Origin of the sequence: Gemmatimonas sp., assembly GCF_021298855.1 — a bacterium.
In the GTDB taxonomy this organism is placed as follows: Bacteria; Gemmatimonadota; Gemmatimonadetes; order Gemmatimonadales; family Gemmatimonadaceae; genus Gemmatimonas.
In genome coordinates, this window is record NZ_JAJTHI010000002.1 from 1 (window position 1) to 85768 (window position 85768).

Genomic DNA, 85768 nt, shown 5'->3' on the forward strand with positions numbered 1-85768 from the left:
CCGGCAAGGTGTGCGGGCTCAGTGCGAGAAGTTCAGAATAGGGGCGACAGCGGTCTCGAACGTCTGAACGGGTCAAGTCGGCACCCTCCGTGAGACTGAGGGACTGTGGTCGCTCCACTGAGGGACCCCGCGGTCCCAAGCACGGTCTTCTCCTCTGGAGAACGCCCCAGTACGCCCAAGTGGCACCGGACCTGAAAATCCGCGTGTCGGCGGTTCGATTCCGTCCCAAGCCACTGCACCGGAACCAAAGCGGCGCCCTGACTCGGTCGGGGCGCCGCTTCGCTCAGGTACCCCTTCGGGTCGCACGTCCGGCAATCGGCGGCCGACGAGCCGATGGACGTCGCCACTGCGGCGATCACCGATGGCGCTCCGCCGAGCGCGTGCTCACGCCCCCCGGCGGCCCACCGTCACCAGCCGGAGCAGCGCCAGTGGCCACGCCAGCGTGCAGGCTGCCAGCGCGGTGGTTGGTCCGACCGTCAGGACGATCACCCCCATGACGATCGCCGGTGGCGTCCACTGGGTCTCAGGGAGGAGACGGCTGGTGACCCCACCGTGCCACCGATCGGTGCCCAAACCCCGTCGCCGGCGCTCTCCCGCGCCGGGCGTCCGCCGCCCGACGAAAGACCTCGGCCGGCGCGCACATCCCGGCGGCTCCCGGCGTAAAATGCAGGTATGCCCACTTCCCTCGTGGTCGTACTGGCGCTCGCGGTGGCTCTGGTCGCTCTGCCGCCGGCGCCGACCCGTGCCCAAGGCACACCGCCTGCGGCCGCCACCGTCCCGCGCGATTCGCTGGTGGCGCGCCTTGCCGACCTGCGGCGCATACATACCCCCACCGGCATCGAGCTGCTGGAGCCGGTGCGCATCGATGGCACCACGCAGTGGGTGAATGTGCGCGGCAAGCACCGCGACAACCCCGTGATCGTGATGATCCACGGCGGCCCCGGTACGCCCACGCTCTCCTCCGCGTGGGCCTACCAGGCGCCGTGGGAAGACTTCTTCACGGTGGTGCACTACGACCAGCGCGGCGTGGGCAAGAATGCCGTGGGCGCCGATCGGGACGCTCTTGCCCCGACCCTGACCTTCGACCGGCTCGTGCTCGATGCCGAGGCCATGGTGGCCTGGGTGCGCCAGCGGCTGGGGGTGGAGAAGGTGATCGTGATGGGGTACTCCTACGGCACCATGCTGGGCATGGCGCTCGTGCAGCGCCGGCCCGAGTGGGTGCATGCGTACGTGGGCGTGGGGCAGGTGAGCGGCAGCGGCGATGACTACCTGTATCGGAAGCTGCGCGCGCTGGCCACGGAAACCGGCAACCGCGAGGCGCTGCGCGAGCTCGACGCGATTGCACCGTATCCGCGACCGGGCGCCCCGGTGAGCACGGTGCTGCTCACGCGCAAATGGGCGCGCCTGTTCAACGGGGGATGGTACGGCAAGCCCACCTTCGACCTGCTCTTCAGCCTGCCGGAGTGGGCACCCGAATACACGGCCGCCGATGTGGCGGAGCAGCGCGCCGCCACGCAGTGGACCACGCGCACCCTCGTGGGGCGCGGGGGCACTCCGTTGCCGACCACGTTTGCCGTGCCGGTGGTGATCGTGCAGGGGAAACATGATCTGCACACGCCGTACGAACCGGCGCGCGATTACGTCGACCGCATTACGGCACCGCGCAAGCGGTTCGTGACGCTCGACTGGTCGGCGCACGTGCCGTTTCTCGAAGAGCCGGGACGTTTCCTGCAGGTGCTGCTGGACGAGGTCCGGCCGCTGGCGTTCGCGCCGAGGTGAGTGACAGCCACCCGCACGCCGGCGATACCAGCCGGCACGCCGCGTGGGCCGCGGCCGTGGCGAGCGTGCTCTTCGGGGCGTCGGTGGTGGTCACGCGCTATGTCGTGCCGCAAACGACCCCGGTGGTGCTGGCGTTTCTCCGCTACGTGCTGGCCACGATCTGTCTGTTGGCGGTGCTGCAGCGCGCCGCCTTTCCCGTCATGCCCTGGCGCGACCGGGTGCAGGTGACCCTGCTCGGGGTGCTCTTCTTCGGCGTGTTCCCCTGGAGCTTCAGCGCGGCGCTCACGCACCTGCCGTCGGCGCCGGTGGCGCTGGTGGTGGCCACCATGCCGCTGGTGACGTTGGGCCTCTCGGTGTGGCGCGGGGTGGAACCGTGGCGCGCCCGCGCCGCGCTGGGGCAGGGGCTGGCCTTCGTGGGCCTGCTGATGGCGCTCTGGCCGAGCCCGGGGGCCGACGCCGTGCGGCCCGCCGCCGATGCGTGGCTGGGCTACGTGGAGATCAGCATCACGGTGTTGTGCGGGGCCACGTACAACGTGTGGTCACGCCCACTGCTCAGGCAATACGACGCCATGGCCGTGTCGGCGCAATCCATGCTGGCGGGCGCCGTGGCGCTGGCTCCGCTGGCCGTGGCTGAGGGCCTGTTCGCGCGCGTTTGGCAGGTGACGCCCCTGGGCTGGGCGGCCGTGCTCTTCCTTGGCGTGTGCGGCGGGGCGCTGGCATTCGGCCTGTGGATCTGGGCGTTGCGGCACTCGACACCGTCGCGCGTGGCGGTGTTTCTGGCGCTCAACCCCATCACGGCGATCGTACTGGGGGTGGCGCTGCTCGGTGAGCCGGTCACGCTGCGCCTTGCGCTGGCGCTGGTCACGGTACTGGCGGGCATTCAGCTGGCCTCACGCCGCTAGATTGCGTCGCACTGTGCTCATGCCTCCCCTGCCCCGCGCCATTTTCGGCCCCACGCGCGCCATCGTTCCCCTCACGCTGACGGCCGCTCGCCGCACCACGGAGTGCCGCTGAGTGCGCGTCGCCATCGTGGGGGGACCGGGGATCGGCAAGAGCACGCTCGTGCGTCAGCTGGGCGATCTCTATCGCAACGGCTCGTACGGCGAGGGAGAGCAGGGGGTATGGGACCCGCGCGTGCTGGCCGACATCGAGGCCGGGCGCAATCCGGTGGGCGTGACCGCATACTTTGCGCGGCTGTACGACGCGAATTACCGCCATGCGGCCACCCACGACGAGCCCGGGGCGGTGGTGCTGGTGGAAGGGGCGCAGATCACCCTCGAAGCCCACATCGCCGAGTATCCGGTGGAGACGCACCCGGCGCTGCACGAGGTGGTGGGCATGGGCGCCCATTGGTGCCCGGATCGCACCATCGTGCTGACGTCGGGGACCGACACGATCGAGAAGCACATCCGGCTGCGCCGCCGTCCGCATGAGGAAGTGCAGCGCATGATTGAGCGGTTCCGGCTCATCGACGCGGAATTCCGGCGACTGGCGCCGCAGCACGCGGGGGCGGTGCTGGTGGACCGCGACGGCATGGAATTTCATACCCGCGAAGGGCTGCAGGCGGTCGCGGCGGCGGCGGGGCTGCCGCCGTTTCCCGAGATTCCGTACGAGCAGCTCGACTGACGACCGCCGGCGCGCTCCCGGTCGGGAGCGCGCGTGATCCGGTCACGTCAACGCACGGGGACGCGGCTGTGCTGCCACACGAAGCGCGATCCGGTGGCTGGATCGAGCCCCGGTACCAGCGTGCTCACGACCAGCGGCGTGCTCACGGTGACGGCGCGGCCCAGTTCCGCGTGGAACCGCGCGGAGACCAGATCACTCACGGCCGCCACGTCCCGTACGCTGCTGTAGAGGCGCAGCGGCCCGGTGGGGGAGAGATTGAGCTGGGTCCAGGTGGCGGTGCGGTCGGCCAGCAGCTGGAGCGCGCCAGCGGCGTCGCGCGTGTACCCCGCGTCGCCGCCGGTCACGATACTGCGGGCCTTGGTTGCCCGCGGGATTACCCAGGCCTCGAGGGCGCCGTCGGCGACGGTGACCGGCACCACCGAGAAGGGGCGCCCACGCTTGTTCCAGGTGGGGCGCACGAGGACCGCCACGTCGCGGGCGAGCTTGGCGGCGCGCGCCAGGCGGGCGGTGTCGAGCGGTTCGGTGAAGCGCGGCCGGGCGCCATCGAGACGCACGAGCTGCAGGCGGCGTACGGTGGTGTACGCGCTGTCGATGTCGTACACGCCGCCCACCGGTACGCCATCGGCCGTCCGCTCGCACACGATGGCCCGCGGAGCCCGGGCCGCCGGCCCATAGGTGCCTTCGGCGCGCAGCCGGGCCACGGTGGCGGTGCACTGCAGCCAGAAGCTGACTGCCCGGGCGCGCAGGTCGGCCGCCGCGAACTGCTCGGCAAAGCCCGACGGCAGCCCCGAGGCGTCGGGGGCCGGGGCGGGCTCGGCGGGTGCGGCGCGCACTGGCACGGCCTCGGGCGAGGCCGCCGGTGTTCCGCCGGCGCAGGCGCCCACCACGAGCAGGGAGAGCACCGGCGAGATCAGACGACAGGCGCGACGCAGCGGCATGACAGGCGGGTAAGGGGGAGGCGCGTGCGAGCGCGATGGACGGACGGCCCAAACAAGGTAGCCGCAGGGGTCGAGAGACGCGTGCTACATTGACGCATGTCTGCGTCCCGCCCCACCTCCGTCGAGTTGTACAAGCAGTTCACGGTGGAAGCCGCTCACCGCCTGCCCAACGTCCCGCCCGGTCACAAGTGCGCGCGACTGCACGGACACTCGTTCGGGATCGAACTGCGTGTGCGCGGTCCGCTGGATCCCGCGCTGGGGTGGGTCATGGACTTCGCGGAGATCAAGACGGCCTTTCAGCCGCTCTACGACCAGCTCGACCATCATTACCTGAACGACATCCCCGGCCTGGAGAACCCCACGAGCGAGGTGCTGGCCGTGTGGATCTGGGATCGTCTCAAGCCGGTCCTGCCGCTGCTGAGCGCGGTGGTGGTGCGCGAGACGTGTACGTCGGGGTGCGAGTACCGGGGTTCGGCCTAGACCGATCGGCGCGTCGTGCGACGCGCCGCACTTTCATGATTAACCGTTCTCATTATGCTTCAACGTGTAATGAGCGCCCCCTTCCGCTTTCTCGTTCGCGCCAGTGTCCGGCCGCTCGCACGTCGGTGCGCGGCGTTGACCGGAGCGGCGGCGGCCACCGTGATGACCATGACGGTGCCGCTCCAGGCGCAGGATACGCACGGCGCGCTGCGGCACCTGCACGGGGTGGTGGAAGCGGGAGAGAGTGGCCGCCCCATTCGCGACGCGGACGTGGTGGTGAGCTGGCGCCTGCGCACCGGCGACCGTGTGGCCGAGAAGGCGGCGCGCCAGCGCACCGACGGCAACGGGCGCTTCGACCTGCGTGATCTGCCACCGCAGGTGGTGAGTCTGCGCGTGCGGGCGCTGGGCTACGCACCGTTCGTCCGTGACGTGGACCTGCGTGACGCCGACCGCCTGCTCACCGTGCATCTCGACGTGGCCACGACGGTCCTGCAGGAGGTGGCCGTACGGGCGGACACGGCGCCGGAGCGGTTGTCGCGAGTGGCGGCAACCAGCACGCTCGATGCGCAAGCGCTGGCCGCCACGCGGGGCCAGACGCTGGGCGAGACCATCAAGAACCTGCCCGGTGTCACGGTCATCCAGTTCGGCCCCAGCATTGCCAAACCGGTGATTCGCGGCCTCAACTCGCAGCGGGTGCTGGTCATGAACGGCGGCCTGCGCCAGGAAGATCAGCAGTGGGGCACCGAGCATGCTCCCAACATCGACAGCTTCGAAGCCGACGCGGTCACGGTGGTGCGCGGCGCGGCCACGGTGCTGTACGGTCCCGATGCCCTGGGGGGCGTGGTGCGTGTGGATCACGCGGCGCTCCCCGACACGGGGGGGCTGCGTGGCACCGTGGCGCTCAATGCCTTCTCCAACAGCCGGCAGGGCGCCGTGTCGGTGGGCGTGCAGGGGGCGGATCTTTCGCTTCCGCGCATCGGCACCACGGGGTACCGGGTGCGCCTCACCTCGCGCCTGGCCGGCAACGGCGGGGCGCCCGACTACTATCTCACCAACACCGGGTTCCGGGAGCTCAACGGGAGCGTGGCGCTGGGGGTCGCGCGCGACTGGGGACGCGCCGAGGTGTCGCTGACGCGGTTCAGCACCGAGCTGGGGGTGTTGCGGCAGGCGCATGTGGGCAACGCCAGCGACCTGGCGCGGGCCATGAGCGGGGCCCCCCCCGACTCGGCGTTCAGCTACACCATCGGGCGCCCCAACCAGCGTGTGGCGCACACCACGTTTCGCGTGCGCACCGTACGCACGTTCGCACAGGCCGGCGATCTCGAGGTGGTGTACGGGCTGCAGTACAACCACCGCCGCGAGTACGACAACCACGGTCCCCTGCGCTTCCGCAACGAACCGGCGTTCAACCTCAAGCTGTTCAGCAACGCGCTCGATGTGCGGTGGACACACCCGCGCTGGAAGGGATGGCGCGGCACGGTGGGCACGAGTGCCATTGCGCAGGGCAACCAGACGCTCGGCAAGGCGTTCCTGATTCCCGGCTACGACCTGTGGCAGGGGGCGGTGTACGCGCAGGAAGAGCTGGCGATCGGGCGTCTGTCGATCAACACCGGGCTGCGCGGCGATGCCATTGCGCAGACCACGATTGCCTTTGCCGACGCGGGCATTCGCAGTCCGGCCGGCACGAAGTCGTGGCGCAACCTGGCGGGCTCGCTGGGCGCGGCGTACCTGGTGCGCGACGGGCTCGACGTGGGCGTGCGCCTGGCGCGGGCGTGGCGGCCACCCACCGTCAATGAGCGGTACGCGCAGGGGGTGCACCATGGCACAGCGCAGTACGAGCTGGGCGATGCGGAGCTCTCGAGCGAACAGTCGGTGGGCGTGGAGGGTACGCTGCGCTTCCGCCGTCGCACGGTGCAGGTGGATGCGGCGGCGTACTCCAACCGCGTGAACGGCTTCATCTACCTGCAGCCCACGCAGCCAATACAGACCATTCGTGGTGCCTTCCCGGGCTTCCGGTATGCCCAGGCCGATGCCCGCCTGCGTGGTGTGGAGCTGGCCACCTCGTACACCCCGCACACGCGCGTGCAGATCACCGCGAACGGCACCGTGGTGCGCGGCACGAACCGGCGCACCGACGAACCGCTGTTCGACATGCCGGCCGATCGGCTCTCGCTCAACACGCGCCTGCTGGGCGCGCGTGGTGGCGGTCAGGACCCGTCATCGTGGCACCTGGGGATGGGCACGCTGCTGGTGCGCCAGCAGGATGGCGTGCCCAACGGCACCGTGTACACGCTGCCCACGGCCGGCTATGCGCTGCTGCAGCTCGAGGCGGGGATCCAGCGTTGGACCCTCCTGGGGCGACGCGCCGATATGTCACTGTCGGTGAACAACGCCCTCGATACACGCTATCGCGACTACTTGAGTCGCTACCGGCTCTTCGTGAACGACGCCGGGCGGGATGTGGTACTGCGGCTGACGATGCCGTTCTGACCGGCGCGCAGGGGCGCGCCACCTGCAGGACTCTTCACCCTTCACACACATGGAGCACACGATGGAGCAGTTCTCGTCGCGCCGCTGGATGGCGCTTGGTTCCGGTCTGCTGGTTTCGCTCGCGGCCTGCGGCGACTCGTCCACGGCCCCCGGCGGTGAGTCGGAAGTGATCTCGCGCGTCACGCTCACGCTCACGCCGGCCAGCGGCCCGGCGCTGACCACCTACATCGACGACGCCGACGGCAATGGCCCCACGGCGCCGTCGGCGCAGGTGGCCATTCCGGCGCTGGTGCGCGGCGTGACCTACACCGGGACCGTGCGTTTCGAGAACCGCCTGGTGAACCCGGTCGAGGACATCACGGCCGAAGTGCAGACCGAGTCCAACGAGCATCGGGTCTTCTTCACCGTCACGGGCTCCGGCGTGACCGTCACGACGACCGACAACGACGGTCAGGGTCGCCCGCTCGGCCTGCGCTTCACCAAGGCCGTGGCCGGCACGGCCACGGCAGGTACCACGCGTGTCGTGCTGTGCCACTACGACGATTCGCCGAAGGTGGCGTCGGCCACGTCGTGCACCGGTGACACCGACATCGACGTGACGTTCGCGCACACCATCGCGCCGTAACGATTGCGGCGGCCAGGACACGCCTCCGGTGCGAAACGGCACCGGAGGCGTGCTGTCGTTCGGGACGGTGCGCTTTGCAGGCCCGCGCTGCTCTCACACCCTGCTGTGTGGTGCCGTTCATGAGATGTCCGGCCCGGAGCGGATCCACGCCGTGCCCCCGGGGACGTACCGCCTGAGTGCGGAATTTCCGTCACGCCGCCACACGGCCAATCTCCGGATCGGGCCGCGGGCCACGATGACGAGTGATGTTATCATCGTCAGGGTACGCCAGCGGCCCGATGTGCACCCCGAGGCACGATCGTTGCCTCGGGTCGTTGGCGGGATGCACCCATCAACCGGAGCCTGCCATGCGACCGACCTTACGCCTGCCCTTTCGCTCGCTGGTCGTCGGCCTGTCGCTGACGACCAGTGCCTGCGCCACCAATCCGGTGACGGGACGGCGCGAGCTGTCGCTGGTGTCGGAGGCGCAGGAGGTGCAGATGGGGCGTGACGCCTCCCGTGGCGATCTGCAGCGGGTTGGCACGGTGGCCAACCCGGCGGTGCAGGCGCTCGTGCGGCGCATCGGGACCCAGATGGCGACCACCTCGGAACGGCCGGGGCTGCCGTGGGAATTTCACGTGCTCGACGATGCGGCGGTGAATGCCTTTGCGTATCCGGGGGGATTCATCTTCGTGACCCGAGGGCTCCTGACCCATCTCAACAGTGAAGCCGAGCTGGCGGAGGTGATCGGTCACGAGATCGGGCACGTGACGGCGCGACACAGCGCCGCGCAGATGAGCCAGGCCACGCTGGCGCAACTGGGGCTGGCGGGGGCGAGCATCTTCTCGCCCCAGATTGCCCGCTACGGCGATCTGCTGGGTACCGGGGCCTCGCTGCTCTTCCTCAAGTTCGGCCGTGACGACGAGCTGCAGGCCGATGCGCTCGGCTTCCGGTACTCGCTGGCGCAGGGATATGACGTGCGCGAGTCGCCGAAGGTGTTCACCACGCTGGGCCGCCTGGGCGGCGGGGCCGGCCGCGTTCCCGAGTGGCAGAGCACCCACCCCGATCCGGGGAATCGCGTGCAGCGGGCGCAGCAGCGCATTGCCGAAACGCCGCCCACCGCCTTCGCCAACGCGCGGGTGAATCGCGCGGAGTACCTGCGGCTGCTCGACAACATGGTCTTCGGAGAGAACCCGCGAAACGGGTTCTTCGACCGCTCGCGCTTTGTTCACCCCGACCTGCGCTTCCAGCTCGATTTCCCCGGCGGCTGGAAGACTTCGAATCAGCCCGACGCGGTGATTGCCGTGAGCGCCGACAACGGCGCGCAGATTCAGCTGGTGCCGGGACAGGGGACGCCGACGCAGGCGTTGCAGGGGCTGCTGCAGCGTCAGGGCGTCACGGTGAAGCAGTCGGCGCAAACGACGGTGAACGGCATCCCCGCCGTGCTGGTGGCGTTCGATGCGCAACTCGAGCAGGGGGCGCTGAACGGCCTGGCCATGGCGGTGCGCTACGGCGACGTGACCTACGTCCTGCTGGGGCTCACCGTGCCGCAGGTGGCGGCCCAGCACGGTCCCGCCATTGACGCCACGTTGCGTTCGTTCCGCCCCCTCACCGACCCGGCCGCCCTCAATGTGCAGCCCGCGCGCGTGCAGCTGGTGACGCTGGACCAGGCGATGACCGGACAGCAGTTCGTGCAGCGGTTTCCCAGCACCGTTCCCGCCGAGCAGGTGTACGTGATCAACGGCATCGAGGCCGGGACGGCGCTGCCACGCGGGACGCTGCTGAAGCGGGTGGTGGGGGGCGCAGGGCGGTAGCCGGGTTTTGGGCGTTCGGGGTTGATGACCCGCGCGCCGACCTGCACACTGATGGGCGAGCGCGTGGCGAGCCGAGCCGCGCCGGTGGTCCCTCTCCTCCCCGCCCATGTCCGTACTCTTCCGTTCTGCTCTGGCCAGCGCCCTGCTGCTGGCTCCCACGCTCGTCGGGGCGCAGCACGCCCGCGTGACGGCCGACGATTATGCGCGCGCCGAACAGCTGCTTCCATGGAACGCCGGCCGTCTGGTAACGGGAGACGAGGTCGCCCCGACCTTTCTCAAGGACGGCAACCGGTTCTGGTACCGCAACAAGACGCGCAGCGGCGCCGAATACGTCCTCGTGGATCCCGTGAGCAACACGCGCAGCCTGCTCTTCGACCACGCGCGTCTCGCGGCCACGATGAGTCTGGCTGCCGACACCACGTACGACCCCGACCGGTTGCCCTTCCGCGCCTTCCGGTTCGGCGCCGATGGCGACGACGAACGCACCATCGAGTTCCGCACGGGGAAGCGGCAGTTCGCCTGCGACATCGTGACGTACAACTGCGTGGCGAAGGACACGACGTACAACGAAGCCCCGTTCGTGCTCTCCCCCGACAAGAAGCTCGAAGTCTTCGTGCAGGGGCACGATCTGTACGTGCGTCCGCGCGGCGGCAAGGGCGACACGGTGCGCCTCACCACCGATGGCGCGGAGTACTTTGCGTACGGGGTCACGGCCATTTCTCCGCAGCAGCAGCTGCGCGGCAACCGCACGCGGCGCCCCAACGTGCGCTGGAGCCCGGACTCGAAGAAGCTGCTGGTGGTGCGTACGGACCAGCGCAACGTGGGCCTCATGCCCTACGTGAGCTACACGTCGCAGCGGCCGCGGCTGTTCACGCAGCCCTACGCCCTGCCGGGTGACAGCATCGTGCCCACGCCGCACTACTACGTGATCGATGTGCCCACGAAGCGCAGCACCAAGGTGGAGCTGCCGGTGCGCTTCAATATCGCCAGCATCGGTGGCTCGTTGCGCGACTCCACGTGGACGCCCACGTCGGACAAGGCGTACATCAGCGGGTTGGCGCGCGCCTCCAAGGCGGCCTACCTGGTGGAAGTGGATGCGACCACCGGCAAGGGCACGCTCATTGCGAAGGACACCGGCAAGACGTACGTGGAGCTGGCGAGCCCGCGTGATCCGGAAAGCTGGTACGTGCTCAAGTCGGGCGAGGTGATCTGGTGGTCGGAGCGTGATGGCTACGGCCATCTGTGGCTGCTGGGCAAGGACGGCAGCGTGAAGCGCCAGATCACGAGCGGCACGTGGCAGGTCGGGGCAGTGCAGCACGTGGACGAAGGCACGCGCACCGTGTGGTTCACGGCGCGCGGCCGCGAGACCGACCAGCTGGTGTACAACACGCACCTCTATCGGACGGGGCTCGATGGTGGCGTGATCCAGCGGCTCACCCCCGACACGCTCAACCACGACATCACCGTGAGCCCGAGCGGGCGCTTCGTGGTGGATCGGGCGAGCGCCATTCACGTGGCGCCGGTCACGGTGCTGCGCGACGCGGCCACCGGGCGCGTGCTGCGCACGCTGGAGAAGGCCGATGTGTCACAGCTCGTAGCGCAGGGGTGGAAGCGGGCGGTGCCGTTCACCGTGAAGGCGCGCGACGGCCTGACGGACATTCACGGCGTGATGTACCTGCCGGCCAAGCTCGACAGCACGCGGCGGTACCCCATCATCTCGCACATCTACCCGGGGCCGCAGGTGGGGTCGGTGGGTGCGTGGAGCTTCAAGAGCAGCGGGGAACCGTTCGCGCTCGCGGAGCTGGGCTTCGTGGTGGTGCAGATCGACCACCTCGGTACGCCGGGGCGCTCGAAGGCCTTCCATGACAACTACTACGGCAACTTCACCGACAACGGCCTTCCCGATCACATCGCGGCCATCAAGCAGCTGGGCGCGCGTCATGCGTTCATCGATGTGTCGCGCGTGGGCATCTTCGGCCACTCCGGCGGCGGCTTCGCCAGCACCGACGCGCTGCTGCGCTTTCCCGAGTTCTTCTCGGTGGCGGTGTCGGGGGCGGGCAACCACGACAATCGCTCCTACAACATCTACTGGGCCGAGAAGTACCAGGGGCTCCTGCGCCGCGACAGCACCCGGCGGGGCGAGGACAACTTCACGGCGTCGGCCAACAAGACGTACGCGGCCAACCTCCGCGGCAAGCTGCTGCTCATGCACGGGGACATGGACGACAACGTGCACCCGGCGATGACCATCCAGGTGGTGGACGAGCTGATCAAGGCGAACCGTGACTTCGACCTGATCATGGCGCCCAACCGGGCGCACGGCCTCAACGAGGCCTACTTCATTCGTCGTCGCTGGGATTACTTCGTGCAGCACCTGGCCAAGGCCATTCCGCCGGAGAGCTACAAGATGACACCGGCGGCCGGGCAGGGGGGCTTCAGCACCGACGATGGTCCCGATGCGAACGATCTGTGGAATCGCGGGGCCTTCGACGAACTGCTGGTGCCGGTGATCACGCCGTACTGATGCCCGAAGTCCGACGTCGGATTCGTCGGACGTCGGACCACCGATTCGTCGGATGTCCGAGGTCGGATGAATGTCCGAGATCGGAACCGGGAAACGGCTTTCGGAGGTCGGAAGTCGGAGTGGGGCGGCACCAGCCACCGAGCAATCCGGCCTCCGATTTCCGAACGCCGTTTCCGGCCTCGGACATCCGGCATGCATCCGATGTCCGACTTCCGACGATCGGACCATCCGACCTCCGCCCCCGCCCCGATCAGGATCCCGCTGCGGTTTCGGATTTCGCCTGTCGCGTGTCTCGGGCCACAAAGATCAAGCCACCCAGACAGATGGCGGCGCCAAGCACGAAGGGCGCCCCCAGTCCGGCCAGGCTGGCCACCCCGCTGCCCAGCACCGGCCCCACCACGCGGCCGAGCGATGAGGCGGCCTGATAGGCGCCCAGCACCCCGCCCCGCTCGTGCGGTTGGGCGGCGGCGGCCACCAGGCCACTGATGCTGGGGTTGAAGAGCGCCGACCCGATACTGAATACCGCCAGCGAGATCAGCAGGAAGGGAATGGTGGAGGCCGGCGGGATGCCGGCCATGCCGATGGCTACCAGCACCACACCGGTCACGGCCAGGCGGCGCGCCCCGAAGCGGGCGGTGAGCCGGCCAATGACGCCGGCCTGCACGGCGACGGAAACGGCCCCACTGAAGGCGTAGATCCACCCCAGCATGCGCGGACCCACGCCCAGCCGCTCGGCGGAAAAGAGTGCCAACGCACTCTGCATGAGGGCCACGGCCGAGATGACGACGAAGGTGGCGGTCAGCAGTCCGCGCAGTGCCGGTCGCGACAGGAACACGGCCGGGCTCAGCCGGGGCGCATGCGGCTGGCGGCGTTTCTCCGGCGGCAGCGACTCAGGCAGGCGCAGCGCCGTCAGCACCAGCGCCGCGAGCGAAAGGATGGCGGCGGTGTGCGCCACCCGCGTGAGCGAGGCGGTGTTCTCGTCGGTGCCGCCGGCGAGCAGCCCTCCCAGCGCCGGTCCCAGAATGAACCCCATGCCGAACGCGGCGCCGAGCAATCCCAGCGCCTTGGGCCGCGTGGCGTCAGTGGTGATGTCGGTGGTGTAGGCGTACGCGGTGGAGATGTTGCCGGCGGCCAGGCCGGCCACCACGCGCGACAGGGCCAGGGTGAGTCCGGTGTCGGCATAGGCGAGGAGCCAGGTGGACACCGTATTGGCCACCAGCGTGAACAGCAGCACCGGACGGCGGCCGATGCGGTCGGAGAGGCTGCCCCACAGGGGCGCCCCCAGCAGCTGCCCCGCCGAATAGAGGCCGATGAAGAAGATGACCGCCGAGGGCGACACCCCGATCCGTTCGGCATAGAACGGAAAGACGGGAATGATCATCCCGAAGCCGACCAGATCGAGAAAGACGACGAGAAAGAGCGTGAACACGATCGTGGGGTGGCTGCGGGGCAAACGGTGACGAAGATTGCAGCATGAACGAACCCACCGGCACCCCCGATACCGGCGACCGTCAGGCGCGCATCCTCGACGACCTGCAGGATGCGGTACAACGCATGCACGTGCTCGCCCGTTCGCCGCGTATCGTCGTGGCGTCCGGAACGCGGCACGCAGGGGCCCGTCCCATGGCGTGGCAGGTCCTGTTCGAGCGCAGCCTGGGAGCGCACCCGGTGCTGCACTACCGCGGCACCACGGCCATGCGGCTGCAGGCGGTCCTGGTCAACGGGTACGACAGCGAGCCCACGCTCACGCCGGGGTGGGCATGCGGCCGGTTGGGCGACGCCATGAGTGCGGGACCGGTCGTGCAGGTGTTTCGTGCCGACCGTCTCCCGGACGATGTGAGCCGTGCGCTCGTTGGCGTGATCGTGTTCGAAGAGGACGGCCTGTCGCTCGCGGGGGTGCGCGCGGTCGTGCAGGAGCTGGGGCTGCGCTGACCGGGGTGGGTGCGGTCGGCACTGAAGATGCACAGGGAGCGGGACATGGGCGCGGTACACGCTGCGCTCGACACTCCCTTGGCCGAATCCGACGCCGGATTCACAGGACGGACTCATGCCCCTCGCCCTTCGCCCGCATTTTGGCGCGCACGCCGGCGGACTCGAGCACGCGCTGGCCCTGGCCACCCTCGCGCACGCGGTGCATCCCGTCGGCGGCCGCCTCGCGGCCGCTGCCGAGCCCGAGTCCTGGGGGCGCCCGAGCAGCGACTTCGAGCAGTTCTCCCGTCTGGTGACCCTGCTGCAGGATGTGGTGCGGCACCCTGGCTACACCATCGAGGACTTGCGCCGGGAAGGATTCGCCGAGCCGGTGCTGGCGACGCTGGCGGCGCTGGCAGTCGGCCCGTCGATGTGAGGCGCGACCGCCGGTGGCGGCGCGACATGGCGCGGGTGGTACCCTACCGGTACCTTCCGCGCCATGTCATTGCTGGGACTCCTTGACCGTGCGCTGATCGGGCGCGCCGAGTCGTCGGCGCTCGAATTCGAAGACGCCGCGGGGCGCCTCACGACGTTCACGTTCGGCGATCTCGAGCGTCGCAGCAATGCGCTGGCGCAGCAGCTCATCGCTCGCGGCGTGGGGCGCGGGGATCGGCTGGCGTTCTATCTCGCCAACCAGCCGTTCATCATCGAGCTGTGGCTGGCGTGCATCAAGCTGGGCGTCATCGTGGTGCCGATCAACGTGCTGTACCGCGAGCGCGAGATCGCCCACATCGTGCACGACGCGGCGCCATGCGCCGTGATCAGCGAGGCCGCGCAGGCTTCGCTGCTGCCGACCGATGTGGCATGGTGGGACGTGGCCGAGCTCATGCGGGAGGCGGCAGGCGCCGCGACCGGGCGTACGCCGGCGCTGAGTGCGATGGGTCTCGATGCCGAGACCCCCATGGCGCTGGTGTACACCTCGGGGACCACCGGTGCCTCGAAAGGTGCGGTGCTCACGCACGGCAACTTCGCGGCGAATGGTCTGGCGCTGGTGCACGCCTGGGAAATCACGCCCGCCGATCGCTATCTGGCGGTGCTGCCGCTGTTTCATGTGCACGGCCTTGGCAACGGGGTGCACGCCTGGCTGCTGAGCGGCTGTCACATGAAGCTCGTGGAGCGGTTCGAGCACGACAAGGCGGCCACCTGGTTTGCGTCGTACCGCCCCACGCTCTTCTTCGGCGTGCCGACCATGTACGTGCGCCTGCTCGAGCAGCCTGCCGCGGTGGCGCGCGCCATTGGTGAGTCCATGCGCCTGTTCGTGTCGGGGTCGGCGCCGCTGCCGGCGCCGGTGCTGAGCGCGTTTGCGGAACGCTTCGGGCATGTGATTCTCGAACGGTACGGCATGACCGAAACGCTCATGAACGTGAGCAACCCGTATCGGGGAGAGCGCCGCCCCGGCACGGTGGGGCTGCCGCTGGGGCTCACGGCGGTGCGCATCGTGGATGACGCGCTGCAGGATGTGCCCGACGGCACGAGCGGCGAGCTGCTGGTGCGCGGCCCGAACGTGTGCCGCGGCTACTGGAACCGCCCCGATGCCGACGCGGCCGCCTACGTGCACGGCTGGTTCCGCACGGGCGATGTGGGGGTGCGCAGCGCCGACGGGTACATCACCCTGGAAGGCCGTCGCAGTGATCTCATCATCTCCGGCGGCTTCAACATCTATCCGCGGGAAATCGAGGAGCTGCTGGCGGAGTTGCCGGGCATTGCCGAAGCCGCGGTGGTGGGCGTGCCGGATGCCGTACGCGGCGAAGTGCCGGTGGCGTATGTGGTGTGTGGTGACGACGTGAATCTCGATACTCTTGCCGGCGACGTGCGCCGCCAGCTGGCGTCGTTCAAGGTGCCGCGCGGTTTCGTGCGCGTGGACGCGCTGCCACGCACGGCGCTGGGCAAGGTGCAGCGGCATCTGCTGCCACCGTGGCGCGCCGACTGATGGTTCGCCGCGCAGGCGCCCGGTGAGCGCGGCCGCGCTCTCGTTGTTCGCGCTGCTGCTGGTGGTGGCCGTGAGCCTCACCTCGCGGCTGAACGTGGGCGTGCTGGCCGTGGCGCTGGCCTGGGGCGTGGGTGTGTTCGCGGCCGGGTTGAAGGTGGAGCAGGTCATGACCCTGTTCCCCTCGTCGCTTTTCCTCACGCTGCTCGGGGTTACGCTGCTCTTCGGCGTGGCGCAGGCCAACGGCAGCATGGCGGCCATCACGCACGCCGGATTGCGGCTGCTGCACGGCCATGCGGCGTGGCTGCCGCTGCTGCTGTTCGTCCTGGCCGGGGTGATCAGCACGTCGGGGCCCGGCGCCATTGCCACGGTGGCGTTGCTGGCGCCGCTGGGCATGGGCATGGCGCACCGCGCGCGCGTGCCGATGCTGCTGGCCGTGCTCATGATCGGCAACGGCGCCAACGCCGGCAATCTGTCGCCCATCAGCGCCATTGGCGTGCTTGTGCTGTCGCTCATGGAGCAGACCGGGCTCGGTGGCCACGCCGGCGCGGTCTTTCTGGCCAACTTCACGGCGCACGCCATGGTCGCGCTGGTCGCGTGGGCGCTCTTTGGTGGGCCGGCACTGCGTCATGCGCCGGTGATGACGGATGCGCTGGCCACGCCGATGCCCTTTGCGCGGCAGCATGTGATCACGCTGGCGGTTGGTGCGACGTGGGTGGCTGCCGTGCTGCTGCTCAAGTTGCCGCCCGGGCTCACCGCCTTTGCCGCCGCGGCGCTGCTCGTGCTGCTGGGGGTCGGCGACGACAGCGCCATGCTCAAGCAGGTCCCGTGGGCGGTGATCACCATGGTGTGCGGGGTGAGCGTGCTCATTGGCGTGCTGGAGAAGACGGGCGGCATGGATCTCTTCACGACCCTGCTGTCGCAGCTGGCCACCCCGGCGACGGTGAACGGGGTCATGGGCGGCGTCACGGGACTCATTTCCACGTACAGCTCCACCTCGGGGGTGGTGTACCCCGCCTTCATCCCCGCCATTCCCGGGCTCGTGGCCAAACTTGGCGGTGGCAACCCCGTGGAGATCGCCCTCAGTGTGAACGTGGGCGCCGCGCTGGTGGATGTCTCCCCGCTCTCCACGCTTGGCGGGTTGTGCATTGCCGCCGCGCCCGAGGGGTGCGATGTCCGGCGTCTGTTCCGGCAACTCCTGCTCTGGGGCTTCGCCATGAGCGTGGTGGGCGCGCTCTTCTGTCAGACCGTGGTTCCACTGTTCGTGCGGTAACGCGGCTCCACCGCCGCCCTCGTTCCCCCGCTTCACCGGTCACGCGACATGTCCGCCTCCGACAAAGTGCACCGCTGGCTCGACCTGCTGGCGTCGCTGCTTTCGCGCCACTACCCCGTGTCCCTTGCCGACTTGCGCCGGGATGTGCCGGGGTACGCCGACGACTCCGTGCAGGAGGAGAGCCTGCTGCGCACCTTCGAGCGCGACAAGGGAGAGCTGCGCGAGCTCGGCGTGGTGATCGACACCGTTCCCGACGAGAACGGCGTGGGGCGCTACCAGCTGCGCAAGCAGGACTTCTACCTGCCGTTGCTGCTGGTGTGCGAAGCGCTGCTCCCCAACGAAACCGAGGTGCGGGAGCAGCCGCGACGGGGACGTCCGGCCGGTCTGTCGGCCGTGCCGTCGCTCGTGCTCACGCCCGACGAGTGTCATGCGCTGCGGCGGGCCGCGGCGCGTATCGTGGCGCTGGGTCACCCCGAGCTGGCCACCGACGCCACGCGCGCCATGCGCAAGTTGCAGTTCGACCTCGAGGACTTCGTGGCCGAGCTGCCGGCGGCCACGGTGTTGCGTGTGGATGGCGACGTCTTCGACGTGCTCACGGAGTCGGTGGCGCTGCGCAAGCGGCTCACGTTCCAGTACCACAGCATGGAGCGCAACGACACGTCCACGCGCACGGTGGAACCGTACGGGCTCGTCTTTCTCACCGGTCACTGGTACCTCGTGGCGTTCGATCCGACGGCCAACGGCATGCGGCAATTTCGCGTGAGCCGCATACGCGAGGCGGTCATGGCGTCGCGACCGCAGCACCCCGACTTCGAGGTGCCCGCCACCTTCGACCTGTCGGCGTACGCCGCCTCGCGGCGTGCCTGGGAGCTGGGCAGTGGCGAGCAGGAACGCATCATCGTGGCGTTCCGGGGCGACTCGGGGCTGGTGGCGCAGGGGAGCCAGCTGGGTGACGATGCCCCCGAGTGGCCGGGCGAGTGGTCCGGTGCACTGCCCCCGGCCGACACGCTGTGGCGTGCCTTCAGCGTGCGGCGCCGCGATCCGTTCCTGCGGTGGCTGCTGTCGTTTGCCGGCGAGGCGCGGCCCGTGGCACCGCCCACCGTGGTGGCGGCGTGGCGCGACCTCCTGGCCGCGACGCGCGCGGCCCAGCTGGACGCTGCGCGCATCACGCCGCTGCCGACAGCCACGGAGGTGGCATGATTCGCGCCGACGAACGGTTGCAGCGGTTGCTCATGGCCTTTCCGCTCATGGCCGACGAACCCCGGCTCACGCTGGAGGAGCTGGCGCAGCGGGTGGGTACCGAGGCCAAGGTGCTCACCAGGGATTTCGCGTCGCTCGAACGGTGGGATACGCCCGCCGGCTGGGTAGACACCGTGCAAGTGTTCATTCAGGGCAGTCAGGCGTCCATGCACTCGTCGCACTTTCGCCGTCCGCAGAAGCTCAACCGCCCCGAGATGCTTGCCCTCGACCTCGGGCTGGGCATGCTGCAGCGGGAGCTGCCGGTGGACGAGCAGGCGGTCATCACGCAGGCGCGTGCGCATCTGCAGGCCGTGACGGTGCGCCGCGCCGCCAGCGGCGCCGAGGGACAGCGGCGCGAGGGGACCGTGCAGGCGGAGGGGGCGCCGGAGCCGCAGCTCGCCATGCTGGCCATCCTGCAGACGGCGTTCGAAGCACGTCTTGTGGTGCAGCTGGAGTACCAGCGCCCCACCGATGCCCAGCCGGGCACGCGGCGCGTGCGCCCGTATGCGCTCGTGCGCGCCGACGCCACGGTGTACATGGTGGCGTGGTGCGAGCGCGCCGAGGGGTTGCGCGTGTTTCGCCTCGATCGCGTCACCGGCGCCGTGGCGACGCCCGACGTGTTTCAGGTGCCCGGCGACTTCTCACTCGCGCAGGTGCTGCAGCAGGGGCACGTTTTCGCGCGCGATGAGCGGCCGGAGGAAACGCTCGTGGTACGCTACTCACCGCAGGTTGCGCGGTGGGTGGCCGAGCGCACCGGACGTGCTGTGGCTGCCGACGGGACGCTCGACGTGCCGTATCCGCTGGCCGACGAAGCCTGGGCGGTGCGGCACGTGCTGCAGTACGGGCCCGACGCCATCGTCCTGTCGCCGGCGAGTCTTCGCGATCGGGTGGTGGCGGTCCTCGACGAACTGCTCGGCGCGTAAACGCCCGGCGGCGGGTCAATCGTCGTCGCGTTCGCGCGGAATGAGCATCCACCCCAGCACGGTGGCCACGATGCTCACCAGCAACGCGCCCACGAGTGCGGGGCCGAACCCGTCCACATGGAAGGGAATGTCGAGGCGCGTGGCCACGGCGCTGGTGATGAGCAGCATGGCGGCATTGAGCACCAGCGCGAACAGCCCCAGCGTGAGGATGAGCACCGGGAGCGAGAAGAACTGGAGCACCGGCCGGATGAACGCGTTCATGACACCGAACACGAGCGACAGCCCCAGCAGTCCGGTCGTGCTGCCGGTGTAGCGAATCCCGTCCACGAACTGCGCCGCGCACCAGAGCGCGAAGGCGTTGATGAGGAGGCGCAGCAGCACATGCATGGCATCACGATGCACGCGCGGCGGCGCTGGCGGAAGTGTGGGGTAACGCACATCGTGCGGCGTGACCACCAGTACCGACCTTCACGTGTCGTCGCGGCCGAGTGACGCGCCATCGCGGGCCGTACGCGCCTGGCGCGCCTATGGCGTGGCGCGCGGGCTCCCCGACGGGGTGCGCGACCCCGGTTTCCGTGCGCTCGTGCAGCAGATCGATGGCAGCCCCGTGCATGTGTCCCCGCCGGTGCGCCTCCTGGCCGACGGCGAAGCGGCCTTCGCCCGCATGCGGCAGGCCATTGCCACCGCCCGCGAGGAAGTGCTGGTGGAGACGTACATCCTGCGCGATGATCGCCTGGGGGTGAGCGTGCAGCAGGCGCTCATCGACGCGGTCGGCCGTGGCGTGCGCGTGTGCGTGCTGGCCGACGCCGTGGGGTCCCTGGCCACGCGAGACGACTTCTGGTCGACGCTCGAGAGTGGCGGGGTCGTGGTGCGCCAGTTCCATCGCTTCTGGCATCATCCATTCGACGCATTGCGCCGTGATCATCGCAAGCTGCTGGTGATCGACCGTACGGTGGGCTTCACCGGGGGCATGAACATCGGCGAGGAATACGGCTCGAGCATCACGCGGCGGCACGACGCGTGGCGCGACACCTTCGTGGAGCTGCGCGGGTCGGTGGTGGGGGAGCTGGCGGCGGTGTTTGCCGAGGGGTGGGATCGCGCGCGCGGGCCGGTGCTGCCCGGACTCGAGTACGTGAGCTGGAGCGAGGGGGCGGCGCACACGCCGGCGAACGCGCAGCGAGTGCGGCATTCGTCACCATCGGCGGTGCGGGCGCTGCAGGCGCGGTTGCAGTCGGAGTGGCAGCAACGGCTGGGCAAGCAACGGGACCGGCGGCGCGGCCGTCGTGTGCGCCGCAATGCCGAGGCGGCAGCCAGCGATATGCCCGGGGTGGTGGTGCTCGACCCGCGGCCGGGACGCGGCCAACGGGAAATGCTGACGGTCCTCGTGGCGCTGGCAGGGGCGGCGCGCGAGCGCCTGTGGATTACCACGCCATACTTCGCCCCCCCCGCCCGCGCCCTCAAGCTGCTCGCCTCGGCGGCGCAGCGCGGCGTGGATGTGCGCCTGCTGCTGCCAGGCGAGCGCACCGACGTGCCGCTCGTGCGGCACGCCGCGCACGGCGCGTATCAGATGCTGCTGGACCGCGGCGTGCGGGTGTTCGAGTACCAGCGGGCCACGCTGCATGCCAAGACGCTGGTGGTCGATGGCTATGCGAGTCTGGTCGGCTCGTCGAACCTCGACTTCCGGTCCTTCTGGCTGAATGCCGAATGCAACGTTCTGCTCTTCGATGACGTCTGCGGCGCCGCCATGGAACGCATCTTCGCCACGGACCTCGAGGGGAGCGTGGAGATCACCTCGGCGGCCTGGCGTGCGCGGAGCTGGCCGCATCGGATGCTTGACCGTGTGGCGCGGGCGCTACGCTGGGCGCTGTAGCGGTCGGCGTTCCAGCTTCCGTACCGTGTCATGACGATGGCGACGGGGAAACGGTTCCTCATGTCCGTGTGCGGGATTCCCTGACTCCGTGCGGCGTCAACCCCGATAGAGTACGCGGCTACTCTATGCGACCCTCTGTCCTGTGTCGCGTGTGGTGCCGCATCGGAGCCATTGGTGGCGTCCGGTGGCGTCGGCACCTGCCAACGGCGCGGTCTCGCCGGAGGGTTTCCATGTCCGCCATCGCTCACATCCCCTTGAGTTCCCCAAGCCGAGTCCCGTCGGTGCTGGGCGGCCCGGTGCTGGTCGCCACCGACGGCAACCCGGTCTCACACGAAGCCGTGTTCAACGCCGCGCGTCTGGCGGCGTCCGCATTCGGCGGCTCGATCGAGGTGATTGGCGTCTGTGAGCCGATGCCGGGGGTGGCGGCGGGCATGGACGTGCTGCCGGTGCCGGCGGAGCTCGACGAAGCGCGGCGGGGGGCGATGCGCGATGATCTGCGTCGGTCCGTGAACATCGCCGCGGCCGGCGACCCGTCGTGGCCCATTCATGTGCTGGTCGGTTCGCCGGCCCGCACGCTGGCGTCGGAGGCCGAGCGGCGGGATGCGGCCCTCATCGTGATGGGCATTGGGCGACACAATCCACTCGATCGCCTGTTCGGCACCGAAACCACGCTGGCCACGTTGCGGGAATCGCGGGTGCCCATCCTGGCGGTCGGTCCCAACTTCCCGGCGGTGCCTGCGCGCGCGGTGGTGGGGCTCGACTTCAGCACGTCCAGCATCCAGGCGGCGCATCTGGCGCTGCGCCTGCTGGCGCCGGGCGGACGACTCACGCTGGTGCATGTGCGCCCCCGCTTCGAACACCCGAGCGCGGATTGGCAGGCGTGGGACGCGGAGTACGGCCGCACGCTGCCCCCGCTCTTCGCGCAGGTCAGTGGGCAGCTCGAGGTGCCGGCGGGGATCACGGTGGACACGGTGGCGGTGCGCGGCGATCCGGCGCCGGCGCTGCTGGCCTTCGCCCAGCAGGTGAACGCCGATCTCGTGGCGGTGGGCACCCAGCGCCACGCGTTCTTCGAACGCCTCGTGGTGGGGTCGGTGGCGACCCGCGTGTTGCGCACCTCGCGCGTGGGCGTGCTGGCGGTGCCGGCGAAAGAGCGGGAACGCTAGAAGACCCGCACGTTCACATACCGCCGCGGGTTCTTCTTCACGTCGGCCACCAGGGCGCGCAGCTCGCGCACCAGCGAATCGCTCTGCTGATACAGCGACGGATCGTTGATGATGAGCCCCATCGTGCCGGTGCGGCTGTTCGCCTTGGCGAAGACCGAATCGGCGCGGGCGACGGCGCGAGAGAGGTTCGTCTCGGTGCGATCGAGCCGGTCGGTGATGCCCTTGAGATTCTGCGCGGCCTGCACGAGTTCGCGCGCGGCGTTCTGTGAGTTGGCGACGATGGTTTGCAGTTCCCCGCGACTGGTCGCCGAGTCCACGCGTCCGGCGAAGGCGTCGAGGCGGGCTGCGGCTTCGTTGATGGTGCCGAGTCCGGTCTGCACGTTCGTGCTGATGCGGTCGAGATTCCTGGATTGCGCGTTCACCGTGCGCGCGAGTTCGGCCGACAGCACCGCGAAGTTGCGAATGCTTTCGCGCAGCTCGCGCGCGGCGGCGTCGTCGAACGCCACCTGCACCCGTTCGGCCACCTTGGCCACATCGCCGCTGATGCGGCCGGCGACGGCCGTGAGCTGCGCGATATCGGGGAGCACGGCGCCGGCGATCGTGTCGCTCCCCGCCCGCGCCTCGTCGATGGCGGCGCGCAGGTTGCGGTCGGGGGGCACGCCGTCGCGACTGGTCACGGTGGCTTGCCATTCGCCGAACAGGCTCGAGGCGGTGAGTAGCACCACGGGGTCCTTGGGCAGCACCACCTCGCGGTCGAGCCCCAGTTGCAGCACGACCCAGTCGTTGTCGCCGAGGGCGATCTGCTCCACCCGCCCCGCCCGCACCCCGCGAATGACCACGGGATTGCCCAGCGCCACGCCCCCCACATCGCGGGAACGCACGATGAGGTGTTTGGTGCGCCCGCCAAGGTCGGCTTGCCTGAGCCACAACGTACCGCCGATGAGCACCACCACCGTGACGAGCACGGTGAGCCCGACGACGAAATCGCTGGTGCGTTTGCTGGTCGTCATTTGAGTGTACGGTTGGTGAGCCAGACGAGGGCCCAGAAGGCATCGAGCACGAGGATCATCACGGCGGAAATCACCACGGCGCGCGTGGCGCCGCGGCCGACGCCCTGTGCGCCACCCTGCGTGGTGAGCCCGGCCCGGCAGCCGATGAGCGCCACGGCGGCGCCGAAGCTGGCGGACTTCACCAGGCCGTAGCGCACGTCGAAGCTGGTGAAGAAGATGCGCACGCCCTTGAGGAATTGCGGGGTGGTGATGTCGAGCAGCAGCAGCGAGGCGGCCCATCCCGATACCAGGCCCACCAGCATGGCCACGCCCACCACGATGGGAAACATGGCCGCTGACGCCAGGACGCGCGGCACCACGAGATGGCTCATGGGGTCGAAGGTGAGCGTCTCGAGCGCATCGATCTGCTCGGTGACGCGCATGGTGCCCAGTTCGGCCGCGATGTTGGCGCCCACGCGACCGGCGAGCGCGAGACCGGTGAGCACCGGCGCCAGTTCGAGCGTGACGGTCTTCTGCACCAGCGTGCCCACGAAGTACGGCGGGACGATGTTGCCCACGCTGTAGCTGGCGAGCAGCGCGAGCACGATCCCGGTGAAAAGCGCGATGAAGATGCCGATGGGGAGCGATTCCACCCCCAGCACGCGCGCGTGCGTGGAGAATTCGGGGCCCCAGCTGCGGACGTCGCGGCTGGCGCGGGCCACTTCGAGGACGAAGTGCGTGCCCGTGCCGATCGGCTCGACGAGTGCGCGCGCGGTGCGCCCGACAGCGCTCACCTGCCTCCTCATCGCGGCCACCCCAGTGCGAGGCCGGCGGCGCTCCCTACCGCGAGCATTGCCAGTCCGCCGGCGGCGTGCCGCCGATACCGCGGCTCACCAATGGCGAGCACGAGCCCGCACTTGAGCGCCGTGTTGGAGAGCACCCCCACCCCCACGGCGACCGCGGCCATGGGCACCGCGTCGGGGGACGCGGCGTAGCGGGTCATGGAGAGCGTGAGGGCATCCATGTCGGTGAGGCCGAGCACGGTGGCCGACGCGAGCAGGCCGGTGTCGCCGGCGTGCTGCTGGATCCAGGCCAGCGCGAACAGCACCAGCTGAAACGCCACGGCCATTTGCAGCGACGAGGTGAGCCCCAGGGGATTCTGACCGAGCCCGTTGGCGGAGCGCGGTCCGGCAGCGGGCCGTTCGGCGGACGGGGTTCCCGCAGGGCGCGTATCGCGCTCGCGCCAGAGCACGAAGCCGATGAGGAGAAGCCCGGCGAGGAGGACCGGGCCCAGCACGGGCAGGAGCGCGAGCGCCAGCGGGGGGCGGAGCATGGTGGTCACCACGAGCAACCGCGGAATGAGCACCGTGCAGGCGGCGACCACGCCCAGGGCGAGTGGCAGGGCGAGCGCCGGCTCCTCCCGACTGCGCCGGCTGAAGTTGAGGGCGACGGCGGTGCTGGACACAAAGCCGCCGACGAGTCCGGTGACGGCGAGGCCGCGGGTTTCGCCGATCAGCCGGCGCGTGATGTAGCCGGCAAAGTTGAGGGCAGAGAAGATGAGGACGACCGTCCACAGCTGTCGCGGCCGAAAGGCCTGATAGGGGCCGTAGCCCCCGTCGGGGAGGACCGGCAGCACGACGAGCGCCAGCACGGCGAAGAGCAGGGCGGCGCGCATCTCCGTGGCATCCACCCGTTGGAGTGTCTGCTGGAGACGGGTCTTTTCGGCGAGCAGGACTACGGTGATCACCCCGACGGCAGCGGCGGGGGTGCGCATGCCGAGTCCGGCCGTGAGTCCGAGGGCGACGACCAGAACGGCGGCCACCTCGGTGGTGCCATCGGTGGTGGTGCCGGGCCGGCGCATGGTGGCCCAGTACGCCACGATGGGCAGGAGCACCCCGCCGGCGGCAATGACGGTGGCGAGGGCCGGATACCCGAGTCGCACCAGCCACCCGGCGAACCCGCCGATGGTGCCGAGCAGGGCGAACGTGCGCGCCCCGGCGAACCGGCCGTCGGGCCCGTCGGTGTGCCCCGTCCACTCGCGCTGCACCCCCACGGCGAGGCCCACGAGTGCGGCCACCAGGAGGTCGAACGCCACGGAGAGATCAAGCATCGAGAACAATGGTACAGCGCGGGGGGCGGAGTGCGGAGAGGGAAAACCGCACAAGGGCAGGGGATACGGTGCGGGAAACGGGGTGGGTGCAGGGTTTTCGGGGGCTGGACTATCCAATCATCCGGATATCCGGATATGTTTCTCGGATGACCGCCCCGCGCCTGGCCATTCACGACCGTATGGTCGAGCTCGCCGACATCACCCGGTGTCGGCTGCTCGTGGCGCTCGAGCGGCAGGAGCTCACCGTCGGGGAGCTGGCGCTGGCGCTGCAGCTGCCGCAGAGCACGGTGAGCCGCCACCTGCGCATTCTGGCCGACCAATCGTGGGTGTCGTCGCGGGCGGAGGGCGCGAGTCGGTGGTACCGCCGCAACCCGACGCTCGACCCCGCGATGCTGACGCTGTGGGAGTTGGTGCGCGGGGCCATGACCGACACCCCCGCCGCGGTGCAGGATGCGGCCCGTATCGACGCGGTGCTGGCGTCGCGCCGCGCCGTGACGCAGGCGTTCTTCGCGACGGCCAGCGCCGACTGGGACGCGCTGCGCACCGAGATGTTCGGCGCGCGCGCCGACCTCACGGCGGCCTTCGCACTGCTGTCACCCGACCTGGTGGTGGGCGACCTGGGGTGTGGCACGGGCGCGCTCAGCGCCGCCCTCGCGCCTCACGTGCACCACGTGCACGCGGTGGACGCGTCGCCGGCGATGCTCGCGAGCGCGCGCACGCGACTGGCGGCGTTTCCCAACGTGCAGGTGGACGAGGGCGCGCTCGAGGCGTTGCCGCTGGACGACGGCGTGCTCGACGTGGCCGTGCTCATGCTCGTGCTGCACCACGTGAGCGATCCGGTGCGCGCCCTGCGCGAGGTGCACCGGGTGCTGCGTCCGGGCGGGCGGGTGCTCATTGGTGACATGCGCCCACACACGCACGAGCGCTATCGCGAACAGATGGGACACGTGTGGCTGGGCTTCGATGACCACACGCTGCACGACTGGTTGCACGCGGCGGGCTTCGTGCACCCGCGATACGTGCCGTTGCCCGTGGATCCGGACGCCAGCGGGCCGGCGTTGTTCAGTTGTACGGCGGTGGCGATGCCGCGGCCGATCATGGTGTTGTCGTAACGCCACAGAAACCTTTCCCAATCGAACCATCTCATGGCCACCTCCATCATGACCGAACACGGCGTTGCGTTGCTGACGTCGCTCGACCGTCCCGCCTTTGCCGTGCGCGATCTCGCGCTGGCCGAGTGGGGCCGCAAGGAAATCCGCCTCGCCGAGCAGGAGATGCCGGGGCTCATGGCACTGCGCGCGGAGTTCGCCGGCAAGGCGCCGCTCACGGGCGCGAAGATCATGGGCTCGCTGCACATGACGGTGCAGACGGCCGTCCTCATCGAGACGCTCGTGGCGCTCGGCGCCGATGTGCGCTGGGTGTCGTGCAACATCTTCTCCACGCAGGATCACGCGGCAGCCGCCGTGGCGGTGGGGCCGCACGGGACCGTGGACAACCCCAAGGGCACGCCCGTGTTCGCGTGGAAGGGCGAGACGCTCGAGGAGTACTGGTGGTGCACCGAGCAGGCGCTCATGTGGCCTGACGGCACGGGCCCGAACCTGCTGCTCGACGACGGTGGCGATGCCACGCTGCTCGTGCACAAGGGCACCGAGTACGAAGCGGCCGGCGCGGTGCCGGGCTTCGACCGCGACAATGAGCCGGAAGAGTGGGGCGTGATTCTCGACCTGCTGCGCGCGGAACAGCAGAAGAATCCCGGCCGCTGGACCAAGGTGCTCGCCGGCATTCGCGGCGTGTCGGAAGAGACCACCACGGGCGTGCACCGCCTGTACGAGATGGAGCGTGCCGGCACGCTGGCCTTCCCGGCCATCAACGTGAACGATGCCGTGACCAAGTCGAAGTTCGACAACCTGTACGGCTGCCGTCACTCCGTGGTGGACGGGCTCAACCGCGCCACCGACGTGATGCTCGCCGGCAAGATCGTGGTGGTGCTGGGCTACGGCGATGTGGGCAAGGGGTGCGCGCAGGCGCTCAAGGGGCAGGGCGCGCGCGTCATCGTCACCGAGATCGATCCCATCTGCGCGCTGCAGGCGGCGCTCGAGGGCTATCAGGTCACCACGCTCGAAGACATCGTGGAGCAGGCGGACATCTTCGTGTCGGCGACGGGCAACAAGAACGTCATTACCGTCGAGCACATGAGCCGCATGAAGGACAAGGCCATCGTGAGCAACATCGGCCACTTTGACAATGAGATCGACATGGCCGGTCTCAAGAAGGTCGAAGGGATGAAGCGCATCAACATCAAGCCGCAGTACGACGAGTTCGTGCTGCCGAACGGCCGCTCCATCCTCATCCTGGCCGAAGGCCGCCTCATGAACCTCGGCTGCGCCACGGGCCACCCGAGCTTCGTGATGAGTGCCAGCTTCAGCAATCAGGTGCTGGCGCAGCTCGAGCTGCACGCCAATGCCGACAAGTACGAAAAGAAGGTGTACACGCTGCCCAAGCATCTCGACGAGAAGGTGGCGCGGCTGCACCTGGACAAGCTCGGCGTGAAGCTCACCACCCTCACGCCGGACCAGGCCGCCTACATCGGCGTGGACCTGCAGGGGCCGTACAAGGCGGCGCACTACAAGTACTGAGGGACGAGAGGCAACCGACAGGGAGCAGGACGCAGGGAGCAGGAGGAAGTATCGAGGCGCCGTCACGATGCTCGTGGCGGCGCCTCGGCACTTTCGGTGTTATGCTCAAGTCATGATGAAATCACTGACATTGGGCGCGAGTGTGCTGTCATTGATTCCGCTGCTGCTGGGGGCGCAGTCCACCCGCCCGGCGCGCATCAGCGGCACGGTGTTCGACAGCACAATGAGTGCGCCACTCGGGCAGGCCACGGTGGACGCCGTGGATGCGAATGATCCGCTTCGGCTGTGGACCACCACCACCGATGCCAAGGGCGAGTTCACCTTCGACGCGTTGCCGCCGGGCCGCTACGCCGTGGCGGTGTCGCATCCGCGGCTCGACTCCCTCGGCATTCGGCAACTGTCGCGCGGCGTTGCGCTGCGGGCCGGCGACCGCGAACGGGTGCGCCTGGGTGTGCCGTCGGCGCCCACACTCATTGGCCAGGTGTGCGGTGACAGCATCGTGGGGCAGCGCCTCGGGTATGTGCGCGGCGTGCTGCGTGACGCCGACCGCGCCCCGCTGGCGGTGTCCGGCACCGTGCGGCTGCACTGGCTCGAGCTGTCCATTACCGAGGGGGGCATCGGGCGGCAGATCGCCTCGGTCGAGGCGCGCGCCGACGACAGCGGCCGTTTCACGGCCTGCGGCGTGCCCGCCGAAGGGGTGCTGCAACTGCGTGCCTGGAGCGGCGGCGATTCCACCGGGGTGCTGGAGCTGAGTGTGCCGTACAACGGCATCCTGCTCCGCGACCTGTACGTGGGGCGTGGTCGTACGGCCACCGTGGCGTGGCGTGACTCCGTCCCGCTCACGACCCCGGAGTCCGCCGCCGACACCGCGGCCGTGGAAGTGCGCGTGCGCCGCGGCGATGGCACCCTGCGGGGCACGACACGGACCGGCGAAGGTACGGCGGTTTCCGACGTGCGCGTGTCGGTGTGGGGCACGGGCCTCGGCGTACGCACCACGGCCGAGGGGCAGTTCTTTCTGAACGACTTGCCGCTGGGCTCACACACGGTAGACGTGCGCGCGATCGGGTATCTGCCCACGCGCCAGATCGTGGATGTGCTGCCTGGCGACAGCGGACGGATCGAGTTCAACCTCGATCGCATGGCGCGGCTTGATACCATCCGCATCATGGCCACGCGCGAGCAGATCCTCGAGCGGCGCCTCGCCGAGTTCGAGCTCAATCGCAAGACGCGCGGGTTGGGGCGCTTCATTCCTCCCGAGGCGCTCGAGCGGCACCCGCCGCTGCGCGTGGCCGACATGTTCCGCACCATCCCGGGGCTGCGTGTGGTGCCGGCGGCTGGGGGCGACGCGGTGGTCATGCGCGGGCAGTCGTTCGGCCAGTGGTGTGCGCCCGAATTGTGGATCGATGGCGTTCGCACGGTGACCAACATGGGGCTCGACGTGCTGGTGAATGCGCAGGACGTGCTGGCCGCAGAGGTGTACAACAGCGGCGCCGCCGTACCGGCGCAGCTGGCAGGGTTTACCGGCTGCGGGGCCATCGTGCTGCATACCGGCATGCGGGAACGTGCCAGACGCTGAGACCCGGCTCACCCGCTGATGTTGATGGAGCGGTTGCCGGGGCCGCCGGGATCGCCCCCGACGCGCGGACGGTTGTGCGTGAGAGGTACCGGGAAGCCGAAGTTCCACCGGCTGTTCTTTCGTTGCTCGGTGGTGACGGCGCTGATGTTCAGGAGGAACGGCAGCAGCTCGCGCTGTTGCGGCTGCACGATGGGCTGCACGATGTCCACCTGCTCCCAGAAGATCGGCCAGTAGAGCTTCGTGGTGGCCTGCACGCTGTCGAGGGCCGCCTTGCCTGCCACGCCGTCTTTCTGTTCGGCGAGGAAACGGGCGAGCGGTACGTACAATGCGCGGACCTTGGCCGAGTACACACTGTCGGCGGTGAGGAGTTGCCCGATCTGCTCCTTGGTGAGGAACAGCGAGTCGCTCTCGGCCAGTAGCATGCGGTGCAAGTTCGAGGTGCGGCTCAGATACAGATCCGCAATCGAGTCTGCGCCGCGGCGTGTCCAGGTAACCTGCTTCGTCTGGGCATCACGCTGCTTCACCGGCTCGAGTGCGCGTCGCAGCGTCTGCAGGTCGTAGGGCACCGACAGGTCCATCTGCACGTCCACCACCACGCGGAAGGGGACACGCGAAAGGGTACGGAAGGCCCGCGTATCGCCGAAGCGCGGGTTCACATCGTAGCGGAAACGTGCGCTCTCGTTATCGAAGCCACGCGGCAGCAGCAGCACGGGGTCGGGCTGCGCCTGCGAGCCCCAGCCACGCAGCCCACTCGCGCCATGCAGCAGCTGGTCGAGCCCGGCCAGCGGGTTCTCGAACACCACGTTCATCTGCGCGCGGCGACCACGAATGCGCCCAAGATTGGGCTGCAGCATGAGATTCATCTGCTGGGTCCATGGTCCGCGGCAGCTCATGCGCCCGGCGACACGCCCGGCCTGTGAGGTAAGGCACTCGCGCACGTTGGCGGGCGCCGAGGCCAGCAGCGCCTGCATCTGTGTCTGCGTGGCCGCATCGGCACCACCGCTCATCGTCGGAATGAACGCCCGGTCGTTGGCGCGACCGTCACCGTTGATGTCGCCGCTGACCACGGGGGTGAACGGTGTCCCCGATTGCAGCCGCGTGAAGAGGGTAAGGGCACCAACCTTGGGAATGTCCACCCCGGTCTGAAAGAGGAAGGCGTGCCGCGCATCGTTGACGCCGGCGCCCCACTCTTTCTCTCGCGGGTCGCCGAAGGTGCCACCGTCGAACCCCCGGAACTGCTGACGCACCTGCTGCACGGTGTACGAGGCCGAGAACATGACCGGCGGTGGCCCGCGATGGCCACGGAAGATCTCCGGCTGCAGCGTGGTGGTGAGTTGCGTGCCGTAGCCACGCAGGTCACTCGTGCGCAATGCCACACGGCCGTAGCTGCTCGAGCGTCGTGAGTCGCGTGGGGACACCGCCCCCGATCCCGGGTCGATGGACGCGCCCTGCACGAACATGGGACGATCGTTCTCGCTGGCCAACCGGAACACCGTGGCGCCGCGGAAGTTGGCGTCGAGGGTGCTGGGCTGCGACAGGTCGTACGAGGCGAGACCATCCAGCTTGAGCATCCACCCCTTCATGCTCGAGGCCCATCCCAGCGCCGCACGCCAGCTGCGCGGGACATCGAACGACGGGTCCACCAGGGTCACGCTCGGCGCACGCTCCACGAGACTGCCAGTGCCATCGAGACAGGCGCTGGGCAACGCGGTGCTCCCGCTCGCAAAGCCACGCCAGTCCGGCGCAGGAACCGTGGTGCCCACGCACGACAGCGAGAGCGTGCTGCCGGCAATACCGGCACCCACCATGGCGTCGGCCAGAGTGCCGGGGCGATAGAGGTCGCGGAACTCGCCAATGCCGCCGCGTACGATGCCCATGGTGTTGCGGTACCACGACCCCGTGTTGGTACCCATCTGGCCATTGCCGTTCTCGCGTGAACGCGAGTAGGTGTACGAGAAGCCCACCCGCGGCGACACGCGCACCCGCGTGGGAGCCACCCCCGTGCGTACACCCAGCGCCTGTTCCAGTGCAGCGTTCTCGGGGGGCGTGTCGCCGAACCTGCTGCCTTCCAATCGCGCGCCCGAGAGCAGGCTGAACCAGCGATTGGGGTTCCACTGATGCGAGAAGGCCAGAGCGCCGTTGTACGCCAAGGCATGGCGTGACGGCTGCGTGAGCGTACGCTGATACGACGCGGGGCGGTTGGCGGCAAAGTCGGCCAACGACATGAAGGTGTACGCGCCGAGGGTATTCGGGCGTCCGTCCTGTGTGAGACCGTCCGCGCGCGCCCACGCCGATGTCTTGAAGCGATGCTTGCGCCCCTGGGCGTTCCACACCATCTCGTTCGCCGCTTCCACCGTCCAGCGCGTGTCGTCGGTGTCCAGGAACGGATTGCCCCCAAGCTGCAATGCCACCACGTCACTGGTTGCGGCGTCGCTGGCGGAGCGGGCCAGCACCGTGGCGCCGGGAAGCGACAGATAGGGTGTGCTGCGCTCGCGTACGCGGCTGGCCGCCACCCGGTTCTGCATGAGCGTGTAGTAGCCGCTGCCCACATAGCGACTTTGCAGCAACTGTCCGCCCACGGTCTGCTGCGACTGCTTGCCGCCGGCGCCGGGGCTGGTGAGGGGGCCGAAGCCCACGGCCCCTTCGGTGGTGGCCGATGCGAACGACGTGAGGGTAAGGGTGCGCAGCGTGTCGCGCACATCGTCGAGGCGCCCGAGCCAGGTGACGCTGTTCTGCACGCGTGACCCGGGAATGCCAGTGCCCGCCAGCGGCAAGCCCACCGTGCCGGCGATCTGCTGCGCGCGACGCGCCGAGTCGGGCGCCAGTCCGGCGCGAAGGAGCGCGTCATCGTTCGTACCGACCAGCGACGCCGGATCGCTTACCGTGCGCCCCACATCGAGCGCCACATTGTAGGTGAGGGCCCGCCGCACGAGTTCACCGTCGGCGCCGGCGCTGGAACGGAACCCGCCGCTGGTGATGCCGAGTGAGCGCCCCACGGCATCGGTGGCCTGCAACTGCGGCGCGTTGAGGGTGAGGAACGCCGTGCGGTTCTGCGCATGGCGGTTGCCTGGCCCGAGGCGCACATCGATGTTGGCGCCGGCAAACCCCCCGCGTGTCGCATCGAAGGTGGCCCCGCTCACGCGCACTTCGGCGCGCGCTGCACGCGGCAACCCGCCGGCGGGGAGCGCCATTCCATTGAGCGTGGTCAGGTTGGATGCCGCGCTGGCGCCCAGCATGCTGGGGCCATTCGGGGTCACGGTGACGCCGGGCATGGTGGCGGCAATCATGCCAAGATTGCCCGCCACATTGGGGCTCACGCGTCCCTCGACGCCCTGGTCGTACTGTTCGGCGGCGCCGACCTCACGCTCGTACGGACTGGCCACGCTCGCCACGGCGCGCTCCGGTCGGTTGGCGTTCACCTTGACCGCGACCAGCAGGGCGAGATCGCGGCCAAGCGTGAAATCGGCGACGAGTTCACGTTCGCTGCCCACCCGCTCGACCCGGCGTCGTGCCGGCCGGAAACCGGCGAAGGAGACGTGCACGAGATAATCACCGGTCCCGGGATCGAAGCGCAGACTGTAGCGCCCGGCCGAGTCGGTCATGGTGGAGAGCACGAGGCGGTCGGGGCCGCGGGTGATGCTGACCGCTGCCCCACGGACTACGCGCGCCGAGTCATCCACCACGCGGCCGCGCACGATGTCGGCACCTTGCGCTTGGAGCGTTCCGGGGAGCAGCACGAGGAGTGCGAGCAGCGCGACGAGGTGCACGCGACGCGACGGGCGACGGCCGTCCGGTGAGCAATGTGCGAAGGGGACGGTCATGACCATGGTAGAAGGCGCAATGCAGGACGATGGAGCACAGCCCATACGACGTCACGTCGTCGCAATTGGTTGCAGCACCTGCGATGAGAGGCCTGCATTGACCGGGGCGTCGCCGCCGACGAGCATTGGAGATGGGCGTTTCCCGGGCACTCCACCGTCGGGCTCGGCCGTGGCGCGTGCCGAGGCCATGGGCCGCAGGGCTGCTGGTCTGTGTGCTGATGCCGTGCGCCCTGAGCGCGCAGGTCGTGCCACGCCCGCCGGCGGCGCCCGCCGCGCCGGTGCTGCCGCCGCGGGTGCTGCCTGGGGATGCGTCGCTGCGCCCGCTGCCGTCGCTGCACGATTCGGTGCGCTACACGCTCACCATGTACCGGGATGCCGACGAGATTCCGGTGGGGCGTCTCACGGAACTGTGGCGCACCGACAGTGCGAGCGGCACGCCGTTGGTGCTGCGCGTGCAGCGACTGCAGCGCAACACGATGCAGCTCATCGACTCCACGTGGACCGATGCGCGCACGCTGGCGCCGCGCGCCCGTCGCTCGCTGCAGCAGAACCGTCGCGTGCTGCTCGAGTTCAACGGGGCGCGGGTGAAGGGATCACTTGCGCCGCTCGACGCACCGCCGGTGCCGGTGGATACGACCCTGCGCCTCGCCCCCTTCGACGCCGGCAACTGGGAGCTCGTGCTGCGCGCGCTGCCGCTGGCCACCGGGTATGCCGCGCGTTTGCCGGTGTACGACCTCGACGGCGGACTGCGCGAGTATCTGGTGCAGGTGACCGGCCAGACCACCATGCAGGAGGAAGCCGCGCACGTGGTGGTGCTCACCCTCGCCCGCAATCGCGAGTCGGTGGTCTGGGTGAGCGTGCACTCCGGTCAGGTGCTGCAGATCGAAACGATGCTGGGCGAGACGACCATGCTGCGGCAGGTGCGCGTGCGCCCCTGACGTGGTCCGGCCTCAGAATGTGCGGCCAATCTCGAACACGATCCCGTCGCCGCGGGTCCCCGGCGCGTTGGCCAGCTTGTAGCCGAGGATGACGACGGTCTTGCCGCGGTGGTAGTTGAAGCCCGGCACGAAGTCGGCAAACTCATGCTGCCCGGCCCACCACTCCCCCAGCAGCGTGACGTCGTGCAGCGCGTGCCCGAGTGCTCCGGGCAGGGCGGCCAGCGGTTGTTCGAAGCTGCCCATGAAGTGGGTGGTGGCCTTGCCGAACATGGCCTTGGGCCCGTCACTCACCCCGGCCATGAGGCGGGTGCGCAGCACGGGCAGCCGCACGCTCGATTGCAGGTAGCTCCACACCCCCACTCGCTCGCCGCGCAGCGGGATGGCCACCATCTGCCCCGCGCCCACCTTGGCCTCCCACTGGGGTGCTCGCCTGGCCAGCCCGGGGATGTCGGCGGCCCCCTTCCAGCCGACGCCCAGGGTGGCGAGCCGTTTGAGGGGGGTCCCGATGTTGTAGGCGGTCACGGCGAGTTCGACATGCTTGGTCACTCCGTAGGTGACGAAGTGGGTGGTCTGCCAGAAGCTGGTGTCGCCCCACGTCCGGACTTGGGACTCGTGCAGGGCAAACACCCGACCCTTGGGTGTCTGGTCTACCGATGGCGCGTTGATGACTGTCTGCTGTGCGTATATGGGCGCTGTGAATGTCGCGAATGCGAGGGCAAGGGCGAGCGCGCGCAGCAGGCGGGACACCCTGGGGCGTGAGAGCGAACCAAGCAGCATGGGGCAATGGGCGAGGCGTGAGCGAACAACGCCATGGACGCCACTGTGGGAGGCGCGACGGACCACGGCACGAATGGACGTGCGGTGGTCTCGCGCGCTGCGGGGCTCTGTCGAGTCAATCCGCAGGTGGGCAACCGGAGGCCAGTGGCCTCGTATTGACGATTGCCCGCTTCGCCGGCGCTGCCGGCGAATGGCTACTCCCCAACCAACGGCGGGGGAACCTAGAACGTCCGGTCCCGTGCGTCAACGGGTCCGGGCTGTCACGCTGCTGGCCCCGGGACCGCTGCTACATCGGCCGACGCACGATCACGCCAATGACGATGAAGAAGAGCAGGATGGTGGGGACCTCGTTGATCCACCGACAGGCCGACTCACTGAGGAAGTAGTCCTTCGCCAGAAATCGCTTGCGGGTATACGACGAGAAGCCGTGATAGCCGAGCAGGAACACGATGGCGCCCAGCTTCATGTGCATCCATGGCATCGTGAGCAGCGCCGGCTGCAGGTAGAGCATGGTGGCACCCAGTCCGATGGACACGAGCATGGCGGGCATCATGATGCCGCGCAGCAGACGACGCTCCATGACCTCGAGCGTGGCGGTCACCGCCGGCTCGTCACGCTTCTGCACGTGGTAGACGTACAGGCGGAAGATGTAGAAAAGCCCCGCGTACCAGGCGATGACCGCGATGACGTGGAACGCCTTGATCCAGAGATAGTGGGCAGCCATGCCGCCTAAGATATCCCGGTGACCTCGAAGCGGCAGCAGTGACCGCCCTGCGCCTGGCACTCCACTTCCCGCACGGTGGCGTGCGGCGTGATCAGGGTGCGAATGAGGCGGGCGAAGGTGCCGGCGTAGAAGTCGCAGACGGGGAGGGTGGTGACCATGTCGCGGCACATCGCGCAGTCGTGGAAGGTGAGCTGCGCGCCCTGACGGGAGGTGGTCACGGTGAAGCGGCCGCTGCCGGCGAAGGTCCACGCGTTGGCGCGCATGGCCGCCAGCAGCAGCCGGAGTCCGGCCTGCCGGGGCAGCCATCGCATGAGCCACTGCGCCGGCCGCGGGATGCGGTGCGCCATGAGGTAGTCGGCGGTCCGCCGGCCGGCTTCGTGCAGCAGCCGGGCACCGGGACGCTCGCCCAGCTCGCGCATGACGGCGCGCACGAACGCCTGGGCTTCGCGTTCGTCCACCATGGCCCGCGGCAGCGCCCCCAACGCATACCCGGTGCTGGTGAAGAGCAGACGGGCCGCCGCCGACTCGCCACAGCGGTCGCGCAGCACCTGCGCGAGCTGGATGATGGTATTGGGGCCGATGCGCGCCACCGGCGCCTCGGCCATGACCACACCGGTCACCGCCGTGTCAGACGGCGCGGGAAAAGCGGCGTGTGCCATCGGCCGCTCCGCGATAGGCATCGAGAGGGAAGGCGAGATTGCGCAGGAAGAAGCGCCCCAGCGGGGTCACGGTGAGGCGATCGGACTCGAAGCACACCAGCCCATCGGCCGCGCACTGCTCATAGGCATCCACGAGCGGCTCGATGTCGCCGGGAAACAGGTCGAAGGGGAGCTCGGCGTTGCACATGAGGTGCGCAATCGCGGTGCCGCGCTGGCGATCGTCGTCGCTCATGACATGGCCACGCGCGATGGGCAGCCGATGCGCGTCGATCTCCCGCTGCCACGGCCCCAGGTCGGCGGCATTCTGCGCGAACCAGCCGTCGATCTCCGAGATGGAACTCGTGCCGATGCCCAACAGGTGCTCACCGCTGCGCGTGGTGTAGCCCATGAAGTTGCGGTGCAGCCGTCCGGCATCGGCGGCGAGCGACAGCGGATCTTCGGGGCGTGCGAAGTGATCGATGCCGATCCATCGGTACCCGCCGTTGGTGAAGCGACGCACGGCATCGCGGAAGAGTGCAAACCGCTCGCTGGCGCGCGGCAGCGTACTCTCCTCGATGCGCTTCTGGTGCGCCTTCATCCAGGGAACGTGCGCGTAACCAAAACAGGCCACGCGATCGGGGGCCATGGACAGCGCCGTCTCGATGGTGCGCGAGAAGCTGCCGGGGGTCTGCCGTGGCAGCCCGTAGATGAGGTCGAGGTTGAGGCTGGCGAACCCCTCGGTGCGCGCCAGCTCGACCATGTCCCGTACCATACTCACCGGTTGCACCCGGCCGATCGCTTCCTGCACCGCCTCATCGACATCCTGCACGCCGTAGCTGATGCGGGAGAAGCCGAGCTGCCGGAAGGTGCGCAGCTGTTCCCGCGTCACGAGCCGTGGGTCGGCTTCCACCGAACATTCGGTGCGCGCATCGATGCCGAAGGTGTCCTGCAGCCGGGCGAACAGCTGCTCGCACTGCCGATCGGTGAGAAAGTTGGGCGTGCCGCCTCCCCAGTGCATCTCGCACACGTGCGCACGCTCGCCCATGGCGTTGGCGAGCATGTCGAGCTCGCGATAGAGCCGCGTGAGGTAGCGGTCCACGACCTCGGCGCGCGTGGTCACCGTGGCGTTGCAGCCGCAGTAGAGACAGCGCGACGCGCAGAAGGGGAGGTGCACATACAGGGCGAGTGGCGCCGCGCTGGTGCCGAGCACCGCGAGATGCCCCGCCCACGCCGCGTGATCGAACGCGCCGCGCCAGTCGGGCACGGCCGGGTAGCTGGTATAGCGGGGACCGGGCACATCGTAACGGCTGAGCAGCGCCGGGGTGACCTCCGGCACGCTCACGAACGCCCCATCAGCACGCACGAACGGCCTCCTCTTCCTGGGGGCGCGACGGCGCGTGGCCCAGCACGGGCACACTGCCGCTGAAGTCCACGTCGGCCGCCATCTCCGGACGGGCCTCGCTCATGGTGCGCAGCGCCTCGCGCGTGAACACCTTGTCCTCGTCGAAACCGAAGTCGGCATCCAATCTCGTGCCGTTGAACTTGAGTCGCTCGAGATCGTAGAACGTCTTGTTGATGGTGGTTTTGGCGAAGGCGCGCAGGCAGCCGCGCAGATACTTCCGCTTGAACGGATCCTTCTGCCACGGATACGACAGGACCGCCTTCTTGCCGTAGAAGCGGGCATAGTTGCGGAGCACGCCCTTGAGCACCTGATCGCGCGTCATCGCGTCGGGCTGGATGATGGGCGTCACGAAGTTGTACTTGGCGTAGTCGCGCACCTCGACGCGCTCGCCGAGTTCCTGGAACAGCTCGGCGAAGGGCCATGGCGTGTACATGTTCCAGTTGGCCATGTCCGGTTGCCAGTCCTGCGAATACTTGTAGGTCTCCTCGATCGTTTCCGGCGTTTCGCTCTCGAGTCCGATGATGAACTGCGCCTCGGCGATCATGCCGGCCTCCTTGAGCAGGCGAATGGCGCGCTTGTTCTGCTCGAGGGTGGTCTGCTTGCGGAAGCGATCGAGCTTGAGCTGCGCGGCGGCTTCGGTGCCGAGGGAGACGTGCACGAGTCCGGCATTGCGGTAGAGGGGCAGCTCCTTCTCGTCGCGCAGGATGTCGGTGACGCGCGTGTTGATGCCCCAGTGCACCGGCAGGTTGCGCGCAATGAGCTCTTCGCAGAGCGCGATGAACTTTTTCTTGTTGATGGTGGGTTCTTCGTCGGCCAGGATGAAGAAGCCCACCTTGTGATCGCGCACGAGTGTTTCGATTTCATCGACGAACTTCCTGGGGTCACGCGTGCGGTACTTGCGCCAGAACTTCCACTGGCTGCAGAAGCGGCAGGTGAACGGGCAGCCGCGCGCGAAATTGGGCACGGCCACGCGGCAGTTGAGCGGGATATAGATGTACTTGTCCCACTCGAGCAGCGACCAGTCGGGGGTGAGGTCATCGAGGTTCGCAATGGGCGGGCGCGCGGGGGTGGCCACCACCTGCCCGTCTTCCACGAACGCGATGCCCTTGATGTCACGGCGGGTGGTGCGTGCCGTGCCGTCGCGCAGCCGCTGCATGAGCTCGACGATGATCTCCTCGCCTTCGCCGCGCACGATGTAATCGATCCAGGGCGCCTCGCTGAAGACCTGCTGGTACATGAAGGTGGGGTGAATGCCGCCCAGGATGGTGTGGGCGCGGGGATTCACCTCCTTCGCGATCTCCAGGGTTTTTTGCGCCTGGTAGATCATGGGCGTGATGGCGGTGGCCAGCACGGCGTCGGGCTCGAGCTCCATGAGCCGGCGACGCAGCGTGGCGTCGTCAATGTGGTTGGTCATGGCGTCCACGAACGTGATGTCCGTGAAGCCGGCGTGCCTGAGGGCGCCGCCAATGTAGGCCACCCACCCGGGGGGCCAGTTGCCGGCGATCTCCGCTCCACCGGCGTGGTAGTTGGGCTGCACAAAGACCAGCTTCATCGACGAGCTCCACCGTGGGTGACAAAAGGACACGCACAGGGTGCCGATGGCGGAGTGGTCCTACAGTCGGTGTTTTTGCCGGGCTTGTGTGAGGGAAGTCTTTACGTGCCGATCCGCATGTGTATATCGGAGATCGTGTGTGGGGCGAACGGGGAACGACAGACGGCAAACCACAGACGGCAAACCACAGACGGCAGACGGCAGGAACTACAGACGGCAGTTCGGGAGGAGAATGGAAAGCGGCGGTCGGCGCGAAGCGCCGCCGCCGATTTCCCTACCGCAAAGGAAATCGGGCGCGCCCGCTTCGCGGCGCGCCCGTTCTTCCATGTTCCTGCGTACTGCTCACTGTGGTTCCTGCCGTCTGCCGTCTGCTGTTCAGCGTAGTTCGCTGTTCAGCGGAGTTTCACCAGCAGCATGGCCCGCTCCACGCGCCCCCTCGCCGCCGCAACTGCCGCCGTGAGATCCACCGGCCCGACGACCATCTCCGGCACGCGATCGATCGCGCCAAGGTAGTACGCGCCCCACACATCCAGAATGTGCTGCTCGTGCTCGCGCGACCCGCCGCGGGCGAGCGTGTCGCGCGACAGGGTGGCCTGGGTGCGCAGGGCGCGCTCGGCGGTGGCGGCCAGTTCGTCGAGCGCCGCGCGCGCCACGGCGGGCGTGCCGTCGGCCAGCAGCAGCCCGGTCGTGAGCGCGCAGGCGCCCACGTGGCCCAGCGTGGTGGCACTCACATTCTCGATGCGATCGAGATCGGTGTGATAGAAGACGTCGGTGAAGTGCCAGAGCAGCACCGCCGGGATCTTCGCGTTGAGGAACGGGGTGTGGTCGCTCCCGCCCTCGAACGGATTGGCCTTCACCACCCATCCGGTACGGCGGGCGCGGTCGAGGCAGCGCTGCCGCACGAAGTCGTTGAACCAGTGGTGCACGATGGCCGACTCGGCGATGGGCCGTCCGCCCCACTCGCTGTGCTGGTCGTCGCCGCGCACCCACACCGCCGAGGGGTCGGGCATCTTCTCGATGAGAAAGGTGCCACCGGTGCGCGCCGTGTTCTCCCCCACCATGTCCAGCGACATGCCCCACTTCACGCCGGCGCGGCGCACGCTGTCTTCCTTGAGGAAGCGGTCGGTGCTGCGAATCTCGTCGCCCCACAGAAAGGTGAGGGTGCGCTGCGGGCGGGCGGTGCCGTTGCGCACCAGTGTGGCCGCCACGCGCGCCATCTCGGCGAGCGCGCCCACGCCGGAGGCGTTGTCGTTGGCGCCCGGTTCCTGCACATGCGCCGAGTAGACGAACCGTTCGTGCGGTGCCGAACGGCCACGCACCTCGGCCACGAGCGTGCGCTCGGGACGGCGGGCGAACGCCGTACGCACGAGGGCGTGTACCTGCACCGGCCCCGCCCGCAATGCCGTTTGCAGCGTGTCGTACGAGCGGCGGGACACGAAGAGCACCCACCCCTGGTTCACCGTGTCACGCGCGATGCCGGTGAACTGGATGGCGCCTGGGTGCTTGGTTTGCTGGTTGTATGCGGGGAGTGTCTGCGACGCCAGCACTCCGAGCGCGCCGGCACGCTGGGCGCGCGGCAGGACATTGCGTGCGTTGCCGGTGGTAAGCACCACGGCCCCCCGCACGTTGAGGGCGCGGAACGCCGAGTCACTGCCAGTGCCCACGTCCACGAGCGGAGCAGTGACGCCGCTGTCGGCGGTGGACGCCGAGTTGATGGCAATCATGTTGAGATTGCCGGCGAGCGTCTGCAGCGGGACGGGGCGTCCCACGATGGTCAGGCGCGCGTCGTGCGGTGTCCATGCGTCGCCGGCCATGGGGCGCGACTCGATGCGATACACCAGCCGCGTGCCTGGCGCAGCTGCGGCTTCGTCGACGTAACCGGCGGCGCGCAGCAGCGACGCCACGGAGTCGATGGCCAAGTCGAAGCCTTCGTTCCCCGGGAGGCGGAACCGGCGCTGCACGTACTCCACGGTCGTGAAGGCGCGCGACCCGCTGATGCTGCGGTGCACCGCCTCGGTGATGCGCGCAAAGGCGGCCGGCATGGCACCCTCCTGCGCCCGGAGTGCCGCGTGCGGCACGCCGAGCAGGGTGCCCAGCAGGGGAACGACGAGCCGGAGCGGGACCGCGGGCCGGACGCCGCGCAGGCGCGGCGTCATGGCTTGGGCGCGGAGGCGGGCTTGGCAGGCATGCGCCAGTCGTTGCGCAACCAGTCCACGACCATGGCGATCTCCCGGTCGGAGAGACTCTTCTCCTTGCCGAACGACGGCATGCGGTCGTTGTCGCGACCGAAGAAGCGCGGGTGCTCCGGGTCGTTGATGAAGGCGATCATGTACTCGCGTGACCCCCAGCCGGTGAGCTCGGGGCTGTCGGTCCCGACGTCCTCGAACCGGTGGCAGGAGGCGCAGCCGTAGTCGGTGTTGCGCAGGAACTCCCGGCCGGCGGCAATGCGCGCGCTGTCGCGCTGGTCGATGGCGCGCTGCCCGGGGAGTTGGGCCTGCGCCGAGAGCGCGAACACCACGTTCTGGCGGGTCAGCTTCTCCTCGGCGGTCTCGGGTTGGTGATCACCCAGCCATCCCACCATGTCCCCTTCGGCGTGGTAGGTGCCGCCCCAGTACTTCTTCGAGAGGATGGTGTCGGCGTGCAGGAAGCCGCTCAGCCAGCGGCGTGAGGCGAAGTCCTTGAGGTCGGAGGCGGAGATGGAGTCGGCCGGGAGCGGGTAGCCCATGCCGTCGTGCCCGTCGAAGCGATGACAGGAGGCACAGTTGCGGGAGAAGATGCGCGGCCCCTGCGTGTACGGATCATCGCGCATGACCGAGAGCGCGCCCGTGATGGGAATGCCGGCGCTGGCGAGTTGCACGGCGCGTTCAGCATCGCGCGTGGCCACGCGGCGCGAGATCTGGTAGTCGCTGTCGGCGCGGTCGGCCGTGATGGCCTGCACGGTGAGCAGGCCGGCACCGGCGAGCAGCACGCCCAACACGCCCACGTTGAAGCGATGCCCCAGGCGCCAGCGGCCAAGGAAGGGCATGGCCACGATGAGCAGCAGCACCAGCGTGGGAAGGATGATGGCGCCAATGATCTCCGCCTTCCCCGGGAAGTACTTGAGAAACTGGAAGAGGAAGAGGAAGTACCACTCGGGGCGTGCTGCCGCGAACTGCTCGGCCGGGTCGGCGGGGGCGCCCAGCGGGGCGCCATGTTCGCGCACCGCAAACCACAGCACGGCGGCGAACACGGCGAGACAGGCCACCGCATCCCGCAGCACCTGCTCGGGCCAGAAGCCTTCGTCGGGCTTGCGAATGGGCTGTTTGGGGGTGAGGCCGTGCCGCCGGAAGAGGTACACGTGCCCCACGATGAGCAGACCGATGGCCAGCGGCACGAGCCCGGCGTGCAACGCGAAGAAGCGCGTGAGCGTGTGGTGGCCGTAGCTGGCGCCACCCACGAGCACGGTCTGCAGTGCGGGGCCAATGCCCGGGCTCATGCCCACGAGATTCGTGGAGACGGCCGTGCTCCAGTAGCCGTTCTGGTCCCACGGCAGCAGGTAGCCGGTGAGCGACAGCGCCAGCACGAGCAGCAGCAGCGCCACGCCGAACCAGAAGTTCACTTCGCGCGGGGCCTTGTACGCCCCGTCGATGACCACCTGCATGAGGTGCAGCACCAGCAGCACGGTCATGGCCTGGGCGGCGAAGTGGTGGATGCCGCGCAGCAGCCAGCCGCCCCACATCTGGTGCTGAATCCAGTAGACACTCTCCCAGGCCGTCTGGGAGCTGGGGCTGTAGGACATCCACAGGATCAACCCGGTGATGACCTGCACCGCGAAGAAGAAGGTGAGGGTGCTCCCCCACACGTACCGCCAGCGGGCGCCGCCGGGGACGTTCTCGAAGAGCGCCTCGTGCAGCAGTCCCTTGTAGCCAGTCCGGTGGTCCAGCCAGGCGCGCAGTCCACTCATCAGACGGCAACCCGTTCGGGTGAACCCTTCCGGAAGTTCTGGAACTTCACCCACACCTCACCATTCCGGACCACTGCTTCCAAGGGATCCATGCCGCGCGGGCTCGGGCTCTTGGGGTCGGCGATGCTGCCGTCGAGGGCGAAGCTGCTCTTGTGGCAGGGGCAGAAGTAGCCGCGCCCGGCGGCGTTGTAGCCCACGCTGCAGCCGAGGTGCGGACAGACGGAGTGGAGGACGCGTACGGCGTTCTCGCCGGTGCGCTGCACGTAGACGCTGCCCACAGGCACGTTCTCGGTGCGGTTCCACGCATCGACGAGCGTGTCGAGCACGGGGAACTTGCGGGGCACGCCGTCCTCGGGAAGGGCGGCGAACGAGGTGACCCGCACCATGCCGCGCGTATCGCTGCGGCGGCGGAGCGGGTCGAGGATGGGAAAGAGCCCGGCGATGGGCGCGGCGATGGTGATGAGACCGCCCACGATGGCAGCGGAGACCTTGGCCACGAAGGTCCGCCGATCGGAGGGGGGGACGGGGGCGTGTTCGGACATGATGGACGTGCACTCCGGGACGAACGGGGGCCGCAGCCGGGAAGGACGCGCGGCAGACGGCGCAGGGGCTGGGGAGATGATACGTGACGGTACCGCGATTCGCTGGCCGCCAGCGAATCGCCCCGGTGGCGCGTACTCCTCTCGGGCTCCGGCCGTACATCGGACGGGTCCGCACCATCTGGCCACTGCACGACGCGGTGGTTGTTCCTTTCATCCCTGCCTGTACATGACCATTCGCATCCGGCAGCTCGGAACGGCGCTGGTCCTCGCCTTCTCGATGGCGGGCACCGCCCAAGCTCAGCAGGAGGAGCCGAAGACCCTGCTCGGCAAGAAGATGGCCGCCATGAACACGGCGTTCAAAGCCGTGGGGCGGCAAGTCGAGGATCCCGCGAAGAACGCGAGCACGCTCGAGCAGATTGCGATCATCGAAACCAACGCCAAGGCGTCGCTCACCCTGGAGCCGGAGAAGAAGGCCAAGGTGCCCACCGGCGAGCAGGCGAAGTTCGTGAGCGATTATCAGGCGGAGATGAAGCAGTTGCTGGCCACGGTGGAGAAGCTCAAGGCCGCCGTGAAGGCCGGGAACAACGCTGAAGCCGTGAAGATCGTGGACGACATGAAGGCGGCACAACGCCAAGGACATCGCGAGTTCCGTCTGCGCAAGGCGGGTGCACCGCCCGTGTAACACGGCGGGAAACACCGCGTGATTCCTGCAGTGGCAGTGACCGGCGTCCGGTACACGGACGCCGGTTTCTTTTGGGCGCATGCCAATTGCTTGCTGACGCCGACTGGCGGCTGCATTGTCGTGCGGGCGATCACCGTTTCCTGCTCCCCCTCCGCCCTCCTCCCTCCTCCCCCTCCGGAGACCCACCCCATGCTTGGCGTCCTCGCGCGACGAGGGCTGCTGTTTGCGGCCCTCGCGCTCACTGCGGCTCCCCTCGCCGCGCAAACCCGCACGATCACCGGCAAGGTGCTCGAAGAAGGATCGCGCGCCCCGATTGCCGCGGCCCAGCTCCAGGTGCAAGGCACCAGTGTCGGCACACTCACCCGCGACGACGGTGCCTTTTCCATTGTGGGGGCGCCGGCGCGGGAGGTCATACTCGTGGTGCGCCGGATTGGCTATCCGCTCACGCGCATCACCGTGGCCGCCACGAGCGGCCCGCTCGAGATCGTGCTCAAGCGTGACGTGCTCAACCTCGATCAGGTGGTGGTCACCGGTCAGGCCAGCGGTATCTCCCGCCGCAACCTGGCCAACGACGTAGCCAGTGTGAGTGGGGCCGACATGAACAAGGTGTCGGCGCAGTCCATCGAAAACGCCATGCAGGGCAAGATCGCCGGCGCGCAGATCTCGCAGTCCACGGGCGCACCCGGTGGCGGCAATCGCATTCGCATTCGCGGCATCTCGTCCATTCTCGGTTCGGCGCAGCCGCTCTACGTCATTGATGGCGTGATCGTGACCGACGTGGCCATCGGCTCGGGCACCAACAAGGTCACCCGTGCGGCCGGCACGGCCATTTCGGTGGGCAATCAGGAAGCGCCGGTCAATCGCATTGCCGACCTCAATCCCAACGACATCGAGAACGTCGATGTGCTGAAGGGATCGGCCGCGGCGGCCATCTACGGTTCGAAGGCGTCGGGTGGCGTCATCATCATCACCACCAAGCGGGGGCAGGCGGGCAAGCCGCGCTTCGCGCTGCGCACGGGCATGGGCACCGCCGAGCTGGCGTACCGCAACGGGTCGCGCCGCTTCCAGACGCTCGATGACGCGGTGCGCGTGTTCGGCCCCGGCATCACGCCCTTCTTCGACCCCAACCAGTACCTCGACTACGAGACGCTGGCCTACGGCAACCGCCCGGTGAACTCCGACCTGTCGCTGAGCGTGAGCGGCGGCACCGATGCCACGCGCTACTTCGTGTCGGCGAGCCGCCGCAACGAAGAGGGGATCGTGGACAACACCTTCGCGCGCAAGACCAACGTGCGCGTGAATCTCGACCAGCGCATCTCCTCGCGCCTCAACCTGCAGGTGGGCAACGAGATCCTCAACAACGCCAGCGATCGCGGCCTGTTCGGCAACGACAACGCGGGCAACTCGATTGCGTACACGCTCACCAAGATCCCCGGCTTCCTCGACCTGCGCCGCCGTCCTGACGGCACGTGGCCGGTGAACCAGTTCTACCCGTCCAACCCGCTGCAGACCATCGACCAGTTCCAGAACGACGAGAACGTGTGGCGCAACATCACCACCGGGCGTCTCACGGCCGACCTGCTCACCGGCGATACGCACACCCTGCAGTTCATCGCCTTCGGCGGTGTGGACCTGCTCAACCAGACCAACCTGGTGTATTCGCCGCCCACGCTGCAGTTCGAGCCGGTGGACGGCCTCCCCGGCACGAGCGGCAACTCCAAGACCACCAACCTGCAGCGCAACCTCAACCTGAACGCGGTGCACGGCTGGCAGCCGACCAGCTCCATCAAGGTCACCTCGCAGGTGGGTACGCAGTACGAAGAGCGCGACTTCAACCAGACGCGCGCCTCGGCGCAGAACCTGCTGGGCGGCCTCGAGGTGGTGACCTCGGGCACGGTGCGCGACATCGACGAATCGCGCCTGCGCGTGCAGGACTTCGGCGTGTTCGTGCAGAGCGAAGCGCTGTGGAACGAGAAGCTGCTGCTCACGGTGGGTGCGCGCGCCGACCGCAGCAGCAACAACGGCGACCCGGCGAAGTTCTTCCTCTTCCCCAAGGCTGCCAGCTCGTACCGTTTCCAGAACGTCCTCGACGGCTGGATCGACGAGGCCAAGTTGCGCGTGGCGTACGGTGAAACGGGCAACCAGCCGCTGTACGGCCAGAAGTTCACCAATCTCGACCTGTCGAGTGTGGGTGGCCTGGGCGCCTTCCGTGTAGGTTCGGTGCGCGCCGCATCGGACCTGCGCCCCGAGCGGCAGCGCGAGTTCGAGGCCGGTGTGGACCTCAACCTGCTGCGCAACCGCGCGACCATGTCGGTCACAGGGTTCCGCCGCAACATCTCCGACCTGCTCATCACGCGCACGCTGGCGCCCACCACGGGCTTCAGCAGCGAAACGTCGAATGGCGCCGAGATGCAGGTGACGGGCGCGGAAGTGTCCATCAACGCGTTCCCGGTGCAGACCACCAACGTGACCTGGACGACGCGCCTCAACTGGGGCACGAACCGCTCCAAGGTGACGCGCCTGCCGGTGCCCACCTTCCTGCTGGGGGCGCCGCAGGTGGGCGCGGTGCGCATCGAACAAGGCAAGTCGGCCACGCAGCTCATCGGCAACGACACCCTGCCGCAGCCTGGTGGCCGCGTGGTGGTGCCGGTGGTCATGGGCGACGGCAACCCGCTGTGGACGGCCGGCCTGAGCAACGAGGTGCGGTACAAGCGCTTCTCGCTGTACGCCCTCGTGGACCAGCAGAAGGGGGGCATGCTGGCCAACGGGACGTGGCGTCACTACGACCTGGGGCAGAACTCGCGCGACTACGACGAGCTCGATGAGTTCGGCCGGAAGAAGGGCGACGTGCGCCGCACCAGCTACCTGCAGGTCACGCGCATCTTCTACCAGAACACGTCGTTCATCAAGCTGCGCGAAGTGACGTTCACGTGGGACATGCCGCAGGCGTGGACGCAGTCGGTATGGAAGGGGGCGAGCAATGCCCGGCTGTCGCTGAGCGGCCGCAACCTGATCTGGTGGACCAAGTTCCGCGGTGGGGACCCGGAGGCGCAGAACTTCGGCGGTGGCGGTGCCCCCGACGCCGTTCAGCGCAATCGCGAACTGGCCGCCTATCCCGCCAGCCGCAACTTCTGGCTCAACTTCAGCGTGGACTTCTGACCATGACCGCGAATCGCAAGTCCTGGAGTCGCGCGTTCGCACTCCTGGCCGGCTGCGCCACCGCTGTGGCCTGCAACGCCGCCGACATCGGCAACTTCAACAGTCCCAACACCTCCCAGCTCGAGGACAACCCCAACGCGTCCACGGTCAACACCACCGTGGCGGGGGTGCTCGCGGGCGCCCGTGGCGGCGCCGGCGCCTGGGCCAGCACGCTCGGCATCTTCGGCCGCGAAATCATGAACCTCGACGGCGCCGAGCCGCGCAACGTGCTGGCGCTGCTCATCGGCCCGCTCGAGCCGGGTGGCTTCGGCGTGGATGTGGGGTGGACCAACAGCTACCGCAACCTGCGTACGGCCTACACGATCCTGGACGTGATCGACCGGGTGCCCGACTACACGCCGGCGCAGCGCAGTGCCGTGAAGGGATTCGTGAAGACGTTCATTGCCAACGAATACCTGAACCAGCTGCGTGTGCGTGACACCTTCGGCATTGTCTTCGAGGTGCCCAAGAACCCCACCGAGCAGGGGGCGTTCGTGACCCGCGAGGAAGGGTACACACGCACGGCGGCGCTCTTCGACGAGGCGCGCACCGATCTCGCGGCCGGTGGCACGGCGTTCCCGTTCACGCTCACCACGGGCTTTGCCGGCTTCAACACCCCGGCCACCTTCGTGCGCTTCAATCGGGCCCTCAAGGCGCGGCTCGAGCTGTACCGCGGACGCTGGAGCGATGTGCTCACGGCACTCAACGAGTCGTTCCTCAGCACGGCGTCGGGCACGGCGGCCTCGCTCAACACCGGGGTGTACCACGTGTACAGCACGGCGTCGGGTGATGCGGTGAACCCGCTCTTCGATCCGGCTCCGCGCGCCATCGTGGCGGTGCCCGAGTTCCTCACCGAGGCGCGCAACCGTCCCGACGGGTCGCGCGACCTGCGGGCGTCGGGCAAGGCGGTGGTGGGCACGGTCCTCCTGGCCACGCAGGGAATCAGCTCCAACGTGCGGCCCACGGTGTACTCCACCAACGTCACGCCGGTGCCCATCATCCGCAACGAGGAGCTCATCCTCATGCGCGCCGAGGCCAACATCGGGCTGGGCAACCGCAGTGCGGCCATTGCCGATCTCAACTTCGTGCGCACCAATTCCGGCGGGCTCGCGCCGCTGGCGGCCGACTTTGGTGGAGATCTCATCACCGAACTGCTCTACGATCGCCGCTATTCGCTCTTCTTCGAATACGGCCATCGCTGGGTGGACTCCCGCCGCTACAACCGCCTTGGTGAACTGCGCAAGCAGCTGCCGTCGCACCGGGTCTTCCCGCTCGTGCCCATTCCCGTGGACGAGTGCAACCAGCGCACCGCGGCACTGCCCCGTGGCTGCGTGAACGTGCTGGGCAACTGAGCGGGCTGATGTCCCGGCGGTAGTCGGGGGAACAGCACCACGGAAAACACGGAATCTCACGGAAGGACACGGAGGAACAGCGGTTCCGTGTGCTTCCGTGAGATTCCGTGTTTTCGGTGGTGCCGCTTCGCTCTATCGAGTGGAGAGGTTGTACCCTTACTGCGCCAGCTGCTTCACCACGTCACTGAGGGCACGCACGCGCGCGGCCTCGGCGCTGCCAGCGGCGTCACGATCGAGCTGCGAGGCCAGTGCCGTCAGGGCGCTGGTGCGTGCGCTCCCCTTGGCCTTTTCGGCGCTGGCGAGCTGTGTGACCACGCCATCGAGCCACGCCTTGGGCACGGCGCTGTTGCGCGCCAGCTGGTCGGTGTAGGCGCGCGCCACCACGAAGGCGGCGGGCCACACGAGCTTGGGCTGCTCCTGCGGATTGAAGTAGGCGAACTTCACCAGCTTGGCGGCATCGAGTTCGTTCTGCGACAGGAATTCGCTGGGGGTGAGCTCCAGCACGTCGAGGCCGCGCGCAATCTCGGAGCCGTAGATGTAGCCGTTGTACCAGTAGGCCGACCAGTGGCCGGCGCTCGTGAGGCGCGTGGCGTCAACGGGGCCGCGATCGAAGTAGGCGATTTCGAACGCCTTGTCGGGGTTGGTCCAGTCGAAAACGTTGATGCCGCCCTGATACCACGACTGCACCATGATCTCCCGTCCCGGCACCGGAATGAGCGAGCCGTTGTGCGCGACGCAATTCTCCTGGCTGGTCTGCGCAGCGGGCAGCTTGAAGTAGCTGCGGAAGTCGAGCGAATCGCCTTTGCGCACGAAGATGGCGTCGGCGCCCCACTCCACCTTGTCGGTGGCCCGGCAGCGCGGCGAGCTGCCGCCGCCCCACTCGTCGGAGAAGAGCACCTTGCTGCCGTCGTTGCTGAAGGTGGCCGAGTGCCACGCCGACATGTTGGTGTCGGCGGCCGCGTAGAGACGCTTGGGGTTCTTGATGTCCTTGATGTCGAGCAGAATGCCGTAGCCGCTGCACGCACCACCGGCGAGACCGAGCGCCGGATACGTGGTGATGTCATGGCACTGCGTGGGGCCGCGCCCCGCCACCGACGGACGCATGGGGGCGCCTTCGGGGCGCTCGCGACGGTCCCCCGGCGCATCGCCATGGCGCTTGGCTTCGCCCAGCCCTTCGAAGATGCGCGGGGAGCTCACGATGGCGGCCGCCTGCGGGTTCTTCACCGGCACCTTGATGACTTCGATGCGGAAGAGAGCGGTGTTGGGATCGGCGTCGGGGGCGCCGGCCGAACAGCCTTCGAGCTCCTGGTTGGAGCGCACGCCCGCCGATCCGGAGACGTAGATGTAGACGTTCTCCGGATCGTTGGGATCGGTGACCAGCGTATTGGTGTGCGAACCGCGGCAGGTTTGCACCACCTTGATCGACTTGGGCTTTTCGATGTTGCTGATGTCGAAAATGCGGATGCCGCGCGCGCGGTCCTTGCTCACCTCGGCTTCCACGCCCTCGAGGCCGCAGTCCACGCGCCCCGCCACGGCTTCAGCCGAGACGAAGAGCAGGTTACCGTACACGGTGACGTCGCTCTGCGAGCCCGGGCACACCACGGCGGCGCGCAGCTTCGGCTTGCGCGGATCGGCGATGTCCCACACCTGCCAGCCGCTGTAGTTGCCCTGGAAGACGCGCGTCCCGCTGAAGGCGAGGTCGGAGTTCTTGAGGCGCGCGTCGGGCGCGTTCTTGCTGAGGAATGCGTCGGACGGCGGCGTGGCCGAAACGAGCTTCATGTTCCACGTGGCCTCCCCGGCGTCGAACCAGCCGGCCCTGAGACCGACGCGTGTGTCGGGAACGGGCTGGGCGTGCGCCACGGCGGCGGAGAGGCCAAGCAGGGCGAGGGCGCCGCGGGCCGGGAGCGAGGGCGACAGGATGCGCATGGGAGCGTGGTGGGGGAGAGGGAGATTCAGGGGCGGGAACGCTTGCGCAGCATGAGCTCCATGCGATCGATCTCGGTGCTTTGGTCGGCCACCACGTCGCTCACGAACTTGAACACGTCATCATCGTGGGCGGCGTTCTTCGTGGCCATGAGCTCATCCACCATGGTGATGGCGCCGCGGTGATGCTGGATCATGTACGTGAGGAAGTACCAGTCGAAGGCGGGGCCCTTGGCGCTGCGCAGCGTGTCGAGCTGCGCGGCGGAAAGCATGCCGGGCATCGCGGGGCTGCCGGCGCTGCCACTCATGCCGGCATGACCGGCATGCTGCAGGTGCGCGGCGTGATCGTCGGTGGCGGCCGGTACGGTCTGCTTCCGGGTGCGCAGCCAATCCTGCATGAACGCGATCTCGTCGGTCTGCGCAACGGCGATGCGACCGGCGAGCACCTTCACTTCACCACTGGCGCCGTTCGGTTCGGCCATGGCTGACATGACGACCGCCTGGGCGTGGTGGCCGATCATGCCCTGCATGAAGGCCACATCGGCGGCGGTGTAGGGCGGAATGCCCCCGTCGCGATCGACGAGTTGCGCGGGGGTGAGCGGGCGCGTGGCCTTGCCTGCGGGGGCACAGGCGCTGACGGCGCAGAGGCTCGTGGTGGCCAGCGCAGCGCTGGCGAGCAGACGCAGGGAGAACGGAGTCACGGGAGCGCGGCGGTTCGGGGAAACGGTGCAGTGCCCCGAGAACATGCGTGCCGCGCGCGGGAAGCGCCAATGCGTGCGCGGCGGCGCGCCCGTCATTGTTCGTCGCCGTTCGTCAGTCGCGCTTGCTTACGACCACGAAGCGGGTCCAGTTGGCGGACACATCCTCAATGTGGCGCGCGATGATCTCGAGGCCATACCGTTCTGCCGCCATGGCGCTGGCCACGGCACCGCGGGTGCGCTCCCCGGCGGCAGCCACATCCCGCGCGGCGCCGGCGGTATCGGCGTGCGGCGTGGATACGAGCCAGCTGTGCCGCGCGAAGAAAATGCGGCACTGCGCGAGCGCCACGGGGTGACTGTACACATCGCGCAGCTCGGCGAGCGTGGCGCCGCGCGGCGCCAGCAGGCAGAGGTGGACCGGTACGCGCGTTTCGGCGCGCACCTCCACCGCGTCGCCAACGGCTTCGAGCGCATCGAGCGCGACCTTCACGCGCCCTACGATCGCGTTCTCCACCGGCACGATGGCGTAGTGCACATCGCCGGCCAGCACGCGCGCCAGCGCCTCGGGGAAGGTGGCCGAGGGGATGGGCTCCACGCCGTTGGGCCATTGCTGGCGAAGGGCCATTTCGGAGAAGGCGCCGAACTCGCCCTGGAAGGCGACGCGGGGAACGGGCGTGGTGAATTCGGTCACGGGGGTGGCGGGGATCAGGGAGCGGGTGGCAGGTGGCAGGGAGCAGCGGGTGACGCCGGATACATATTGACACCGATACGTGCGAGCCGTAGTGTCTCTGGTATGACGCGTCACTGCTACGCCTGCCGATTTTATTACGTGCCGACCCGCATGGGCCCCGGCATGTCTGGCGTGCGCAGCTAAGTCCTGACGCTCCCGACCGACCGAGAGGCCCGTGCACCCGCACGGGCCTCGGTCGTTTCCGGGCACGCGCGATTCGCGGGACCCTCGGTGGACCAACGCCACCATATCAGAGGACCGCATGATCATCGTCACCACCGCCGGCATCACGGCTGACCAGCTGGACCGTCTCATCGAACACGTGGAAGCGGCCGGCCTGCGCACGCACGTCTCGCGCGGTGAGCAGCGCACCATCGTGGGGTGCATTGGCGAGGAGGGCAAGCTCAGCGAGCATGGGTTGACTCAGTTGGACGGAGTGGAGCGGGTGATGCCCGTGCTCAAGCCCTACAAGCTGGCGTCGCGGGAGTTCTCGCTGGGGGACACCGCCATTCGTCTGGGGGACTCGGCGGACACCGTGATTGGCGGGCGTGATGTGGTGGTGATGGCCGGCCCGTGCAGTGTGGAAGGGCGCGACATGATGTTCGAGACGGCGCGGGCGGTGCAGCAGCGTGGCGCGCGGCTGCTGCGCGGCGGGGCCTTCAAGCCGCGCTCGAGTCCCTACGCCTTCCAGGGGATGGGCGAAGAGGGGCTGCGCATCATGGCCGAGGTGCGCGCGGAGACCGGCATGCCGGTGGTGACCGAGGTGATGGATCCGCGGCAGGTGGAGCTGGTGGCGAGTTACGCCGACGTGCTGCAGATCGGCGCGCGCAACATGCAGAACTTCTCGCTGTTGAGCGAAGTGGGGCGGGTGCAGCGGCCGGTGCTGCTCAAGCGCGGGCTCAGTGGCACCATTACCGAGCTGCTCATGGCGGCCGAGTACATCATGGCGCAGGGGAACGGCGACGTGATGCTGTGTGAGCGCGGCATTCGCACCTACGAAACGGCGACGCGCAACACAATGGACGTCGCGGCCATTCCCGTGCTCAAGCGCGAGACGCACCTGCCGGTGATCGTGGACCCCTCGCATGCGGGTGGGCGGGCGCATCTGGTGGCGCCGCTGGCGCTGGCGGCGGTGGCGGCGGGGGCAGATGGACTGATCGTGGAGGTGCACCCGGACCCGGCGTGTGCCAAGAGCGACGGCGAGCAGAGTCTTACGCCCGCGGCGTTCGCGCAGATGATGACGCAGGTGCAGGCGGTGGCGCGGGCGGTGGGGCGTGACTGCGCGGTGGGCAGCTGGCATCGCGAGGTGCCGGTATGAGCCCCGCCGATGCGGTGGCGCTGGGCGCGCTGCGCAGCGAGATCGAGGCGGTGGACGCCGCGCTGATGGACGCGATCGCGCGGCGGGTGCAGGTGGAGGGGTGAGACTTGAGACCTTGAGGCCTCGAGAGGGGAGGAACGGCACACGGCTCAACAGAACAGGCAGAACGGGCAGAACAGGCAACGACATGCGAGGGGCGGAGTGGGGGCGCCTCATTGGTTGAGCGGTTCTGTCTGCTGCGGCTGTTCTACTCGGAGTCGGCTGTTGGCGCCGTCATCGTGCTCCGGTACCCGGTAGTTGGTGACTCTATTGACGCCGTCGATGGCGCGCGACAGGCCGAGATTCACGACCATACCATGCCGGAGACCGAGACCACGCAGATACGTGAGTACCTGCTGTTCGAAGATCGGCGCGTGGCGTTCGGCGCTCTTGATTTCGACCACCACCAGGTGGTCCACGAGGAGATCGAGGCGATAGCCGCGGTCGTACGTGCGCTCCTTGAAGCGGATGGGGACCACGAGCTGGCGCTGGACGATGTGGCCGCGTGTGAGGAGCTCGTCGGCGATGATGGCCTCGTACGCGGATTCGAGCAGACCGGGGCCGAGTTCCCGATGCACCTCGATGGCCACGTCGAGCACGTCATTCATGACCGCGTGCGGTGTGAGCATGCCACATGCATACTGCGGGGGCGTCACCCAGCTGTCAGCGCGTGGCCATCAATGCTGGCTCCGGCGCAATGGTGGAGGGCACGGGCCGAGCGCATGGCGTGAGACGGTGAGACTTGAGACTTGAGACACCGCGAACCGCTTGACGGAACCGGCAGAACCGGCAGAACCGGCAGAACCGGCAGAACCGGCAGAACCGGCAGCACAGCACAGCGCGGCAAGGCACCGCCGAGATTGCGCCGTCACATGAAAGAACACGGCAGCTGCAACACCAATCACCGGGTGTGCAGCCGCCGTCTCTTTGTGCTGCTCGGTCGGTTCTGCCTGTTCCGCCGGTTCCGTCTGTTCTGTAAAGCAGTGGGCCCTTTCTCTCACCGCCTCAACTCACCGCCTCAAACTCTCCCGCTGTCACCCGATCGGCTTCTTCCCCGCCGGCGGCACCACCGCACGCCCGATGGTGCCGCGGTCACTGCCGAACCAGATGCTGCGCGTGCTCTTGTCGAACACCATGTGACGCACGGTGTTTGGCATGGCGGGGCCCAGATCCACCTTGGCGGTAAAGCTGTTGGTGCGCGGGTCGAAGGCCACCAGCTTGTTGGGTTGGCTGCCGGTCTCCACCAGCCACAGGCGGTCAGCGTCGTCGACGGTCATGGCGTAGGGCATGCTGGTCCCACCGCCCGGCAGCGCCCACTCCTTCACGGCGCCGCTCACGGGGTCGAGACGGCCCACGTAGCCGCGCGAATAGTCGCCATACCACACGGCACCATCGCTGGTGAGCGCAATGCGCCGGCCGCGGGCGCGCTCATCGGGCAGCAGGTACTCGCGCACGCGCATGCTCTGTGGATCGATGGTGCCGAGCTTGTTGGTGCCGAACAGGTTGAACCACGGCCGTCCGCCCTTGTCCATGACAATGCCATAGGGGCGCGAGCGTGGCGTGTTCATGGTGGCCAGCTTCACTTCACCGGTCTTGCGGTTGAGGAAGCCTACCATGTTGCTGTTCTGCAGCGTGAACCACAGATCGCCGGCCGGCGTGAAGGTGATGGTGTGCGGGTCCTTCGCGGCAGGATCGGGCATGGGATAGCGGGTGATCTTGCCCGTCTTGCCGTCGATGCGCCCGATCATGCCGTTGCGGTTGCCGGCGTACCACGCGTCGCCCTGCGCGTCCACGTTCACGGTGTGCGGGTGGGTGCCGGGATCGATCTCGAAGCGCTCGAACTTCTTCGTCTTCGGGTCGAAGCGCGCCACGTAGTTGCCCTCCTGCCCCACGAACCAGATGCGCCCCTGCGGATCCACGCTGGGATCACGCGGGCGGCCAGCGGCGCCCCACGGTACGTCCCATTCGGTGAGTTGTACGGTGTCGGCGGCCGCACGTCCCTGTGCCGGCAGCAGGGCGGGCAGCCCCATGTTCGCGGAGGCGGCCAGCGTGAGCGACAGGGCCAGCGTCGAGGCCGCAACAACAGCGCGCGGTAACGGCGTCATGATCGGTCTCCTGCGGAGGGAATGAGCGGAAGCGCCACCTCAAACGTGGCGCCGGATGCCGTATCGAGCAACGTGAGCCGCCCGCCGTGTGCCTGCGCGATGGCCCGGGCAATGGCGAGGCCGAGCCCGGCACCGGTCCCCGCTGCGCCCGTGGCATGTGCGGAGGCACCAGCCGGTGACACGGCCGAGTCGGGCCCCCGCTGCACGCCGTGGACGAAGCGTTCGAACACGCGCTCGCGCTGCGCGGCAGGAATGCCGGGACCCTCGTCGGCCACGGTCACGCGCAGTTCGCCCTGGACCCGCTGCTGCCGCACCCACACGGTGCTGTTGGCCGGCGCGTGCTTGAGGGCGTTGTCGAGCAGGTTGAGCACGAGCCGATGCAGCAGCATGGCGTCGCCACGCACCGCCGCCTGCGGCTCGAGGGTGTCCGGTTCCACGACCAGCGTGACGCGCTGGGAATCGGCGAGCGAGCGGACGCTGCGCACGGCGTCATGCACGAGCGCCGGCACATCCACGGCGTCACGGCGCAGGGTTGCATCGCGTCCGGGGTAACTGCCGGCGTCCACCCGGGTGAGCAGAAACAGGTCATCGACGATGCGCGAGAGCCGCACCGATTCGCCGAGCACGACGGTGAGCGCTTCCCGGTACTCCTGCTCACTGCGGGCGCTGCGCCGAAGGGTGACCTCGGCCTCTCCGCGAATGATGGCGATGGGGGTGCGCAACTCGTGGGACGCGTCGGCCACGAACTGCCGCTGCGTGCGGAAGGCATCGCCAACGCGGGCGAGCAGGTCATTGATGATGCGTGCCAACCGACCGAGTTCGTCGTGGGCATTCACCACCGGCAGTCGGTCGTCGAGATTGGCCGCGGTGATGCCAGCGGTGCGCGTGACGATGGCATCGAGGGGCGCGAGGCTGCGTCGCGCCAGCAGGAAGCCGGCAATGAGCGCCACGAGCGACGCCATGGGAATGGCGAACAGAATGGTGGTCCGCACCTGCCGCAGCAGCAGGGTATCGTCCACGTCGGAGCGCAGCGCGGTAATGAGCAGCGCCGGTTCGTTCTCGTCACCCGCTTCGGGCACGACCCGCAGCAGCGCGGCGCGCGCCGGCCCGCTCTCCAGCACGAGATCGCGCACCACGACCGTGGAGTCGGAGAGCGCACCGGCGTCGCGCTGTGCCCGCACCGTTGCCATGAGCGTGCGCACTGCCGGCGGGAGCACGACCGCGGGCTCGGCGAGCTCCGGTTGCCGCGCCGCCATGAGCTGCTCGGCTTCGTCGGTGATGAAGATGTCGAGATCGCCCACGCGCAGTTCGCGCAGCACCGCCTGCTCGTGCTCACCGCGCACCGTCTCCACCTCGCCGCGCGCCGCCGCGGCCCGTCGTTCGGCCAGGATGGCCCCGGCTACCGCGCGCGCCGATTCGCGCACCACGGTGGCGGCACGCTGGCGCACCACCCGCTCGAGCGTGAAGACGCCCACTCCCGCAAAGGCCATGAGCATGACGGCCAGCACCGCCGCGTTGAGCGCGGTGAGCCGCAGCAGGATGGACGGGCGAACAGGGAGCATGCGTTACGCCGGTGCGATGTCGGTGAGCACGTAGCCCACCCCACGCCGCGTGTGCAGCAGCGGCGTGAAGGGCTCACGGTCGATCTTGCCGCGCAACCGGTTCACGTACACCTCCACGGCGTTGGTGAGCGGGTCATGGTTGTCATCCCAGACGTGCGCCACGATCTCGGCGCGCGAGACCACGTGTCGCGCGTGGCGCACCAGCAGCGCGAGCAGCGCGAACTCCTTGCCGGTGAGCGGGATGGGCACGCCGCTGCGGGTGGCGGAGTGCGCCTGCAGGTCCACCACCAGATCGGCCAGCTGCACCAGCATGGGTTGCACGGCCTCGGGGCGCCGCAGCAGCGCCCGCAGGCGCGCCAGCAGCTCGCCGAAGTCGAAGGGCTTCACGAGGTAGTCGTCGGCGCCGGCGTCGAGTCCCGCGATGCGATCGCTCACGGCATCGCGCGCGGTGAGCATGAGCACGGGGGTGCGCACCTGGCGCGCGCGCAGGGCCTGCACCACACCGAAGCCATCGGTACCGGGCAACATGACGTCGAGCACGATGGCGTCGTAGCTGTTCACCACCGCCTGGGTGATGGCACTGGTGCCGTCGCTGCACACGTCGACGGCGTACGTCTCCTCGCGCAGGCCGCGGGCGATGAGGGCGGAGAGCCGTGGATCATCTTCAACGACGAGCACGCGCATACCGGGCTGTGCTAGAGGTGAACGGGGTGGGCGCGCTGCTTCTCTTCCGGACGGCGGCGGAACCAGCTGGCCACGAGATAGAACTCGTCGAGGTCGTGCGTGGGGACGTCGGCGCCGGCGGGATCGGCCCCGGCGTACACCCGCTCGGCGAGCGCGTCGAACGCCGCCTGCTCGTCGGGGGTGCGCGGCGCGCGCACTTCGGCGCGCACGGTGCCGCGGCGCACGAGATACACCCACTCCACGTCGGCGTGCCCGATGGCATGATAGCGGAAGGTGAGGCGGTCGACGTTGGCATGGAAGTGCTGCACGCGTTCGTGCAGCCAGCGCACGAGGGCCAGTCGATCGCGCAACACGCCGGCGCGTTCGAAGGCCAGCTCGCTCGCGGCGTGCTGCATGGCGTCTTCGAGGAGCCGCACGGGCCCATCGCTCCGGCCCTCGAGAAAGGTGCGCACATCGGCGGCGGTTTCGCGGTAGCGCATCGCGGTGCCGGCGCCGATGCACGGCCCGGCACAGGTGCCCAGGTCATGGCGCAGGCACCCGGGCGCGCGCGCCCGCGCGGTGGCGCGGGGCCTGGTGGCGGGGTCGTCGGCAAACCAGAGGGTGCTGCCGCGGGCCCGGCCGGTGCCGCGCACGGCGTCCTCGAGGGTGCAGTCGCGCAGCCCGGTGGCTTCGGCGAGTGCGCGCACGGCCTCGCGCACGCGCGCCACGCGGCGGAACGGCCCGAAGAGCGCCACGGCCGCGGGATCGTCGGAGCGGGGCACCACGCGCAGCCCGGGCACCGGTCCGCCGGTGAGGGCCACGTAGGCGCGTGGCCACTCGTCCATGACCATCATGGTGTTGAAGTGGGGCCGGTATTGCTTGATGAGGCGCAGTTCGCGCAGCAGGGCGCCAAACTCGGTGTGGGTGTACTCCCACTCGATGTGAAAGGCGTGGCGCAGGATGCGCGCCGCCTTGTTGCGGCGCCCGGTGGCGCGGAAGTAGGAGAGCAGCCGGGTGCGCAGCGCGCGTGACTGGCCCACGTAGATGACGGTGCCGGTGGGGCCGAGCATGCGGTAGACCCCGGGCCGGTTCTCGACGCCCTGTCGCACGAGCGCCCGCAGCTGCTTGCGGTGGGCGGGGGTGGTGTGGGGCGGTTTGACGTGCAGGCGGGGAATGGGGTCCGGCATATCCGGCAAGCTATGGACATGGTTCGGTATGTGCGACACGCCGCGACACGCCGCGACACGCCGCGGGGCGCTCCCGCTCACCCCGTTCGCTGCTCTCTTCGGGGGTGGCCGGGCGCGCTCCGGCGCTCCGCGCCCGGGCGCGCCGGCGTCACCCCCTCAGGGATCCGCTCACGGGGCGGCGGGGCGCGCCGCGGCTGCACTCGCTCGGCGTTTCCTGCGCCCAGGCAAAGCATACCCGATCCAGCGGTGGGGCCCCGCCGCCCGAGCGAGCGGCTCTCTGAGGGGGCGACGCCGGCGCGTCAGCGCACGGCCGCCCCCGAAGCAAGCCGCGAGTCGGGTGAGCGGGTGCCCCACTGCGTGTCGCGGCGGCCCTGCAGGTGCCCTACCACGCGTCCCGGCGGCCCCTCACGTCTCAAGACTCGTACGTGAGCGACTCGCGAAACTCGCGCGCCTGACGACGGATCTGCACCAGCTCCTGCTCGGCCATGCCGTCGAGGTGCTTGGTCATCATGCGCATGCGCGGGTGCCTGGCAAACCGCTCCCGGTGCTGGGCCATGAAATCCCAGTAGAGAAAATTCATGGGACAGGCGTCGGGTCCCGTGCGCTGCTTCACGTCGTAGCGGCACTGGCCGCAGTAGTTGCTCATGCGGTTCACGTAGGCGCCACTGGCCACGTACGGCTTGCTGGCCAGCGCCCCGCCGTCTCCCCAGGTGCCCATACCCGCCACGTTGGGCAGCTCCACCCACTCGTAGGCGTCGGTGAACGCGGCCCAATACCAGCGCGACAGGGCCGCGGGCTGCACCCCCAGCATGGTGGCGAAGTTGCACTGCACCATGAGCCGGCCAATGTGATGCGTGCGGCCGTAGTCGCGCACCTGGCGAATGGTGTCGGAGAGGCAACGCATTTCACACGCACCGTGGTGCGCGCCTGCATACGCCTCGCCGTCCGGCGCCCAGAACCACATCGGCAATGCGAGGGGCGCCTCGAGGGCGTTGGCCGTGCGCAGCCCCGGCATGAGCTGCCAGTACATGCCGCGGATGTACTCGCGCCAGCCCAGAATCTGTCGAATGAACCCCTCGGCGCTGGCAATGGGCACGTGCCCCTCGCGATACGCGCGCTCCGCGCGTTTCACCACCTCGAGCGGATGCAGCAACCCCACGTTGAGGATGCTGGAGAGCGTGCTGTGCAGCAGGTCGGGCGCCCCATGCACGAGCGCATCTTCGTAGGGGCCGAACTCGGGGAGCCGTTCAACGACGAACCGTTCGAGCCACGCCTTGGCGTCCGCGCGCGTGACGGGCAATGCGAAACGATCCACCGACCCCCAGCGCCCCTTCCAGCCGGAAACCCGTTCCATCTGCTCGCGCGTGATCGCGTCGGGCTCCACGCGCCATACGTCAGGTACCGCGCGGTTCTTCGGCCACGGCTTGCGATTGTCGGCGTCGAAATTCCAGTCGCCACCGCTGGGCGTGCCGTCGGCCTCCATGAGAATGCCGTGCTGGCGCCGCATCTCGCGATAGAACCACTCCATGCGGTATTCCTTGCGCCCGCGTGCCCACGTGGCGAACTCCTCGCGCGTGGCGAGGAAGCCGCGATCTTCCCGCAGCACGAGCGACACGCCGGCGTCGCGAAGGAGCATGCGCGCACGATCGAGTTCGTCCACCATGTCCTGCTCCCGCCCTTCGGTGGCGACGACCCGCGACGCCCCAAGCTCCCGGGCCACCGACGCGAGCCCCTCGGCGTACGACGGCGCGTTGCGCAGCAACACGCGATAGCCCGCCGCTTCGAGCGACGCGGCGAAGTGGCGCATGGCCGAGAGCAGCAGGACGAGCTTCTGCCGGTGCCAGGGCAGCGATGCGCCCTTGGCGACCGACTCGAGCAGCAGCACCACGACATCCTCGCGCGGTTCGCGCGGAATGTTGGCCACGGCGCGGGAGCACTCCCACGGGGCGACGAAGGCAAGCGTTGGACCGGACACGCGGGGGCAACGGGCTGGCGGGTGGGGGCGTTCCCGTCCGGCGGTGTGGATCGGCTTCTGGCCCCCTGCCCCCTGCCTCCCGCTTCCTGCCTCCCGCCTCCTGCTTCCTTCGCCGCTGCGACGAAGGATGCAGCTGGCGGGCCGCAGGCCGCAGGCCGCAGGCCGCAGGCAGCAGGTGGAGCGACTAGTCCGTCGCGTCCATGTCCACCTGTCCCGACAGGCGGCGGGAGAGGTGCGACCAGCTCATGCCCACGGCCAACAGCAGCGCGGTGCAGACGAGCACGACATAGGAAATGCCGCGGGCGGAGGTGGCGCTCACGATGCCGACGTCAATGAGCAACCAGACGAGACCACCACACAGGGCGAGCACGAGCAGTGCACCACCCAGACCAATGGAGCGGCGCGTAGCATTGAGGAAGATGCCCCAGCCGCCAAGCAGGGCGAGGCCGGCCAGGAACTTGAGCGACGCGGGGCCGCCGGTGGCTTCGCCGGTGCGCAGCGGCGCCAGTGCCCAGTGGAAGTAGCTCACCCGCTCGGGGTTGTAGGTGGCGAACACCAACACCAGCGCGGCGAGGGTGCGGGCGGCGATGCCGCCGAAGCCGGGGCCGTTAGCCATGGGAGGGAGCGGAGGAAGAGGAGAGCAGGCGCCGTGACAGCACGGTGAGGCACCAGCCGGTGGTGACGGCAATGAGCAGGAACTTGAGCGAGGCGGCGGCGCCCGCCAGTGCGGCCAGCGTCGCACTGGGTCCCACGTCGATCATGCGCCAGAGCGCCCAGTTTTCCGCGGCGTCGAGTGGCGTGCAGGCGAGTACCGTGGCACCCAGCGCGGCACCGGCGCGGTCCATCGTGCTGCCGGGGCGTGTGAAGCGCGGCTGCCGCAGCAGCAGCACGCTCCAGCGGAAGAACCACGGGTAGACGAGCAGGAAGCCCACGTCCACGCCCAGACTCACCCGTGCCGACTCGGTCACACCGGCGATGCGCCAGCTGTCGAGGATCTCGCGGGCCCGTTCGGTGGTAAAGGCGAGTTCGTACGCCACGATGCCCCCCGGCGTGACCGCCGCGAGCGGGGCGTCGATTCCCCGCAGCTGCAGCAGGAGAATCAGTGACAGCGTGGCAAAGAACAGCCAGATCAGCAGGCGGGACATGCCCACACGGTAGCGCCGGGTGTTCGCGGGCGGAACGGGAAGGCGCTATTTCTTCGGCATGGAGGCATTCCCTGTGACGGCCGACGCGCTGCTGGGCATTGCCGTGGGCCTTGGGCTCGCGGCCGCGGCCGGCTTTCGCGTCTTCGTGCCGCTGCTCGCCGCCGCCATTGCCGCGAAGACGGGGGTGCTGGAGCTGTCGCCGGGCTTCCAGTGGCTGGCTACCACGCCGGCGCTCGCGGCGCTCGGTACGGCCACGCTCCTCGAGGTGGGGGCCTACTCGGTGCCGTGGCTCGATCAGCTGCTCGATCTGGTGGCCACCCCGGCCGCCATGGTGGCGGGCATGCTGGCGGCGGCCAGTGTGGTGGTGGATCTCCCCCCGGTGCTCAAGTGGGGCGCCGTGCTGCTGGCCGGCGGGGCAGCGGGCGTCACACAGGGGGCCACGGTGTTCACCCGCTTCAAGAGCACCACCCTTACCGGCGGCATGGGGAACCCGGTGGTGAGCACACTCGAGCTGGTGAGCGCGGTGGTCACGAGCGCGCTGGCGATCTTCCTGCCCATGCTCACGCTGGTGGCGGTGCTGCTGCTGTTCGTGTTCTTCACGCGGCGCGTGCACGGCGTGCTCTTCGGGCGTCGCGCCGCGCGGGCGGCCGCCGCGGCCGCCAACGGCCCGCCCAAGGTGCCGCGTGGGCCCATGCGGCGCTGAGTCGCGATGGCTGCGGGGCGGTTGCCGTGCTGCCGCGCTGCCGCGCCAATGCACGCTACCCCGGCTTCGCCACCATGCACCACACCGCGTAGACGAGCGGCGCGGTGGCGGTCCACCCCCACACGCTCCAGCGGCCATAGGCGCGCACGAGGGATTCGTCGTTGGCGCCCCCGGTGTGTTGCACCATGCGCCGCTGTGCGGGCACGAGCACGACGACCCACAGCACCGTGGAGAGCGTGAGCGCTACGATCGCCTGCCGTATCCACGGCGTGCCCCACAGCGGCAGGCCGCGCTGCAGCGCCAGGGTGATGCCGCTCACGGTGAGCAGTGCGCCGCCCCCCACGGTGAACCACCAGTCGGTGATCACGATGGCGCGCGCGGCGCGCCGAAAGTCGTGCGTGTGCCGCGCGCGCCAGAAGATGGCGGTCCATACCCCGGTGACGATCACGTTTCCCACGAACACGATCGCGCCCAGCACATGCGCGGTCTTGAGGAACGCGTCGAGCGTCACGGCGTGCGGCGACTCACTTGGGCGTGCCCACCACCGGGGTGATGCGGATGTTGCGGTATTCCACCGACGTGTGATCGCCCTGCAGGTAGATGGGCCCCGGCTCGCCTTCGTTGGCGTCGAGCGCCCCGCCGGTGATGCCGGGAATCGTCTGGTCGGCAATCACCGTCTTGCCATTCAGCACCACCGTGACGCGGCGACCGATGAGCGTGATGTCGAAGGTCTGCCACACACCGGCGCCCAGGTGCGCCTGCTCGTTGGGCACGAGAAAGCCGTACACCCCACCCAGGTGCGTGGAGAGCGGCTCGCCGAGCGGGCTGTCTTCCACCTGCACCTCATGACGACCGCGCAGATAGATGCCGCTGTTGCCGTTCTTCGGGACGCGGAACTCGAGGTGCAGCTTGAAGTCGGTGAACTTGTCCCGGGTGGCGAGGTTGGCGCCCGACTTGGTGTTGGTGAGCAGGCCGTTGATGACCTTCCACTGGTTATCGCCGCCGGGCAGCGCTTCCCACGCCTTCATGTCGCTGCCGCCGAAGAGCACGATCTCCTTGCCCCACACCGGCGGCGCCGACCGGCGCAACGTGGGCGCGCGCACGCCGGTGAAGCGGTGCTTCTCGCCGCTGGGCTGCGTGATGATGCCCGCCAGCTTGTCACCGGTGAGCGTGGCCTCCACCTGCACCTCTGTGGCCTGCAGCTCCCACTGCGGTGGCAGCGTGAACTGCACGCGCCCGTTGTTGAAGGTGACCTTGCCAATGGGGCGCGCACTGCCGCCGCCGGCCACGAACCGCCCCACCAGCGTGCGGTGCCCCGACAGCGACACCTCGACCCAGCTGGGATAGACCCGGTCGGTCCCCTGCACCGTGAGATCCCAGCGGCCAATGATCGGCGCGCCCGCCTGTGCCTCGGCGGCCAACGGGAGCGCAGCAACGAAGCAGGCGGCAGCCAGGGAAAGCAGCGGGCGAACCATGCGCGAGCACCTCGAACGCAAGAAGTGGGAAGGGAAACGGGTCGCTCTAATCCTCACGCCCGTCCCCAGTCGTGGTAACCCCTGCCGCCCGGATGGCCGCCCGAATGCGCGGGTACGTGCCGCAGCGACAGATGTTGCCGTCCATGGCGCGATCGATCTCGGCGTCGGTGGGGGTGGGCACGGCCGCCAGCAGCGCCGCCGCACTCATGAGTTGCCCCGACTGGCAGTAGCCGCACTGGGCCACGTCGTGCGCCAGCCAGGCGGCGCGCAGCGCGTCGCCCACGGCGCCGCCCAGTCCTTCGATCGTGGTGATGGACTTCCCCGCCACACTCCCCACCGATAGCACGCAGGCGCGCATCGCCTCGCCATTCACGTGCACGGTGCAGGCGCCGCAGAGCGCCAGGCCACAGCCGAAGCGGGTGCCCACCAGCCCGAGGGTTTCGCGCAGCACCCACAGGAGCGGCATGTCGCCGGGCACGTCGACCTCGCGGCGCACGCCATTCACCTCCAGCACGAAGGGGGCGGTCATGACGTGGTGCCCGGTGTGGTAACGGGCGCGGGTTGGGGCGGGGCGGTGGGCACGCGCAGTGGCAGGGTACGCAGCCGCGTGCCGGTGAGCGCGAAGAGCGCATTGGCCACCGCCGGGGCGACCACCGGCAGCGCGGGCTCGCCAATGCCCGACGGCAGGCGGGTGCTGGGCACGAGCGTGGTGACGATGACGGGACACTCGGACATGCGGAGCGGCGGGTAGTCGTTGAAGTTGCCGGGGCGCACGCGGCCGTTCTCCAGTTGCACCTCGCCGTGCAGGGCGGCGGAAAGCCCGAAGATGGCGCCCCCCTCCACCTGCTGCCGCACGCCGTTGGGATTCACGACCAGCCCGCAGTCCACCGCGCACACCAGCCGGTGGACCCGCACGCGCCGCGCCGCATCGAGCGAGAGCTCGGCCACCATGGCCACCACCGTCCCGAAGCTCCAATGCAGCGCCACGCCGCGCGCCTGCGCCGCGCCGTCGGCAGCGGGGGCCAGCGGCGATCCCCACGCGCTGTCGCGCGCGACCGTCTCGAGCACCCGGCGTGCCCGCGCGTGCGAGCGCAGCAGCTGCAAACGGTACTGCAGCGGGTCGGTGTTGGCGGCGTGGGCCAGTTCGTCCACGAACGACTCGAAGAAGAACCCCTGGTGCGAGTGCCCCACGGCGCGCCACGACCCCACCGGGACCGGCAGCTCCACTTCGAGGTGTGCCGAGCGGATGGCCGGAAACTCGTACGGCTGATCCCACGTGCCTTCGGCGGTGGTCTTGTCGGGGACCACCGATGGATAGGGAAGCCCAATACGCTGGCTGAGCGCCTTGAAGGGCGCCTGGCTGGCGGAATGACAGACCACACTCGTGGCCACGCCGCGTGCGTCGAGGGCGGCGCGCAGCCGTGACGCCGCCGCGGGACGATAGAAGTCGTGGCGCATGTCGTCCTCGCGGCTCCAGATGGTTTGCACCGCCACGCCGGGCGCGGCCATGGCAATGCGCACCGCCTGCGCCACATAGTCGACCTCCAGCCGACGGCCGAATCCGCCGCCCAGCGGCTGCTGGTGCAACGTGACGCGCGCTACATCCACGCCGGCCACCTCGGCCGCCGCCCGGCACGCCGCACCCGGCACCTGGGTACTCGTCCACAGCTCCACCCCGGCGTCGGTCACGCGCACGGTGGTGTTCATGGGCTCCATGGTGGCGTGCGCGAGATACGGCGCCTCGTAGGTCACGTCGAGCACCCGGTCGGCGGCGGCCAGCACGTCCAGCGCATCGCCGGTGCTGCGGAAGGGAAGACCGGTGCCGGCGTGCGCGGCGTCGCGCAGCTGCGTGGCCACGTCGTCGGACCCCAACGCCAGATGCGGCCCGGGAAAGAACTGCACCTCGAGCGCCGCCAGCGCCTGCCGGGCCTGCCACCAGCCATCGGCAATGACCGCCACTCCCGGTACCTCGCCGTAGCGGCTTCCCGGCAGCTCCACCACGGCGTGTACGCCGGCGCGATCGCGAAGGGCCTCGCGCCGATAGCCAGAGACCGTGGCGCCGAGCGAGGGTGCCATACTCACGGCGGCGTAGCGCATGCCGGGCAGACGCACGTCGAGGCTGTAGCGTGGGGCGCCGCGCACGATGGCATCGCCGTCGATGCGTGCCCGGTCACGACCCACCAGTCGATACTGCGCCGGGTCGCGCAGCGTCACGTCGCGCACCGCCATGCCGGCCGCCTCGCGCACGAGGGTACCGTAGGCAAACGACTGTGCGCCGGCATGCACCACGCCCGCCTCGGTGCGGCAGGCGCTGGCGGCCACCCCCGCGCGCGCCGCGGCGGCCGCCACGAGCTGGGCCCGCGCCGTGGCGCCGGCGGTGCGCGCCACCTCCCACACATCGCGCACGCTCGACGAGCCGCCGGTCATCATCACGCCCACTTCGCGCACCGTCTTGGCGGTGAGCCACCGCACGGCGCGCACACCGGCGTGCTCTTCGAGATCCTCGTGAAACGGGAGCCCGTCGAGGATGGCCGCGATGTTGTTGTAGATGCGATCGACCCCGCTGTGCACCACCCGCACCTGCGCCCAGTCGCAGTCGAGCTCTTCGGCAATGAGCATGGCCAGTGCCGTGTGAATGCCCTGCCCCATTTCCGCCTTGGGGGAGATCACGGTGACGCGGCCGTCGGGGTGCACCGCCAGCCAGCCGTTGAGTGGTACCCCGTCGTGGCCCGTCACGGGGGCACGTCCGGGGTGCAGCCGTTGGCGTGGGGGGGTGAGCGACCATCCCACGAACAGCGCACCGGTGGCGCCCAGCCCTGCCAGCAGGAAGGTGCGTCGTCTCATATTGTTGAAGATGTCACGTCGCCTGGGATGGCGGCAGCTTACCCTTTCTCCCGCCTGTCCGCCATGCTCTCCGTTCGTGTCGCCTCGTCGTCCGCGTCTGTCGCGGCCATTGCCCTGCTTGCGGCCTGCACCCCGGAGGCGTCGTCCAAGGCCTCGGAGGCCAAGGTGGCCGAAGCCGCAGCGCAGATGGTGCGCAAGGTGCGCACGCTGGGGCCGGGCGACCTGCAGATGGTGAGCGAGGATCGCACGGTGGCCATTGAAGTGGCGGGCGATTCGGTGCACGTGTTCATGGTCAACAGCCAGATCAGCGTACCCGTCACGTACATCGAGAATGTGAAGTACACCGACAACCGCCTGCGCTTCGACATCAAGGGCATTGGCATGAAGGTGTTCGAAGTGGGCGATGGCACCGACGGCGCCGTGTTCACCCAGGGTGACGCACTCAAGTTCGTGGCCACCGTGATTTCCCGACAGAACGCCATGGAGAACCGACAGTGATGACCAATGCAGCGCCGTGGGCGCGCGCGGTGGCCGCGGCCGCCGTGGCGGGGGGGTGTCTGGCGTGTGGTGGGCGCGGGGCCGACTCGGGGGCGAGCGAGGGTACGCCGGGCGCATCGGGGGTGAGCATGCAGCGCTCGTCCGGCATGCCGGTGCGCACGGGCACCACCGATTCCACGGCGCTCGATGGCGCCGAGGTGCGCATCACGAGCACCGATGGCACGATCACGCTGGCCGTGCTGCGTGACACGGTGGTCATGCAGCTGAGTGACAGCCTGCGGCAGGGGGTGGCGTGGCGGATGGACAGTGCCACCAGCACCAAGGCGGAGGGTGTGGGTGGCGTGATCGCCAACATGATGGGCAGTGCCGTGAAGGCCGCGGTGTCGAGTGCCATGGGCGTGGCGCTGCGCGCGCCGGCGTCGCAGGTGACCGATCTCCGCTACGAGAACGGCCACCTCACCTTCAAGGTGGACGGCGGGTCGGTGAAGTTCAGCGTCAAGGGGAAGCGCGACGGCAGCGGTGCGCCCTTCGCCCCCGAGGATGCCCAGCGGTTCATGGAAGCCGTGCAGGCCGCGAAGGCGCGACAGACGGCGATGTGAGGCGCGGCGCGCGTCCGTTGGCGCGCGTTTGCCGTGGCGCGTTCGCCGTGGCGCGTTGGTTCCCGGTCAGCTGCTGCAGCTGAGCATGGAGCAGCCGGCCTTGTGGCGCGCCCACTCGGGGCGGCGGGCCACCAGCGCGGCGTGCTGCGGCTGCTCGGTATACGGCGTGCGCAGCACGGTCAGCAGGGTCTGCACCAGCGACGCATCGCCCTGCGTGGCGGCGTCAATGGCCTGCTGCGCCACATAGTTGCGCAGCACGAACCACGGATTCACGGCGTGCATGGCGGCCTGGCGCTGTGCGAAGTCGCGGCCGTGCATGCACACGCGCGCGTGCCAACGGGTGAGCCACGCGTGCAACGCCTCGGCGTGCGCGTCGCGCTTCGCCGGGTCGTAGAACAGATCGCCCAGCAACTCGGTCGCCGGCACATCGGGGAGCACGTCGGGCACGTTCCCCAGGGCGCGGAAGAAGTTGGTGTAGTCGATCTCGGCGTCGTACATGAGGCGGAACGCCTCGCGGATGATGTCGCGCTCGTCGTCGCCGCGGGTCACGAAACCGAACTTGGCGGCGTTCATGGCCTCGTATTCGGCGATGTACACGGCCGAGAAGCGGTCGATGCCCGCCTGCAACACCGATTCGTCGCTGAAGAGCGGCGCGATGGCGTCGGCGAGGCGCACGAGATTCCACTGCGCAATGGCGGGCTGCTGCCCGAACCGGTAGCGCCGGTTCTGCGCGTCGGTGGTGTTGGGGGTCCAGTGGGGATTGAAGTCGTCGATCCAGCCGTACGGGCCGTAGTCGATGGTGAGTCCCAGCACCGACATGTTGTCGGTGTTCATGACCCCGTGCACGAAGCCCACGCGCATCCAGTGCACCATGAGCCGTGCGGTGCGCTCGCACACCTCGGCGTACCACGCGGCGTGGCGCGCGGTGACGTCGGGCATTTCCTGCAGATGCGGGAAGTCCCGGGCGATGGTGAAGTCCACCAGCTGCTCGAGCAGCGCGAGGTCGTTGCGCGCGGTGAAGATTTCGAAGTTGCCGAAGCGGATGAAGCTGGGGGCCACGCGGCACACGATGGCGCCGGGTTCCTCCTGCGCGTTGCCGTTGTAGAACATGTCGCGCACCACGGCGTCGCCGGTGGTGACCACGCTGAGGGCACGCGTGGTGGGCACCCCCAGATGATGCATGGCCTCGCTGCACAGGAACTCACGAATGCTCGAGCGCAGCACGGCGCGCCCGTCGGCGGTGCGCGAATAGGGCGTGGGCCCGGCGCCCTTGAGCTGCAGCTCCCAGCGCTCGCCGCGCGCGTTCACCACTTCCCCCAGCGTGATCGCGCGCCCGTCGCCCAGCTGGCCGGCCCAGTTGCCGAACTGATGGCCGCCGTAGCAGGCGGCGTAGGGGTGCATGCCGGGGAGCAGCGCGTTGCCGCCAAACACCTTGGCGAAGGCGGGTGACTGCACGAACGCGTCGGAGAATCCCACGAGCGCCGCCACATCGGGGGCGTGCGCCAGCAGCCGCGGGGCGGACACCGGCGTGGGGGCGGCCGCGCTCCAGGCCGCGCCCAGCACTTGTCTTCGCCGATTGGAGGATTCAGGATCCCCCGGCAGCTCGCGCACGAACCGGTTGTCGAAGGTGACGGCCGGGGCGTCCAGATGGTCGGTGGTCGGGTTCACACTCAGAAAGCTAGGGGGCGGTCCAACATGGCGAAGGTGATGCAGGGGGCGCTGGGCAGCGCGATCGTGCTGGGGCTGCTGACCGTGTGCGGCGGTGAGCGCCAGGGCAGTGGCGGCGGCGCCCCCGACAGCGTCGTGACGGTACCGGCGGTGCCCACGGTCACGCTGGCCGCGGTGGCCCCCAACTCCTTTTCGGGGACCTTGCCGTGCGCCGATTGTTCCGGCATCGAGACCACGGTGGCGCTCTTTCCCGATACCACCTTCCGGCTGCGCGAGCAGTCCACGGGAAAGCCCGGTGACGCCCAGGTGAGCATGGGGCGCTGGACACACGACGGCGCCACGCTCACGCTGGACGGACTCGGGCGCACGCTCCGGTTTGCCGTGGCGGGGGAGGACACGCTGCGCCTGCTGGACCAGGGCGGCAAGCCGATAGCCGGCAGCGCTCCGGTCACGCTGGTGCGCGCCGACCGCATGAACGCTCTGCGCGAGCCGGTCACGTACACGGGCACGTTCGGCGTGATGGCCGACGGCGCCACCTTTCGCGAATGCGGCAGCGGACAGACGTTCACCGTGCTCACGACGGGGGCGTACACGACGCTCGCGCGGGCATACACCAGCGCCAAGCTGCCACCGGGGAGCGGCCAGCAGGTGGAGGTGGTGGCGCGGTTCGTGGCGCGTCCGGACGACGTGGCCGGCCCCAAGGAGCGCGACGTGCTGGAGATCCGGAAGTACGTGGGGCCGGCGGCGAATCCCGATTGCCGGTGAGCGGTGAGGGGTGGGGGCGACGCGAGCAGAACAGATCGTCGGAGCGCACGGAGGCGCGGAGGCACAGAGGAAATCTTCTGCATGTGTTGTTCTCCGTATCTCCGTGGCTCCGAGGCCTCCGACGAGCAGTTACTTCTCCACCTGTACGGGAACTTGAACCGCTCCCCGAGCCTATTACCCACATGAGTGACAAGACCTATGCCAAGCCCGACGTGGCGCAGCTCAAGAGCGCGCTCACGCCCGAACAGTTTGCCGTCACGCAGCAGTGCGGCACCGAACCACCGTTCCGGAACGCGTACTGGGACAATCACGAGCCCGGCCTGTACGTGGACATCGTGAGCGGCGAGCCGCTCTTTGCCAGTGTGCACAAGTTCGACAGTGGCACGGGGTGGCCCAGCTTCACCCGTCCCGTGGCTCCCAACGTGACTGAGGTGGAAGACCGGTCGTACGGCATGCGCCGCGTGGAGGTGCGCAGCAAGCATGGCGACTCGCACCTGGGGCACGTGTTCCCCGACGGGCCGCGCGAGGCGGGGGGGCTGCGCTACTGCATCAACTCGGCGAGCTTGCGTTTCATTCCCGTGGCCGAGCTGGAGAAGGAAGGGTACGGGGAGTTCCTGCCGCTGTTTGCCACCGGTGGCCATCATGGCTGAGCGGGCGCAGGAGGTGGCCATTCTGGCCGGCGGCTGCTTCTGGGGCATGGAAGAGCTGCTGCGCGCCATTCCCGGCGTGCTGGACACCGACGTGGGCTACACCGGCGGGTGGCTCGAGCATCCCACGTATCACGACACGCACGACAGCAAGAGCGGCCATGCGGAGAGCGTGCGGGTGGTGTTCGACCCCACGGTGCTGGGGTACGACGTGCTGCTGCGCGACTGGTTCTTCCGCATGCACGACCCCACCACGCTCAACCGGCAGGGGAACGACATCGGCACGCAGTATCGCAGCGCCATCTTCTACACGACGCCGGAGCAGAAGGACGTTGCCGAGCGGGTGAAGCGGGAAGTGCAGGCGAGCGGGCTGTGGTCGCGGCCCATCACCACGGAGATCGTGCCGGAAGCGACGTGGTGGAGTGCGGAAGGGTACCACCAGGACTACCTGCGCAAGAATCCGGGCGGGTACACGTGTCACTGGATGCGCTGAACGGCTGAACGACGCGGGGGGACTACGCGCGATCGCCGACGCGGGGGGACTACGCGCGATCGCCGACGCGGGGGGACTACGCGCGATCGCCGACGCGTTGGCGGGGACGCGTTGGCGACGACGCGCTGGCGAGAACGCGTTGGCACAGACGCAGGGAGGCGCGGGCGCCTACGCGGGGCAACGACGGGCGCCCGCCTTCGCCATTGGCGGGTGACGCGGTGTTGCGGCGTGGCTACTTCGCGTCGTTGCCCCGCGTAGGAGCGTAGGTGCCCGCGTAGGTGCCCGCGTAGGTGCCCGCGTAGGTGCCCGCGTAGGTGCCCGCGCCTCTACGCGTCCGTGCCAACGCGTTCCTGCCAACGCGTTGTTGCCAACGCGTCCCCGCCAACGCGTCCCTGCCAACGCGTCGTCCACCGCGCGTCGTCCACCGCGCGTTGTCCCGTCCCTCCCCTACTCCGCCGCTCTCTCCCCTTCAGCGCCCTTCTCGGGCACCTCCCTACCGCTCTTCTCACAACCTCCGCGTGGGCGCCCGACGTCTACACGCCCGCCGGACCGGGTTGGCACCTTCGGCAAACCGGGCGCATGTTGGGGCACCCTCAGCCCCCTCCACTCATGCGTTCCTGGCCAGCTCTCGCCTGTCTGCTTGGTTCGGCGTCATTTGCGGCGCCCCACGCCCTCGCCGCCCAGTCTCCACTTGCCCTTGGCAAGCCCCTCGCCGGCACCGTGACCGGCAAGGACACGGCCCGCTTCACCCTGCGCGCGGACTCCAACACCGTGGTGCGGTTGCGCGTGGACCAGCGCCCCGGGAACGTGGGCCTGCGGCTGCTCGGCCCACGGAACACGGTCGTGCGCGCCATGAATGGCAGCGCCAAGGGGCCCGAAGAGCTGCTGGTCATCACCAATGAAGCCGGCGCGTACCAGCTGCAGGTGGTCGCCGCCGACACCACCGGGGGCGCCTTCGCGGTCACGCTGCTGACCAACGAACGGCTCTCCACCGACCCCAAGCGCCAGGTCGATCAGCTGCTGGCGCTGTGGGACCGTCGCGACGGTCCCGGCGCCGCCGTGGCGGTATGGCGCGGCGGCCGCACGGTGTTCGCCAAGGCGTACGGCATGGCCAACCTGGCGTACGAGATTCCGTTCACGGTGAGCACGCCCACTAACATCGGCTCCACCTCCAAGCAGTTCACCGCCTTCGCCGTCATGCTGCTGGTGGAGGAGGGCAAACTGTCGCTCGACGACGACGTGCGAAAGCACCTCCCCGAGCTCAAGGACTTCGGGCAGGTGGTCACCGTGCGCAACCTGCTCACGCACACCACGGGGTATCGCGAGCTGTACAACTCGCTCACGCTCACCGGCCGTCGGCTCGACGAAAGCGACTACGTGGGTCGCGAGGAGTACATTCCCCTCGTGAACCGGCAGCCCGCCCTGCAGAACGCACCGGGCACCGAGTTCAACTACAACAACACCGCCTTCGGTCTCGCTGCCATGATCGTGGCCCGCGTGAGCGGCATGCCCTTCGAGGCGTTCATGGCGCAGCGTGTCTTCGGGCCGATCGGCCTGACGCACACGCAGGTGCGCGCCGACGTGCGCGTGCCGGTGAAGGGGGCCACGGTGGGGTACTCGCGCAGCGACAAGGACGTGTGGCGCGACCTTGGGGACCTGGGTGGCTCCATGGGGGCCGGCGGCATCTACACCACGCTCGGTGACTTGCAGAAGTGGGCGGAGCACCTCGCCAACCCCACGGTGGGGACGAAGGCCAGCGTGGCGCAGATGATGACGCCCTTCACGCTCACGGATGGCAAGAGCACCGGCTACGGCCTTGGGCTGTTCGTCGACACGCAGAACGAACAGAAGCGCGTGCATCATGGCGGCGCCGACGTGTCACACCGTTCCATGCTGGCCCTGTATCCCGATCTCAACGCCGGCATCACGGTGCAGAGCAACGACGGCGCGTTCGACAGCAGCATTGCGTTCCGGCTGGCCGAAGCGTTCTTCCCGGAGCTGGCGCCAAAGCCGGTGGTGGCACGCGCACCGTTCGACGCCAGCAAGTACGAGGCGAAGAAGTTCGACGAATTCGCCGGGCAGTACGCGCTCGACGCCGCGCCGGCGTTCGTGCTCACCTTCTCGCGCGCCGGCGACACGCTGTACACGCAGGCCACGGGGCAGGGGAAGCTGCGGCTGACCCCTACGTCGGACACGTCGTTTGCGGTGCAGGGGGTACAGGCGTCGGTGGAGTTCAGTCGAGATGCGGCGAAGAAGGTCAACGGGGCCACGCTGGTGCAGAATGGCGCGCGTCAGCGCGCCTCGCGCCGGGAGGGCCCCGTCGCCGCGACCTGGGCGCCGTCGGCCACCGAGCTGGCCGCGATCAGCGGCCGTTTCTTCAGCGAAGAACTCGAAACGTTCTGGGATATTGCGCTGGTGAACGGCACGCTGGTGGCCAAGCAGCGCCGCGCCACGGATGTGCCGCTCCGTGTGACCGCCAAGGATACCTTCACCGGCGGGGCCGTTACCCTCACGCTCGAACGCGACCGCGTGGGCCAGGTGATCGGCTTCTACGCCAACGTGGCGCGTTCACGGGACATCCGTTTCGCGCGGGTGCGCTGAGCCTCTCGCGAAGACTGCCACCGTCTGCTGGTGATCGAAAGCGGGGGCCGAACGGGAAGACACTGGCTGATCGCCAGGGCGCCCAAGTACGGCGACCCGGTGCTCCAGGAGTACGGCGTCAACCCGTCGAACTGCTATCCGTTCGAGCGTCGGGGCCAGCTTCCTCGCTAGCTGCCGCTCATCGTGACGATGGCATACGGCGCGATGCGTATCGTGTAGCCGTCCGTGCTCGTGCCAAGCGACGTCACGGTCAACGTCGTGCCCGCGCCAGGCCGGGAAAGCGGTGCCGCGCGACGTTCGGTGGCGCTGATCCGCATGAATCCGAGCTGGCGAATGTCGAGCGTGATGGGATCGGCCGAGGCATTCACGATCACGATGCGCGGGCCGGAGCGGTCGCGAGCCGCGACGATCAGCGTGGCCGCTGTGGATTCGGCACGCAGCTCGACGCAGGTGGCGCCACGCAGCGCCGTGGAGAGCGCCGACAGGGTTTCACCCGTTGCGGTGAGCGCGTACGCCGTGAAGCCCGGGGCGGGCACGATGTCAGGGGCGCGGCCGGGGTGCACCACCGCCTGCCATTGCGGATTGCCGGTCAGCATGTGCTGCAGCATCACATCCATGCGCGGGTCACCCAGCATGCGCAGCATGAGTTGCGCCTGCACAAGCCCGTGCATCCACGTGCCCACGAGTTCGGGGGCATCGGCGAAGCTGGCGTTGAGTTCGGTCACCCAGAGCCGCTTGTCCGCGGGTAGCAGTCGCCACTGCGGCTGCTCCTGGGTGAGCGCCCAGTATGAGGACGCGAATGTGGAGAGGGTGCGCAGGTACGCACTGTCGGAGGCGCCGCGCCGTCCCGGCAGCCTCGGATAGAAGTGCAGGGCGAACGCATCCACGTCGCCGGCAATGCCCGCGGTCAGCGATTGCTCATTCCAGGTGAGCATACGGGCATCGTGTCCCGGCGATGGCTGTCCCGTTGCGGGATCGACGCGTGGCACGAAGGCCGGGAACGCCAGCCGCGCGTTCGGTACGCGCTGGCGCAGCGCCGTCGCAAGCCGCCGCACGTACGCCACGTGCGACGCGGCCGTAGGATACAGCCGCTCGGTGTTGTCGGTGCCCTCCACGCGGCCGAAGTATGGTTCGTTCGATAGTTCGATGAGCGGTACGGCGGTCCCGGTGTTCGCCACGGCGCCAATCCACCGCACGTTGTCGTCGACACTCGCCGTGACCGTATTGGCCACCAGCAGCAAGGTGCCGTTGACCTGCTGGGCAAAGGTTGCGAAGCTGGCCGGCGTGCTGTTGCGGAACGCGCCGAATCGCTGGAACAATCCCGGCGGTGTGAGCTGCGCGTTGTCCCACGTGCGACAGGCACCGTAGCGACAGGCGTCCACCGGCCGACCGCGTTCCCAATCGAAGTAGTCGGCCTCGGTGCCGCCGGGGAACCGCACGATGGGGTTGCCGAGCGACCGCACGGCGCCAAGCAGTCGCGTATCCCCGTAGTGTTCTTCCCAGAAGAGCGCGTTCACATTGGCGCCCAGCTGTACGCCCGACGTGCGAGTGGGGGTGGTGCACACCGCGGCGGGAGGCGGGGCCGTATCGGGACCGGCTGGCGGTGTGGTGCTGCTGGTACAGGACGCCACGACCCAGAGCAGCCCCACCGTACGCAGCAACGAGGCGCGACCTTTCATGGGACCGTGTGCTCGGGCACGGCGTGTGCGCGTAGCCATGCCTCCCCAAGCGCGGTTGCCAACGCAATGCCGTGGGCCATGTGCTGCTCCGATGTTCCGTGCGCAAACAGCGAGAAACGCATGGCGGCGATGGGCGACACGAGCGCCCACGCCATGACCGGCGTCGGGGCGTGTGGCGTCAGGGTGCCGGCGTGGACATGCCGCTGCAGTTCGCGCCCCACGGTGTCGATCATCTCGAGCACCCGCGCATTGAACCGCTCCCGCATGGCGGGGTCCCGTGACACTTCGGCCTCGAGCAGTACGCGCAGTTTCCGCCCTTGCGGCTCGGTCCACAGCATCGTCAGCTCGGCTACGAGCTGTTCCACCAAACCGCGCAGCGGCAGGCATCGGGCGGCGAGCCGCTCGGCGATGCGCAGTGGTGCCTCAGCGCCCGCCCGCTCAAGCAGGTCCTCGAGCAGGTCCTCGAGCAGGGCCTCCTTGCTGGGGAAGTGCGCGTAGAAACTGCTCTCGCGGATTCCCACGGCGCGGCAGAGTGATCGCACCGACAGGGCGGCCATGCCCCGATCGGCGATGAGGTCGAGCGCCGACGTTCGAAGACGCTCCTTGGTGGGGGACACGGTTGTGGTGCTGGGCATTATGACGAAACACCGGAGAAACGAACGTTCGTTAGGTAAATGAGCGCGATGTCCCCGTCTCGTCAAGCTCAATCCGCAGTGGTCTCGCTCAACGGCGGCACGTGGCGCACGTTATTGAGCGCTTCCCTCTTCTCCGCCAACCCCTTCGTCATGGCTCGATTGCTCCGCAGGGCTGCCGCTGGCACGCTCCTGCTTCTCCCGGTACAGGCCACTGCGGTGGCCGCCCAACGTGCCCCCAGTCCCCGCACCACGGCGCCCACCGCGTCTCCCTCGCGTGTGGCGAGTGAGTTCGACGCCCTCCACTTCCGCAGCATCGGGCCGGCCACCATGTCGGGGCGCGTCGCCGACGTGGCGGTGTTCGAGGCCAACCCGGCCACCTACTACGTGGGCACCGCCCACGGCGGCGTGTGGAAGACGGTGAACAACGGCACCACCTTCACGCCGCTCTTCCAGCACGAAGGGCTCATTGCCATTGGCGACGTGGCGGTGTCGCAGGTGAACCCCGACGTGGTGTGGGTGGGCGCCGGCGAGAGCAACAACCGCCAGAGCACCTCGTGGGGCGGTGGCCTCTACAAGAGCACCGACGGCGGCAAGACGTTCGCGCTGATCGGGCTCCCCAACAGCAAGCACATCAACCGCATCGTCCTGCACCCCACCAACGAGAACATCGTGTTCGTGGCGGCCACGGGGCCGCTCTTCGGGCCCGGTGGAGATCGCGGGGTGTACAAGACCACCGACGGTGGGCTCACCTGGAAGCAGGTACTCAAGGGCGACGACGACACCGGCGCCAACGACGTGGCCATCTCCATGGCTGACCCGAATGTGCTCTTCGCCAGCATGTACCAGCGGCGCCGCACGGCCTGCTGCATGAACGGCGGGGGCCCCGGCAGCGCGCTCTTCAAGAGCACCGACGGCGGCGACACGTGGACCAAGGTCACCGGCACGGGCTTCCCCACCGGCCCGCTGGGGCGCATTGCGGTGGATGTGTTCCGGCAGAGCGGCAACATCGTGTACGCCACGGTGGAGGCGCCCTCGGCGGCGCGCCCCGGTGCCGGGGGCGCCGCGGCCCCGCCGCCCACCGACGAGATGTCCAACGCCCCGCGCCAGCCGGCGGGTGCCACCGGGGTGTACCGCTCGCTCGACGGCGGCGCCACGTGGACGAAGATGAGCAGCACGAACCCGCGCCCCATGTACTTCAGCAACATCAAGGTGGACCCGGTCAACCCCGATCGTGTCTACATGGGCGGCGTGGGGCTGCACCTGACGGTGGATGGCGGCAAGAGCTGGGAGACCGACGCGGCGCTGGTGATTCACGATGACATTCACGCGATCTGGGTGAACCCGAAGAACCCCGATCACGTACTCATTGGCGGCGACGGCGGCATTGGCGTGAGCTATGACCTGAGCCGCACCTGGCAGTTCCTCCCCAACCTGCCGGTGGGGCTGTTCTACCATGTGAGCTACGACATGGAGTGGCCGTACAACGTGTGCGGCGGCATGCAGGACAACTACGACTGGTGCGGCCCCAGCGCCTCGCGCCAGAACCGCGGCATCTTCAACTACGACTGGTTCCAGATCCTGGGCGGCGACGGCTTCGTGGCCATCCCCGACCTGCGCGACTCGCGCATCGTGTACACCGAGTCGCAGGACGGCAACATCGTGCGCCGCAACAAAGTGACCGGCGAATCGCGGCAGATCCGCCCCACGGCGCAGAACGTGACGAACGCGGCGCCGCGCGAGGCGTATCGCTTCCACTGGGATACGCCGCTCATGCTTTCGCCCAACGACCCGGGCGTGCTGCTGGCGGCGGCCAACAAGGTGTTCCGCTCGCGCGATCGTGGTGATTCGTGGGAAGCCATCTCCCCCGATCTCACGCAGAACGCCAGCCGCGACAGCATCGTGACGATGGGGCTCAAGGGGAGCGAGATCACCATTGCGCGCCACGACGGCATCTCGCAGTGGCCGGCCATTGTGGCGCTGGCGGAAAGCCCCCGGCAGGCGGGCGTGTTCTACACCGGCACCGACGACGGCACGGTGAGTGTGACGCGCGACGACGGCAAGACGTGGACGAACATCACGAAGAACCTGCCCGGCTTCCCGGCGGGTCATGCGTTCGTGAGCGAAGTGGTGCCCAGCCGCTTCGAGGCCGGGGTGGTGTATGTCACGGTGGACAATCACCGCCTCAACGACTACGCGCCGTACGTGTGGGTGTCGCGCGACTTTGGCGCCACGTTCACGGCCATCACGAACGGGCTTGCCGGTGAAGTGATCAAGACGCTCACCGAGGACACGAAGAACCCCGACGTGCTGTACGTGGGCACGGAGACGGGCATCTTCCTGACGCTGGACCGCGGCAAGTCGTGGCGCCGGCTCAAGGCCAACTTCCCCACGGTACGGGTGGACGAGCTCACCATTCATCCGCGCGACAACGCGCTCATCGTGGCCACGCACGGGCGCTCGCTGTGGATTCTCGATCATCTCGAGCCCATCCAGGAGTACGCGGCGGCGCAGAAGGCCGAGGCGGCGCTGTTCACGCCGGGGCCGCAGCTGCAGTGGAAGAGCAAGGACGACCGCAACGACGAGTTCTGGGGGCACCAGTTCTTCACCGGCGAGAACCCGCCGAGCGACGCGATGATGCAGCTGTACTTCAAGACACCGGTCAAGAATCCCATGCTGCGTGTGATGGACAGCAACGGCGCGCTGGTGCGTGAGCTCGCGGTGCCGGCGGCGAAGAACGTGGCCGGCATTCAGACCGTGTGCTGGGACCAGCGCGTGACGCCGGTGCCCGAGGTGAACGCGGCGGCGCCGGCTGCGGGTGGCGCGGCTGCTGGTGCGGCTGGTGGTGCGGCTGGTGGTGCGGCTGGTGGTGCGGGCACGGGGCCTGGTGGGTTCCCCACGCCGCGTCGCCCCATTGCCGGGTATCCGGTGCCGCTCCCCGAGGTGGGGTACCTGCCGGAGAACCCGTGTGCGCCGGCGGGCGGGCAGGGGGGCGGCGGGTTCCGCTTTGGCGGTGGCGGTGCGCAGGGGCCGCTGGTGCTGCCTGGCACCTACATGGTGGCGCTGGTGGTAGACGGCAAGGAGGTGGCGCGCAAGCCGCTCACGCTGGTGGCCGACCCGGAGGTGAAGCTGAGCGCCGAGCAGCGCGTGGCGTACAACGCCAAGGCGATGGAGCTGCACGCCGCGCAGGTGGCTGGTGCGCAGGCCGCGATGCCGCTGGCGGCGCTGCAGGCGCAGCTGCGCACGGTGGCGGCGAAGGTGGACAGCAGCACCACGGTGAGTGCCGACGTGAAGACCGAGTGGGCCGCGTTCCGCAAGGATTTTGACGCGTTGCGGGTGAAGTTCGGCGTGGGCGCACCGGTGTTTGCGGCGGGTCCCGGCGGTGGTGGCGGCTTTGGCGGCGGTGGTGCGGGTGCCGATGCCAACGTGCTGGCGCGGTTGGGTGCCGTGAAGGGGAACCTGCTGGCGGTGTGGGAAACGCCCAGCGACGCACTGGTGAAGCAGGCCGCGGCGGCGCGTGCGGCGCTGGACGCGGCGGTGGCCGAAGCCACGGCGTTTGCCCCGCGCATGAAGGCCATGAGCGAGAAGCTCGCGGCGGCGGGGATTACCATGCCGACGGGGAACTGACGCTGGTGTTGTAGTTGCCGGCGGTGATGCCACAGGGCGGCGCCTTCACTCGATGGAGTGGGGGCGCCGCTCGATGATGCCCGCTACGCGGTCGCATCATCGCAGCGTTCACGGCAGACGCACGCGTTCCGCGGCTTCACTCAGGGGTGGCGCACCAGCCATCCCTCACGGATGAGGGCGGCGAGCACCACGCGCCGGCTCTCCCAGTCGAGCCCGTCGGGGATGGCGCCGGCCGCGAGCGCTTCCCCGCCGCGCACCTGGTCGAGCGTGGCGGCGGCCGCCGCCGGCAGTTCGACCTCGCGCGTCCCGGAGAGGACTGCCACGCGCTCCCCGCGCCGCTCCACCTGCGAGGGCACCGCGACACGCCACTGCACGACATCGTCAGGTCGCAACGCGGGTATCGCCATGACCTGCTGCAGGTAATCGCCGGCCCGCGGACGCAGCTGTGACTCGAGGGCGTGACGCCGCGCCGCGACCACCGCACCGAGATCGACGGCGCCCGGCAACGTGGCCAGTTTCGCCGTCAGCGCCTCGTGAAGCCTCGCGCCGCCTTCCTCGTGCGCCGCGTAGCCGACCGGCAGGCTCTCGCGCCACGTGGCCTCACGCTCCACGAGCTCGTTGACACAATCGACGAGCAGATCGGCCCACGTGTACGACAGCACACCGAGGGTGATGTGGAGCGACTGTTCGTCGGTCGTGGTGGCCGCGTGCATGATGCCGCGCGGGATGTACAGCACGTCGCCAGCCGCGAGCGTGAACTCGTCCTCGACCGGGCCGGCGGTGTGCCGCGCGGGATCGAACTTCTGGTCGGGGAGCGGCAACTCGGGGCCGCCGCCGTAAATGCGCCAGCGCTTGGTGCCCGACAGCTGCAGCACGAACACGTCGTGCGTGTCCCAGTGCGGCTTGAAGCCCTGCGCGTGCGGCGGCGTGAGGTAAATGTTGGTCTGCGTGCGCGCCGACAGCTGGGCCGTGACGGCCGCGCACAGTTGGCGGAGCGGCTCGTGCCGATCGTGCAGGGCGCCGAACACCACCGTGGCCCCCTGCGAAAACGCGTGCGCGACACGCGCCGGGTCCACCATACCGTCGCGCCAGAGATACTCCGCCACAGGGACGGCCCCGTCGGAACGGACGAGCTTGATGGCGGGATGCTGAACGCCGAACCGCCCGAGAATGTCGTCGAGCACCGCTACGTCGAGCAGCGGCGCGAACCGGTGCCGATCGGTGGCGCGCGCCAGCACCCACGCGCGCCGGAACTGGTTGGCAAGAAAGTCCGTCGAGTCCGGCCGCCCGAGGAGCCACGCGATCGGATCACGCATGGGAATCGTGAGGGCCGCAGGGGGCATGGGTGCGGCGTACGCCACCGGGGCCGGCCGCCGATCGTCCGACCGGGCCGGCCCGGTGTTGGTCAGCGTGCGTCCGAATCGGACTCGCCGCTGCTGTCGGGCTTGGCGGCGCTGTCGGGCTTGGCGGCGGAGTCGGGCGCCGGGGCCGCCGGGGCCACGCTGCTGGAAGGCGCCGCATCGGATCCTGCGCCGTTGTCCGACGACTCGGCCGACCCGCTTTCACCGCCACCACACGCCTGGAGCACGCCGGCCACACCCAGCGTGGCCACGGCCACGCCGAAGCGGCGCATCAGGTGCCCGCGCGGCGTCGTGCGCGCAGTGATGTCGGCCTCGGTGATGCGGGGACGCTCGGTGCTCTCGCTCATGGTGGGCAGGGCTGGAGGAAGAACGGCCGCGGGTGAGCACGGCGTGAGGAACCGGCACGGCGGCGAGGGAGATCCTTGACGATCCGCGCGAATGTGGACGATCGCGATCGGCATTTCTGGTGTCAAGCACGCGCTCGTGCCGCAACCTCGCCGCTCGTGAGGCTCCGCAAGCGGTCCACGCCGACGCCTTCGACGGCACACGCCGCCACGGCCGCGGCCATGCGCAGCGCCGTGTGGTCGTGGGGCGCGGCACCGGAAGCCAGCACGGCCACCAGCGCGCCGGCAAAGGCATCCCCCGCGCCCGTGGTGTCGGCTACCTGCGCCACGGGACACGCGGCCACCGCAACTGCGCGCGCGCCTCGGCGGTACAGCGTCGCCCCGCGGGCGCCGTGCTTCACGACCACCATGACCGGGCCGAGGTCGTGCAGCATGTCCACGGTGCCACGCCCATCGGTGGCCAGTGCCAGCTCCTCGTCGTCCACGAACAGCAAGTGCACGTGGGGCAGCAGCGCCCGCAGGGCGACGCGTTCGTTGGCCCACCAGTGCGCCATGCTGTCCAGCGCCACCAGAGGGGTGGCGGGCCACTGCCGCCGCATACGCTCACGCACATGCGCAAGCACATGTTGCTGTACGAGCGGATGCGTGCTCCCCAGCAGCATCGCGTGCGGCGCGCTGGTGAAGCCCACGGGTGGCAGTCGTCCCTCTGCCACCCCGCGCTCGCGGGACACGGTGGTGCGGTGCGCACCGTGGTCGGTGTAGCGGGCATGCCAGCGGAAGGTGGGCCCGGTCAGTACCTCGACGGCCGCGCGGTCTACCCCCGGCAGATCGAGCACGGCGAGCGGAAAGTCGGTGCCCACGGTGCCGGTGACCTGCACGGGCATCCACAGGCGCGCGGCGGCCGCCGCGTAGAGTGCCGAACCACCGGGGACGTCGCGGTGCACCACGCGGTCCGCCACGCGGTTCACGACATCCCCGTGCTCTAGGGTATCGAGGGTGAGCGTGCCGCCAATGAGGACCGAGGGCATCACCCGGCGACGAGCATGCCGGCCACGGTGGCGGTCATGAGCGAGGCCAGCACCCCACCCAGCAGGGCCCGCAGGCCAAGCTGGGCGAGCAGGGCGCGCTTGGACGGTGCCAGTTCTCCCATGCCGGCGATCTGCATGGCGATGGACCCGAAGTTGGCAAAGCCGGCCAGCGCGTAGCTGGCAATCACCATCGAACGCGGGGCGAGGGCGCCGGCCCCCTGCAGATGGTCGGCCAGCTGGCGGAAGGCCACGAACTCGTTGAGCACGGTCTTCACGCCGATCAGCTCACCTACCGTGCGCGCGTCCTGCCAGGGCACGCCAATGGCCCAGGCGAGTGGCGCGAGGGCGCGCCCCAACAGCCCCTGCAGCGTGAGCCCCGGCGCGCCGACCAGCGCGCCCACCCACCCAATGCCGGCGTTGAGCATGGCGAGCAGCCCCAGAAAAGCCACGAGCATGGCTCCCACCTTGATGGCGAGAAACGCTCCCTCCACGGCCCCGCGCCCTGCCGCGTCGATGACGTTGACGTCGGCCGAGTGCTCCGACTGTACGCTGAGCGTGGTGGAGGTTTCGGTGGCTTCGGTTTCGGGATACAGGAGCTTGGCCACCACCAGCGCCGCGGGCGCCGACATGACGGAGGCCGACACGAGGTGCCCGCCGATGGCGGGGAAGTACGGCGAGAGCAGGCCCACGTACGCCACGAGGAGGCCGCCGCTGATGGAGGCCAGGCCGGCCACCATGAGGGCAAAGACCTCGGAGCGCGTCATGCGCTCGAGGTAGGGGCGCACGAGCAGCGGGGTTTCCATGAGCCCCAGGAAGATGCCGCCCGCCGTGGCGAGTGTTTCGGCGCCCGAGGTGCGCATGGTGCGTTGCATGACCCACGCCACGCCGTGCACCACGCGCTGCATGAGGCGCAGGTAGTAGAGCACCGCCATGAGTGCCGAGAAGAAGACGATGGTGGGGAGGACGTGAAAGGCGAAGTAGGCCCCGGCGCGCGCGGCCTGTGTGGTGCTGGGGGTGATGGCGGCGTTGCCGCCGGCGGGGCCGGTGCCCACCGGGATGTTGTTGAACACCAGGTCGCCGAAGAGGAACTTGGCCCCGGCATCGGAGAAGCCCATGATGCGCAGCAGTGCCTCGTTGACCGCGCCAAAGAAGCCGCCGGCGCCGGGCGTGAGCAGCACGAGGGCGCCAAAGAGCAGCTGCAGGGCGAGGCCCCACCCGACCAGCCGCCAGGCGATGGCGTGGCGGTCGCGGCTCAGTGCCCAGCCGATGCCCACGAGGATGGCCAGGCCGGCGAGCGAGCGCAGTTGCGGTGGGAACATCAGGTACGGCAGCCGGTGATCACGCGCCTCTCCACGGGGTTTTGGTGCGGCTAATTGTAGCTCGCGGGGAGGCGGTTCACTTGATCGCGTCGTGGTTGGTACGACGGGTTGGCGCACGGCGGCGTTGCTGATTGGCGACCTCGTCGCGCACCAGGGAGGTGGCGGGTGCCACTTGCGCGTCTCTCACCGCAACTGAACGTTAGACTGCGTTATCTGCAGTCTAATCCGGGGGAGTGAATGTTTCGAAGTATGGCGCAAGTCGCTGATAGCGTGCGCGATAGCGGGTTTCGGCGTGCTCTCGGTGCTCCGGATTAGACTGCAGAATTGCGCTGCATAATCCGTGGTCTGCAGTGATCCCCTGCAGTCTAATCAGCGTTATGCCTCTCGGGTCATCGAATCTCTACAAAGCGATTAGGAACGCCTATGATTGAGTTGCTCGCGAAGAATGCTGGCGTTGCTGGCCAGAGGCTACAAGTGAGGAGCGCCCTCAATCCTCTACTCTGGCTTACCGCGGTCACCACGCCCGCATGTCTCTACGCAGCGTTCGCTTTCAGGTCTGAGACCGCGATCGCAATCGGACTACTCATATTATGTGCTGCGCCAGTTCTCGCGACGATTGGTATCGCAGTGTTCTTCGCCGTC

69 protein-coding genes are annotated in these 85768 nt (G+C 69.0%); 32 read left to right on the forward strand and 37 right to left on the reverse strand.

What is annotated here, in order from left to right; genetic code table 11:
• The first annotated feature begins 672 nt into the window (after nucleotides 1–672).
• From LW840_RS00290 to LW840_RS00300, 3 genes are all read left to right on the forward strand, one after another.
• Nucleotides 673–1779, forward strand: a complete 1107-nt coding sequence (locus LW840_RS00290) for an alpha/beta hydrolase (protein WP_291273754.1) — start codon at nucleotides 673–675, stop codon at nucleotides 1777–1779.
• On the forward strand, nucleotides 1776–2681 hold the full coding sequence (locus LW840_RS00295) for an EamA family transporter (protein ID WP_291276215.1): 906 nt from the start codon (nucleotides 1776–1778) through the stop codon (nucleotides 2679–2681). The genes LW840_RS00290 and LW840_RS00295 overlap by 4 nt, the downstream gene beginning before the upstream one ends.
• Before the next feature lie 112 nt (nucleotides 2682–2793).
• Complete coding sequence (locus tag LW840_RS00300) at nucleotides 2794–3405, forward strand: hypothetical protein (protein ID WP_291263278.1); 612 nt, start codon at nucleotides 2794–2796, stop codon at nucleotides 3403–3405.
• Nucleotides 3406–3452: 47 nt separating this feature from the next.
• Here LW840_RS00300 and LW840_RS00305 read toward each other — a convergent pair whose 3' ends face one another.
• The gene (locus LW840_RS00305; RefSeq protein WP_291266726.1) at nucleotides 3453–4343 is read right to left on the reverse strand and encodes a hypothetical protein; all 891 of its coding nucleotides are present in this window, start codon (nucleotides 4341–4343) and stop codon (nucleotides 3453–3455) included.
• Nucleotides 4344–4439: 96 nt separating this feature from the next.
• On the opposite strand from LW840_RS00305, the gene queD reads away from it, so the two are divergent.
• The 5 genes from queD to LW840_RS00330 all read left to right on the forward strand — a co-directional run bounded on the left by queD (nucleotide 4440) and on the right by LW840_RS00330 (nucleotide 12255).
• Nucleotides 4440–4823, forward strand: coding sequence for a 6-carboxytetrahydropterin synthase QueD (gene queD, locus LW840_RS00310; RefSeq protein WP_291266725.1), 384 nt, complete (start codon nucleotides 4440–4442; stop codon nucleotides 4821–4823).
• 69 nt (nucleotides 4824–4892) lie between these two features.
• On the forward strand, nucleotides 4893–7313 hold the full coding sequence (locus tag LW840_RS00315) for a TonB-dependent receptor (protein ID WP_291276216.1): 2421 nt from the start codon (nucleotides 4893–4895) through the stop codon (nucleotides 7311–7313).
• Between the two features lie 49 nt (nucleotides 7314–7362).
• A complete protein-coding gene (locus LW840_RS00320; RefSeq protein ID WP_291273751.1) occupies nucleotides 7363–7938 on the forward strand; it encodes a hypothetical protein in 576 nt (191 codons plus the stop codon).
• Between the two features lie 347 nt (nucleotides 7939–8285).
• Nucleotides 8286–9731, forward strand: coding sequence for a M48 family metalloprotease (locus LW840_RS00325; protein ID WP_291276217.1), 1446 nt, complete (start codon nucleotides 8286–8288; stop codon nucleotides 9729–9731).
• Nucleotides 9732–9837: 106 nt separating this feature from the next.
• Nucleotides 9838–12255, forward strand: a complete 2418-nt coding sequence (locus LW840_RS00330; RefSeq protein ID WP_291273304.1) for a DPP IV N-terminal domain-containing protein — start codon at nucleotides 9838–9840, stop codon at nucleotides 12253–12255.
• Between the two features lie 250 nt (nucleotides 12256–12505).
• On the opposite strand, the gene LW840_RS00335 is transcribed toward LW840_RS00330, so the two are convergent.
• A complete protein-coding gene (locus LW840_RS00335; protein WP_291266720.1) occupies nucleotides 12506–13708 on the reverse strand; it encodes an MFS transporter in 1203 nt (400 codons plus the stop codon).
• A gap of 20 nt (nucleotides 13709–13728) precedes the next feature.
• On the opposite strand from LW840_RS00335, the gene LW840_RS00340 reads away from it, so the two are divergent.
• The 6 genes from LW840_RS00340 to LW840_RS00365 all read left to right on the forward strand — a co-directional run bounded on the left by LW840_RS00340 (nucleotide 13729) and on the right by LW840_RS00365 (nucleotide 19585).
• On the forward strand, nucleotides 13729–14187 hold the full coding sequence (locus tag LW840_RS00340) for a hypothetical protein (protein WP_291266719.1): 459 nt from the start codon (nucleotides 13729–13731) through the stop codon (nucleotides 14185–14187).
• A gap of 115 nt (nucleotides 14188–14302) precedes the next feature.
• Nucleotides 14303–14599 carry a hypothetical protein gene (locus LW840_RS00345; protein ID WP_291266718.1) on the forward strand — a complete coding sequence of 99 codons (297 nt, stop codon included), beginning with the start codon at nucleotides 14303–14305 and terminating at the stop codon, nucleotides 14597–14599.
• Between the two features lie 63 nt (nucleotides 14600–14662).
• The gene (locus LW840_RS00350; RefSeq protein WP_291266717.1) at nucleotides 14663–16153 is read left to right on the forward strand and encodes an AMP-binding protein; all 1491 of its coding nucleotides are present in this window, start codon (nucleotides 14663–14665) and stop codon (nucleotides 16151–16153) included.
• A gap of 22 nt (nucleotides 16154–16175) precedes the next feature.
• Complete coding sequence (locus LW840_RS00355) at nucleotides 16176–17423, forward strand: SLC13 family permease (protein ID WP_291263268.1); 1248 nt, start codon at nucleotides 16176–16178, stop codon at nucleotides 17421–17423.
• 48 nt (nucleotides 17424–17471) lie between these two features.
• Nucleotides 17472–18623 (forward strand): WYL domain-containing protein, encoded by a 1152-nt coding sequence (locus LW840_RS00360; RefSeq protein ID WP_291276218.1) that lies wholly within the window; start codon nucleotides 17472–17474, stop codon nucleotides 18621–18623.
• Complete coding sequence (locus tag LW840_RS00365; RefSeq protein WP_291276219.1) at nucleotides 18620–19585, forward strand: WYL domain-containing protein; 966 nt, start codon at nucleotides 18620–18622, stop codon at nucleotides 19583–19585. The genes LW840_RS00360 and LW840_RS00365 overlap by 4 nt, the downstream gene beginning before the upstream one ends.
• Before the next feature lie 15 nt (nucleotides 19586–19600).
• On the opposite strand, the gene LW840_RS00370 is transcribed toward LW840_RS00365, so the two are convergent.
• Entirely contained in the window at nucleotides 19601–19972 is a 372-nt protein-coding gene (locus tag LW840_RS00370; protein WP_291268880.1) for a phage holin family protein, read from the reverse strand.
• A gap of 61 nt (nucleotides 19973–20033) precedes the next feature.
• Between LW840_RS00370 and LW840_RS00375 the strand changes: the two genes are divergently transcribed.
• Both LW840_RS00375 and LW840_RS00380 read left to right on the forward strand, forming a co-directional pair.
• Entirely contained in the window at nucleotides 20034–21455 is a 1422-nt protein-coding gene (locus LW840_RS00375; protein WP_291266713.1) for a phospholipase D-like domain-containing protein, read from the forward strand.
• A gap of 230 nt (nucleotides 21456–21685) precedes the next feature.
• Nucleotides 21686–22618, forward strand: coding sequence for a universal stress protein (locus LW840_RS00380; RefSeq protein ID WP_291266712.1), 933 nt, complete (start codon nucleotides 21686–21688; stop codon nucleotides 22616–22618).
• Here the strand turns inward: LW840_RS00380 and LW840_RS00385 are convergent.
• Genes LW840_RS00385 through LW840_RS00395 form a run of 3 tightly spaced genes read right to left on the reverse strand, consistent with a single transcriptional unit; the run spans nucleotide 22615 to nucleotide 25717 of the window.
• On the reverse strand, nucleotides 22615–23628 hold the full coding sequence (locus LW840_RS00385) for an MlaD family protein (RefSeq protein WP_291276220.1): 1014 nt from the start codon (nucleotides 23626–23628) through the stop codon (nucleotides 22615–22617). The two genes, LW840_RS00380 and LW840_RS00385, sit on opposite strands and share 4 nt — an antisense overlap.
• The gene (locus LW840_RS00390; RefSeq protein WP_291266710.1) at nucleotides 23625–24401 is read right to left on the reverse strand and encodes an ABC transporter permease; all 777 of its coding nucleotides are present in this window, start codon (nucleotides 24399–24401) and stop codon (nucleotides 23625–23627) included. Before LW840_RS00390 ends, LW840_RS00385 begins: the two co-directional genes overlap by 4 nt.
• 8 nt (nucleotides 24402–24409) lie before the next feature.
• A complete protein-coding gene (locus tag LW840_RS00395) occupies nucleotides 24410–25717 on the reverse strand; it encodes an MgtC/SapB family protein (RefSeq protein WP_291263260.1) in 1308 nt (435 codons plus the stop codon).
• A 146-nt stretch (nucleotides 25718–25863) separates the two neighbouring features.
• Between LW840_RS00395 and LW840_RS00400 the strand changes: the two genes are divergently transcribed.
• The 3 genes from LW840_RS00400 to LW840_RS00410 all read left to right on the forward strand — a co-directional run bounded on the left by LW840_RS00400 (nucleotide 25864) and on the right by LW840_RS00410 (nucleotide 29929).
• The gene (locus LW840_RS00400) at nucleotides 25864–26829 is read left to right on the forward strand and encodes a metalloregulator ArsR/SmtB family transcription factor (protein WP_291266709.1); all 966 of its coding nucleotides are present in this window, start codon (nucleotides 25864–25866) and stop codon (nucleotides 26827–26829) included.
• A 48-nt stretch (nucleotides 26830–26877) separates the two neighbouring features.
• Nucleotides 26878–28353: an adenosylhomocysteinase gene (gene ahcY / locus LW840_RS00405; protein ID WP_345780900.1), complete on the forward strand. Its 1476-nt coding sequence runs from the start codon at nucleotides 26878–26880 to the stop codon at nucleotides 28351–28353.
• Nucleotides 28354–28465: 112 nt separating this feature from the next.
• A complete protein-coding gene (locus tag LW840_RS00410; protein WP_291276222.1) occupies nucleotides 28466–29929 on the forward strand; it encodes a carboxypeptidase regulatory-like domain-containing protein in 1464 nt (487 codons plus the stop codon).
• Between the two features lie 8 nt (nucleotides 29930–29937).
• On the opposite strand, the gene LW840_RS00415 is transcribed toward LW840_RS00410, so the two are convergent.
• Nucleotides 29938–33750 carry a carboxypeptidase-like regulatory domain-containing protein gene (locus LW840_RS00415; RefSeq protein WP_291276223.1) on the reverse strand — a complete coding sequence of 1271 codons (3813 nt, stop codon included), beginning with the start codon at nucleotides 33748–33750 and terminating at the stop codon, nucleotides 29938–29940.
• A 218-nt stretch (nucleotides 33751–33968) separates the two neighbouring features.
• On the opposite strand from LW840_RS00415, the gene LW840_RS00420 reads away from it, so the two are divergent.
• Entirely contained in the window at nucleotides 33969–34688 is a 720-nt protein-coding gene (locus tag LW840_RS00420) for a hypothetical protein (protein WP_291276224.1), read from the forward strand.
• A gap of 12 nt (nucleotides 34689–34700) precedes the next feature.
• On the opposite strand, the gene LW840_RS00425 is transcribed toward LW840_RS00420, so the two are convergent.
• The 8 genes from LW840_RS00425 to LW840_RS00460 all read right to left on the reverse strand — a co-directional run bounded on the left by LW840_RS00425 (nucleotide 34701) and on the right by LW840_RS00460 (nucleotide 44266).
• The gene (locus LW840_RS00425; RefSeq protein WP_291276225.1) at nucleotides 34701–35465 is read right to left on the reverse strand and encodes a hypothetical protein; all 765 of its coding nucleotides are present in this window, start codon (nucleotides 35463–35465) and stop codon (nucleotides 34701–34703) included.
• Nucleotides 35466–35751: 286 nt separating this feature from the next.
• Entirely contained in the window at nucleotides 35752–36189 is a 438-nt protein-coding gene (locus LW840_RS00430) for a CopD family protein (RefSeq protein WP_291263254.1), read from the reverse strand.
• Between the two features lie 5 nt (nucleotides 36190–36194).
• On the reverse strand, nucleotides 36195–36848 hold the full coding sequence (bchJ, locus tag LW840_RS00435; RefSeq protein WP_291266703.1) for a bacteriochlorophyll 4-vinyl reductase: 654 nt from the start codon (nucleotides 36846–36848) through the stop codon (nucleotides 36195–36197).
• Entirely contained in the window at nucleotides 36817–38190 is a 1374-nt protein-coding gene (gene hemN / locus LW840_RS00440) for an oxygen-independent coproporphyrinogen III oxidase (protein WP_291276226.1), read from the reverse strand. Before hemN ends, bchJ begins: the two co-directional genes overlap by 32 nt.
• A complete protein-coding gene (gene bchE / locus LW840_RS00445) occupies nucleotides 38180–39781 on the reverse strand; it encodes a magnesium-protoporphyrin IX monomethyl ester anaerobic oxidative cyclase (RefSeq protein WP_291276227.1) in 1602 nt (533 codons plus the stop codon). Before bchE ends, hemN begins: the two co-directional genes overlap by 11 nt.
• Nucleotides 39782–40173: 392 nt before the next feature.
• A complete protein-coding gene (locus LW840_RS00450) occupies nucleotides 40174–41937 on the reverse strand; it encodes a M28 family peptidase (protein WP_291276228.1) in 1764 nt (587 codons plus the stop codon).
• A complete protein-coding gene (locus LW840_RS00455; protein WP_291268869.1) occupies nucleotides 41934–43724 on the reverse strand; it encodes a cytochrome b N-terminal domain-containing protein in 1791 nt (596 codons plus the stop codon). Before LW840_RS00455 ends, LW840_RS00450 begins: the two co-directional genes overlap by 4 nt.
• A complete protein-coding gene (locus tag LW840_RS00460; RefSeq protein ID WP_291268147.1) occupies nucleotides 43724–44266 on the reverse strand; it encodes a Rieske 2Fe-2S domain-containing protein in 543 nt (180 codons plus the stop codon). The genes LW840_RS00455 and LW840_RS00460 overlap by 1 nt, the downstream gene beginning before the upstream one ends.
• 226 nt (nucleotides 44267–44492) lie before the next feature.
• On the opposite strand from LW840_RS00460, the gene LW840_RS00465 reads away from it, so the two are divergent.
• The 3 genes from LW840_RS00465 (at nucleotide 44493) to LW840_RS00475 (ending at nucleotide 49498) form a co-directional block, all read left to right on the forward strand.
• A complete protein-coding gene (locus LW840_RS00465) occupies nucleotides 44493–44948 on the forward strand; it encodes a cytochrome b562 (RefSeq protein ID WP_291268146.1) in 456 nt (151 codons plus the stop codon).
• A gap of 189 nt (nucleotides 44949–45137) precedes the next feature.
• On the forward strand, nucleotides 45138–48107 hold the full coding sequence (locus LW840_RS00470; protein WP_291268145.1) for a SusC/RagA family TonB-linked outer membrane protein: 2970 nt from the start codon (nucleotides 45138–45140) through the stop codon (nucleotides 48105–48107).
• Between the two features lie 2 nt (nucleotides 48108–48109).
• Complete coding sequence (locus tag LW840_RS00475; RefSeq protein ID WP_291268868.1) at nucleotides 48110–49498, forward strand: RagB/SusD family nutrient uptake outer membrane protein; 1389 nt, start codon at nucleotides 48110–48112, stop codon at nucleotides 49496–49498.
• A 156-nt stretch (nucleotides 49499–49654) separates the two neighbouring features.
• Here LW840_RS00475 and LW840_RS00480 read toward each other — a convergent pair whose 3' ends face one another.
• The 3 genes from LW840_RS00480 to LW840_RS00490 all read right to left on the reverse strand — a co-directional run bounded on the left by LW840_RS00480 (nucleotide 49655) and on the right by LW840_RS00490 (nucleotide 52810).
• Complete coding sequence (locus LW840_RS00480; RefSeq protein WP_291276229.1) at nucleotides 49655–51424, reverse strand: hypothetical protein; 1770 nt, start codon at nucleotides 51422–51424, stop codon at nucleotides 49655–49657.
• Between the two features lie 26 nt (nucleotides 51425–51450).
• Nucleotides 51451–52122, reverse strand: coding sequence for a DUF305 domain-containing protein (locus LW840_RS00485; RefSeq protein ID WP_291276230.1), 672 nt, complete (start codon nucleotides 52120–52122; stop codon nucleotides 51451–51453).
• 112 nt (nucleotides 52123–52234) lie between these two features.
• The gene (locus LW840_RS00490; protein WP_291276231.1) at nucleotides 52235–52810 is read right to left on the reverse strand and encodes a prephenate dehydratase domain-containing protein; all 576 of its coding nucleotides are present in this window, start codon (nucleotides 52808–52810) and stop codon (nucleotides 52235–52237) included.
• Between the two features lie 301 nt (nucleotides 52811–53111).
• On the opposite strand from LW840_RS00490, the gene aroF reads away from it, so the two are divergent.
• Nucleotides 53112–54167, forward strand: a complete 1056-nt coding sequence (gene aroF, locus LW840_RS00495) for a 3-deoxy-7-phosphoheptulonate synthase (RefSeq protein WP_291268141.1) — start codon at nucleotides 53112–53114, stop codon at nucleotides 54165–54167.
• 212 nt (nucleotides 54168–54379) lie between these two features.
• Here aroF and LW840_RS00500 read toward each other — a convergent pair whose 3' ends face one another.
• From LW840_RS00500 to LW840_RS00535, 8 genes are all read right to left on the reverse strand, one after another.
• On the reverse strand, nucleotides 54380–54835 hold the full coding sequence (locus LW840_RS00500) for a GxxExxY protein (RefSeq protein ID WP_291268140.1): 456 nt from the start codon (nucleotides 54833–54835) through the stop codon (nucleotides 54380–54382).
• A gap of 405 nt (nucleotides 54836–55240) precedes the next feature.
• On the reverse strand, nucleotides 55241–56311 hold the full coding sequence (locus LW840_RS00505; RefSeq protein WP_291270154.1) for a hypothetical protein: 1071 nt from the start codon (nucleotides 56309–56311) through the stop codon (nucleotides 55241–55243).
• A complete protein-coding gene (locus LW840_RS00510; RefSeq protein ID WP_291268138.1) occupies nucleotides 56308–57873 on the reverse strand; it encodes an ATP-binding protein in 1566 nt (521 codons plus the stop codon). The genes LW840_RS00505 and LW840_RS00510 overlap by 4 nt, the downstream gene beginning before the upstream one ends.
• A gap of 3 nt (nucleotides 57874–57876) precedes the next feature.
• Complete coding sequence (locus LW840_RS00515) at nucleotides 57877–58557, reverse strand: response regulator transcription factor (protein WP_291276232.1); 681 nt, start codon at nucleotides 58555–58557, stop codon at nucleotides 57877–57879.
• Between the two features lie 11 nt (nucleotides 58558–58568).
• Nucleotides 58569–59723, reverse strand: a complete 1155-nt coding sequence (locus LW840_RS00520) for a GIY-YIG nuclease family protein (RefSeq protein ID WP_291268136.1) — start codon at nucleotides 59721–59723, stop codon at nucleotides 58569–58571.
• 412 nt (nucleotides 59724–60135) lie between these two features.
• Complete coding sequence (locus LW840_RS00525) at nucleotides 60136–61698, reverse strand: cryptochrome/photolyase family protein (RefSeq protein ID WP_291276233.1); 1563 nt, start codon at nucleotides 61696–61698, stop codon at nucleotides 60136–60138.
• Between the two features lie 184 nt (nucleotides 61699–61882).
• The gene (locus tag LW840_RS00530) at nucleotides 61883–62314 is read right to left on the reverse strand and encodes a DUF6524 family protein (RefSeq protein WP_291263234.1); all 432 of its coding nucleotides are present in this window, start codon (nucleotides 62312–62314) and stop codon (nucleotides 61883–61885) included.
• The gene (locus LW840_RS00535) at nucleotides 62307–62843 is read right to left on the reverse strand and encodes a hypothetical protein (protein ID WP_291263233.1); all 537 of its coding nucleotides are present in this window, start codon (nucleotides 62841–62843) and stop codon (nucleotides 62307–62309) included. The genes LW840_RS00530 and LW840_RS00535 overlap by 8 nt, the downstream gene beginning before the upstream one ends.
• 58 nt (nucleotides 62844–62901) lie before the next feature.
• Here LW840_RS00535 and LW840_RS00540 point away from each other — a divergent pair, with 58 nt between their 5' ends.
• Complete coding sequence (locus LW840_RS00540; RefSeq protein ID WP_291263232.1) at nucleotides 62902–63546, forward strand: DUF4126 domain-containing protein; 645 nt, start codon at nucleotides 62902–62904, stop codon at nucleotides 63544–63546.
• Nucleotides 63547–63601: 55 nt separating this feature from the next.
• Here the strand turns inward: LW840_RS00540 and LW840_RS00545 are convergent, their stop codons facing one another.
• From LW840_RS00545 to LW840_RS00560, 4 genes are read right to left on the reverse strand one after another with little or no spacing between them, the layout of a single operon-like run.
• The gene (locus LW840_RS00545; RefSeq protein WP_291268134.1) at nucleotides 63602–64057 is read right to left on the reverse strand and encodes a DUF2269 family protein; all 456 of its coding nucleotides are present in this window, start codon (nucleotides 64055–64057) and stop codon (nucleotides 63602–63604) included.
• Nucleotides 64058–64070: 13 nt separating this feature from the next.
• Complete coding sequence (locus LW840_RS00550; RefSeq protein ID WP_291263230.1) at nucleotides 64071–65021, reverse strand: DUF1080 domain-containing protein; 951 nt, start codon at nucleotides 65019–65021, stop codon at nucleotides 64071–64073.
• Nucleotides 65022–65067: 46 nt separating this feature from the next.
• A complete protein-coding gene (locus tag LW840_RS00555; protein WP_291268132.1) occupies nucleotides 65068–65550 on the reverse strand; it encodes a (2Fe-2S)-binding protein in 483 nt (160 codons plus the stop codon).
• Nucleotides 65547–67865: a molybdopterin cofactor-binding domain-containing protein gene (locus LW840_RS00560; protein ID WP_291276234.1), complete on the reverse strand. Its 2319-nt coding sequence runs from the start codon at nucleotides 67863–67865 to the stop codon at nucleotides 65547–65549. The genes LW840_RS00555 and LW840_RS00560 overlap by 4 nt, the downstream gene beginning before the upstream one ends.
• Before the next feature lie 63 nt (nucleotides 67866–67928).
• Here LW840_RS00560 and LW840_RS00565 point away from each other — a divergent pair, with 63 nt between their 5' ends.
• Complete coding sequence (locus LW840_RS00565; protein ID WP_291268130.1) at nucleotides 67929–68363, forward strand: hypothetical protein; 435 nt, start codon at nucleotides 67929–67931, stop codon at nucleotides 68361–68363.
• Nucleotides 68363–68962, forward strand: a complete 600-nt coding sequence (locus LW840_RS00570; protein WP_291268129.1) for a hypothetical protein — start codon at nucleotides 68363–68365, stop codon at nucleotides 68960–68962. Before LW840_RS00565 ends, LW840_RS00570 begins: the two co-directional genes overlap by 1 nt.
• A gap of 66 nt (nucleotides 68963–69028) precedes the next feature.
• Here LW840_RS00570 and LW840_RS00575 read toward each other — a convergent pair whose 3' ends face one another.
• Nucleotides 69029–70630 (reverse strand): protein adenylyltransferase SelO, encoded by a 1602-nt coding sequence (locus tag LW840_RS00575; protein WP_291276235.1) that lies wholly within the window; start codon nucleotides 70628–70630, stop codon nucleotides 69029–69031.
• 27 nt (nucleotides 70631–70657) lie between these two features.
• Here LW840_RS00575 and LW840_RS00580 point away from each other — a divergent pair, with 27 nt between their 5' ends.
• From LW840_RS00580 to LW840_RS00595, 4 genes are all read left to right on the forward strand, one after another.
• A complete protein-coding gene (locus tag LW840_RS00580) occupies nucleotides 70658–71395 on the forward strand; it encodes a copper resistance protein NlpE N-terminal domain-containing protein (protein ID WP_291276236.1) in 738 nt (245 codons plus the stop codon).
• A 182-nt stretch (nucleotides 71396–71577) separates the two neighbouring features.
• Nucleotides 71578–72045 carry a peptide-methionine (R)-S-oxide reductase MsrB gene (gene msrB / locus LW840_RS00585; RefSeq protein WP_291263223.1) on the forward strand — a complete coding sequence of 156 codons (468 nt, stop codon included), beginning with the start codon at nucleotides 71578–71580 and terminating at the stop codon, nucleotides 72043–72045.
• Nucleotides 72038–72535, forward strand: coding sequence for a peptide-methionine (S)-S-oxide reductase MsrA (gene msrA / locus LW840_RS00590; protein WP_291270145.1), 498 nt, complete (start codon nucleotides 72038–72040; stop codon nucleotides 72533–72535). The genes msrB and msrA overlap by 8 nt, the downstream gene beginning before the upstream one ends.
• A gap of 609 nt (nucleotides 72536–73144) precedes the next feature.
• On the forward strand, nucleotides 73145–75136 hold the full coding sequence (locus tag LW840_RS00595) for a serine hydrolase domain-containing protein (protein ID WP_291268125.1): 1992 nt from the start codon (nucleotides 73145–73147) through the stop codon (nucleotides 75134–75136).
• A gap of 167 nt (nucleotides 75137–75303) precedes the next feature.
• On the opposite strand, the gene LW840_RS00600 is transcribed toward LW840_RS00595, so the two are convergent.
• A complete protein-coding gene (locus LW840_RS00600) occupies nucleotides 75304–76815 on the reverse strand; it encodes a hypothetical protein (protein WP_291268124.1) in 1512 nt (503 codons plus the stop codon).
• The gene (locus LW840_RS00605; RefSeq protein WP_291268123.1) at nucleotides 76812–77450 is read right to left on the reverse strand and encodes a TetR/AcrR family transcriptional regulator; all 639 of its coding nucleotides are present in this window, start codon (nucleotides 77448–77450) and stop codon (nucleotides 76812–76814) included. Before LW840_RS00605 ends, LW840_RS00600 begins: the two co-directional genes overlap by 4 nt.
• Nucleotides 77451–77600: 150 nt before the next feature.
• Between LW840_RS00605 and LW840_RS00610 the strand changes: the two genes are divergently transcribed.
• On the forward strand, nucleotides 77601–81074 hold the full coding sequence (locus tag LW840_RS00610; protein ID WP_291276237.1) for a sialidase family protein: 3474 nt from the start codon (nucleotides 77601–77603) through the stop codon (nucleotides 81072–81074).
• Between the two features lie 140 nt (nucleotides 81075–81214).
• Here LW840_RS00610 and LW840_RS00615 read toward each other — a convergent pair whose 3' ends face one another.
• The 4 genes from LW840_RS00615 to LW840_RS00630 all read right to left on the reverse strand — a co-directional run bounded on the left by LW840_RS00615 (nucleotide 81215) and on the right by LW840_RS00630 (nucleotide 85126).
• Nucleotides 81215–82417: a cupin domain-containing protein gene (locus LW840_RS00615; protein ID WP_291276238.1), complete on the reverse strand. Its 1203-nt coding sequence runs from the start codon at nucleotides 82415–82417 to the stop codon at nucleotides 81215–81217.
• A gap of 62 nt (nucleotides 82418–82479) precedes the next feature.
• Nucleotides 82480–82782, reverse strand: coding sequence for a hypothetical protein (locus LW840_RS00620; protein ID WP_291262721.1), 303 nt, complete (start codon nucleotides 82780–82782; stop codon nucleotides 82480–82482).
• Nucleotides 82783–82904: 122 nt separating this feature from the next.
• Nucleotides 82905–83807, reverse strand: coding sequence for a PfkB family carbohydrate kinase (locus LW840_RS00625; RefSeq protein ID WP_291268120.1), 903 nt, complete (start codon nucleotides 83805–83807; stop codon nucleotides 82905–82907).
• Entirely contained in the window at nucleotides 83807–85126 is a 1320-nt protein-coding gene (locus tag LW840_RS00630) for a nucleoside transporter C-terminal domain-containing protein (RefSeq protein WP_291268716.1), read from the reverse strand. Before LW840_RS00630 ends, LW840_RS00625 begins: the two co-directional genes overlap by 1 nt.
• Nucleotides 85127–85768: the final 642 nt, after the last annotated feature.

What these genes read in the sequence shown, in the direction of transcription:
- LW840_RS00315 (WP_291276216.1), top strand. Translation starts at nt 4,893, where the DNA reads ATGAGCGCCCCCTTCCGCTTTCTCGTTCGCGCCAGTGTCCGGCCGCTC.
- LW840_RS00565 (WP_291268130.1), top strand. Translation starts at nt 67,929, where the DNA reads ATGCTCTCCGTTCGTGTCGCCTCGTCGTCCGCGTCTGTCGCGGCCATT.
- LW840_RS00610 (WP_291276237.1), top strand. Translation starts at nt 77,601, where the DNA reads ATGGCTCGATTGCTCCGCAGGGCTGCCGCTGGCACGCTCCTGCTTCTC.
- LW840_RS00630 (WP_291268716.1), bottom strand. Translation starts at nt 85,126, where the DNA reads ATGTTCCCACCGCAACTGCGCTCGCTCGCCGGCCTGGCCATCCTCGTG.
- LW840_RS00475 (WP_291268868.1), top strand. Translation starts at nt 48,110, where the DNA reads ATGACCGCGAATCGCAAGTCCTGGAGTCGCGCGTTCGCACTCCTGGCC.
- aroF (WP_291268141.1), top strand. Translation starts at nt 53,112, where the DNA reads ATGATCATCGTCACCACCGCCGGCATCACGGCTGACCAGCTGGACCGT.
- LW840_RS00560 (WP_291276234.1), bottom strand. Translation starts at nt 67,865, where the DNA reads ATGAGACGACGCACCTTCCTGCTGGCAGGGCTGGGCGCCACCGGTGCG.
- LW840_RS00330 (WP_291273304.1), top strand. Translation starts at nt 9,838, where the DNA reads ATGTCCGTACTCTTCCGTTCTGCTCTGGCCAGCGCCCTGCTGCTGGCT.
- LW840_RS00380 (WP_291266712.1), top strand. Translation starts at nt 21,686, where the DNA reads ATGTCCGCCATCGCTCACATCCCCTTGAGTTCCCCAAGCCGAGTCCCG.
- LW840_RS00450 (WP_291276228.1), bottom strand. Translation starts at nt 41,937, where the DNA reads ATGACGCCGCGCCTGCGCGGCGTCCGGCCCGCGGTCCCGCTCCGGCTC.
- LW840_RS00415 (WP_291276223.1), bottom strand. Translation starts at nt 33,750, where the DNA reads ATGACCGTCCCCTTCGCACATTGCTCACCGGACGGCCGTCGCCCGTCG.
- LW840_RS00510 (WP_291268138.1), bottom strand. Translation starts at nt 57,873, where the DNA reads ATGCTCCCTGTTCGCCCGTCCATCCTGCTGCGGCTCACCGCGCTCAAC.
- LW840_RS00455 (WP_291268869.1), bottom strand. Translation starts at nt 43,724, where the DNA reads ATGAGTGGACTGCGCGCCTGGCTGGACCACCGGACTGGCTACAAGGGA.
- LW840_RS00520 (WP_291268136.1), bottom strand. Translation starts at nt 59,723, where the DNA reads ATGCCGGACCCCATTCCCCGCCTGCACGTCAAACCGCCCCACACCACC.
- LW840_RS00370 (WP_291268880.1), bottom strand. Translation starts at nt 19,972, where the DNA reads ATGCATGTGCTGCTGCGCCTCCTCATCAACGCCTTCGCGCTCTGGTGC.
- LW840_RS00530 (WP_291263234.1), bottom strand. Translation starts at nt 62,314, where the DNA reads ATGGCTAACGGCCCCGGCTTCGGCGGCATCGCCGCCCGCACCCTCGCC.
- LW840_RS00600 (WP_291268124.1), bottom strand. Translation starts at nt 76,815, where the DNA reads ATGAAAGGTCGCGCCTCGTTGCTGCGTACGGTGGGGCTGCTCTGGGTC.
- LW840_RS00460 (WP_291268147.1), bottom strand. Translation starts at nt 44,266, where the DNA reads ATGTCCGAACACGCCCCCGTCCCCCCCTCCGATCGGCGGACCTTCGTG.
- queD (WP_291266725.1), top strand. Translation starts at nt 4,440, where the DNA reads ATGTCTGCGTCCCGCCCCACCTCCGTCGAGTTGTACAAGCAGTTCACG.
- LW840_RS00570 (WP_291268129.1), top strand. Translation starts at nt 68,363, where the DNA reads ATGACCAATGCAGCGCCGTGGGCGCGCGCGGTGGCCGCGGCCGCCGTG.
- LW840_RS00480 (WP_291276229.1), bottom strand. Translation starts at nt 51,424, where the DNA reads ATGCGCATCCTGTCGCCCTCGCTCCCGGCCCGCGGCGCCCTCGCCCTG.
- LW840_RS00345 (WP_291266718.1), top strand. Translation starts at nt 14,303, where the DNA reads ATGCCCCTCGCCCTTCGCCCGCATTTTGGCGCGCACGCCGGCGGACTC.
- LW840_RS00290 (WP_291273754.1), top strand. Translation starts at nt 673, where the DNA reads ATGCCCACTTCCCTCGTGGTCGTACTGGCGCTCGCGGTGGCTCTGGTC.
- LW840_RS00500 (WP_291268140.1), bottom strand. Translation starts at nt 54,835, where the DNA reads ATGCTCACACCGCACGCGGTCATGAATGACGTGCTCGACGTGGCCATC.
- LW840_RS00365 (WP_291276219.1), top strand. Translation starts at nt 18,620, where the DNA reads ATGATTCGCGCCGACGAACGGTTGCAGCGGTTGCTCATGGCCTTTCCG.
- msrB (WP_291263223.1), top strand. Translation starts at nt 71,578, where the DNA reads ATGAGTGACAAGACCTATGCCAAGCCCGACGTGGCGCAGCTCAAGAGC.
- LW840_RS00615 (WP_291276238.1), bottom strand. Translation starts at nt 82,417, where the DNA reads ATGCCCCCTGCGGCCCTCACGATTCCCATGCGTGATCCGATCGCGTGG.
- LW840_RS00505 (WP_291270154.1), bottom strand. Translation starts at nt 56,311, where the DNA reads ATGACGCCGTTACCGCGCGCTGTTGTTGCGGCCTCGACGCTGGCCCTG.
- LW840_RS00555 (WP_291268132.1), bottom strand. Translation starts at nt 65,550, where the DNA reads ATGACCGCCCCCTTCGTGCTGGAGGTGAATGGCGTGCGCCGCGAGGTC.
- LW840_RS00605 (WP_291268123.1), bottom strand. Translation starts at nt 77,450, where the DNA reads ATGCCCAGCACCACAACCGTGTCCCCCACCAAGGAGCGTCTTCGAACG.
- msrA (WP_291270145.1), top strand. Translation starts at nt 72,038, where the DNA reads ATGGCTGAGCGGGCGCAGGAGGTGGCCATTCTGGCCGGCGGCTGCTTC.
- LW840_RS00580 (WP_291276236.1), top strand. Translation starts at nt 70,658, where the DNA reads ATGGCGAAGGTGATGCAGGGGGCGCTGGGCAGCGCGATCGTGCTGGGG.
- LW840_RS00385 (WP_291276220.1), bottom strand. Translation starts at nt 23,628, where the DNA reads ATGACGACCAGCAAACGCACCAGCGATTTCGTCGTCGGGCTCACCGTG.
- LW840_RS00305 (WP_291266726.1), bottom strand. Translation starts at nt 4,343, where the DNA reads ATGCCGCTGCGTCGCGCCTGTCGTCTGATCTCGCCGGTGCTCTCCCTG.
- LW840_RS00625 (WP_291268120.1), bottom strand. Translation starts at nt 83,807, where the DNA reads ATGCCCTCGGTCCTCATTGGCGGCACGCTCACCCTCGATACCCTAGAG.
- bchE (WP_291276227.1), bottom strand. Translation starts at nt 39,781, where the DNA reads ATGAAGCTGGTCTTTGTGCAGCCCAACTACCACGCCGGTGGAGCGGAG.
- LW840_RS00595 (WP_291268125.1), top strand. Translation starts at nt 73,145, where the DNA reads ATGCGTTCCTGGCCAGCTCTCGCCTGTCTGCTTGGTTCGGCGTCATTT.
- LW840_RS00325 (WP_291276217.1), top strand. Translation starts at nt 8,286, where the DNA reads ATGCGACCGACCTTACGCCTGCCCTTTCGCTCGCTGGTCGTCGGCCTG.
- LW840_RS00430 (WP_291263254.1), bottom strand. Translation starts at nt 36,189, where the DNA reads ATGGCTGCCCACTATCTCTGGATCAAGGCGTTCCACGTCATCGCGGTC.
- LW840_RS00320 (WP_291273751.1), top strand. Translation starts at nt 7,363, where the DNA reads ATGGAGCACACGATGGAGCAGTTCTCGTCGCGCCGCTGGATGGCGCTT.
- bchJ (WP_291266703.1), bottom strand. Translation starts at nt 36,848, where the DNA reads ATGGCACACGCCGCTTTTCCCGCGCCGTCTGACACGGCGGTGACCGGT.
- LW840_RS00620 (WP_291262721.1), bottom strand. Translation starts at nt 82,782, where the DNA reads ATGAGCGAGAGCACCGAGCGTCCCCGCATCACCGAGGCCGACATCACT.
- LW840_RS00420 (WP_291276224.1), top strand. Translation starts at nt 33,969, where the DNA reads ATGCCGTGCGCCCTGAGCGCGCAGGTCGTGCCACGCCCGCCGGCGGCG.
- ahcY (WP_345780900.1), top strand. Translation starts at nt 26,878, where the DNA reads ATGACCGAACACGGCGTTGCGTTGCTGACGTCGCTCGACCGTCCCGCC.
- LW840_RS00470 (WP_291268145.1), top strand. Translation starts at nt 45,138, where the DNA reads ATGCTTGGCGTCCTCGCGCGACGAGGGCTGCTGTTTGCGGCCCTCGCG.
- LW840_RS00350 (WP_291266717.1), top strand. Translation starts at nt 14,663, where the DNA reads ATGTCATTGCTGGGACTCCTTGACCGTGCGCTGATCGGGCGCGCCGAG.
- LW840_RS00360 (WP_291276218.1), top strand. Translation starts at nt 17,472, where the DNA reads ATGTCCGCCTCCGACAAAGTGCACCGCTGGCTCGACCTGCTGGCGTCG.
- LW840_RS00535 (WP_291263233.1), bottom strand. Translation starts at nt 62,843, where the DNA reads ATGTCCCGCCTGCTGATCTGGCTGTTCTTTGCCACGCTGTCACTGATT.
- LW840_RS00340 (WP_291266719.1), top strand. Translation starts at nt 13,729, where the DNA reads ATGAACGAACCCACCGGCACCCCCGATACCGGCGACCGTCAGGCGCGC.
- LW840_RS00550 (WP_291263230.1), bottom strand. Translation starts at nt 65,021, where the DNA reads ATGGTTCGCCCGCTGCTTTCCCTGGCTGCCGCCTGCTTCGTTGCTGCG.
- LW840_RS00515 (WP_291276232.1), bottom strand. Translation starts at nt 58,557, where the DNA reads ATGCGCGTGCTCGTCGTTGAAGATGATCCACGGCTCTCCGCCCTCATC.
- LW840_RS00410 (WP_291276222.1), top strand. Translation starts at nt 28,466, where the DNA reads ATGATGAAATCACTGACATTGGGCGCGAGTGTGCTGTCATTGATTCCG.
- LW840_RS00395 (WP_291263260.1), bottom strand. Translation starts at nt 25,717, where the DNA reads ATGCTTGATCTCTCCGTGGCGTTCGACCTCCTGGTGGCCGCACTCGTG.
- LW840_RS00540 (WP_291263232.1), top strand. Translation starts at nt 62,902, where the DNA reads ATGGAGGCATTCCCTGTGACGGCCGACGCGCTGCTGGGCATTGCCGTG.
- LW840_RS00425 (WP_291276225.1), bottom strand. Translation starts at nt 35,465, where the DNA reads ATGCTGCTTGGTTCGCTCTCACGCCCCAGGGTGTCCCGCCTGCTGCGC.
- LW840_RS00400 (WP_291266709.1), top strand. Translation starts at nt 25,864, where the DNA reads ATGACCGCCCCGCGCCTGGCCATTCACGACCGTATGGTCGAGCTCGCC.
- LW840_RS00465 (WP_291268146.1), top strand. Translation starts at nt 44,493, where the DNA reads ATGACCATTCGCATCCGGCAGCTCGGAACGGCGCTGGTCCTCGCCTTC.